Below are 113,305 nucleotides of genomic sequence, written 5' to 3' on the forward strand. Positions count from 1 at the left end.
CAGAGCTAAAAACGAGGCAATGCCCGGAGACTGTGATGAAACCGCGCCAAGCTTTTTTCGACTGCCTGCACCGCTCGCCACCGGCGCTTTTCGAAGCGGCGCTCTGGATAGCCGCCGAACACGATCGCGATGTGGACGTGCCGGCCTTGCTGAAAGATTTCGTGGATCTGCAACATCGTGTCAGCCAAAACCTGCCGATGCTTCCTGTCGCGGAACTGGGCCAGCCCCTGTTGCGATGCCTCAATGACCTGGGGTTCGCCCAGGATGACTTCACCCCACTGCGTCCTCGCGCCGCGTTGCTCCACAAGGTGCTGGCGCGCAAACGCGGGCAACCGTTGGCGCTGTCCCTGATTGCCCTGGAGCTGGCGCGAAGGCTGGAAATTCCAATGGTCGGCGTCAACTTCCCCGGACATTTCCTGCTGCGCGTACCCGGCGCCGACCATTTGCTCGACCCGTGCGGCGGCCGCCGGCTTTATCCCAATGACTGCAGGGAATTGCTGCAACGCCAATACGGGGAGAACATGTCGCTCAAGGCAGAACACCTGGCCACCGCCGAACCGGTGCAGATGTTCCAGCGGTTGTCGCGTAACCTACGACAATTGCACCTGACCAACGACGAATTCATCGATGCCTTGATCGACGCCGAACGGGTATTGGAACTGGGGGATGCCAGCGCCGCCGATTACCTGGCCCGCGCCAGCCTGTACCAGCGGCTCGACTGCCCCAATGCCGAACGCTTCGACCTGGAACACGCCCTGATGCTCAGCGAAGACCCGATTCAGCGGATCCGGCTGACGGAACGGCTGGGGCACTTGCCACCGAACTCGATCGTGCATTGAGCACAGCACCCTCGCGAGCGCGGAGAATGCTGTAACTGTGGGAGCACGCTCAGGGAGTGTCCGGCTGGTTGGCCGGGTGTGCTTGCCGGAAGGCGGGGTGCGAAGCCGCCAATGCCGCGACACGACGAATCCGAGGGTAGGCCTGCAACGAAACGTTGAACCGTTCGGCCGCGTACAACTGCGGGATCAAATAAACGTCCGCCAGTCCTGGCTCGGGGCCGAAACAATAGCCGTCCTCGCCGATCAACTGTTCCACCGCCGCCAGGCCCTGGACGATCCAGTGCCCGATCCACCCCGTCACCTGCGTTTCGTCGTGCCCCCACTGCCGCAGCTTGTTGAGCACGCTGACATTGTGCAGTGGATGAATGTCACAGCCGATCAGCGCGGCAACACCCCGCTCATGGGCCCGAACCGTCAGGTCCGGGTTGAGCAACGGCACCTGTGGATAACGCTCCTCCAGGTACTCGATAATGGCGGGTGACTGCACCAGCAGCGCGCCCTCGTCGGTGCGCAGCGCCGGTACACGCCCCTGCGGGTTGATCGCCAGATAAGCCGGTTGGCGATGCTCCCCGCCTGGCGGTGCGATCAGGTTGACCGGCAAGGCCTGGTAATCCAGCCCCTTGAGCGCCAGGGCAATACGTACCCGGTACGAGGAAGTCGAGCGGTAATAGGTGTAGAGTTCCATGCCCCTGCTCCTTAACGCGCCGGCAGGATCTTGCCGCGGCACTCACCGAAACCGATGGACGCGACGCCCTCCCGGCTGCAACGGGCTCGCAAAATGATTTCGTCACCGTCCTCAAGGAATTTGCGTACTTCGCCGGAGGCCAGTTCGACCGGTTTTTTACCGCCTTCGGTGATTTCCAGGAGACTGCCGAACTGTCCGCTTTCAGGTCCCGACAAGGTGCCCGATCCAAACAGGTCGCCCGCCTGCAACTGGCAACCGTTGACGCTGTGGTGGGCGACCATCTGCGCCACGGTCCAGTACATGTACCGCGTGTTGCTCAGCGTCAGGCGATGGGCCGGCAGGTTCCGCTCGCGCATGGTTTCGGTCAGCAGCAGCACTTCCAGTTCGATATCGAATGCGCCGCCAGCCTGATCACGCTTGTCCAGTAGATACGGCAGCGGTTGTGGATCGCCTTCCGGGCGCGCCGGTTGCGGGCGTCGGAACGGTTCGAGGGCTTCGGCCGTCACCACCCAGGGCGACACGCTGGTGAGGAAACTCTTCGACAGGAACGGCCCCAGCGGCTGGTATTCCCAGGCCTGGATATCTCGCGCCGACCAGTCGTTGAGCAGGCAAAAACCACCGATATGTTCGGCAGCATCACCGATGGCGATGGGCTCGCCCAAGGCGTTGCCCTGGCCGATCCAGATGCCCAGTTCCAGTTCGTAATCCAGCCGCGCACAAGGGCCGAAAGTCGGTTCCGTCTGGCCGACAGGCAGGGTCTGGCCCTTGGGACGGCGCACATCGGTGCCGGAAGGGCGCACGGTCGAAGCGCGGCCGTGGTAGCCGATGGGAACGTGTTTGTAGTTGGGCAGCAATGGATTGTCGGGACGGAACAGCTTGCCGACATTTTGCGCGTGTTCGATGCCGACATAGAAATCGGTGTAGTCGTTGATCCTGGCCGGCAAGTGCATCTGGCAGTCAGAGGCCAGGGGAAGCAGTTTTGCACCCAGGCCCAGGATCTGGTCACGCTGCGGACTGTCTTCGCCCAACAGCGTCAGCAGCCGTTCGCGCAAGGCCACCCGGGCGGGGCGGCCCAATTCGAAGAAAGCGTTCAACTGGCCATCGCCCATGGCCTCGACCGCTTCACGGGCCATGCCATCGAAGAGGCCCGCCTCGAGCGCAGCCTGCAGGTCGAAGATATGATCGCCGATGGCAACGCCGCTGCGCGGGGCGCCATTGCCCGTGCTGAAGATGCCTAACGGCAGGTTCTGCAGGGGGAAATCGGCATGGCCGTTGGCGGAGGCGACCCAGCTACGGGCAGCGGATACTTGGGTCATGGTTTATCTCCGGGTCGGGTCGAACGTGACAGGCAGCGAAGCCCAGCAGGCATCATAGTCGGTTTGCAGTTGCGGGCAGCCCAGGGCGAAACGAGTCGGACGCAGCACTTGGCTGGTCTCGAACATGAACGCCATGGTGTTGTCGATCTTCGCCGGTTCAAGCGCGGCATTGATCGCCCTGGTGCAGGTTTCGCCGTCCGGGCCATGGGCGCTCATGCAGCTGTGCAAGGAGGCACCACCGGGCAGGAAACCTTCGGCCTTGGCATCGTAGGCGCCCTGGATCAGGCCCATGAATTCGTTCATCAGGTTGCGATGGAACCACGGTGGACGGAAGGTGTTTTCCGCCACCATCCAGCGCGGCGGGAAGATCACGAAGTCGAGGTTGGCCAGGCCGTGGACGCTGGTCGGCGACGTCAATACGGTGAAAATCGAAGGGTCCGGGTGGTCGAAACTGACCGTGCCAATGGTGTTGAAGCGGCGCAGGTCGTACTTGTACGGCACGTTGTTGCCATGCCAGGCCACTACATCAAGCGGTGAGTGGTCCAGCTCGCAGGCCCACAACTCGCCAAGGAACTTCTGCACCAGCGTGGTCGGTTGCGCAACGTTCTCGTAATGGGCCACCGGTGTGAGGAAATCCCGCGGGTTGGCCAGGCCGTTGCTGCCGATGGGCCCGAGGTCCGGCAGGCGAAGCGCTGCGCCATGGTTTTCGGCGAGGTAACCTCGGGCCTGCGGGTCGAGCAGTTCGATCCGGAATTTCAGCCCGCGAGGCAGCACGGCGATTTCCAGCGGAGCCAGTTCCAGCACACCCAGCTCGGTAGCAATCCGCAGCCGTCCCAGCTGCGGCACGAGCAGCCATTCACCGTCGGCGTTGAAGAACACCCGCTCCATGGAGCGATTGGCGCGGTAATGGTAAAGGCTGATGCCGGCCGGCTTGTCCTGATTGGCATTGGCCGCCATGCGCACCAGTCCGTCGATGAAGTCGGTAGGCTCGGCGGGGATGTCCAACGGGTTCCAACGCAGGCGATTGGGCGTGACGTCCCCCAGCGGACCACCATCGAGCTGGCGTTCCAGTCGGGTAAAGGCCGGATGATTGGCCGACGGCCGGATGCGGTACATCCAGGTGCGTCGCGCTTCGCTGCGGGCCATGGTGAACGCAGTACCGGAAAACAGCTCGGCGTACAGTCCGTACGGGGCTTTCTGCGGGGAGTTCTGGCCAACGGGCAATGCACCCGGCAGCGCTTCACTGGCGAATTCGTTGCCGAAGCCCGATTGATAGATCAGGTCCGATGCAGTGGGATCGAGGTTCATGGAGTCTCCTGAACGCCTGTTATTTTTATCGTAATCGAATTACGCATAACGTAATTTGCTCGACAGCGACCGTCAAGCTATAAAGACGCCCATTCGCCTCTGGACCCTGCGCCTCCATGGAAAACCCGCTCAATAACGGCAAACAGAAAGTCCGCTCGGCCGAAGTCGGTACCGACATTCTCAAGGCCCTGGCCGAACTCTCTCCATCCACCTCGCTGTCGCGCCTGGCCGAACACGTGCAGATGCCGGCAAGCAAGGTTCATCGCTACCTGCAAGCCTTGATCGCCAGTGGTTTTGCCGAGCAAAACACGGCGACCAACCATTACGGTCTGGGGCGCGAAGCGCTGCGGGTGGGCCTGGCGGCGTTGAACGGCATGGACGTGCTGCAGGTGGCCGCCCTGCCCCTGGCCGAGCTGCGGGACGACCTTAACGAAACCTGTTTCCTGGCTGTGTGGGGTAACCACGGCGCGACCGTGGTACGAATCGAACCCGCCGTGCGAGCGGTGACGGTGGTCACGCAACTGGGCTCGGTACTGCCGTTACTCAGTTCGTCTACCGGACTGGTGTTCAGCGCCTATCTGCCGGAGCGTGAGACGATCGAGCTGCGTGAGCAGGAAGTGAAGAGTACCCATGGGCATCTCCTGGCCGATGACCAGGCCTATGCCAGCCTGTGCGAACAGATTCGCAGTCGCGGCCTGCACCATGTGCACGGCTTGCTGATGCCGGGGGTGGATGCGTTGTCCGCCCCGGTCTTCAATGCTGTCGGCCAGGTGGCTGCCGTCATGACCATCGTCGGCCCGACTTCACTGTTTCATGCCGACGAACATGGCCCGGCGGCACAACGGTTATTGGCGGCCACCCGGGCGGTGAGCTGGCGGATGGGCTACGAATGCGAGGGCACTAGTTCATGACCCCCATGCCCTTGGCCTTCGCCACCGCTTGAGTACGCCGCTGCACGCCCAGTTTGCTGTGGATCCGACGCGCGTGGGTTTTCACGGTGTGCAGCGAGATGAACAGCTGTTCGGCAATCTGTTGGTTGGAATGACCTTGCGCAATCAATCCCAACACTTCCAGCTCCCGCTGGCTCAGCAATGTTTCTTCAGCCACGCTCACGTGCGGGTCGATAGGTTGCGCCGCCTGTGACCAGCGCAACAGCTCAGGCTGGCGCAAGCGCAGCTCGTGCAACGCGTGCTCTGCCCGCCAGCAGGCGACTCGTTCAAGTCCCTCCCGCATGAGTGCGCGTGCCTGGGCGTGATCGGCGGACAGCCAGGCAACTTCCGCCAGAGCCAGGTGCAACTCGGTTTCCAGCCCATGCATGCCGCAGCGCTGCGCCTGGTCGATCATTGCCTTCAGGCGCGCCTGCGGGTCTTGCGCCCGATGCAGATAGACCTCGGTGAGCACCAGCAGGTATTCAAGTCGCGGGATCAGCTCCAGCGTCGCCGGAGGCGCTTGCTTGGCCTGGGGCCCATGGAAATGGCGAAGGACTCGGGTCAGGGCTTCGTGGGCCAGTTCCGGGCGCCCTTGCTGCAACCAGAACTGGCAACTGGTTTGCAACAACACGCCACGATAAACCGTGTCGGGGATGTTTCGCTGCTGCATGATCCGCTCTGCATCGCGCAACTGCATGAACGCCTCGCCGTAATCGCCCCGGTTGACGGCCAGGTTGGCTTTGCCAAGGAAACCATAAAGCACTTGCTTGTCCTGGTAGCGCATAGCCGTCTCCAGCCCCAACTGGAATTGCTCGGCGGCCTGCTCATCGAAGCCCATGCGCAGTGCCAGGCGCCCACGGCGCAAGGCGATGCGCCCCAGTAGCGCCGAAAAATCCTGGCCCGGCTTATCAAGCAACGCCTGGACCGCACTCAGCAGAGCGTCGGCTCGATGGGGTGCGCCACGCTGCTCCAGGATCTGGGCATGATCCAGCTCCAGCAAACCTTCAAACACCAGCGAGCCATGAGCACGCGCCAGGCATAACGCCTGGCGACTGGTCCACTGGGCGCTGGCCAGTTCGCCCTTGAGCAGCGCCTGCTGCGTCAATCCCGACAGGCATAGCAACTGCAAGGCCCAGGTGTGCGGGTCCAGGCTGGCCTGGGCCTGGAGAAAGTGCTCGCGGGCTCGTTCGCCGTCGCCCGACAGATGCAACAACCAGCCCCGAAGCACCTGCCAGCGAGCCACCAACTCTCGCTGTTGGCAGGCCTGTGGTTGCGGCACGAAGCGGGTCAACTGCTCAATGCACACCGATGCCTGGTCGAAGCGTCCGGCGAACAGCAGCGCGGCAGTGACCAACCCCACCGACTGCGGAGTGCTCAGCGTCAGCGCCTCGCCTTGTTGATCATGCAGGTCGAGCAATAGCAGCACATTGTCGCGCTGCAGGAGGTGCTCGAAACTCAGGTGCTGCAGGAAACTGAGGGCCGTTTCGAACTCCTCGGCCTGGATGGCCTGCTCGAACGCCATTTGCCAGTCCTGCTCGGCGGCGAACCACTGGCAGGCCCGTCGATGCCAGGAACGTCCCTGCGGCCAGGGCTCGTCACGCACCAGCCGGGCCAGGGGCGGATAGACCTGCAACCAGTCCGAGGATTGTTCCCACGGCTCGATGAAACAGCCCAGGTCCAACAACAGGGGAAGACATTCCACCCCGACGGTGTCCCCGAACAGGTGTTCACAAAGACGGGCATTGAACCGCGGCAGATGCGCCAGCACGCGCCAGGCTTGCGCCAGGTCCTCCGTCAGCGTACTGAACAGCTCATACTCAAGGTAGTCCAGCAGGGTCCCGGGCCGCCCTGGCGACGCGTGACGGCGCGCCCATTCACACCGTTCGAGCAAGGCGATGCGCACCCCGGCGCACCAACCACCGCTGCGCTGTATGACTTCGCGGGCCGTGCGGGTCGCCTGGGGTGCGGGCAGGTGACCGAGCAAGGGCAGGATATCGTCGGGCGTGAAGACCAGTGCCTTGGCATCGAACTCGTACAGCTCGTCATCGAGCAGCAGGCGCGTCCAGTTGCAGTGTGGACGTCGGCGGCCATTGAGCCACAGATGAAGCAACGGACTGCCGACATTCAACAAACGGTCGAGCAAACGGTCCAGTTCGGGATTCGGCACCCGGCAGTAATCGTCCAGGAACAGCCAGGTGGGGGTTTGCAGACGGGCCAGATGATTCAGCAGCCCGGCTTCATCCATCACGGGCAAGCCGAGGGCTTGCGCCAGTCGCTCGCACATCTGCGCCCCATCCAACGCAGCGCCTGCCAGTGGCAACCAGTGCAATCGGCAGTTGCTGGGGGCTTGCAGGAAGCATTCGGCGAACAACGCGCTCTTGCCGCTACCCGCCGGGGCGCACAGCAATTTCACCCGCGCCCCCGAGGTCAGCAGGGGCTCGCTCAGGGACCTGCGCGACACATGCGTTACAGACAGGCGAGGCAGTAATCCAGGACGGTCCGGGCACGGGGTCATGGCGGTCATGTGTGCAGGTCCTTTTTATTGTTCTTCCACCACCCTAGGCTCTGTTTGAAAAGTCTTGAGACGAAGGTCAGGCAAGGCGAAAAACGGCGAGGAAGCGGAGTTTACTGGAGTAAATGAGCATTCCGAGCCGGTTTTCAACGCAGCATGAACGAGTATCAAGGCTTTTCAGACAGAGCCTAGTCCTCTGTCGTCGACCTTTGGAGAAGTATTCAGCGCGCTGATTGGCTCCCATAAAAAAACGACCGGCAGATGCGACTGTCGGTCGTTCGTGCTGATCAAATCAAGTAAATCCCCAGCCGTCAGGCCTTAACGCACGCCCGTAGAGCGCAGCGCCGCCGGCGTATAGTCGGCCGCACGGGCCTCGAAACCATATACGTAGCTGTGCTTTTCTTCGTTCTTCATGCCCAGTGCAATGTAGCGACCGGCGATCAGATCGTAGAGCGCCTCGAGGGTATAGCCCGGGTTCTGATGATCGTAGTAGAACTGGGCATGCCCTTCGGCCACGCGCCACAGTTGGCCGCGACCGTCATAGTGATCCACCAGGGCGGCCTGCCAACTGTCCTCGTCGATGTACATGTGGCGCTTGGCATAGATGTGCCGCTCGTTGGGCTTGACCGTACCGATCACTTCCCAGACCCGGTGCAACTCATAACGAGTCAGGTCCTGGTTGATGTGTCCGGCCTTGATCACATCGTCGTACTTGAGATTGGGCGAGTCGAGCTTGTAGCTGTTGTACGGAATGTACATTTCCTTCTTGCCGACCAGCTTCCAGTCGTAGCGATCCGGCGCTCCGGAGAACAGGTCGAAGTTATCGGAGGTGCGCAACCCGTCGGCCGCGGTGCCCGGACCGTCATAGGCTACTTGTGGCGCACGGCGCACGCGACGCTGGCCCGCGTTGTAGATCCAGGCCAGACGCGGCTCCTTCACCTGGTCCAGGGTTTCATGCACCAGCAGCACGTTGCCGGCCAGGCGTGCCGGGGCGGTGACTTCCTGCTTGAAATAGGTCAGCACGTTGCTGGCCTTTTCCGGATCGGCGTCCTTGATCAGGAACGGCACGGCAATTTCTTCTTCAAAACGGATCGGCGTGAAACTGCCGTTGGTCTGTGGCGTGGCCTGAGTGATGACACGCCGCAGGTTGCCACCGTGATAACGAGTGACGTGGTTCCACAACACTTCCACACCGTTCTTGGGAATCGGGAAGGCGTAATAGCGGTTACCGGTGAAATTGGCCAAGCCGTTGCCGTCGTTGATGGCAGTGACGTTGAGTGCGCTGCGCTTGATCGACTCGTAGATTTCCGGCGGCAGGCCCACGCTGCGATGAGTCGGGTAGACAGGGATCTTGTAGGTTTCGGGGTAGCGCTTGAACATCGCGACCTGGCCTTCGGACAGCTTGTCCTTGTACTTGTCCACGGTCGCGGCGGTGATGGTGAACAGCGGTTTTTCATTGGCGAACGGGTCGGCCAGGAACCCCTTGCTGTCTACCGCACCGGCGTTCTTGGGAATGCCGCCGGTCCAGGCCGGGATCGAGCCGTCGGCGTTACCCGCCTTCTCGGCCCCCACCGGCGTGAGGCTCGTCCCCAGTTTGTTGGCTTCTTCCGGCGAGACCGCCGCCATCACGTTCGCGGCCAGCAGGCTCAAGGCCAGGGCACCGCATTGCAGGATCATCTTGCGCATTGGGTTTTCCTTGTCAGCCAGATCAGAAGTTCACGCCGAAGCTCAGCGCGAGGAAGTCGCGGTCTTCGAGAACGTTGTAATCGCCGCCAAAGAAATCGGTGTAGCTCAGGCTGGCGGTGTAGGTGTTGCGGTAGTCGGCATCGACACCAACGCTGACGGCCTTGGCGCCTTCGTTGAAAAGACCGTTGGGGCCGTAGCCGGCCACGTCATGGGACCAGGACAGGTTGGGCTTGAAGTTGATGCCGGCGACGACGTTGGAGTAATCGAGGATTGCCCGGGCGCGATAACCCCAGGAGGTCGACGTGACGAAGCCGTCGGTGTCACCGTTGAATCCGTACTGACCGTAGACCGAGTCGCGGCCATAACGCAGTTTGTCCTTGGACTCCAGCCCGCCGACATGCACCACCGCCGCCTCGCCCACCAGAGTCAGGCGATCGGCGCCCAGCACCTGGTCGAAGAAATGCGTCATGGTGCTCTGGATCTGAGTGATTTCCTTGCGCCGGTAACCGGTGTTATCCGCCCCTGCCGACGTCGCGATGGGCGATGCGGCACCACCGGCGATTGGATTGAGCAAGGCCAGGGTCAGGTCGTTGGTGTTGAGCTGTACCGGCGCGTTGGGGCGGTAGCTGATTTCCCCGGTCCATGCGGTGCCGGTGGGCAGTGTGGTTGAGAAGCTGGCGCCGTACAGGCGAATATCCTCGGGGTATTCCAGGTAGTACTGACCGCGTCCCAGCATCACGCTTTGCGCCAGGCCGGCGCCGCTGCCCGGAAAAATACCGTTGGCAATCGCGACCATCCCCGGCAACGCCGCCAGCGTGGAAGCACCGGCCGTGGTGGTGCCGACGGTAGGTGTGCGGCTGTGGTAGTTCATGAAATACAGGCCGTACTCAGTGTCATCGCCGAGCCAGCGCAACGCCGTACCCCACTGGCCGGAGTCCCGCGCATCGCGGTCGCCGCCCCGGGGGATGATCACCCCTTCGTCGGCCACTTGAATGCCCTGGCCGAACAGCTGGGTCAGCGGCACGAACGGCGCGATGGCCGGGCTGCCCACCGTGTAGCCGGTGGTGCATCCGTCGGCGACCACGTCGTTGCCGAAAAACGTGCCGCAGTTATCGACCACCGTCTGGTCCCACTCCAGTTGGTAGAACCCCTCAAGGGTGAGTTTGTCGGTCAGGCCCTGGGAAGCGAACAGCATGTTCACCGGGATCAGGCCCTCCTTGATCTCGGCGCCCGGACGGCGGAACGCAGAAACGTCCACCGGGTTGATGCTGTTGATCGAGTTACCGATGAAGGTGCTTTCGCCCCAACTCACCACCTGCTTACCGGCGCGCACGGTGCCCGGCAAATCGGCAATGGAATAGTTGTGATAGACGAAGGCATCGAGAATCTGCGCCCCCGAGGACTTGGCGCCTTCCTTGCGATTGCTGTCGCTGATGTCCTTGAACTCGCGGCCTTCATCCTTGAGCTCGAAGTCATACCAGTACTTGCCGCGCACGAACACGCCGGTATCGCCGTACTTGAGTTCGAGGTCGTGCAGACCTTTGAATATTTTGGAAAAGGTCTCGCCTTTCTTGAAATTCAGCCGCCCATCATCACCGGTGGACGATTGGCCCCGACCGCCGTTGACAGTGCCAACCAGGTCCCTGTCGGCATCGCGCATGCCCCAGCTTGCGCCCACGGACAACGAGGAGTCGAACTGACCCTCGATCTCGCCAATGTTGAATGAAACGGCCTGCGCCTGGGCACAGCAACCCAAGGCCACCGCAACGGCCAGCGCCTGCGGCTTGAAGATGGCGCGCATTGTTATTGTTGTCATGCGTCTTCCCCGGTGAGTGACAGAGCCTTCACCCTACTGCCGGCCGGGGCGGGCGATAAGCGCACCAAGGAGGTATTCGCGCTGTCGCTCGAAAGGATTACAGCCCTTGTGGGGCGGGGCTTTGCGCCGACCATGGATGCACTGGATGATGGGTCATCAGCGCCACCCATACTGATCTCAACGGGCAGCACTATTGCGCCTGATGCAACAGTGCATGTCCGGATCCGGGCTGTTTCCCGCCGCGGTCAATCCTTATGCTGGCCGGGCTTGCAGGGTAACGGGCCTGCAACATCCGCCATGGCATCCCTCACGCCTGGCGCACCGTCATTCGGATGGATGGGTTATCGGTCCATCACCCCGTGCTTGCCGACGTTGATTTGTAGCTCCTTTGCAACGTCATGCTTAGGCCGCTGCTTTGTTGCAGCGGCCTTTTTTATGTAGGTCTATTCGTGGAAAAAATTCAGTATTCCTACAGCTCTGTCGGAATCTCTCACCTGCCTGGCTTTTGAATCAGAACTCATAATCTTGCTCGTCGCCTCAGATGGGGACGACATACAGAGTTGTGGTGTCTGTAACCACTCACAAGCGACAGGGGAGCACAGTGGACGCAGATTCAATCCCGAGCAGGCGGGTGGGCCGATTCTTGAATTGGATTGGAGGACGGCGACCATTACCCCGAAAGGGATTGAAGAAGTGAAGCTGCATATTGCGCGCTTGGATCAGTCCGACGCGAATATCGTCATGATTGACCGATTAGAGAGAATTCAGAAGGGTCAGTTGACTGTAACGGATGTCGATAAACGCTTCTACACCCATGAAATCAGAGAGCTGGAGAGGTTCAGAGCCCTAGGACTCACTGACAGCTTCAATCCAGGTGATGACTTGGTGGAATGGAACAACGCCCATACCGCTACACTGGAAGACTACAAACTGGACAGCAAAGAATCATCGCTGTACTCCCCTGAGGCTCTCACCGCCGCGAACAAACAAATGGAAGCAATATACAAACGCCTTCTGAAAGGAGAGCTTTAATGAATAGCATAGAGCAAATTATAAAAAACGAATCGATTGAAGATATCGTTTCCGCATTCGGCATTGGTCTAGCCTATCCATCGCTTGACAGAATGGTTGGTCGTTATCGCTTTGATGAAGTGGCAAACGGTGAATTGTTAAGAACCTACACCAAGCTATTTGAAGAGGGAATACTTGCCAACGGTGACGGGCCTGTAGCAATCAAAGGCCCCAACTGGAAAGCCCCAAAATTCGTAACTGAAAAACGATACACGTAACACTGCCCGCCCCCTGAAGGCGCCGCCCCAACAGCGGTGCCTTCTTCCTGACCTCGATTTTCTTACAAACCAAACGCCTATTCCCACATCAAACCCAGACCTTCACTACATGCCAACCCCACGATCATTGTTAGCCTGAAACCGGTCCCAGCTTGTCGCTTCGACCTTCTTCAGTTATCAGTGAGCTCTTTATGTATCCAATAAACTCCAGCAGTTATCGCTCAAAAAAGGGTTATAACAACCGCATTCGTTCCCTGGTCTTCCATTACACCGCCGCCAATTTTTCTTCTTCCATCAACGCACTGACAGGCCCGTCGGTCAGCGCCCATTACCTGATCCCGGACTTTACCGACCCCACTTATTTGAAAGCAGGTTTCAACGAGCCACAGATTTTCAATCTGGTGGACGAGCAGCACCGCGCCTGGCACGCGGGCGTGAGTAGTTGGGGTAATCGCAATAATTTGAATGACACCTCCATCGGAGTGGAAATCGTCAACCTGGCCGCCGATTACCAGGGGCAGTTCACGTTTCCTCCTTATCAGCCGCAGCAGATAGAGGCCGTGGAGCAGTTGGCGCTCGACATACTCAAGCGCTATCCCGACATCAGCCCGGTCAACGTGGTGGCTCATTCAGACATCGCCGCCGGCAGAAAAAGCGATCCCGGCCCGATGTTTCCCTGGCAGACACTGTACGCCAAGGGCATCGGTGCCTGGTTTGATGGGCCGACGCAAAAGGCCTATCTGGAGGCTTACCAATGCAACGGCTTGCCCCCTCGCGAGCATTTGCTCGGACTGTTCAAGAAATATGGGTATGACACTTCGGCCGCCACGACAAGTGCGGGTTTCCAGCGCCTGGTGCGCGCCTTTCAGCTGCACTTTCGCCCGGCCAGATATGATGGGTTGATGGACTTCGAAACCGCTGCAAACCTGGCGGCGCTGGTGAATAAGTATTTTCCCTGACCAACGTTGCCGTCGCTGACGGCAACCGGTCGAGGTCACGAATCAAACGGCGTAGCGTTGCAGATTCGCCATCATTTCCTTCAAGGCTTCAAGGTTGTCATTGGGATGCACGGCGTTTTCGAAGTCACAGATCTGCTGCCAGTAGGCGGCGACGTCCTCGGGTGAAAAGCCCTTGCCCGGATCGAATCCGGCACCGAGGCTGCGCTCCCAGCGAACCTTGCCCATCCAGCCGCCGCCCACCTCGAACAACCCGGAGGTTTCCTGGCACGCTTCGCTGGCCAGGTACACCACCAGTGGGCTGACCAGTTCAGGCTTGAGTTGCTCGAATACCTGCGGCGGCATCAGGCCTTCGGTCATACGGGTCCCGCCGGTAGGCGCGATGGCGTTGACCAGGATGTTGTGCTTGCGCCCCTCAATGGCCAGGGTCCGCGTCAACCCGTAGAGACCGAGCTTGGCCATGCCGTAGTTGGACTGGCCGAAGTTGCCATAGATACCGGACGTGGAAGCCGTGAAGATCACCCGGCCATAATTCTGTTCGCGCAGGTGTGGCCACGCGGCACGGGTGACCTTATAGGCGCCCTCGACATGGACGCGGTAGACCAGGTCCCAATCGGCGTCATCCATTTTGTGAAAGGTCTTGTCCCGCAGGATGCCGGCGTTGTTGACCACCACATCGACCCGGCCGAACACATCGAGCGCGTTCTGTACCAGCTTGTCGCCATCGGTAACCGAATCGTGGTTCGCCTCGGCGATACCACCGGCTTCGCGAATTTCAGCCACCACCCGGTCTGCCGCCGAGGCATTGGCCCCCTCGCCCTGGGCAGAACCACCGAGGTCGTTGACCACTACTCGGGCTCCCTGCCTGGCGAACAGCAGGGCATGAGCCCGCCCCAGGCCACCGCCAGCGCCGGTGACGATCACCACTTTATCTTCGAAGCGCACAGATTCACTCATGGGCAGAACTCCAGCAGGCCGAATGGTTTGCAAAGCCCGAGTGTCCGGTACAGAGGGCACGACCTTCAATCAACACGGCAGGGAGTGAATGGTGGGCGATAAGGTGAGGGGATGATGCTTGGATGCCCCGCTGGGCGAAAACCCGTGCCTTGGCTTGGCTCAACTCCATCGCCCTGAAACAGACGTCACGAGTAGACCCTCTGCCGTACCGGCCCGGCGATTCCCGCACGAAACGCCAGATAATGTTTGAGTACCTGTACCGGGGCCTCGGCCTGGGGGTAGTGGCCGATGTCCGGCAACAGCACCGTGTCCGCATTCGGAATCAGCGCCTCATAGCGCGCCACCATGTGCGCGCCGGAAATCGGATCGAACGCGCCGTCTATGACGCGCATAGGCACTTCGCCACGCTGCATCGCCTGCACCCAGCGATCACGCTGCACACGGCGTTCGGGAATGTAGCGGATAAGTTTATGCATGATCCGCGGTCCGTCATGGCTTTGCACCAGACTCCAGTAGTCGTCCAGTTCGCTTTCGCTGGGACCTGTCCACGGACCGAAGATTTGCCGGAAACTTTTGGCGATACCCTCTCGGGAAACAGCCCGGCCCACCAGCCAGCCCAAAGGGCTGAGCAACAACTTCTGCACGAGCACCGGACGATGGGTTTCGGGGAACAGGCCGCCATTGAGGAACACACAACTGGCAATGTCGACCCGCGCCTCGCAATGGCGAGCGATCAACTCCTGGGCCACGCTGTCCCCATAATCGTGAGCGAGCACGTGGACCGCTTGCCTTACATTCAGGTGTGCCAACAGTGCCTGCTGCAGATCGGCCTGTTCCAGCAGGCTGTAGACGTGGTCCACCGGCTTGGCCGAATCGCCGAACCCGAGCATATCGCAGGCGATTACCCGGTAACGCTGTGCCAGGGGCTGCCACAGGTAATGCCAATCCCAACTGGCGGTGGGAAATCCGTGGATCAGCAATAACGGCTCACCCTGCCCCGCCACCCAGTACCGAATGGCGTGCCCCCGGAACATGAAGGTCTGCCCACGCTGGCGCCAGATACGCAGGGGAACCTGTACCATGGGCATCAGTTTTTATAACCCGAGTCTTGCTGATCGAGTTTGCGCAGCAATGCCGGCCAGGCCAGCCCCCCCCCCATGCCCTGCGCGCTCTTGGTGACGCCGGCGATCATCGCCCGGGCACCGGCCAGGATCGGCGGCTCGATGGCAATCAACTCCGCCCCGCCGTTCTGGGCCAGCACCTGGATCTCACAGGTGCGCTGGAACGTGAACATCATCAGGAAGGTATCGGCGATGCTAGCGCCACAGGTCAACAGGCCGTGGTTGTGCAGCATCATGAAGCTGTTATCGGCCAGGTCGGCCTGCAGACGAGCCTTCTCCTCGGGATTGAGCGCCACACCCTCGTAAGGGTGATACGCGAGGCTCGACAACACGAACACCGATTGCTGACTGATGGGCAGCACCCCTTGCTTCTGTGCCGATACGGCGACACCGGCGGCGGTGTGGGTATGCAACACACAGGCTACATCGTGCCGCGCCTCGTGCACCGCACTGTGGATCGTGTAACCGGCCGGATTGATCTCGTAGGGGCTGTCCATCAGTTTGTTACCGGCCAGGTCGACTTTGACCAGGCTCGACGCGGTGATTTCGTGAAACATCATCCCGAACGGGTTGATCAGGAAATCTTCGGTGCCGGGAACCTTTGCGGAGATATGCGTGAAGATCAGATCATCCCAGCCGTGCAATGCGACCAACCGGTAACAGGCGGCCAGGTCGACCCGAGTCTGCCATTCCGCTGCACTGACCTGTTCTTTGATGCTGAGTGTCGATTGGATGGGCGCTACGCTCACGGCTCTGACCTCTGGCTTATCGTTATAAGGTGTCACGAACACACCGTGCACAAGAGGATGAGTCTAGTCAGCTCTGACGGGGGCGCTAGTTGCCTTTGCAGCCAGCTTACTGACCGAGCGAGTCACACCGCCCGGTGCGCAGGTCACCTTTCTTCAGCGACGCAATGCCTCGATCAATTCCCCCAGCCATGGCTCGGCATCGGTTTCCGGGGTGACGCTTTCGCTGGCATCCAGACGCAACATGGGCAGCACCTCGGCCACGCCAAGCTCGGCGAACAACTCGCGCATCTGCTCGCCACCGCCGCAGAACGTATCGCCGTAGCTGGCATCCCCCAGACCGATCACAGCGCCGGGTAAGCCACGAAAAAATGCGGGCAACTGATCACGCATGGCCGAATACAAGGGGATCAGGTTATCCGGCAATTCCCCCATGCCGGTGGTGGATGTCACGGCCAGCAGAGCCTGTGGTGCGAACGCCTGGATGTCCGCCAAGGTCGCCCGGGGATTGCACAAGGTTTCGAAACCGGCCCCACCGAGCAGTGTGGCGGCGTGGCGGGCGACTTCTTCGGCGGTGCCGTATACCGAGCCGCAAAGGATGGCGATTTTCATCAGCGTGGTCCTGAACCTGATATGAAAAAGAGTCGGGATAGTAACAGGCTGAGCGATAAGGCTGCGATTGACGCCCAACTGCATAATGGCCATTGGATAGCCCATCGGTTTCTTCTAAAATTCTGTATTTCCAAGGATTTCCAAAGGACGAGATCCATGATCAACGGGCAACTGATGCAACTGGTGATAAACGCTTCCAATGACGGAATCGTCATCGCCGAAAAGGAAGGCGACGAAGACAACATCCTGATCTATGTGAATCCGGCCTTCGAACGACTGACCGGTTATAGCCGCGACGAAATCCTGTATCAGGATTGCCGCTTCCTGCAGTCGGGTGATCGCGACCAGCCAGCGCTGGAGCATATACGCAGAACATTGAAACAAGGCGGCGTCTGCCGGGAAGTGCTTCGCAACTATCGCAAGGATGGTACTGCGTTCTGGAACGAATTGTCGCTGTCCACGGTGAAGAGCGAAGCGGATGGCAATACCTACTTCGTCGGCGTACAAAAAGACGTGACAGCCCAGGTCAAGGCGCAAAAGCGCATCGCCCAGCTGGAAAAGGAACTGGCGGACGCCAAGGCCGAGATTGCACGCCTGGAAGCGACGAACGGCGAAAACAAAACGGCGAATTAAGAGTCAATCGCTACACTCCACCGTAAACATGTAAAAACATTCCGAGCACACCATGCAGCGCGACGCCCTCTTGACCCAGGATGAGCTGGACTTCATCCGGACCATGCAGCACAACCCGCAACTCAACGAACGGGATGTCACGTCGAGCCTGCTGGTCAATGGCGGATCGCAGATCCGTGACCTGCTGACGCGTCTGGCGGCAAACGAACAGGTCACACTGCAAGCCCATTTCGATAACCAGCAGATGACGTTCCCGTTGCATCTGGTGGAAGACGAATTTCACGCGATGCACCTGCGTCTGGGCGTACCGAGCATCTACGAAGACGGTCCGAAGGTGCGTCCGTGGCGCCTGGCGCTCGAAGAACCGGTGGCGCTGGAGAACGCCAAGGGGCAGCCAGTCCCCTTATGGGTCCACGAGGTGTCGTGCAAGGGGGTGCTGCTGGAAAACCGCAGCCGCATCAAGCCACCGAAGCAATTCGTTCTGTGGTTCAGCCCGTCAGGCTACGAAAGAATTTCATTGCGCGGCACCTTCGAACGGGAAACCCATCAGGGCCTGTATGCCTACCATCTGAGCCAGGATGACCAGGACGAAACCGAGCGCCTGCGTCAGTACATCCTCCAGCAGCATCGTCTGACCCACCCGGCCATGCATGTATAAGCTTCGTCGGCCCGTGATCACGCGACTTCAAGTGTCCAGGTTTCCCGCCAATAGTTGACGCAGGCGTTGGCGCATCACCGTCCCCTCATTACCCAGGCAGCCGATGGACGACCCCGCCAGACTGTCCTGCATCAAATCGGAAACATCGCCCGCCAGCATCAAGGGACAATCCAGACTCATCGCCAGTTTGTTCAAGCGCTTGGCTAGCTCGGGCGCCGGCGCATGGTTGGACACCAGCACCAGTGCCACAGGCTTTACCTTCTGGCACACCAGGGCCAGCTCATCGAACGGCTGCCCGACCGTCAATAATCTGATGCCTACTTCTGCCTTGGAGAGGAACAGCGCCGTAATCAACAACTCCAGTTCGCGACACTGACCGGCGATGGCGGTGATCAGAATACGTCGCGATGGGGAGTCTCGCTTGAGTAAAAGTCGTTGCGCGACACGCGAACGCAGGAAACCATCGTAGAACAGCCATTCGCTGGCTTGCCCGAACTCCTGCTGGCGTTGCAGCAGTTGCCCCCACAGCGGCATCAATATGTTCTGGAATACGATCGGCACCGAATAGGTGGAAAAGATCTGCCCGTAGACACGGTCCAGTTGAATATCGTCAAAGTTACCGACTGCATCGGCCACCTGCTGTTGCCACTGGGCATAGTCATTGATTACCCGACCGGATGGAATCAAGGGGATGCCCGATTTCACCGAATCGGTCCTGGCCAGGATTTTGCTCACCTTGCTGACCGCCACGCCACGATCGATCCACGTCAGGATGGTGCGGACCTTCTCGATGTCCCCCAGGGAATACAGGCGGTGACCGCTTTCGGTACGCGTCGGCTGGATCAGACCATAGCGGCGTTCCCACGCACGCAATGTCACCGGGTTCACGCCGGTCAGTCGAGACACCTCGCGAATAGGAAACAGATCCTCTCGATCCATAGCGTTTGACGCCCGGAAAAGGATCTTATCGTCGGACACTACGCTCATCTTGGAAGACATCCATGGCGAATTGGATCCTATCTTACTCCTTCTTAGTCATACGATGACAAGCGCAACGCTGATCGATACGCGGATCTGTCAAAAGCCCTCGTAGGTACGGCTCCCCAGCGGCTGTTATAGTTTTGCACCCTGCCTTGAACCGAGCCGCCCCATGCCCAGTGCAAACGCTCCGATCCTGCTCACCGGCGCAGCCCAGCGCGTTGGCTTGCATTGCGCTCAGCGCCTGCTGGAAGAAGGCCATCCGGTGATCGCCACCTATCGCACCGAGCGCCCGGGCGTACAAACGCTGCGGGATCTCGGTGCGACCGTGCTGTTCGCCGATTTTTCCGGCGAAGCCGGGATCCTGGCCTTTATCGAACAACTCAAGCAGCACACCGACCGGCTGCGGGCGATCGTGCACAACGCCTCGGCGTGGCTGGCCGAACCCCCCGGCGACGAAACCAGCGCCTTCACGGCCATGTTCGGCGTACACATGCTCGCGCCGTACCTGATCAACCTGCATTGCGCCGAGTTGCTGCTACGCTCGACTCCGGCGGACATCGTGCACATCAGCGATGACGTCACCCGCAAGGGCAGCAGCAAGCACATAGCGTATTGCGCCACCAAGGCCGGCCTCGAAAGCCTGACCCTGTCGTTTGCGGCGAAGTATGCACCGGCCATCAAGGTCAACGGTGTCGCCCCGGCCCTGCTACTGTTCAATGCCGATGACGATGCGGCTTACCGCGCCAAGGCCCTGGCCAAGTCGGCGCTGGGCATCGAGCCCGGCAGCGAAGTGATCTACCAGAGCCTGCGTTACCTGCTGGACAACCCCTATGTCACCGGCACTACCCTGACCGTCAACGGCGGGCGGCACGTCAAGTAGCTTGCTTCGAGGAGTCATCATGGCGCTAACCCTGCCCCAGCATTACCGCGAAATTCTCATCGGCCTGGGCGAAGACCCTGAGCGCGAAGGCTTGCTGGACACGCCGCTGCGTGCCGCCAAGGCCATGCAGTACCTCTGCCATGGCTATGAGCAAAGCGTCGAGCAGATCGTCAATGGTGCCCTGTTCGCCTCGGACAGCGATGAAATGGTGATCGTCGCCGACATCGAACTCTATTCCCTGTGCGAACATCACCTGCTGCCCTTCATCGGCAAGGCCCATGTGGCTTATATTCCTACGGGCAAGGTCCTGGGGCTGTCGAAGATCGCCCGGCTGGTGGACATGTTCGCCCGCCGCCTGCAGATCCAGGAAAACCTCACCCGGCAGATCGCCGATGCGGTGCAGCAGGTGACCCAGGCCGCCGGCGTGGCGGTGGTGATCGAAGCCCAGCACATGTGCATGATGATGCGCGGTGTCGAAAAACAGAACTCGACCATGAACACTTCGGTCATGCTGGGTGCCTTTCGCGAGTCCAGCACCACCCGCCAGGAGTTCCTGCAATTGATTCGACGGAGCAACTAAATGCCACAACTTCAGCCAGCCATGGCGCGCATCCGGGTCAAGGATCTGCGCCTGCGTACCTTCATCGGTATCAACGAGGACGAAATCCTCAACAAGCAGGATGTATTGATCAACCTGACCATCCTCTACCCGGCCCAGGACGCGGTACGCGACAACGACATCGATCACGCACTGAACTACCGCACCATTACCAAGGCGATCATCGCCCACGTGGAAGGCAATCGCTTCGCCCTGCTCGAACGCTTGACCCAGGAATTGCTGGATCTGGTCATGAGCAACGAATCGGTGCAATACGCCGAAGTGGAAGTCGACAAACCCCACGCCCTGCGATTTGCCGAATCGGTATCGATTACTTTGGCGGCAAGCAGGGCTACTGCGTAGCCGCTTCAAGCTGCAAGCCACAAGCTGTAAGCTTGGCTACCTCAATCCATCTTGCAGCTTGAAGCTTGCCGCTTACAGCTGTCTCGCAGAGACCACCATGACCGACCAACAACGCCTCGAACTCGAAGCCGCCGCTTTCCGTCGGCTGGTTGCCCACCTGGACAGCCGCAAGGATGTGCAGAACATCGACCTGATGAACCTCGCCGGCTTCTGCCGCAACTGCCTGTCCAAGTGGTACAAGGCCGCCGCTGACGAGCGCCAGATCGAGGTCAGCCTCGACGACGCCCGTGAAGTGGTCTACGGCATGCCGTACGCCGAATGGAAAGCCCAATACCAGAAAGAAGCCAGCGCCGAACAACAAGCGGCGTTTGCCAAAGGAAAACCCGATGCCTGATCTGAACACCTTCCGCGCCCGCCTCAAAAGCGGCGAGCACGTTTTTGCCGACACCCTGGCTTTCATTGCCGATGGTTATGAATACCAGCCACAGGCTTTCACCAACGGCGACGTGAAAAATGCCGCCGGTCAAAACGAAGGCTCATGCAGGACCCTGGGTCTGGCGCTGCTTGAAGGCCTGAGCGACGAAGAAGCCCTGCTGGCGTTTGGCGAACACTACCGCTCGGTGCTGGGCACCCCAGAGGGCACCGACCACGGCAACATCCGCGCACTGATGGCCCATGGGCTGGCGGGTGTGAAGTTCGACGAGTTACCTCTGCAACGGCGCTGATCGATCCTACCTGTAGTGAGATCCGCTTTTGTGGCGAGGGGATTTATCCCCGCGCCACAAAGAGCTGCGTACATCCTTACTGACGAACACCTCGCCACATCCCGACTTTTAAGATTGACCCGGCAACTTTATTTCGTTTGCCGGCGCCCTCTGCTCGCGGCTTAGATAAAGGAAATCCTTACTTCCTTCGAGCCGTCATCCATGAGCAGCGAAACCATCAGCCAGTCGATTTCCTTCGTGCATCCGATCAGCCTCAGCCACGGCAGAAACGCCGAGGTCTGGGACACCGATGGCAAGCGCTATATCGACTTCGTCGGTGGTATCGGCGTGTTGAACCTCGGCCATTGCCACCCACATATCGTCGAAGCGATCCGCGAACAGGCCACCCGGCTGACTCATTACGCTTTCAACGCTGCGCCCCATGCCCCTTACATTGAACTGATGGAGCGGCTGACGGCATTTGTGCCGGTGCAATACCCGGTCAGCGGCATGCTCACCAACAGCGGCGCCGAAGCTGCGGAGAACGCCTTGAAGATCGTACGCGGCGCCACGGGTCGCACCGCCGTCATTGCATTCGATGGCGGTTTCCACGGCCGGACGCTGGCGACACTCAACCTCAACGGCAAGGTGGCGCCGTACAAGCAGAAAGTCGGCGTGCTGCCCGGACCGGTGTATCACCTGCCCTATCCCAGCAAGGACAACGGCGTGACCTGTACCGAAGCGTTGAGAGCGATGGAGCGGCTGTTCAGTGTCGAGATCGACGTCAACGACGTGGCCTGCTTCATCGTCGAACCGGTGCAGGGCGAAGCCGGTTTTCTCCCGCTGGACATGGCCTTCGCCCAGGCACTGCGACAGTTCTGCAATGAGAAGGGCATCGTGTTGATCATCGATGAGATCCAGTCCGGTTTCGGACGCACCGGCCAGCGCTTCGCGTTCTCGCGCCTGGGTATCGAGCCGGATCTGATCCTGCTGGGCAAGAGCATTGCCGGCGGCGTGCCCTTGGGCGCGGTAGTGGGGCGCAAGGCGCTGCTGGACAACCTGCCCAAGGGTGGACTGGGCGGCACCTATTCAGGCAACCCTATTGCCTGCGCCGCCGCGCTGGCAACCCTGGACACGATGACCGACGAGCGTTTGCAGGCCTGGGGTACGCAGCAGGAAGAAGCGATTGTCAGCCGCTACGAATCGTGGCGCAGCCGCGGGCTCACGCCTTATCTGGGACGCTTGACGGGCGTCGGCGCCATGCGCGGCATCGAGCTGGCCCACGCCGACGGCACTCCGGCGTCGGCACAGTTGACGCAGCTGCTGGCACTGGCGCGGGAAGCGGGCTTGCTCTTGATGCCCAGTGGCAGATCGCGGCACATCATCCGGTTGCTGGCGCCGTTGACAACCGAGGCGAAAGTGCTGGAGGAAGGGTTGGATATTCTGGAAGCGTGCCTGGCGAAACTGGTGTGAGTACAGAGCCCTGTGGGAGCGAGCCTGCTCGCGATAGCGGCTGTCAGCCAATGGGATTGTGACTGAACTGATGCCATCGCGAGCAGGCTCGCTCCCACATTGAACTCAGGTTGAAACCCGCCCACAAAAAACCGGCCGAAGCCGGTTTTTTCATGCCTGACGAATCAGAACGAAGCGTTCTGCAAGCCGTCCAGGTAGCGCTCGGTGTCCAGGGCCGCCATGCAGCCGGCACCGGCCGAGGTGATGGCCTGGCGGTAGACGTGGTCGGCCACGTCGCCGGCGGCGAAGATGCCTTCGACGCTGGTGGCGGTGGCGTTGCCGTCGCGGCCGCCCTTGACCACCAGGTAGCCGTCCTTGAGCTCCAACTGGCCTTCAAACAGCGAGGTGTTCGGAGTATGACCGATGGCAATGAATACGCCGTCGACCTTGATTTCGTCGAAGCTGCCGTCGTTGTTCTTCAGGCGAGCACCGGTCACGCCCATGTTGTCGCCCAGTACTTCGTCCAGGGTGGCGTTGAGCTTGAGAATGATCTTGCCCTCGGCCACGCGTGCATTGAGCTTGTCGATGAGGATCTTCTCGGCGCGGAAGGTTTCGCGGCGATGGATCAAGGTGACCGTGCTGGCGATGTTGGCTAGGTACAGGGCTTCCTCGACGGCGGTGTTACCGCCACCGACCACGGCCACAGGTTTGTTGCGATAGAAGAAACCGTCGCAGGTCGCACAGGCGGACACGCCTTTGCCCATGAAAGCCTCTTCCGACGGCAGTCCCAGGTAACGAGCGCTGGCACCGGTGGCGATGATCAGGGCATCGCAGGTGTAGGTGGCGCTGTCACCAGTCAGGGTGTACGGCTTGGCGGCAAAATCCACGGCATTGATGTGGTCGAAGACGATTTCGGTTTCGAAACGCTCGGCGTGTTCTTTCATGCGCTCCATCAAAGCCGGACCGGTCAGGCCATGGACGTCGCCCGGCCAGTTGTCGACTTCGGTGGTGGTGGTCAATTGACCGCCGGCCTGCATGCCGGTGATCAGCAGCGGCTTGAGGTTGGCACGGGCCGCGTAGACTGCAGCGCTGTAACCGGCAGGGCCGGAACCGAGAATAATCACTCGCGAATGACGAACTTCAGACATGACCTGCTCCTGTTGACCGGACCTCGCGGACCGGAACGCCGGGTGAGCGGCGGGAATAAAAAAGGACCGTTGATGCACTTGGGGAAGGCTTTGGTTCGACGGCCCTGAAAAAGAATGGGTGCAGCGTATCGAGGGAGCGAAGATTAAGGAAATACGGTTTAACAATCCAGCTCATAGCTGCGTTCTATCCGCAGTGGACCCGTCGATAGGGCAGCCCGTTCAACAATCCTGTTACAGGCGATGTAGACGCTTTCCCAGGCGGGGCAAAGCCGGTAAGGTCGGCGCGTTAACTTTCGCTCGGAGCTTCCCATGCCCGCCCCCGTCCTGTCCGGCCCGCAGTATCTGCAAGAAGGTCTCAAGCTGGTCCTCAGCCCGGGCCTGCGCCTGTTCGTGCTGCTGCCGCTGGCGATCAACCTGCTGTTGTTCATCGGCCTGATCTACCTGGCCGGTCACCAGTTCAGCCTGTGGGTCGACACCCTGATGCCGTCGCTGCCGGACTGGCTCAGCTTTCTTGGCTATATCCTCTGGCCGCTGTTCGTGGTCCTGGTGATCCTGATGGTGTTTTTCACCTTCACCATGCTCGCCAACATCATCGCCGCACCGTTCAATGGTTTCCTTGCGGAGAAAGTCGAAGTGGTGATCCGGGGCACCGATGATTTCCCGGCCTTCAGCTGGGGTGAACTGGTCGCCATGGTGCCCCGCACTCTGGCCCGGGAAGCCCGCAAGCTGGGCTATTTCCTGCCCAGGGCCCTGGGGCTGTTCGTGCTGTCGTTCGTGCCGGTGCTCAATCTGGTGGCCGCGCCGTTGTGGCTGCTCTTCGGCGTGTGGATGATGGCGATCCAGTACATCGACTACCCGGCGGACAACCACAAGCTGGGCTGGAACGAAATGCTCGCCTGGCTGCGGCAGAAGCGCTGGCAGAGCCTGGGCTTTGGCGGCAGTGTGTACCTGGTGCTGCTGATCCCGCTGGTGAACATTCTGATGATGCCGGCTGCGGTGGCCGGGGCCACCCTGTTCTGGGTGCGCGAGCAAGGCGCCGAGGCCGCGCTGGCCCGGCAAGGCTGAGCCGTCACAAATCCATCACCTGGACGTCACAATGGCGACATGGCCCCGGCCGACACTGGGGTCATGACCACACACCTGCACGTTACCCTCATTACCGAAACCTTCCCGCCGGAAATCAACGGCGTGGCCAACACCCTGGGCCGCCTGTATGACGGCTTGCGTGATCGCGGGCACCGGGTTGAGCTGGTACGGCCGCGCCAGGCCACCGACCCACGCCAGCCCGGAGATGAACACGTGCTGCTGTGTCGAGGCTGGCCATTACCAGGGTATCCAGGCTTGCAGTGGGGCCAGGTTTCCATGCACAAATTGCTGCGCCGCTGGAAACGTCATCGACCGGATGTGCTCTACATTGCCACCGAAGGGCCGCTGGGGTTGTCGGCACTGCGAGCGGCACGACGCCTGGGCATTTCGGTGGTCAGTGGTTTCCACACCAACTTCCAGCAATACACCCAGCAGTACGGCCTTGGGTTGTTGAGCCGCGGACTCACCCATTACCTGCGCTGGTTTCATAATCGCACCGCCGTCACCTTGGTACCCAGCCTCAGCCAGCGGCTGGAGCTGGAGCGCCGCCACTTCGAACGCGTGTCGCTGCTGTCCCGTGGCGTGGACAGCCAGTTGTTTCATCCGATCAAGCGTTCAGCAGCCCTGCGTGAAGCCTGGGGCCTGGCCGATGATGACATTGCGGTGATCCATGTCGGGCGTCTGGCGCCGGAGAAGAACCTGGGGCTGCTCAAGCGCAGTTTCGAGACATTGCGTGGCGCTTTCCCGGAGCGGCGCCTGAGGCTGGTGGTCATCGGTGACGGCCCGCAGCGGGCCGCGCTCGAACAGGAACTGCCCGAAGCGATTTTCTGTGGCACCCAGCGGGGCGAAGCACTGGCCAGCCATTATGCGTCGGGGGATGTGTTTGTCTTTCCGAGCCTGACCGAAACCTTTGGCAATGTCGTACTGGAAGCGCTGGCGTCCGGGTTGGGTGTGGTGGCCTACGATCAGGCCGCAGCGGCGCAGCATATCCGCCATGGCTATAACGGCGTACTGGCCATGCCGGGGGATGAAGACGCGTTCTGTGACGCGGCCCGCTGGTTGCTGGAGGAGCGCGAGACCCTGCGCTGCGTGAGGCTCAATGCTCGTCAGCACGCCAGCCGCCAAGGTTGGGCATCGGTGATCGAGCAGTTCGAGGTGCAGTTGCGGGGGGCTTTTGTCGGCGAACAGGTGATGCCTGCTGCGCCGACCGTGCCTTGAACCTTCAGTGACGCTGAGGCCGCCATCGCGAGCAGGGCTCGCTCCCACATGAGTTCTCGGTGAACACACGTTTGTGTCCCGCCTAGCCCCCTGTGGGAGCGAGCCTGCTCGCGATAGCGTCAGGGCAAACGCCGCTCAGACCAACGTCATCAACGCCTCGCGACTGAACGGCAGAATCTCCTGCTCCCGTCCGTCGCGCACTTTGCGCGCCCAGTCCGGGTCCACCAGCAGCGCACGTCCTACCGCCACCAGGTCGAACTCATCGTTATTCAAACGTTCCAGCAACTTTTCCAGACTGGCCGGCTGCGCGACTTTGTCGGTATTGACCATGAATTGCAGGAACTCACCATCCAGGCCAACGCTGCCCACGGTAATGGTGGGCTTGCCGGTGAGTTTGCGGGTCCAGCCGGCCAGGTTCAGCTCGGAGCCTTCGAATTCCGGCTCCCAGAAGCGCCGCGTCGAACAATGGAAAATGTCCACGCCAGCCTCGGCCAAGGGCTTGAGGAATTCGCCCAGGGCTTGCGGGGTCTGCACCAGACGCGCCGTGTAGTCCTGCTGCTTCCATTGGGAAAACCGGAAGATGATTGGGAACCCTTCGCCCACCGCCGCACGCACGGCACGGATCAACTCAATGGCAAAACGCGAACGGTTGGCCAGGCTGCCGCCATAACCGTCGGTGCGCTGGTTACTGCCTTCCCAGAAGAACTGGTCGATCAGGTAACCGTGGGCGCCGTGGATCTCCACGCCGTCCATGCCGATGCGCTGGGCATCCTTTGCCGCTTGGGCAAAGGCGGCGATGACGTCGTCGATGTCCGCCTGGGTCATGCCATGCACCACGACTTGACCGTCCTTGAGCTTTTCCGAAGGGCCGTAACCCGGCACGCTGGCGTCCGGCTCGGTCCCGATGCGACGCACGCTGCCGACATGCCACAGCTGTGGCACGATCTTGCCGCCTTCGGCATGGACCGCATCGACCACCTGCTTCCAACCGGCCAGCGCGTCTTCGCCATAGAAGTGCGGCACGTTCGGATAGCCGTTGGAAGCCTTGTGCCCGACCGTGGTGCCCTCGGTGATGATCAGGCCGACGCCGGCTGCCGCGCGACGACGGTAGTACTCGACCACTTTGGCATTGGGCACGCCACCTGGCGAAAAGGACCGGGTCATCGGGGCCATCACCACCCGGGTCGGCAGCTCGAAAGCGCCGAGTTGGAAGGGCTTGAACAAGGCTTCTACTGGCATGGGGCACTCCATGGAATGGGATCGCAGGTCGATATGACGGCGACAATATGCAGCGCCTGCCGTGCTGGGTAGCACTATTGATTGGAGTGATTAAGGATCAGAAGGAAGCTGAGAGGATCGCGTGTGGGCGGGCCGAATGCACAGCTGGGTACAAAAAACTGTGGCGAGGGGATTTATCCCCGCTGGGCTGCGCAGCAGTCCCAAGAACAAGCGACTCGATCATGCTGACACACCGAGGTATCAAATTTAGGGCTGCTTCGCAGCCCAGCGGGGATAAATCCCCTCGCCACAGGTTTCAATGCCAACGCATCATGCCAGGGCTTTTTCGATCGCCTGGATCACGGCAGGGTCATCCGGCGCCGTGCGTGGCGAGAAGCGCGCCAGGACGCGGCCGTCCTTGCCCAGCAGGAATTTCTCGAAGTTCCAGGTGATCTCCCCAGGGAATTCCGCCCCCTCGCCCGCCAGCAGGCGATAGAGCTGATGGCGATCGGGACCGTTCACGTCCAGCTTGCCGGACAGCGGGAACGTCACCCCGTAGTTGAGGCTGCAGAACGATTGAATCTCCTGCTCGGTACCCGGCTCCTGCCCGGCAAATTGATTGCACGGCAGGCCCAGCACACTGAAGCCCCTGTCCTTGTAGCGCTGATGAAGCTCCTCCAACGCCTTGTACTGCGGCGTCAGGCCACATTTGGAGGCGACGTTGACCACCAGCACGACTTGCCCCTTGAAGGGCGCCAGAGCAAGCTCCTGACCATTCAGGGCTTTAAGTTTCAGGTCGTGAAAAGCACTCATGACGAACTCCACATTAGGCTCTAGCCAATTTCGAAACAACTGTGAGCGATGCTAACAGCAAGCGACAAAAAAGGCGCCGCAAGGCGCCTTTCCCGTTCACTTGAGCGTAGCGCAGAAATCAGTGGTGATGACCGCCTTCGCCATGGACGTGACCATGGGCGATTTCTTCCTGGCTGGCGTCACGGATGTCGACGACCTTGACCTTGAAGTTCAGACGCTGGCCGGCCAACGGGTGGTTACCGTCGACGGTGACGTCGTCGCCTTCCAGGTCACGGATAGTGACGATCTGCATCTGGCCATCGGGCGCCGAAGCGTGGAATTGCATGCCCACTTCCAGCTCGTCCACACCTTCGAACATGCTGCGGCTCAGCGTGCTGACCAGCTCGGCGGAGTATTCACCGTAAGCGTCTTCCGGCTCGACGGCAACGTTCAGCTCGTCACCGGCGGTTTTACCTTCCAGGGCTTTTTCCAGGCCCGGAATGATGTTGCCTGCGCCATGCAGGTAGACCAGCGGAGCGCCGCCGGCAGAGCTGTCGATGACCTCACCAGCGTCGTTGGTCAGGGTATAGTCGATGGAGACAGCCTTATTGGCGGCGATCAGCATGGGGCAAGACCTTTTGCAAAAGAATGAAGAACGGACAAGTCTAAACAAGGATTTGCCCGAAAGCGAACGGAACCCGGACAAACGGGCTCGTCCGAACAGACCGACGGTCACCGGTTTCCATCAGGACGAGGAAGGCCACTGGGTGGTCGAGCTGTCCTGCGGCCATACCCAGCATCTGCGCCACCAGCCACCGTGGCAAGCCCGGGCCTGGGTCCTGGATCCACTGCAACGTATTGAAAAAATAGGCCAGTCCTTTGATTGCGGCTGGTGCGCGCAGGCCTCGGTTAGCGATAACCTTGGCGACTGAATTCGATGGCAGGGGCCAACCATAGGCCTCGCCCTTTGTCATGCACCTCTAGGGAATCGGCATGCAAACTTTTTTTATCGCGCCCACCGATTTTGGTGTGGGTCTGACCTCCATCAGCCTCGGGCTGGTGCGTACGCTGGAAAGGGCCGGGCTGAAAGTCGGCTTTTTCAAACCCATTGCCCAACCCCACCCTGGCGACACCGGGCCGGAGCGCTCCACCGAACTGGTAGCCCGCACCCACGGCCTCAAGCCACCCCAGCCCCTGGGCCTGGCCCACGTCGAGCGCATGCTTGGCGACGGACAGCTGGATGAATTGCTGGAAGAAATCATCACCCTCTACCAACAGGCAGCCGTCGGCAAGGACGTGCTCGTTGTCGAAGGCATGGTGCCCACCCGCAGCGCCAGTTACGCCGCCCGGGTCAACCTGCACCTGGCCAAGAGCCTGGACGCCGAGGTGATCCTGGTATCGGCCCCGGAAAACGAAGTGCTGACCGAACTTTCCGGACGCGTGGAGCTACAGGCGCAATTGTTCGGCGGGCCGAAGGATCCGAAAGTCCTCGGTGTCATCCTGAACAAGGTGCGTACTGACGGAAGCATCGAAGCGTTCAGCGCACGGCTGCGGGAGCACTCTCCCTTGCTGCGCAGCGGCGATTTCCGCCTGCTGGGCTGTATTCCGTTCCGACCCGAACTCAACGCCCCCCGCACCCGCGACGTCGCCGACTTGATGGGTGCGCAAGTGCTCAATGCCGGCGACTACGAAACCCGGCGCATGAGCAACATCATCATTTGCGCCCGTACCATGCGCAACACGGTGGAACTGCTCAAGCCCGGCGTGTTGGTGGTGACCCCTGGCGATCGCGACGACATCATCCTGGCCGTGAGCCTGGCGGCGATCAACGGCGTACCGCTGGCCGGCCTGCTGCTGACCAGCGACACCCTGCCCGATCCACGCATCATGGAGCTGTGCCGAGGTGCGTTGCAGGCCGGGCTACCGGTGCTGTCGGTGAGCACCGGCTCCTACGACACCGCGAACCTGCTCAACGGCTTGAACAAGGAAATTCCAATCGATGACCGCGAACGTGCGGAGATCATCACTGATTTCGTCGCCAGCCACCTGGATGCCCAATGGCTGCACCAGCGCTGTGGCACGCCTCGGGAAATGCGCTTGTCGCCGGCCGTGTTCCGCTATCAACTGATCCAGCGCGCCCAGGCTGCCAACAAGCGCATCGTCCTGCCCGAAGGCAGCGAACCGCTGACCGTACAGGCCGCCGCCATTTGCCAGGCCCGGGGCATTGCCCGTTGTGTGCTGCTGGCCAAACCGGCCGACGTCGAAGCGGTGGCCCGGGCTCAGGGTATGGAACTGCCACCGGGGTTGGAGATTCTCGATCCGGACGCGATTCGCGAGCGTTACGTCGAACCCATGGTGAAACTGCGCAAGAGCAAAAGCCTGAACGCACCGATGGCCGAGCAGCAACTGGAAGACACCGTGGTCATCGGCACCATGATGCTGGCGCTCGATGAAGTGGACGGACTGGTTTCCGGGGTGATCCACTCCACCGCCAACACCATCCGCCCGGCCTTGCAACTGATCAAGACCGCACCGGGTTGCTCCCTGGTGTCTTCGGTCTTTTTCATGCTGTTCCCCGAGGAAGTGCTGGTCTACGGCGACTGCGTGATGAACCCGCACCCCAGCGCTGCGGAGCTGGCTGAAATCGCTCTGCAAAGCGCCGACTCGGCCGCCGCGTTCGGCATCACGCCAAGGGTGGCGATGCTCAGCTATTCCAGCGGCGAATCGGCCAGTGGCGAAGAGGTGGAAAAGGTCCGCGAGGCTACCTTGCTGGCCCATGAGGCGCAGCACGGTCTGCTGATCGACGGCCCGCTGCAATACGACGCCGCCGCCAACGAAACCGTGGCGCGGCAACTGGCCCCCAACAGCCAGGTGGCGGGCCGGGCGACGGTGTTCATCTTCCCGGACCTGAACACCGGCAATACCACCCACAAGGCCGTGCAGCGCAGCGCCGATTGCGTCAGCCTCGGGCCGATGCTGCAAGGCCTGCGTAAACCGGTGAACGACTTGCCCCGCGGCGCCCAGGTCGATGACATCGTGTACACCATCGCCTTGACGGCGATCCAGGCTGCCAACCGACCCATGGATATTTAAATGCTGGACTTCCTGCCCGCCGCCCTGCGCGGCGTCATCGCTTCGCTGCTGTTGGCGCTGAACACGATCCTCTGCTGTACGCCGCTGTTTGTCGTGGCGATCTTCAAACTGTTGCTGCCCTTCCCCGCCGCCCAGCGCTTCACCGATTGGCTGATGAGTCATATCCACGAAGCCTGGATCAGCAACAACAAGGCCTGGATGAACCTGCTGCGCCGCACCCGCTGGCACCTCAGCGGCCTCGAAGGGCTGGATTACCAGCACTCGTACCTGATCACCAGCAATCACCAGAGCTGGGTCGACATCATGGTGCTGCAATACGTATTGAACCGGCGCATCCGCCCGTTGAAGTTCTTTCTCAAGCAAGAACTGATCTGGGTGCCGGTGATCGGCCTTGCCTGGTGGGCCCTGGGCTTTCCATTCATGAAGCGCTACTCCAAGGCTTACCTGGAAAAGCACCCGGAGAAGAAAGGCAAGGACCTGGAAACCACCCGCCGGACCTGCGCGAAGTTTCGCGACAATCCCGTAGGGATCTTCAACTTCGCCGAAGGCACCCGCTTCACCGAAGCCAAGCACGCCCAGCAACAGTCACCGTTTCGCTACCTGCTCAAGCCCAAGGCCGGCGGCATCGCGTTCGTGCTCGATGCCATGGGTGAACAACTGGAGTCGATCATCAATGTGACGATCCATTATCCGGGCGGTCGTCCGGGCTATTGGGATTTGCTGTGCGGCAAGGTCGACGAGGTGGTGGTGCATTTTCAGGAGCTGACGATTGCGCCACAGTTCGTTGGCAAGAACTACGACCAGGACGGCGCCTATCGCCTGGAGTTCCAAGGCTGGATCAACCAGCTGTGGCAGGACAAGGATGCGTTGCTTGCGCAGATGCATCGGGAATATCCGGACCGCCGCTGACTGCCTTTGTGGGAGCGGGCTTGCTCGCGAATGCGGACTGACATCCAAAACAGATGTCGACTGACACACCGCTTTCGCGAGCAAGCCCGCTCCCACAGGGTCCGAGCCAATGAAAAAGCCCGCCGATGATTGCTCATCGGCGGGCTTTTTCTTTTCCGGCTGACGCTTAGATCGCGCCGCGCTTGCGCAACAGCTCCAGCACTTGCTTGACGCTTTCTTCCAGCGTCAGCGACTGGGTATCGATTACCAGGTCGGCATCCAGCGGCACGTCATACGGGAAGGACTCACCCGGGATGTTGTCGCCAGCGGCGGCATACAACCCTTGCGGATCACGCTGGGCACACACCGTCGGCGAGGCCTGGACGTAGACCGTCAGCAGACGCTCCCGACCGATCAGGTCCTTGGCCTGCTCACGCCCTTCGGCGCTCGGCGCAACGAACGCAGCCAGGGTCAGCAGGCCGGCTTCGTTGAACTGGCGGGCCACGTGAGCCGCACGGCGCCAATTTTCGGTGCGCCCGGCACGATCCTGCGGCAGGCCCTTGTTCAGGTCATGGCGCAAATTCTGGCCGTCGAGTACGAAGACCGCACGGCCCATGTCGAACAGCTTGCGCTCCACGGCATAAGCCAACGTGCTTTTGCCGGCGCCCGACAGGCCGCTGAACAGCACCGTGGCCGGCTGCTGGCCGAAGCGCTGCGTGCGCTCTTCCACCGACACATGGGCCAGCTTGCCGTGATGGCTGCTGCTGCCGTGGGCCAGCGGCTGGGCGACGATCATGCCGGCGCCGACGGTGCCGTTGGTCAAGCGATCGATGACGATGAAGGCGCCGGTGGTGCGGTTGCTCTCGTAGCCGTCCAGGGCAATCGGCGCATCCAGGGCGATCTTCACCTTGCCGATTTCATTGAGCTGCAACGCGCTGGCCGGACCTTCCTCAAGGGTGTTCACATCGACCCGGTTGACGATGCTGGCAATCGAGCCTGGCACGTAGCTGGTGGCACGCTTGATGTCGTATTTCTTGCCCGGGAGCATTGGCTCCTCGGCCATCCACACCAGCATCGCTTCGAAGCTGTCGGTGACCGGCGGCACGTTGTCGGCATGCACCAGCAGGTCGCCACGGGAGATATCGATCTCGTCTTCCATGGTCAGCGTCACCGCCTGGCCAGGGCCGGCGTGCTCCAGCTCGCCTTCGAAAGTGACGATGGATTTCACGCGGCTGCTCTTGCCCGACGGCAGCACCACCACTTCGTCGCCCTTGTGCACGATGCCGCTGGCGAGGGTGCCGGCGAAACCGCGGAAATTCAGGTTCGGGCGGTTGACGTACTGCACCGGGAAACGCAGGTCGGTGAAGTTGCGGTCGCCCGACACTTCCACGGTCTCGAGGATTTCCATCAGCGACTGGCCGGTATACCACGGCGAGCGTTCGGACTTGTTCACCACGTTATCGCCCTTGAGAGCGGACATGGGCACGAAATGCAAGGTGGTGGGCTTTATCTTCAAGCCTTCGGCGAACTTCAGGTAGTCGGCCTTGATCGACTCGAACACACCCTGGTCGAAGTCCTTGAGGTCCATCTTGTTGATGGCCACGACGATATGTTTGATGCCCAGCAACGAGGCGATGAAGCTGTGGCGACGGGTCTGGGTCTGCACGCCGTAGCGGGCGTCCACCAGAATGATCGCCAGGTCACAGGTGGAAGCACCGGTGGCCATGTTGCGGGTGTACTGCTCATGGCCTGGGGTGTCGGCGATGATGAACTTGCGCTTGGCGGTGGAGAAATAGCGGTACGCGACATCGATGGTGATGCCTTGCTCGCGCTCGGCCTGCAAACCGTCGACCAGCAGCGCCAGGTCGATGTCGTCACCGGTGGTGCCGACTTTCTTCGAATCGCGGGTGATGGCTTCCAGATGATCCTCGTAGATCATCTTGGAGTCGTGCAGCAGGCGCCCGATCAGGGTGCTCTTGCCGTCATCGACGTTACCGCAGGTCAGGAAGCGCAGCAGTTCCTTACGCTCGTGCTGGCCCAGGTAGGCGAGGATGTCCTCGCTGATCAAATCAGATTGGTGGCTCATTGCATTCAAGCTCCGAGCTGTAAGCTTCAAGCGGCAAGCTTGTCGGCGTACAGCTAGTCAGAAATTTTGTTGATCAAGCCGCAGAGCATTTTCGATAGCTCGCGGGTTTCTGTAATCCAATTCACAGCCAGCGGGTCTGCGATGTAGGCAATCTCACGGCCGATGAGGACCTGGGTACGTAATTCCCCACAGGAGGCTTTTGCGATCCAAAGAAAACGAACTTTTTCTCTAGCGCTACCACGCTCCATGCCTTCTGCAATATTGGAAGGTACCGAGAGTGCGGAACGAGTGATCTGATCTTTGAAACCAAAGTCCCCGCATCGCGCAAACTCTCTAAAAATCCCCACCGCCAGACACTTGCTCCTTTGCCAGACAATCAGTTTCTCGAAATCCATTGAGAATCATCCGATGACGGCTCGCAACAACCGGCTGCAAGCACCAAGCTGCGAAGTTACGCATACCGCCTTTAACTTGCAGCTTGCAGCTTGTAACTCGAAGCTTAAAAGTATCCTTGCCGTTTCTTGTCTTCCATGGAGCCTGCGCCATCGTGGTCGATGACCCGGCCCTGGCGCTCGGAAGTCCGCGTCAGGAGCATTTCCTGAATGATGTCCGTCAGGCTTTCGGCCTCGGACTCCACCGCGCCCGTCAACGGGTAGCAGCCAAGGGTACGGAAACGCACTTTCTTCTTGACGATACGGGCCTTTTCTTCCTCGGACAGGTGTTCGAGGATGCGCTCGTCATCGATCATGATCAGCGTGCCGTTCTTCTCGATGACTTCGCGCTCAGCGGCAAAGTACAGCGGTACGATCGGGATGCCTTCAAGGTAGATGTACTGCCAGATGTCCAGTTCGGTCCAGTTCGACAGCGGGAAGACGCGGATCGACTCGCCCTTGTTGACCTTGCCGTTGTAGACATTCCACAACTCGGGACGCTGGTTCTTCGGGTCCCAGCGGTGCTTGCTGTCGCGGAACGAGTACACGCGCTCCTTGGCGCGGGATTTCTCTTCATCGCGGCGGGCACCACCGAAGGCGGCGTCGAAACCATACTTGTCCAAGGCCTGCTTCAAGCCTTCGGTCTTCATGATGTCGGTGTGTTTGGCGCTGCCGTGGGTAAAGGGGTTGATCCCCTGCGCCACGCCGTCCGGGTTCACATGGGTAATCAGGTCCAGGCCCATTTCCTCGACCATGCGGTCGCGGAATTTGTACATTTCCTGGAATTTCCAGCGGGTGTCGACGTGCATCACCGGAAACGGCAGCTTGCCAGGGAAAAACGCCTTGCGTGCCAGGTGCAGCATCACGGCGGAATCTTTACCGATGGAGTACAGCATCACCGGGTTATCGAACTCGGCGGCCACCTCGCGGATGATGTGGATGCTTTCCGCCTCCAGCTGTTTCAGATGCGTCAGTTTGTCGACCATGGCTACTCACGAAAACTTTCTTATGAACGGCCAGCGGGCCGTGTTCGAGCGAAGAATCCTAGCACAGCGACCTCTTCTAATCAGGGCGCCAACTAGATCGAAACAGCATATGGATATGCCCCGCGGTTCGGGTGTTGCGCCAACCTTTTGTGGGAGCGGGCTTGCTCGCGAAGGCGGTGGGTCAGTCAACATTTATGCAACTGAACCACCGCTTTCGCGAGCAAGCCCGCTCCCACAGGGGATCCCGGGTTACTGCATCAAATCGGATTCGGGCAATCGATAAAGATATGCTCCAGCGCAAACCGCCGTGCCAAGTAGTCACCCAGCGCCTGTACGCCATAGCGTTCGGTGGCGTGGTGCCCGGCGGCGATAAAGCTGATGCCGTTTTCCCGGGCGCTGTGGAAGGTCTGTTCCGAGGCTTCGCCGCTGAGGTACAGGTCGACGCCGGCCGATACCGCCTGATCGATGTAGCCCTGGCCGCCACCGGTGCACCAGCCGACCCGGCGGATCATCTGCTCGCCTTCGATCAGCAACGGTTCACGGCCCATGACCTCCTGGACCCTGCGCGCGAAATCCCGAGCCGTCATCGGTTCGGACAAAGAGCCCACCAGGCCGACGACCTTGGGGTTTTCCGGATCCAGCGGCCCTTCGACGGTGATCTCCAGTTGCCGGGCCAGTTGCACGTTATTGCCCACTTCGGGATGCAGGTCCAACGGCAGGTGATACGCCAGCAGGCTGATATCGTGCTTGAGCAGGGTCTTGAGGCGACGCTGTTTCATGCCAGTGATGCATGGATTCTCGCCCTTCCAGAAATAACCATGGTGCACCAGCACCAAGTCCGCATCAGCGTCAACGGCGGCATCGAGCAGGGCCTGGCTCGCGGTCACACCGCTGACGATCCGCATCACTTGGGGCGCCCCTTCGACCTGCAGGCCGTTGGGGCAGTAATCGGCAATCCGGCTGCTTGCCAGGTAGCGGTCCGCTTCTTCGACCAGGGTGCTCAGGGCTACGGCCATGAAAAGACTCCTAAATATCCCGTTCAGAGGCACGCGCGGCCTCGTATAATGCGCGACATTATGGGCGGTCCCATCCCGTCTGCAACCTTCGTAGGACGTGCTTAATGCTCAAGGCGCTGCGTTTTTCCGGCTGGCCGCTGTTGGCTGGCGTGCTTGTTGCTTTACTGATAATCCAGCGTTACCCGGAATGGGTCGGCCTGCCCAGCCTCGATGTCAATCTGCAGCAGGCACCGCAGGCCAAGGCGCCGCAACAGGGGCCGGTGTCTTATGCCGACGCCGTGACCCTCGCCGCGCCAGCGGTGGTCAACCTGTACACCACCAAAGTCATCAACAAGCCCAGCCATCCACTGTTCGAAGATCCGCAGTTCCGACGTTTCTTCGGCGACAACTCGCCCAAGCAGAAACGCATGGAGTCGAGCCTGGGTTCGGGCGTGATCATGAGTCCGGAAGGTTACATACTGACCAACAATCACGTCACTGCCGGTGCCGACCAGATCGTAGTCGCCCTCAAGGATGGGCGCGAAACCCTGGCCCGTGTAATCGGCAGCGACCCGGAGACCGACCTCGCGGTCCTGAAGATCGACCTTAAGAACCTGCCCGCCATCACCATCGGCCGATCCGACAGCATCCGCATCGGCGACGTCGCCCTGGCCATCGGCAATCCGTTTGGTGTCGGCCAGACCGTGACCATGGGCATCATCAGCGCCACCGGGCGCAACCAGCTCGGCCTCAACAATTACGAAGACTTCATCCAGACCGATGCCGCGATCAACCCCGGCAACTCCGGCGGCGCGCTGGTGGATGCCAACGGCAACCTCACCGGGATCAACACAGCGATCTTCTCCAAGTCCGGCGGCAGCCAGGGCATTGGCTTTGCCATCCCCGTGAAACTGGCGATGGAAGTGATGAAATCCATCATCGAACACGGCCAGGTGATTCGCGGCTGGCTGGGCATCGAAGTGCAGCCGCTGACTCAGGAGCTGGCTGAGTCCTTCGGTCTTTCGGGGCGTCCAGGCATCGTGGTGGCGGGAATCTTCCGCGACGGTCCGGCGCAGAAGGCCGGCCTGCAACTGGGCGACGTGATACTGAGCATTGATGGCGAACCGGCCGGCGATGGCCGCCGTTCGATGAACCAGGTGGCGCGGATCAAGCCCACCGACAAGGTCACGATCCAGGTGATGCGCAACGGCAAGGAGCTCAAGCTCACGGCTGAAATCGGCCTGCGTCCGCCACCGGCACCGGTGCCCGTCAAGGAAGAGCAATAAGCAAACCGCCACCGATCCCAAAGGCCAACAAGACTCTGTGGCGAGGGGATTTATCCCCGCTGGGCTGCGCAGCAGCCCAAATCTTCCACCTCGCAGTGTCAGGTTGATCATTGAAACCTGTCGGGGCTGCTTTGCAGCCCCGCGGGGATAAATCCCCTCGCCACAATGACCGCATCTCTCTAAAGAATTTTGTACCTGACTTTGCTTGAAAACACAGATAGCATAAATTCTCATTAGTAGTGTTATATTGTTTCAATAACTCGAATTGGAACAACATAACATGTCATCTTCCAAACGGATTTCTCTCGCCAGCCTGGCCTTGGGCCTGCTCGGCAATCCGGTTTTCGCCGAAGACCTCTTGCCTCTGGAACTGGAAACGATCAGCGTGAGATCCGATTACGAATCCCCCACCGGACCGGTGTCGGGCTACCGCGCCACCCGCTCCGCCAGCGCAACCAAAACCGACACCGCCCTGCGCGATATCCCGCAATCGATCAGCGTGATCCCCGCCAGTGTGCTCAAGGACCTGGGCAGCACCCGTGTCGAGCGGGCACTGGAGTTCGCTGGTGGCGTATCGAAACAGAATAACTTCGGCGGGCTGACTCTCTACGAATACAGCGTGCGCGGGTTCACGACATCGGAATTCTATAAGGATGGCTTCAGCGCCAACCGAGGCTATCCGAGCACACCGGATGCGGCCAATATCGAACGCATCGAAGTGCTCAAGGGGCCGGCGGCCAGCCTGTACGGACGTGGTGATCCGGGTGGCACGGTGAACATCGTCACCAAGAAGCCCCAGCCTGAAGCGTTCACCACACTGCAAACCAGTGCCGGCAGTTGGGATCGCTACCGCACCGCCCTGGACGTCAACACGCCTCTGGACGCCGAAGGCAACCTGTTGTCACGGGTCAACCTGGCAGTCGAGGACAACCACAGTTTTCGTGATTATGTTGGCAGCAAGCGCGTCTTCGTCGCACCCTCCCTCAGTTGGCAATTGAATCCCGACACCCGACTTCTGGTAGAAAGCGAGATTGTGCGCCACAGCTCGACGTTCGACCGCGGCATCGTCGCCCCGAACAATCGCTGGAGCGGCGTTTCTCGTTCCACATTCCTGGGCGAACCCAACGACGGCGACATCGACAACCACAACAACATGCTCCAGGCCGCTCTGGAGCATCAGCTCAGTGACGCATGGCAACTGCGTCTGGCCAGCCACTACAAGCAGGGTGAGCTCTGGGGATTCGCCTCCGAAGCGCGTCCGCTCAACGCCGACGGTCACACGGTGAACCGACGTTATCGCGAGCGCGATAACGATTGGCACGACAGCATCACCCAGCTGGAGTTGCGCGGTCTGTTCGATCTGGGCCCCTGGCAGCATGAACTGCTGATCGGTACTGAATACGAGGATTACCGCAAGAACGAACGCGTGACCACCATCAACGGTGGCACCTATCCCATCGACATCTATCAACCGATCTACGGCCAGCCAAAACCCGACGGCCTGCGCACCGGCACGGATTTCTTCGAGCATGTGCAAAGCCGTGCGCTGAACCTTCAAGACCAGATTGTCTTCACCGACAAGCTGCGAGGCATGCTGGGCGTACGTTACGAGCACTTCGAACAGAGCATCGACGATCACACCCGCAACGTCACCGACCGCCAACGCCACGAGGCCGTGACGCAACGCGCCGGTTTGCTGTATCAACTGACGCCCGAAGTCGGGCTGTTCGCCAACGCCTCCACCTCGTTCAAGCCCAACAATGGCCTGGAGGCCAGCGGCAAGTCCTTCGATCCGGAAGAAGGCGTGGGTTACGAAGTCGGGATCAAAAGCGAACTGTTCGATGATCGCCTGAGCAGCACCCTGGCGGCGTTCCATATCGAGAAGGAAAACGTTCTGGCGCTGGACCCGACGACCGACACCAACCGGGCCATGGGCAAGGCACGCAGCCAAGGTATCGATCTGCAAGTGACCGGCCAGGTGACCGACGCCATACGGGTGATCGGTGCCTTTGCCTACATCGATGCGCAAGTCACCCAAGGCGATAAGACCCTTCCCACGGGCAGCCGGATCCTGGGCGTTGCCAAGCGCAGCGGCAGCCTGTTGGGGGTGTACGAATTCCAGGATGGCCATCTGCGCGGCTCGGATGTCGGCGCGGCGTTCACCTACGTTGGGGATCGCTCCGGACAGGCCGGCAGCGATTTCGAGTTGCCGGCCTACCACACCGTGGACCTGCTGGCCCATTACAAGGTCAGCGATCAGGTCACCGTGGGCCTGAACCTGAACAACCTCTTCGACGAAAAATACTACGAGCGCTCCTACAGCAACTACTGGGTCTACCCCGGAGAGCCACGCAACTTCACCGTCAGTCTCACCCTCGATCTGTAAAAGGAAATCAGCATGAAATGCCCCACGACTCTCGCCCTTCTCGGCCTGCTCCTGGCAACACAGGCTTCGGCCCATGGCCTGTGGACCGAACAACGGCGTGGCAACATTGAGGTGATCTATGGTCACGGCGCCGAAGACAACGCCTTCAAGGCGCAAAAAGTCAGCGGTGCCTGGGCCTATGACCTGGGCGGCAAGATGATCCCGGTGACGGTGGAACGCCTGCCGGACCACGCCCGCCTGAAACCGCTCACCTCACCGGCTGTGTTGGCAGTGGCGCTGGACAACGGCATGTGGTCCCAGACCGCCGACAAGAAATGGATCAACGAAGGTCGCAGCAAGGTGCCCGGTGCGATCGAGTCGACTCATACCTTCAAATACAGCCTGGCGATTTATGAGCCAGGGGCGAAGTTGCCGAAGCTGGACGCGGTGAAGTTCCTGATCCTGCCGGAAGTCGACCCGCTGACCGTAGGTCCGGGCCAGTCACTGCCGGTGCGGGTATTACTGGACGGCAAACCGGCGGCAGGCGTGAAACTGGTGGGGGATTACCGCAGCGCGCCAGACACCGTGTCCACTGAAACCGACGCCGAAGGCCGTGCCAAGGTGCTGGTACGCAATGAAGGACTGAACGTGATCGCCGCGCAGATGGAGATTCCACTCAAGGACAACAAGGACGTAGCGACACGCGGCGTGTTCACCTCGCTGACGTTCGTCGGCGAACCGCATCACGACTGAGGCCCTGATATACGAACTGTGGGAGCGAGCCTGCTCGCGAAGCGGTGAATCAGCCGGATAAAGGTTGGCTGACATTGCGTCATCGCGAGCAGGCTCGCTCCCACAGGGGATTTGCGGCTTATCCAAATCTTCGAACACCCGAAAACATTGTGGGAGCAAGCCCGCTCCCACAAGGCCGACTCAGGTTTTAGAGCTCGCCGAGGCCGTCGATCAGCGCCTGGTTCTGCTCCGGCGTGCCGATGCTGATCCGCAGGAACTGGGCGATCCGCTCCTGCTTGAAATGCCGCACGATCACGCCCTGCTCCCGCAGTTTCGCCGCCAGCCCTGCCGCATCGTGCGCGGGGTGACGGGCAAAAACGAAGTTGGCTGCCGACGGCAGCACTTCAAAGCCTTTGGCCTGCAGTTGCGCCACAACCCACTCACGGTGCTCGATGACCAGCCGGCAGGTCTGCTGGAAATACTCACGGTCGTCGAACGCCGCCGCGCCACCGACATTTGCCAGGCGATCCAACGGATAGGAGTTGAAGCTGTTCTTGATCCGCTCCAGCGCTTCGATCAGATCCGGATGGCCCACGGCCAGGCCCACCCGCAGCCCCGCCAGCGAGCGGGATTTGGACAAGGTCTGGGTCACCAGCAGGTTCGGGTAGCGGTCCACCAGGGCGATGGCCGTCTCTCCGCCGAAGTCGATGTAGGCTTCGTCGACCACCACCACCGAGTCCGGATTCGCCTTGAGGATCTGCTCAACCGCCTCCAGTGCCAGCAGGCAACCGGTGGGGGCGTTCGGGTTGGGGAAAATGATGCCGCCGTTGGGACGGGCATAATCCGCCGGATCGATCCGGAACTGCTCGTCCAGCGGTACGGCGTCGTATTGAATGCCATACAACCCGCAATACACCGGATAGAAGCTGTAGCTGATGTCAGGGAACAGCAGCGGCTGATCGTGTTGCAGCAGGCCGTGGAAAATGTGCGCCAGTACCTCGTCCGAACCATTGCCCAGGAAAACCTGGTTGGCCTGCACGCCGTAATACCGGGCCACGGCGTTTTTCAGCAAGTCGCTGTTGGGGTCCGGATACAGGCGCAGGTTGTCGTTCAGCTCGGTCTGCATCGCGGCCAGGGCCTTGGGCGACGGGCCGTACGGGTTCTCGTTGGTGTTCAGTTTGACCAGACGGGTCAGCTTCGGCTGCTCGCCCGGCACGTAGGGCACCAGGTTCTTGACGAACGGGCTCCAGAATTTACTCATGTTCAGTTCCCCTGCTCATCAAGAATGCGGTATTCGGCGCTGCGGGCGTGGGCGCTCAGCGATTCGCCACGGGCCAGCACGGAAGCGGTCTTGCCCAGTTCGGACGCCCCCTGCTCGGAGCAGAAAATGATCGACGAACGTTTCTGGAAGTCGTACACCCCCAGCGGCGAGGAGAAACGCGCCGTGCCGGAGGTTGGCAACACGTGGTTGGGGCCAGCGCAATAGTCGCCCAGGGCCTCGCTGGTGTGGCGGCCCATGAAGATCGCGCCGGCATGACGGATCTGCGGCAACCAGGCCTGTGGATCAGCCACTGACAGTTCCAGGTGCTCCGGTGCGATACGGTTGGCCACCTCGATGGCCTGCTCCATGTCATCGACCTTGATCAGCGCCCCGCGACCATTGATCGAGGTGTTGATGATCTCGGCGCGGTCCATGGTGGGCAGCAGCTTGTCGATGCTGGCCGCGACTTTGTCGAGGAAGTCGGCATCCGGGCTGACCAGGATCGCCTGGGCGTCTTCGTCGTGCTCAGCCTGGGAAAACAGGTCCATGGCGATCCAGTCCGGATCGGTCTGGCCGTCACACACGACGAGGATCTCCGAGGGACCGGCGATCATGTCGATGCCGACCTGGCCGAACACGTGGCGCTTGGCCGTGGCGACATAGATGTTGCCAGGTCCGACGACTTTGTCGACCCGCGGCACGCTTTCAGTGCCGTAGGCCAATGCCGCCACGGCCTGGGCGCCGCCAATGGTGAATACTCGGTCCACCCCGGCGATGCAGGCCGCAGCCAGCACCAGCTCATTGATTTCACCGCGCGGGGTCGGGACTACCATGACCACTTCGGTCACACCGGCGACCTTGGCCGGGATTGCATTCATCAACACCGAGGACGGATAGGACGCCTTGCCCCCCGGCACGTACAGGCCGGCGCGGTCCAGCGGCGTGACCTTCTGGCCCAGCACCGTGCCGTCGGCTTCGGTGTAGGTCCAGGAGTCCTGTTTCTGCCGCTCGTGATAGCTGCGTACGCGGGACGCGGCTTTTTCCAGGGCTTCGCGCTGGGGCACGCTGATGCGAGTCAGGGCCAGTTCCAGGCGCTCGCGCGGCAGGATCAAGTCAGCCATGGATGCCGCTTGCAGGCCGTCGAACTTCTGGGTGAACTCCACCAAGGCTTCATCGCCACGCTCGCGCACAGCCTGGATGATGTCCAGCACCCGCTGATTGACCGAGTCGTCGGACACACTTTCCCAGCTCAGCAGATGATCCAGATGACGTGCAAAATCCGGGTCGGCAGCGTTGAGTCGGCGAATCGAAGTGGGAGCGGTCATAGCGAGGGCCTCATTAATGGCAAATGCTCAGGCGCCCTAAGCTACCAGTCCATTCGCGTGGGCACCTGAGAAAATTGGCTATGACACGGATAGACGGGCGCGACCGCAGTCGCGCAGGTGTATCAGCCGCGGTGTCGCGATTCCACTGCGTTGCGCAGGGTATCGATCAAAGCCTGGATGCGGGCATGCTGCATTTTCATCGACGCCTTGTTGACGATCAGTCGGGAGCTGATCTCGGCGATGAAGTCCTGGGGCTCCAGGCCGTTGGCCCGCAGGGTGTTGCCCGTGTCGACCACGTCGATGATCTTGTCCGCCAGGCCGATCAGCGGCGCCAGCTCCATCGAACCGTACAATTTGATGATGTCGACCTGACGCCCCTGCTCGGCGTAATAACGCTTGGCAACGTTGACGAACTTGGTGGCCACCCGCAGGCGCCCCTTGGGTTCCGGCGCGCCGACCTTGCCGGCGGTCATCAGCTTGCAACGGGCGATTCGCAGGTCCAGCGGCTCGTACAAGCCCTGGCCGCCGTATTCCATCAACACGTCTTTACCGGCAACGCCCAGGTCGGCGGCGCCATGTTCAACGTAGGTCGGCACATCGGTGGCACGCACGATCAGCAAGCGCACATCGGCCTGGGTCGTGGGGATGATCAGCTTGCGGCTTTTGTCCGGATTCTCGGTCGGCACGATGCCCGCTTCAGCCAGAAGCGGCAAAGTGTCATCAAGGATGCGGCCCTTGGACAGTGCGATGGTCAACATGGGAAACGTCAGTCCTTATCAAGGTACTCATGTCCGGTCGCAAGCGGCGCCGGACACTTATCGAGAATGCGACATCCTCGACCTGTAACGAAATCAACGGGCGCATCCTTGCGCCCATGCAGCAACAACTAGCCTGGAACGCGACGGATCTTGGCACCCAGCATCTGCAGCTTCTCTTCGATGCACTCGTAGCCACGGTCAATGTGGTAGATGCGGTCGATCAGCGTGTCGCCTTCGGCGATCAGTGCCGAGATCACCAGGCTGGCCGAGGCCCGCAGGTCGGTCGCCATGACAGGCGCGCCCTTGAGCTTCTCGTTACCGGTGACGATGGCGGTGTTGCCTTCCACCTGAATCTTGGCGCCCATGCGGTGCAATTCATACACGTGCATGAAACGGTTTTCGAAAATCGTCTCGATCACCGCGCCGGTGCCTTCGGCAATGGCGTTGAGGGAGATGAACTGGGCCTGCATGTCGGTCGGGAACGCCGGGTACGGAGCGGTCCGCACGTTCACGGCTTTAGGCCGCTTGCCGTGCATGTTCACTTCGATCCAGTCTTCACCGCAGGTCACCTCGGCGCCGGCTTCCTTGAGTTTTTCCAGGACAGCTTCAAGGATGGTCGGATCGGTGTCCTTGACCTTGACGCGGCCGCCGGTGACGGCAGCGGCTACCAGGTAGGTACCGGTCTCGATCCGGTCCGGCATCACCTTGTAAGTGGCAGAATGCAGGCGCTCAACGCCATCGATGGTGATGGTGTCGGTGCCTGCGCCGCTGATCCTGGCACCCATGGCGATCAGGAAGTTCGCCAGGTCGACGACCTCGGGCTCACGGGCGGCGTTCTGCAGTACACTGCGGCCTTTGGCCAGCGCGGCGGCCATCATGATGTTCTCGGTACCGGTCACACTCACCGTGTCGAAGAAGAAGTGTGCACCGCGCAGGCCACCCTCAGGGGCCTTGGCCTTGATGTAACCGCCTTCGACGTCGATGACCGCGCCCATGGCTTCCAGCCCACGGATGTGCAGGTCCACCGGACGTGAACCGATGGCGCAACCGCCCGGCAAGGCGACTTCGGCCTCACCGAAACGGGCAACCATCGGGCCCAGTACCAGGATCGACGCACGCATGGTCTTCACCAGTTCGTACGGGGCGACCAGGGTCTTGATGGTGCGCGGGTCGATTTCGACGCTGAGCTTCTCGTCGATGACAGGCTCGATGCCCATGCGGCCGAACAGCTCGATCATCGTGGTAATGTCGTGCAGGTGCGGCAGGTTGGCCACGGTCACCGGACCGTCGCACAGCAAGGTTGCGGCCAGGATCGGCAGGGCGGAGTTCTTTGCCCCGGAAATACGGATTTCGCCATCAAGACGAACGCCGCCGGTAATAATCAGTTTATCCATTGGAATCTCGACGCCCTTGGGCTCAGGTGCGCTCGGCCCAGGCCGCGCGGCTGAAAAATTTCATAGTGACCGCGTGGATGCTGCCATCGGCGATCCATGGGTTCAAATGGGCATAGATGCTCTGCTGACGCTTCACCGGGCTCAACGCCGCCAGTTCATCGCTGATAACGTTCAACTGGAAATTGCAGCCTTCGCCCTCAACTTCCACCTGCGTACCTAGCAGCTTTCCTTCAAGAAAGTGCTTCACTTCGTAAGCCTGCATGCTCAACCTCAATCGGCGCCCAGTGCGCGCGGGTCGCACATCATACAAAAAAGCCCCGCGCCTGCGAACCCCGCGAAGCCGGACTCTGACGGGGGGCTTGTTTCAAAGGGTACGGCTCAGGAATTTACCAGCAACTCGGTCAGTTCACTGACCTGGGCGATCTCACGCATGTCATCGGGCATGTTACGAATGCTCCAGGCCTTGCCGGCCGCCTGGGCGTCCCGCATGAAGCACAGCAGCAGGGACAGCCCGACACTGCTGGACTTGTGCACCGCCGAGCAGTCGATAACCAGCTCGGCGGCGCTGGCGGACCTGATCAGCGCCTGACCCTGCTTGCGCAGGGCCGGACCGGTGCGGTAATCCAGCACACCGCTGAGCAGCAATTCGCCCCCCTCGCCCAGACGGACGGCAGACTCGCTTACCGTCTCGTTCATTGTTCCTGCTTCTCTTTGGCTTCTTCGGCCACTTCCTTGGCCTTGGCGACTTCACCGGCCCAACCATTGATGGTCTTGTCCAGGTCGTTGCCATTGCGCTGCATCGCGTCGGCGAACTGGTCGCGGAACAGCTTGCCGATGTTGATGCCGTTGATGATCACATTACGCACCTTCCACTCGCCGTTCAGCTTCTCGAGCGTGTACGACACCGGGTAGATCGCGCCGTTGTTACCCTTGACCTGCATGTCGACGCTGGTGCGGGTACCACTTTCATCCTTGGCCGGCGAAACGGTGATGCCCTGGTTGTTGTATTCGAGCAGGGCGTTGCCATAGAACTGCATCAGGCTGCGCTTGAAGTTTTCCTGGAAGCGGGTCATCTGCTCCGGGGTCGCCTTGCGCGAGTACTTCACGGTCATGATGCTGCGGGAGATACCGTCGGCGTCCACCACGGGACCGACGATACCGTTGAGCGCGTCATAGAAGGCGCCAGGGTCCTGCTTGTATTTCTCCTTGTTGGCAGAAAGGTCGGCCAACAACCGGTTCGTGGTGTCCTGGATGATGTCGTGCGCCGAAGGCGCCGCCACGGCGTTGGCTATCAGCGGCAGGGACGCCAGCAGGACCAACAGGGTGCGTCGCAGGATAGAAATCATCGAAAGCTCCTTATTTAGCGTCTTTGCTAACAGTATTGAGCAGGAATTTCCCGATCAGGTCCTCGAGCACCAACGACGATTGCGTATCGTGGATGGTGCCACCATCCTTGAGCAGGGTTTCCTCCCCGCCCACGCTGATACCGATGTATTTCTCGCCCAGCAGACCGGCAGTGAGGATGGATGCAGTGGAGTCGGTCGGCAGGTTATCCACCCGTTTTTCCAGCTGCAGCGTCACCCGGCCGGTGAACGTGTCGCGGTCCAGATCGATTGCCGTGACTTTGCCGATGGTCACACCGGCCATGGTCACTTTGGCTCTGACCGTCAAACCGGCGATATTGTCAAAATAAGCATAGAGTTTATAGGTATCGGTGTTGGCGGTCGGCGCCAGGCCACTGACCCGCAGGGCCAGCAGCAGCAAAGCCAGGATGCCAGCCAGCAGGAAAAGGCCGACACCGATTTCCAGGGTGCGGTTTTGCATCAGAAATCTCCAAACATCAAGGCGGTCAGAATAAAGTCAAGGCCCAGGACGGCCAGCGAGGCGTACACCACGGTCTTGGTTGTGGCACGGCTGATCCCCTCTGACGTGGGCTCACAGTCATAGCCTTGAAACACGGCGATCCAGGTCACCACGAAGGCGAATACGGCGCTCTTGATGATGCCGTTGAGCACATCGTCGAGAAAATCGACGCTGTTCTGCATATTGGACCAGTAGGAACCTTCGTAGACCCCCAACCAGTCGACAGCCACCCACGAGCCTCCCCAGATCCCGACGACGCTGAAGATCATTGCCAGCACCGGCAGGGAAATGAAACCGGCCCAGAGGCGTGGGGCAATGATGTACTTGAGCGGGTCGACACCGATCATTTCCAGGCTGGACAGCTGCTCGGTGGATTTCATGTTGCCGATCTCGGCCGTCAGCGCCGAACCCGCGCGTCCGGCGAACAGCAACGCGGTGACCACGGGACCCAGCTCACGCAACAGCGTCAGGGAAACCATCTGCCCGACCGCTTGCTCGGACCCATAGCTGGACAGGATGTTGAAACCCTGCAGCGCCAATACCATGCCGATGAAGATCCCGGAGACCACGATGATCACCAGGGACATCACGCCCACCGAATGCAATTGCTTGACCAGCAGGCCGAAACCACCGCCCGTCGCGTTGCGACCGAGCAGAGCATGGACCAGGAACAGCGTCGAGCGACCCAGTACCGCCAGCACGTCGATACCGGAGTGGCCGAACAGGCGAATTCTTTCTATCAGTGATTTCTTGCGCATCAGCGCTTCCCCAGCAGATCGGTACGGTAATCCGTGGCCGGAAAATGGAACGCCACCGGGCCGTCCGCATCGCCCTTCATGAATTGGCGAATGCGGGGATTGTCCGATTCCTTCAGCTCTTGAGGCGTACCCTGCCCCAGCACCTGCCCATCGCCCACCACATAGATGTAGTCGGCGATGCTGGCGGTTTCGGCCAGGTCATGGGATACCACGATGCTGGTGATGCCCAGCGCATCGTTGAGCAGGCGGATCAGGCGCACGAGCACGCCCATGGCAATGGGGTCCTGCCCGACGAAGGGCTCGTCGTACATGAGGATCTTCGGGTCGAGGGCAATCGCCCGCGCCAGTGCGACACGGCGCTTCATGCCGCCGGACAGTTCGTCCGGCATCAGATCGAGGGCGCCACGCAACCCGACCGCCTGCAACTTGAGCAGGACGATGTCGCGGATCATTTCTTCCGGCAGGTCGGTGTGGACCCGCAGGGGAAAGGCCACGTTTTCGAACACATCCAGGTCGGTGAACAGCGCACCGCTCTGGAACAGTACGCCCATGTTCTTGCGCGCATCGAACAGGTCACTGCGCGACAATGTCGGAATATTCTGGCCGTTGACCCAGACTTCGCCGGCGCTGGGGCGCAACTGGGCCCCCATCAGGCGCAGCAGCGTGGTCTTCCCGCACCCGGAAGGTCCCATGATGCCGGTGACCTTGCCGCGCGGGATGCGAATATCGATATTGTTGAAAATGCTGCGCGTCCCTCGCTTGAAGGACAGCCCCTTCAGCTCGACCGCGTAGGCGTTGTCGGCACTCATCTAAACTCCTTGCGATGCAGCCTCAGATCCGGATGCCTGGCCAGTCGGCCAAATGTCGCGACTGCCGGGCATCCGAACCGGCGGCGAACTATATCACTGCAACGGTCGGGCGCCCAAGGGTTACCCCCCTCCGGTTAAGCGTGGATTAAGGTAAAAGCCCCGGTTTTATGGCGAACCTTGCGAGGCGTTCACACAAAGCATGACGAACTAGCGTGAGGGAATTGTTCATTGCCGCTATAATCGCCGCCTTTTCATCGGGCTATACGATTTCTGACATGAGCCAATCCAGCGACCTGATTCAATCGGCACAACGTACCATCCGCCTCGAGCTCGAAGCCGTGCAAGGCTTGCTGCCTCATATCGACGCTGATTTCGTACGCGCCTGCGAGATGATTCTGGCCAGCAAGGGCCGCGTCGTCGTAGTGGGCATGGGCAAGTCCGGGCACATCGGCAACAAGATCGCCGCGACCCTGGCCAGCACGGGCACCACGGCATTTTTCGTCCACCCTGCCGAGGCCAGCCATGGCGACATGGGCATGATCACCCGGGACGATGTCATCCTGGCCCTGTCCAACTCGGGCTCGACCAACGAAATCCTCACGCTGTTGCCGCTGATCAAGCGTCTTGGCATCCGGATGATCAGCATCACCGGAAATCCGGACTCCCCCCTGGCCAAGGCCGCCGAAGTGAATCTCAACGTGCATGTCGAGCACGAAGCCTGCCCGCTGAACCTCGCCCCGACCTCGTCCACCACCGCGGCCCTGGTCATGGGCGACGCCCTCGCCGTGGCGCTGCTGGAGGCCAGGGGGTTCACCGCCGAGGATTTCGCTTTTTCCCATCCCGGTGGCGCCCTGGGTCGCCGCCTGTTGCTGAAAGTCGAAAACGTGATGCACGCCGGCGAAGAGTTGCCGCACGTCCAGCGAGGCACGCTACTCAAGGATGCCCTCATGGAAATGACCCGCAAGGGACTGGGCATGACAGTGATTCTCGAAGCCGACGGCAAACTCGCCGGTATCTTCACCGACGGCGACCTGCGCCGCACCCTCGACCGCCCCATCGACATCCGCAATGCAACCATCGACGAAGTCATGACCCTTCATGGCAAGACGGCCCGCGCCGACATGCTCGCCGCCGAAGCCTTGAAAATCATGGAAGACCACAGGATCAACGCACTGGTGGTGGTGGATGACGAGGACCGCCCGATCGGCGCCTTCAACCTGTCCGACCTGCTGCGCGCCGGAGTAATGTGATGACGACCGACCTGCTGCTACGAGGCAAAGATATCAAGCTCGCCGTTTTCGACGTTGACGGCGTACTCACCGATGGCCGCCTGTACTTCCTTGAAGACGGCAGCGAATTCAAGACTTTCAACACGCTCGACGGCCAGGGCATCAAGATGCTGATGGCCGCCGGCGTACAGACCGCCATCATCAGCGGTCGCAAGACTCCCGTGGTCGAGCGACGCGCGAAGAACCTCGGCATTCCTCATCTATACCAGGGACGCGAGGACAAACTGGTGGTACTGGACGAGCTTCTGGGCCAGCTCAATCTAAGCTACGAACAGGTCGCCTACCTGGGTGACGACCTGCCGGACCTGCCGGTGATCCGCCGTGTCGGCCTGGGCATGGCGGTGGCCAACGCCGCCGGTTTCGTGCGCGAGCACGCCCACGGCGTCACCACGGCACGAGGCGGCGAAGGCGCGGCCCGTGAATTCTGCGAACTGATCCTGCGCGCCCAGGGCCGCCTCGAAGCGGCCAACGCCGCGTACCTGTGAGCCATTTATGCTGAGCAAGAAGATTCGCACCATTGTGGTGTTCGGCTGTATCGCAGCGATTTTCGCGGCGGTAGGCTATTGGAACATCAGTCCGGAACGCTTTCTCGACCGGCCTGCGGCCCAGGTCGAAGAGAAGATAGACTGGTACGCGACCAATACGCACACCCTGCAGTACCTGCCCGACGGCAAGGTGCAGTACGAAATGACGGCCGACAAGGTCGATCATGTGAAGGCCACCGACATCACGCTGGTGACCACGCCGGACCTGAACATGTTTCGTGGCACCGATTTCCCGTGGCATGTGCAGAGCAAGCACGCCGAAGTCAATTCCGGTGGCACCGAAGTGGAGCTCATCGACTCGGTACGCGTGGCCCGCACCGACGAGAAAAACCGTACAACCATCATCACCACAAGTCGCATGACCGTGTTCCCGCAGCAAGAATATGCGCAGACCGAGCAACCCGTTAGAATCGACGGCGCCGGCGGTGTATCGACCGGCACGGGAATGAAAGCGTATCTGAAGGAAAGCAGGATACACCTGCTATCGAACGTAAGAGGACAGTATGAAGCTCGCTAAAACCCTCCCTATTTTGCTCAGTCTGGGCGCAGCACTGGGAAGCGCGAGCGCCTGGTCCCTCCCCAACGACCGCGACCAGCCTATCCGCATCCAGGCCGACGACGCTCAGCTGGACGACAAGAACGGCGTGGCTACCTATAAAGGTGACGTGATCATCACCCAGGGCTCGATGAAGGTGACCGGCAATACCGTGACCATCACCCGCACCCAGTCCGGCGACATCGACGTGGTGACCTCGGTGGGCAACCTGGCCTACTTCGAGCAACTGCAGACGGCTGGCGACACCAAACCCGTCCAGGGCTACGGCGTGACCATCCAGTATCACGCCTCCCAGGACCGCGTTGTGCTGATCGACCGCGCCAAGGTCATCGACAAGGACAACAACGTCACCCAGGGCGAAAAAATCGTCTACGACACCAACAAGAAACTCGCCAGCGCCGGTCGCGCCACCGGCAGCAAGGTGACCGAGCAGCGCCCACGGATCGACATGGTCATCCAGCCGAAAAAGAAAACCGAGCAGAAGGCCCAGTAATGGCAACTCTGAAAGCTCAGCACCTGGCCAAGAGCTACAAGGGCCGCCAGGTCGTGCGTGATGTCAGCCTGTCCATCGACAGCGGTCAGATCGTCGGCCTGCTCGGCCCCAACGGCGCGGGTAAAACCACCTGTTTCTACATGATCGTCGGCCTGGTACAGGCCGATCAGGGCCGCGTACTGATCGACGACCTGGACGTCAGCCACCAGCCCATGCATGGGCGGGCGAAAGCCGGCATCGGCTACCTGCCCCAGGAAGCATCGATCTTCCGCAAGCTGTCGGTGGCCGACAACATCATGGCGATCCTCGAAACCCGCAAGGATCTCGACAAAGCCGGCCGCCGCCAGGAGCTGGAAAGCCTGCTGCAGGAATTCCACATCAGTCATATCCGCGACAACCTGGGCATGAGCCTGTCCGGCGGCGAACGACGTCGAGTGGAAATCGCACGGGCCCTGGCCACCGCGCCGAAATTCATCCTGCTCGACGAACCGTTCGCCGGCGTGGACCCGATCTCGGTAGGTGACATCAAGCAGATCATTCACCACCTCAAGGCCAAGGGGATCGGCGTGCTGATCACCGACCACAACGTGCGTGAGACCCTGGACATCTGCGAAACCGCCTACATCGTCAATGACGGACAACTGATCGCCGAAGGCGACGCGGCGACCATCCTGGCCAATGAACTGGTCAAGGAAGTCTATCTGGGTCATGAGTTCCGCTTGTAGGCCTAACGTGTTTGGTAAATTGGCCCGGCACCGCTAATTTTATTGCTAGGCAAACACTTCAGTTTCAGGCATATAATTTGCTTAAGGTTTGGCGCTCCGGCGCCATGTAGTGGATGGCGCATGTGCGCCGGCGAATAAGGTGTTAAGCCCCTGCCATGAAACCATCGCTAGTCTTGAGAATGGGCCAGCAGCTGACGATGACGCCGCAGCTGCAACAGGCCATCCGCTTGCTCCAATTGTCGACCCTGGACCTGCAACAGGAAATCCAGGAGGCCCTGGAATCCAACCCGATGCTCGAGCGCCAGGAAGAAGGCGACGACTTCGATAACACCGATCCGCTGGCCGACAACATCGAGCAGAAAACCAGTACCGAGATCCAGGAACCGTCCTATCAGGAACAGTCCGCCCCGACAGTGGACAATCTGGAGGATGGCGAATGGAACGAACGCATTCCCAGCGACCTGCCTGTGGACACCGCTTGGGAAGACGTCTACCAGACCAGTGCCAGCAGCCTGCCCACCGGCGATGACGACGAGTGGGACTTCACCACCCGCACGTCCGCCGGCGAGAGCCTGCAAAGCCACCTGTTGTGGCAGTTGAACCTGGCACCGATGTCGGACACCGATCGCCTGATCGCGGTGACCTTGATCGACTGCATCAACAACCAGGGCTACCTGGACGAAACCCTCGAAGAGATCCTGGAAGCCTTCGATCCCGAGCTGGACATCGAGCTGGACGAGATCGAAGCCGTCCTGCACCGCATCCAGCAGTTCGAGCCGGCCGGCATCGGCGCCCGCAGCCTCGGCGAGTGTCTGCTGCTGCAACTGCGCCAGTTGCCCGCCAAGACGCCCTGGCTGGCCGAAGCCAAACGGCTGGTTACCGACTACATCGACCTGTTGGGCGGTCGCGACTACAGCCAGCTGATGCGGCGCATGAAACTCAAGGAAGATGAACTGCGCCAGGTGATCGAACTGGTCCAGAGCCTCAACCCACGGCCGGGCTCGCAGATCGAGGCCACCGAACCCGAATACGTGGTCCCCGACGTGATCGTGCGCAAACACAACGATCGCTGGCTGGTGGAGCTGAACCAGGAAGCGGTCCCCAAGTTGCGGGTCAATGCCCAGTACGCAGGGTTTGTAAAGCGCGCCGACACCAGCGCCGATAACACCTTCATGCGCAACCAGCTGCAAGAAGCTCGCTGGTTCATCAAGAGTCTGCAAAGCCGTAACGAAACCCTGATGAAAGTCGCCACCCAGATCGTCGAGCATCAGCGCGGTTTCCTGGAGTACGGCGACGAAGCCATGAAGCCGTTGGTCCTGCATGACATCGCCGAGGCGGTGGGCATGCACGAATCGACGATTTCCCGGGTCACCACCCAGAAATTCATGCATACCCCGCGGGGCATCTATGAATTGAAATACTTTTTCTCCAGCCACGTCAGTACCTCCGAAGGCGGCGAATGCTCGTCCACGGCCATCCGCGCGATCATCAAAAAACTGGTGGCGGCGGAAAATCAGAAAAAGCCGTTGAGCGACAGCAAGATCGCTGGTTTACTGGAGGCACAAGGCATTCAGGTGGCCCGCCGTACCGTCGCCAAATACCGTGAATCCCTAGGGATCGCGCCTTCGAGCGAACGCAAGCGGTTGATGTAACAGGCCACGCCACAGCGTTCCAGTGGCAGGTATTTCTGCCTGCCGCTTTATGCACTGGCAACGAAGGAGAAGCTGTATGCAAGTCAACATCAGTGGACACCAACTGGAAGTGACCGAACCTCTACGTCAATACGTCGGCGAAAAACTCGACCGACTGGAGAGGCATTTCGACAAGATCACCAACGTTCAAGTCATCATGACCGTCGAAAAGCTGCTGCAGAAAATCGAAGCCACGTTGCATATACCCGGTGGAGAAGTGGTCGCCAACGCCTCGCATGAAGACATGTATGCCGCGATTGACCTGCTGACCGACAAACTGGATCGCCAACTCAAAAAGCATAAGGAAAAGACCCAGAGCCTCCTCCAGGGCGCGACCGGTCGTTAATCCCCCCAATCCATGATCCGACTAGAAACCATCCTGACCCCCGGCCGTTCCCAGGTGAACGCGCCGGGTGGCAGTAAAAAGAAAGCCCTCGAACAGATTGCGAACCTGATTCACCGCGAGGTCGGGGATCTGGAAATGCAGGACGTCTTCGAGGCCCTCGTTGCCCGCGAGAAGCTCGGTTCCACCGGCTTTGGCAACGGCATCGCCATTCCCCATTGCCGCCTCAAGGGCTGTACCGCACCGATCAGTGCGCTGTTGCACCTTGAAGCCCCTATAGATTTCGACGCCATCGACGGCGCCCCGGTCGACCTGCTGTTCGTATTGCTGGTCCCGGAAGCAGCCACCGATGCACACCTTGAACTGCTACGCCAGATCGCCAGCATGCTGGACCGCAAGGAAGTTCGCGACAGACTGCGCAGCGCATCGAGTAACGAAGCCTTGTATCAGGTTGTCCTGGACGAACAGAACGGTCATTAAACATGCGCCTGATCATCGTCAGTGGCCGCTCCGGCTCCGGGAAGAGTACAGCCCTCAATGTACTCGAAGACAACGGCTATTATTGCATCGACAACCTGCCGGCAGGCCTGCTGCCGGAGCTGGCCGAGCGCGCCCTGATCCATACCGAGCTGGCGCAACCGCTGGTGGCGGTTTCCATCGACGCACGCAATCTGCCCAGCCACCTGTCGCGGTTTCCCGAACTGCTCGCCGAGGTACGCAGCAAGCACATCCAATGCGATGTGCTGTACCTGGACGCCGATGAAGAAACATTGCTCAAGCGCTTTTCCGAAACCCGTCGCCGCCACCCGCTGAGCAATGCCAGTCGCTCCCTGGCCGAAGCCATCCACGACGAAAGCCAGTTGCTGGGGCCGATCGCCGACCTGGCGGACTTGAAGCTCAATACCACGCACCTGAACCTTTACCAGTTGCATGACACCATCAAATTACGTCTGCTGAACCAGCCCGAACCGGGCACGGCGTTCCTGCTGGAGTCGTTCGGGTTCAAGCGCGGCATGCCAGTGGATGCCGATCTGGTGTTCGATGTGCGCTGCCTGCCCAACCCGTATTGGAAGCCGGAACTGCGCGACCAGTCCGGGCTTGATCAGCCAGTGATCGACTACCTGGCGGCCCAGCCGGATGTCGAGGAGATGTTCCAGGACATTTCCGCCTACCTGCTCAAATGGCTGCCCCGCTTCGCCGCGAGCAATCGCGCCTATGTCACCATCGCCATCGGCTGTACCGGTGGTCATCATCGTTCCGTCTACCTGACTGAGCGCCTGGGTCGCCTCCTGCAGCCCTCCCTGAAGAATGTCCAGGTTCGCCACCGCGACCTCAGCTAAAGGATTCACATCGCGATGCCAGCTCAGGAAATTGAAATCATTAACAAACTGGGTTTGCATGCCCGCGCGTCAGCCAAGTTCGTGGGTGTAGCGGGTAGATTTCCTGGCACCGAGATCAGAGTCGGACGTACGAAAGATGCCACGATCGACGGCAAGAGCATCATGGCAATGATGATGCTCGCCGCTGGCAAGGGCACCACGATCTACCTGGAAACCAAAGGCGAAGAGGAGCAGGAAGCGATGGATGCGCTGGTGGCCTTGATCAACAATTATTTCGACGAAGGCGAATAACCTCTGTGGCGAGGGGATTTATCCCCTCGCCACAGATTGATCCCTGCGCCGCAGATTCTCCCTGTCACGCCAATGCCGTATCCAGCACCATCATCAAGCAAAAACCCACCAACAACCCCAGGCTCGCCAGTTTCTCGTGACCATTGCGGCGGGATTCGGGAATGACCTCGTGGGTCACCACCAGCAGCATCGCCCCAGCCGCCAACGCCAGGCCCAGGGGCAAGAGCATCTCGGCCAGGCTCACCAACCAAGCGCACAGCAGCGCAAACACGGGCTCGACCAGCCCTGACGCCGCACCAATCAAGAACGCCTTGACCCGCGACATGCCCGCCGTGGCCAGCACCAGCGCGATCACCAGCCCTTCCGGGACATCCTGCAAGGCGATGCCCATCGCCAGGCTGTCGGCATCGGGCATGCCGCCCCCGGCCGACACGCCCACCGCCATGCCTTCTGGAATGTTGTGGGCGATGATGGCGAACACGAACAACCAGATCCGCGGCGCGATGATCGGACGTCCTGGTGCTGCCACCAGCCTCTCGGGGCTGGCCGAAACCTTGCGGTCCACCAAGTACAGCCCGAACGCCCCCGACAGAATGCCAAAGCAGATAAGGCCACTGGCGGCCCAGGGCGTGAATCCCAATTGCTCCGCTGCGGCAATGCCCGGCACGATCAGCGAAAACGCCGTGGCAGCGAGCATCACCCCGGCACCGAAGCCCAGTAGCGAATCGCTCACAGCCTGGGGCATGCGCCGGATGACCAGCACCGGCACGGCTCCCAGCGCGGTGCCCAAGGCGCAGAGTCCACCGCCTTGAAGGGCCCGCAGCAGCCTGGGCTCCAGGCCCAGCCACGCCAAGCCATGGGCCGCCAACAACGTCATCCCGGTCAACACCAGCAATGACCCCAAGGCATAGCGGAACATCCGTCCGCTTCCAATCGCCAGTGTTTGAGTATTCATAGTCAGCCTTGGAAGGTGTTCATGAAGGACTCGACGCCAGCGCCGCCTGATAGCGTCGGGCGACTTCAGGCCAATTGATCACGTTGTAGAAAGCGTTGATGTATTCGGGGCGACGGTTCTGGTACAGCAGGTAATAGGCGTGCTCCCACACGTCCAGGCCCAGGATCGGCGTATTGCCGTTCATCAGCGGGCTGTCCTGGTTGGCGCTGCTCTCCACCACCAGGGTCTTGCGCGGGGTCACGCTCAGCCAGGCCCAGCCGCTGCCGAATCGGCTCAGCGCTGCCTTGGTGAACGCTTCCTTGAATCGCTCCAGGCCCCCCAGTTGTGTCTCGATGGCTGCGCCAAGCGCACCGTCCGGTTGACCGCCGCCCTCGGGGGACATCACTTCCCAGAACAAGGAATGATTGGCATGGCCGCCGCCCTGATTGATTACCGCCGCCCGCAGGTTCTGCGGCAACTGCTCCACGCTGGCCACCAGTTTTTCGATGGGCCATTGGGCGTACTCGCTGCCCTCCACCGCGGCGTTGAGGTTATTGATATAGGTCTGGTGGTGTTTCGTGTAGTGGATTTCCATGGTTTTCGCATCGATGTGCGGTTCCAGGGCATCGTAGGCGTAGGGCAGCGCAGGCAAGGTAAAAGCCATTTTCAATGAACTCCATAATGAAGAGGGGCATTGCGGTGCAAGGGTGATGTGTCTTTGCTGTGGAGCAGCCGTTGGGTGCGGGGGTACTCGCCATGCTCACTGATGAAACCCAGCAATTCGACATAAGTCCTGTGGCTCTGGCGCATCGCGGCCGCACGCAGGGCCGCCGGCATGCGCTCGTCCTGCAGGGTCTGCAGCAACCGTTGATGGATGGCGCACAAGTATTCGGCGCTTTCCTCTGGCTGGTTCAGGCGCAGGTGCAAGTCCGCCAGATTGTGGTGGGAGACGACGCAGGCGGCCACGGCCTCATCGGCGTCAGGCCAGCGTTCATAAAGCACCTGCGCCAGGGCCAGGGCTTGCAGGTAGGCTTCGCGGGCATCCACCAGTTCGCCAAGCATGAAATGACGATTGGCTCGTTCGATCGTGCGTTTCCAGTGCTCCATGATGAGTCCTCCACACAGGGATCGGAATTACACACCACCCGCCGTGAGCTTCTCGGGGTCCAGCAAGACCTCCAGTTCGCTACGCAACAGGTTGGTGTGTTCCAGGGCGACATCGATCACCGGGCGGCCTTGTTGATAAGCCGTCTTGGCGATTTGCGCGGCTTTCTGGTAACCGATGATCGGGTTCAGTGCTGTAACCAGGATCGGGTTGCGCGACAGCGCCTCCTTGAGCCTGGCCTCGTTGACCTTGAAGGTGGCAATGGCCTTGTCCGCCAGCAACCGGCTGACATTGGCCATCAAGGCCATGCTGCTCAGCAGGTTCTGGGCGATGATCGGCAACATCACGTTCAGTTCGAAGTTGCCCGACTGGCCGGCCACGGTGATCACCGTGTCGTTGCCGATCACCTGGGTCGCGACCATCGCGGTGGCTTCCGGGATCACTGGGTTGACCTTGCCGGGCATGATGGAGGATCCCGGCTGCAAGCCCTCCAGCTCGATCTCACCCAGGCCAGCCAGGGGCCCGGAATTCATCCAGCGCAAGTCGTTGGCGATTTTCATCAACGACACCGCCGTGGTCTTGAGTTGCCCGGAAACCGCCACCGCGGTGTCCTGGGAACCGATCAGGGCGAAGAGGTTCTTGCCAGGGGTGAATTGCACCTGAGTCAGCAGGGTCAGCTGCTGGCTGAACAGCTCGGCGAAGCGAGGGTGGGCATTGACCCCGGTACCCACCGCCGTGCCCCCCTGGGCCAAGGCCTGCAGGCTTGGCAGCAGGTCCTGCAAATGGCCGATATTGGCTTTCAACTGCTGCGCCCATCCCTCCAGCACCTGGCTCAGGCGGACCGGCATCGCATCCATCAGGTGGGTACGACCGGTCTTGATGAACGGATGAACCTCCATCGCCTTGTGCTCGATCACCTGTACCAGATGTGTCAGCGCCGGCAACAACTGCTCATGCAAGGCCAGTGCGGCGCTGACATGAATGCAGGTGGGGATGATGTCGTTACTGCTCTGCCCACAGTTGACGTGGTCGTTCGGGTTGACCGTCTCTCCCAGCAACCGGCTGGCGAGGGTGGCGATCACTTCGTTGGCGTTCATGTTCGAACTGGTGCCGGAGCCGGTCTGGAAGATATCCACCGGGAAGTGATCCATGAAAGGACCTTCGAGCAGCCCTTGCGCCGCATCGACAATGGCTTTGCCCTGAGCCGCGCTGATCTGCCCCAGTTCCACGTTGGCCTGGGCAGCGGCGGCCTTGGCCAGGATCAGTGCGCGAATGAACGGCGCCGGCATGCGCTGGCCGCTGACGGGGAAGTTATCCACGGCACGCTGGGTCTGCGCGCCGTACAGGGCATCTGCCGGGACGTGGAGCTCGCCCATGCTGTCGCGTTCGATACGGGTATTACTCATCGGGAAATCCTTGTACCGGTTCATTAAGAGAGAGGGAGGGAGCCAGGACGCAGGTCGCCAGCGCCCAGGCATGGCTCTGCCAACGCCTGAGGCGGCATTGGCAGAGTGATTGTCGTTCGAGATCGCGCAATGGCCGCCAGGCCTGATCGAGACAGAGCGCCCGCCAGTGCCAGGGCAGCGCGATATCCGAGGCGGTGTCGAGCAGCAAGCGAAAGGCCGTTTCGCCGATCATCCATGGCGAAGTGGCGGTACAGCAGGCCAGATAGCGCCCTTCGGCCAGATAGTGCTCGATCAACCGCGGTTCGTCCGGGTTCATCGCACATCGGATCTGACGACTCATCCAGCGCCAGCTTTCAAGGTAAGGCTGTTCGTGCAAGGCAGGACTCATGACCGGGGCTCAATCGGCGAATGAGATTCATTATTAGATGATAATAAGAAGCAACACAAGCCTTGGGAGAGACACATTGTGCCGAGGAGAGTCCATGTCCTTGGGCCAAATAGGGTCAAGCGGAAACAAAAAAGGCGCGTCACCCGCTAGGATGACGCGCCGTCCTTATTGCGATGGCAGGTCAGCTGCCCGCCACCGTCATCCGCTCGATCAGCACAGAACCGGTGCGGATGTTGCTGCGCAGTTCCAGGTCGTTACCCACGGCCAGGATCTGCTTGAACATGTCGCGCATGTTGCCGGCGATGGTCACTTCCTGGACCGGGAACTGGATCTCGCCATTTTCGACCCAGAACCCCGCCGCGCCACGGGAGTAGTCCCCGGTCACCATGTTCAGGCCATGGCCCATCAGTTCGGTCACCAGCAACCCGCGGCCCATGCGGCGCAACAAGGCGGCCTGATCCTCTTCGCCATGGCTCACGAACAGGTTATGCACGCCGCCGGCATTGGCGGTGCTCGGCATGCCCAGTTTGCGGCCCGAATAGGTGCCGAGAATGTAGGACACCAGCTCCCCCTTCTCCACGAACGGTTTGGCATAGGTCGCCAGCCCATCGCCGTCGAAGGCCGAACTGCCCATGGCCCGCATCAGGTGCGGACGTTCATCGATCGTCATCCATTCCGGGAACAATTTCTGTCCCAGCGCCCCCTCCAGGAACGAAGACTTGCGATACAGGTTGCCACCAGACACCGCCGACAGGAAGCTACCGAACAGCCCGCCGGCCAGCTCGGCGGCAAACAATACCGGCACTTCGCAGGTGGGTACCGGACGAGCGCCCAGACGACTGGCCGCTCGCTGAGCGGCTTTCTGGCCGATGCTCACCGGATCCGCCAACAAGTTGCCCTGACGGTTCACGTCATACCAATAGTCGCGCTGCATCTGGCCGTCGGCTTCGGCAATCATCACGCAGCTGAGGCTGTGACGGGTCGAGGCATAACCACCGATAAAACCGTGACTGTTGCCGTACACCCGGCAACCTTGATGAGTATTGAGCGTCGCGCCATCGGCGTTCTTGATTCGGCTGTCGGCGTCGAACGCCGCCGCCTCGCAGCGCAATGCCTGCTCGATGGCCTGTTCGGGCGTAATGTCCCAGGCGTGGAACAGGTCGAAATCCGGCTGTTGCTTGCACATCAGCGCGGCATCGGCCAGGCCCGAAGCTTCATCTTCGGACGTGTGTTTGGCGATCGCCAACGCTGCGGCGACGGTTTCACGAATGGCATCGGGGCCACTGGCCGACGTGCTGGCCGAACCCTTGCGCTGCCCCACATACAAGGTGATACCAAACCCTTGGTCGCGGTTGAATTCGACGGTTTCCACCTCGCGCTGGCGCACCGACGTCGACAGGCCCTGCTCCAGGGATACTGCCACTTCGCAGGCACTGGCGCCCTGTCGCCGGGCTTCGGCGAGGATCTGCTCGACTTGTTCCTGCAGTGCCGGCAACGCTTGCGGACCGACGCTCTGAACTGCACTCATGGTGTTCTCCACTCAAATTCTGCTTTCGGTCGGGGCCTGCGGGAAAAGTGCCTGCGCGACTTTTCATACAAACCCTTGGCCTTCTAGCGACCGGGCCGGACAAGCGGCCCCCGACTGGTTATCATGGCGGCGTTTCTTTGCGGACTGCCCCCATGGTTGATTCTTACGACGACTCCCTCTACGAGGGTGAAAAAAGCAAATCCCAGGTCAAACGCGAGCTGCATGCTCTGGTTGACCTTGGCGAGCGCCTGACGACACTCAAGCCCGACTTGCTGGCCAAACTGCCCCTGACCGACGCCTTGCGCCGGGCCCTGGCCGATGCGCCCAAGCACACCGCGAACATCGCGCGTAAACGGCACCTGCAGTTCATCGGCAAACTGATGCGCGATCAGGACACCAGCGCCATCCTGGTTTTGCTCGATCAACTCGATGCCTCCACCCGACAGTACAACGAACGCTTCCACAATCTGGAACGCTGGCGCGATCGCTTGATCGCAGGCGATGACGGCACCCTGGAAAAATTCGTCATCGACTACCCGGAGGCTGATCGCCAGCAACTGCGCTCCCTGATCCGTCAGGCCCAGCACGAGGTGGCGCATAACAAGCCCCCGGCCTCGAGCCGTAAAATCTTCAAGTACATTCGTGAGCTGGACGAAACCCAACGCGGCCTGCGCTGAGTAACGTCAGCGGGTGGAGGCTTAATACTCCACCCGCGACTCCTGTCATGCGCCCGTGCCACCCACGGTAATCGCATCGATCTTCAAAGTCGGCTGGCCGACACCTACGGGCACCGATTGCCCATCCTTGCCGCATGTGCCCACGCCACTGTCCAGCGCCAGGTCGTTACCGACCATCGAAACCTTGCTCATCGCCTCCGGTCCGTTGCCGATCAACGTCGCCCCTTTGACCGGTGCGGTGATCTTACCGTCCTCGATCAGGTAGGCTTCGCTGGTGGAGAACACGAACTTGCCGCTGGTGATGTCCACCTGACCGCCACCGAGGTTGGCGCAGTAGATGCCCTTTTTCACCGAGGCGATGATCTCCGCCGGATCGCTCTGGCCACCCAGCATGTAGGTGTTGGTCATACGCGGCATCGGCAGGTGCGCGTAGGACTCCCGTCGACCGTTGCCGGTGCGGGCCACGCCCATCAGCCGAGCGTTGAGCTTGTCTTGCATGTAGCCCTTGAGCACGCCATTTTCGATCAGCGTGGTGCACTCGGTCGGCGTGCCTTCATCATCGACGCTCAGGGAACCGCGGCGCCCGGCCAGGGTGCCGTCATCGACAATGGTGCAGAGTTTCGAGGCAACCATTTCGCCCATGCGTCCGCTGTAGGCCGAACTGCCCTTGCGGTTGAAATCGCCTTCCAGGCCATGCCCCACCGCTTCATGCAGCAGCACACCGGACCAGCCTGACCCCAGCACCACCGGCAATGTGCCGGCTGGCGCCGGAATGGCTTCCAGATTGACCAGTGCCTGGCGCAGCGCCTCGCGTGCATAGCTCATGGCGCGGTCTTCGCTGAGGAAATAGCGGTAGTCGGTGCGCCCGCCGCCACCATGACCGCCACGCTCACGACGGCCATTCTGCTCGACGATCACACTGACGTTGAAGCGCACCAAAGGCCGAACGTCCGCCGCCAGGCCGCCGTCGGTGGAGGCCACCAGGATCCGCTCCCAGACGCCGGCCATGCTCACCGACACCTGCTGGATACGCGGGTCCAGGGCACGGGTGGCGATGTCGATGCGCTTGAGCAGCTCGACCTTTTCAGCGCGGCTCATGACCTCCAGCGGGTTGTCTGGTGCATACAGCTGCGCAACATCCCGGCTGCTGAAAGCCTGGACCTTGCCGTTCTGCCCGGCTCGGGAAATCGAACGGGCGGCACGGGCGGCGGCGCCGAGGGCTTCCAGGGTAATGGCGTTGCTGTAGGCAAAACCGGTCTTTTCCCCGGACTGGGCCCGTACGCCAACGCCCTGGTCAAGGTTGAAACTGCCTTCCTTGACGATACCGTCTTCCAGCGACCAGGACTCGGAAATCTGGCCCTGGAAATACAGGTCGGCGGCATCGATGCCCGGCCCGGCCAGGTCGCCCAGCACGCCCTGAAGGCTTTCCAGAGTGACGCCGCCAGGGGCCAAAAGATGTTCGCTGACTGAGGACAACAACCCGCTCATATGTTCTACGCCTTGAATTCGTCGTCTTGGACAGGCCGCTGTCGAGCGCCCTGCGAGAAAAAGCGCCGATGGCTCGCCACCGGCATGCGCGCCCGGATGGACGCTTGTTCGTTGCTGTCCCGTTCGGCCAGCAGCACGGCTTCACCTTGATCCTGTTGCGCCAGCACCCGCCCCCAAGGATCGACAATGGCTGCATGGCCAAAGGTTTCACGCGGTCCTGGATGCACGCCGCCCTGGGCGGCCGCCAGCACGTAGCACTGGGTTTCGATGGCCCGGGCGCGAATCAGCACCTCCCAATGAGCGGCGCCGGTCACCGCGGTGAACGCCGACGGTGCGCTGATCAGTTCTGCCCCGGCAGCCCGCAGCTCGCTATAGAGCTCCGGAAAACGCAAGTCATAGCAGACCGTCAGGCCGACCCGCCCCACGGGCGTATCGGCGACCACCACGTTACCGCCATAAGCATAGTCATCCGACTCGCGATAGCGTCCACGATTGTCCGCCACGTCCACGTCGAACAGATGCAGCTTGTCATAGCGCGCCACCACCTGGCCCTGGTCGTCCACCAACAGCGAACAGGCATGGGCCTTGGCTTCGGGTCGGTCCACCGGCGGCAAGGGCAACGTCCCGGCCACGATCCATAACCTGAGGTCGCGGGCGACCTGTTTCAACCAGGGCAGGATCGGCCCCTGACCAAAGGCTTCGGCGCGGCCGATGTCAGCGATATCCCGCCGGCCCATGGCGGCGAAGTTCTCCGGCAGCACCGCCAGCCGTGCGCCACCAGCGGCGGCCTGTTCCAGTAGCACCCGGGCACGCGCCAGATTGGCGAGCACATCGCTCTGGCTGACCATTTGGATTACTGCGACTGGCATGGTGCTTCCCCTTGTCGTTGTCTCCCCCTGTGGGAGCGAGCCTGCTCGCGATAGCGGTGGATCAGTCAACATGCATGTTGGATGTACCGGCCTCATCGCGAGCAGGCTCGCTCCCACAGGGAATGGTGTCGATCCGTCAAAACGGCTTATCGAAGGTAATCTTAGGCTCTTTCCAGGGGCCCTTGACGTCGTATCTTACGCTGGCAAACCGCGCCACGCGGTCACCGATCAGCTTGTCGATCAGAAACAAGGCGCCTCCCACCGCCGGGGCGCCCACAATCAGCGCGGCAATCGGCAGATTGTTGGTCACTGGCAGCGTCACCTGCAGCTTGGCATCGACCCGGTCGGCCACCATGTCCAGCGTACCGTTGAGCTCCAGGTTGCTCGATGGGCCCGTCAGCGTGATGGGTTCGCGGGTCACGTAGACACCATTGCTCGCCACCAGCAGTCCCTTGACCCGGTCGTAGCTCAGCCCCTTGCCGAACAGATCGGAGAAATCCAGGCGCAGTCGCCGGCCGATGGAGTTGAAGTTCAGCAGGCCGAAGACCCGCAGTGCCTGGGCGCTGCCTTCGACCTCGACAAACTGGCCCTTGCTCAGCGAAGCATCGAGGCTGCCGGAAAAGCGCTTGGTGGCGACCCAGGCCGGTGAGCCGGGCCAACGGCCATCGACATCCAGGCGGAATTCCTGGCTGGTCACGCTGGGGGCGAACCCCCAGCCCTTGAGCACGTCGGCCAGATTCTTGCCGCTGATGCGCCCCTTGTACCAACTGCTGGTGGAGCCAGGCGCGCCTTCCCAACCACCACTGCCGTTCAAAACCATTCCCTTGAGGCCCATATCCAGATTGTTCAGCGCGATGCCCTTGGCGGTCGGCCTTACTTTCAGAGACCACGCGCCAATGAGATCAGTGCCCTGGAACAGCTGAACGATGGTGATATCCATCGCAGGGATCCGCGCAGGATCGACCGATGCCAGCGGGTCCGGTGCGTTCTCGTCGGCTTGTACCGTCGGGTCCGCGGCCGGCAAGCGGACGTAATCGAGGTTGATACCGATCGGAGCAGCCTTCGCATCCGGCAGGCTGACATTGCCCTTCGCCTGCTGGCTGTCGAGCCGCAAGGCCCAGGCGTCCGCTTTGCGATCGAGCTGCAGCGACGCCTGGTCCAGGGTGGTGCCCATGGCCGTAAGCTTGCCTACCTTCAGGTCAGCACCGCTGAGCAACTGCCTGGCACTGCCGCCCGGGTCCTGCCCGGCGTACTTGTTCACCAGATCCTGCCAGGGTTCCACGTCCAGCGCCGGGAGCGTCCCTCTGAGCCGAACCCCTTTGGCGCCCGGCAAGACGGCATCTCCATCCCCCAACAACAATTCGCCGCGCCCTTCGGCAACCTTCCCGTTCGGTGCCGCATAGGTGAAGCTGGCCACATCGCCATAATCCACCCAGTAGCGTCGCTCCGCCCCTTGCAGCGTCATGCGGAACACCGTGTCGCGACCGGCATCTGCCGCCAGGCCAAAGGGTGCCGGCAGGTTCACGGCCACGCCCTTGAGGTTGGAGTTGACCGATAACTGGCTATCGGCGCCGTCGAGGATCACCTGCAACTGGTACGGAATGACCCCGGTGACCGGCAACGGCTGGGTAACATTCAGCCAGTCGGTAAGTTTCTTGACCTCCACCCGCCCGGACGCCGCCACCCGGGTGTTGAGTGCACCCGCACGGCCTTCGGCAAAGATCTGCGCCGTCACGGGCCGGTCGAACGCCTGGGCGGCGATGTTCTTGCCGCTCAGCCCCTTGCTGCTGTCGAAGCGGAAGTCCCCCTTGAGCTGGGTGAGCTCCAGCGCCGGCTCACTGAGCTTGAGCCGGGCCTTGTCGGTATTGAAGTCCACCAGAATCTTCGGCTGCTCACCTTTGACCAAGGGGATATCGAGCTTCACCCGGCCTTGCAGATCGCCCTCGCCGTCCCAGCCAGCGAACGTCTCGGCGGTGCCGATCGGTGCCGTCTGCAGGATTTTCAGACCGTCTTTCAGCCCCCCGGCGAACCCGCCGTCCAGCAGCAGATGCGAGGGTTGCCCGTTCGGGACGTGGGGGATTTCCACCGACACGTCCTTGACCTGGGTGTCCAGCAATTGCCCCTGGGAGGCGTAGATGCGCACGCCGCTGTCCTCGACGAAAACGTCGCCGCTGACCTTGCTGACCGAAGGCCAGCCCGGCTGGAACGCCAACTCGGCGTCGTGCACCTTGAAAAACAGGCTGATGCTGCGGGCCGCGTCCCCGGCACCGTGGTTCAGCGAACCTTGATACTGGAAGAAGCCCTGATCCACCGCGCCTTTGACGATGGCCGTACGCAACCACTCGTCCAGGGCCGGGCTCAGGACCGCCGGCAGGTACTTGGCGGTGTAGCGCCCGTCGCCATCCACCAGGCCGACCCGCAGGTCCATGTAATCTTCCTGGCTGTGATCCAGATGCAGGCGGATCAGGAAATCGCCCGCGATCCTGCCCTCCTCCCCCAGCACCTTCAGATACGGTGCGATCAGGGTGAAACTTTGCTTGTCCAGCTTCCAGGTCAGCCGGGCGTTGGCCTGCAGATACTGCCAGGGCTTGGCGAAAATCGGGTCCAGGTGCAGGACAAAATCCTTGCTGTCCATGCGCAGTTCACCGCCGCCGAGGTCGCCACTGAGGCTGCCCGAGACATTGCGCGCCGCCGGTGCACCGCGATAGGCATCGAACCCCACGGTATCCAGATTGGTGGCAAAGCTGACCTTGCGATCGCCGGCGTTCTGTGGCCGGTAGTCCACCAACACGTTGCGCAAGGCGCCGGTCACCTTGAGCCGGTCGATCGCCGTTGCGACGCCGTCGGGCAAGGGTGCAAGGGAATGGATCAGCGGCGTAAGCGGGGTCAGGTCGAGGCGATCGGCCTGCAGGTGCCAGAGCTCTTCGGCCTTCTCGGTGGCGGCGCTCTGCTGCAATTGCAGGCGCGACGACCAGCGGGTATCCCCCAGGCTCATGGCCAGGGAGTCGAACGTCGCGGTGAAGCCGTCCGCACCGCGCTGGAAATACCCATCGAGCGCCAGGTTGCGGATCTGCACCGGCGTGCGTTCGGCATAGGCACCCGTGAGTTCCGGGGCGTTCAAGCGCACGGCCGCGCTTTGCAGCGTGCCGTCTCCCCAGCTCAGCCATAATTCGCCGCCGGCCTTGATCCGGGAAAAATTCCACTGCCGGGTCAGACCGTTCGGCAGCCATTTCGACCAGTCGCTCTGGGGCAGGCTCAGGTAGGCATCGGCCCGTCCGTTCCTCCAGTCGCTGGCTCGAATACGGGTGCGCAGGTTGAGCGCTACCGGCTGGCCGTCGGGCAGGGTCAGGCGGGCATCCAGACGCTGACGGGTGGCTCCGGTCTTCAGGCTCAGGCCGACGTAGGTCAGGGTCAGTGGCGCTTGCTCCAGCGGTTGCAAAGTGACCTGGCTATCGAGGATCGATAACCTGGAAACCACCTGCATGCGCTCTAGCAGTTGCTGCGGGTCGACTGGCTGATCGCCTTTCACCGGCAGGCCTTCCAGGGCCCATTGGCCGTCGGCGGCTTCCTTGAGGCTGATCTTGAGGCCGCCAAGCTCCAGATGAGCGATGCGTGCCTGACGCGCCAGCAGACTGTCCCACACGTCGGGCACGGCCCGCACCTGGTCCAGGTGCAGCGCATTGGCGCCCTCCCCGACCGTCACGTCGTGAGCCGACAGAACGGGGGACAAAGCACTCCAGCCACCTTCCAGGCTACCGATGCGTACGGGCAAGCCCAAGGCATCACTGGCGCGGGTCTCGACTTCAGCGCGGTACTCCGCCACCAGGGGCGCCAGTTCCCGGCCGAGGCTGACATACAACGCCAGCAGTACCAGCAGCAGCGCGCAAAGGCCCAGCCCCCAGCGGGTCAACGCGGCTAAAATGCGTGTCAAACGCTCCATGTCAGCAGACTCCCCTGGCAATGGTGTTCACGTCAGCGAGATCGCTGTTTCAGGAGCCACGTCAGAGCAGCACAACGTCGTATTGTTCCTGGGAATACATGGTTTCGACCTGGAAGCGAATCGTGCGCCCGATAAAGGCCTCCAGTTCCGCGACATTACCCGACTCCTCGTCGAGCAGACGGTCCACCACTTTCTGGTTCGCCAACACTCTATAGCCGGTTGCCTGGTAGGCGCGCGCTTCCCGGAGAATTTCCCGGAAGATTTCGTAACACACGGTTTCCGGAGTCTTGAGCTTGCCCCGTCCCTGGCAACTGCTGCACGGCTCGCACAACACCTGCTCAAGGCTTTCACGGGTGCGCTTGCGGGTCATCTGCACCAGGCCCAGCTCGGTGATGCCGATGATGTTGGTCTTGGCGTGGTCACGTTCGAGTTGTTTCTCCAGCGTCCTCAACACCTGGCGCTGATGCTCTTCATCTTCCATATCGATGAAGTCGATGATGATGATCCCGCCCAGGTTGCGCAGGCGCAATTGGCGGGCAATGGCAGTGGCCGCTTCCAGGTTGGTCTTGAAGATGGTTTCTTCAAGGTTGCGATGACCAACGAACGCCCCGGTGTTGACGTCGATGGTGCTCATGGCTTCGGCCGGATCGACCACCAGGTAGCCACCGGACTTGAGCGGCACCTTGCGCTCAAGGGCTTTCTGGATTTCGTCTTCGACGCCATACAGGTCGAAGATCGGTCGCTCACCGGGATAATGTTCGAGGCGGTCGGCGATTTCGGGCATCAGCTCGGCCACGAACTGGGTGGTCTTCTGGAAGGTTTCCCGGGAATCGATGCGGATCTTTTCGATCTTCGGGCTGACCAGGTCCCGCAGCGTGCGCAACGCCAGGCCCAAGTCTTCGTAGATCACGCTGGGGGTGGCAATGGTCTTGATCTGGGCGGCGATCTGGTCCCAGAGCCTGCGCAGGTAGCGGATATCCATGAGGATCTCATCGGCCCCGGCCCCTTCGGCGGCAGTGCGCAGGATAAAGCCACCGGCTTCCTTGATGCCCTCCTTCTCCACGCAATCGCTGACCACCTGTTTGAGGCGTTCGCGCTCGGCTTCGTCCTCGATTTTCAGCGAGATGCCGACGTGGGCGGTGCGTGGCATGTACACCAGGTAACGCGACGGAATGGACAGTTGCGTGGTGAGCCGCGCGCCCTTGGAACCGATGGGGTCCTTGGTCACCTGCACTACCAGGCTCTGGCCTTCATGGACCAGGGCGCCGATGCTCTCCACCGCCGGGCCTTCGCGCATAGAGATTTCCGAGGCATGGATGAACGCTGCGCGGTCCAGGCCGATATCCACGAACGCCGCCTGCATGCCAGGCAACACCCGCACCACCTTGCCCTTGTAGATATTGCCGACGATGCCGCGCTTTTGCGTACGTTCGACATGCACTTCTTGCAACACACCGTTTTCAACCACCGCCACGCGCGACTCCATCGGCGTGATGTTGATCAGGATCTCTTCACTCATGGCAGGGTCTCGTTCAGGCATGTTCACGATAATGGCCGCATCAGGTCAGACGGCGCTCATTGCGCGCTCAGGGTTTGCCAACAGGGTATGCCGAAATGGCCCAACAATTCTGCCGTTTCACACAGCGGCAAGCCGACCACCGCAGAATAGCTGCCCTCAAGCCCGGCAACGAACACCGCGCCCAGTCCCTGGATGCCATAGCTGCCGGCCTTGTCCCGAGGCTCGCCGCTGGCCCAGTAGGCAAGCGCCTCCTGCTCGGGGATGGCACGAAAGCGCACCCGGCTGCGCACGACCCGGGACTCGCAGCGTTGCCCATCCAGCACGGCAATGGCGGTCAATACTTCGTGATCGCGACCGGACAGCGCCATGAGCATTGCCACGGAGTCCGCCTGGTCCAGCGGCTTGCCAAGAATCCGCCCGTCCAGCACCACGGCCGTGTCGGCCCCCAATACGCAGCCGTCCATGCTGGGTTGCAGCACACGGCGCCCAGCCTCGGCCTTGCCGCGCGCCAGGCGCTCGACGTAGGCCGATGGGCTTTCGTAATCCAGGGGAGTTTCGTCGATGTCGGCACCGACAGTCGTGAAGGCCACACCGATCTGGGTGAGCAGCTCACGTCGACGCGGTGAGCCTGAGGCGAGGTAAAGCGGTTTCATCAAGACACTTTCCTCTTACATGCCCGAACGAATCAGTTGATCTTGAAACGCAGGCGCAGACCGCGCAAAGCGAAGCTGACCCAGGGCCAGAGCAAGGCACTGACCAGGGCGGGCAGCACCAGCGCCAGGGTGGGCTGGCGATTGCCCGTCAACGCACTGAGCCACAATTGCACCAGCTGGGCGAGGCCGAAGATCACCAGAATCACCAGGCATTGCTGCCACATCGGGAACATGCGCAGGCGTTGTTGCAGCGACAGCACCAGGAAGGTGATCAATGTCAGGATCAGCGCGTTCTGGCCCAGCAACGTGCCATAGAGCACGTCCTCGGCCAGCCCCAGGCACCAGGCGGTAACCATGCCGACCTTATGCGGCAGCGCCAGCGCCCAGAAGGCCAGCAGCAGGGCCAGCCACAGTGGACGCAGGATTTCCATGAACTGCGGCAGTGGCGAAACACTGAGCAACAGGCCCAGGGCGAAGGTCAGCCAGACCATCCAGCCGTTACCGGATTGAGTACTGCTCATTCTTCTCGTGCTCCCCTGGTGGCTGGCGTGGCGGCAGGTGGCTTGGGCGCAGGACGGGTCGCCGGTGCGTGGGCTGCCGGCTTGGCAGGTGTGGCGGCGGGTGCGGTAGCCGGCCTGGCAGGTGTCGCAGCAGGTGCGGGAGCGGTAGCCGGCGCCGTTGCCGGGGCAGATGTGGACGGTGTGGGCGCCGATGGATTCGGCGTCGTGGTCGGAGCCGGGGCTGAAGTGCCGTGCGCTGTCGCTTCGCCACCCTGCCGATCCTGCGCCTCCTGGGCGGCAGCGGCATCATTGGCGCGCTCTTCCGGCGTACGGTTATCGCTGAACACCAATAGCAGATATCGGCTGCGGTTCAGCGCAGCCGTTGGCACCGCCCGGACGATGGCGAATGGCTGGCCGGAGTCATGAATGACTTCCTTGACCGTCGCCACCGGGTAACCGGCCGGGAATCGCTGGCCAAGACCGGAGCTGACCAGCAGGTCGCCCTCCTTGATATCGGCGGTGTCGGCCACGTGCCGCAGCTCCAGGCGCTCCGGGTTGCCGGTACCGCTGGCAATCGCCCGCAAGCCGTTGCGGTTCACTTGCACGGGAATGCTGTGAGTGGTGTCGGTCAGCAACAGCACACGAGAGGTGTACGGCATCAACTCCACCACCTGCCCCATCAGGCCTCGGGCATCGAGCACCGGCTGGCCGAGGACCACGCCGTCGCGCTCCCCCTTGTTGATGATGATTCGATGGGTGAAGGGGTTGGGGTCCATGCCGATGAGTTCGGCCACTTCGACCTTTTCGTTGACCAGCGCCGAAGAATTGAGCAACTCGCGCAAGCGCACGTTCTGCTCGGTGAGCGCCGCCAGTTTCTGCATGCGCCCCTGCAGCAGCAGGTTTTCGGTCTTGAGTTTCTCGTTTTCGGCGACCAGCTCGGTCCGGCTGCCGAACTGGCTGGCCACACCTTGCCACAACCGCTGCGGCAGGTCGGTGATCCAGTAGGACTCCATCAGGACCAGCGACATCTGGCTGCGCAGAGGCTTGAGCAGCGTGAAACGGGCATCGACCACCATCAGCGCAACCGATAGCACGGCCAGCACCAGCAGGCGCACACCCAGCGAGGGGCCCTTGGCAAAAAGCGGTTTAATAGGCCGCTCCTCCCAGGCAGATGTTCTCTTTATTCATACGGTATCGAACCGGCCTGGCTACGAATGACAGAAGATAAACGCCAACAGGCAGCACTGCAAAGTGCTGCCTGTGCGCTCACCCATGTAATGCAAATCCGGCGATTATTCGCTGGAGAGCAGGTCCATGGTGTGCTTGTCCATCATTTCCAATGCACGGCCACCGCCGCGGGCAACACAGGTCAGCGGGTCTTCGGCAACGATCACCGGCAGCCCGGTTTCCTGGGCCAGCAGTTTGTCGAGATCGCGCAGCAACGCACCACCACCGGTCAACACCAGGCCACGCTCGGCGATGTCGGAAGCCAGTTCCGGCGGCGATTGTTCCAGGGCGCTTTTCACAGCCTGGACGATAGTAGCCAGGGACTCTTGCAGAGCTTCCAGCACTTCGTTGGAGTTCAGGGTGAATGCACGTGGAACGCCTTCGGCCAGGTTGCGACCGCGCACGTCGACTTCACGCACTTCGCCGCCCGGGTAGGCGGTGCCGATTTCCTGCTTGATGCGCTCGGCGGTGGATTCGCCGATCAGGCTGCCGTAGTTGCGGCGCACGTAGGTGATGATCGCTTCGTCGAAGCGGTCGCCGCCCACACGCACGGATTCGGCATAGACCACACCGTTGAGGGAGATCAGGGCGATTTCGGTGGTACCACCACCGATGTCGACGACCATCGAGCCACGGGCTTCTTCTACCGGCAAGCCGGCACCGATGGCTGCTGCCATGGGCTCTTCGATCAGGAACACTTCGCGGGCACCGGCACCGAGGGCCGATTCACGGATGGCACGACGCTCCACCTGGGTGGACTTGCATGGAACGCAGATCAGCACGCGTGGGCTGGGCTGCAGAAAGCTGTTTTCGTGAACTTTGTTGATGAAGTACTGCAGCATCTTTTCGCAGACGCTGAAGTCGGCGATCACACCGTCTTTCATCGGGCGAATGGCCGCGATGTTGCCCGGCGTACGGCCCAGCATGCGCTTGGCTTCCGTACCGACAGCCACGACACTTTTCTGGTTGCCGTGGGTGCGGATGGCCACGACCGAGGGTTCATTCAGGACGATACCGCGCTCGCGCACGTAAATAAGGGTGTTGGCAGTGCCCAGGTCAATGGAAAGATCGCTGGAAAACATGCCACGCAGTTTCTTGAACATGGGAAAGGGACCCTAGGCAACGCGTGGGTAAAAAAGTGCGGCAAACTCTAACAACGACAGGGATTTTGGGCAAGGCGCCAATATGTTAAATTGGCCGCTTTTCTGTGCACCAAACCCTACAATCGCGGCCAATGCCCTGTTTCGATCAGTATTTTTGATACAGGGCACTGGACCGTAGAAATGCGGTAGTGTTCCGACAATCTAACACACGGACCGACTGCGTCCGTTCTGTTTTCCACTGGAGAAACCCATGGCGCTTGAACGCTCCGACGTGGAAAAAATCGCTCATCTGGCCTGCCTGGGCCTCAATGAAGCCGATCTTCCACGCATCACTTCTGCCCTGAACAGCATTCTGGGGCTGGTCGACGAGATGCAGGCGGTCAATACCGACGGTATCGAACCCCTGGCCCACCCACTGGAAGCCAGCCAGCGCCTGCGCGCAGACGTCGTGACCGAGCCGAATAACCGCGAGGCCTACCAATCCATCGCACCCGCGGTCGAAAACGGCCTGTACCTGGTTCCGAAAGTCATCGACTAAAGGGAAAGAGCCTCTCATGCATCACATGACCCTGGCCGAGATCGCCCGCGGACTCGCCGATAAAAAGTTTTCCTCCGAAGAGCTGACCAAGGCCCTGCTGGCGCGCATCGCCCAGCTCGACCCGCAGCTCAACAGCTTCATCAGCCTCACCGAAGAACTGGCCCTGGGCCAGGCCAAGGCCGCCGACGCCCGCCGTGCAGGCGGTGAAAGCGGCGCCCTGCTCGGCGCGCCGATTGCCCACAAGGACCTGTTCTGCACCCAGGGCATCCGCACCAGCTGCGGCTCGAAGATGCTCGACAACTTCAAGGCCCCGTACGACGCGACCGTGGTCGCCAAACTGGCTGCCGCCGGGACCGTGACCCTGGGCAAGACCAACATGGACGAATTCGCCATGGGCTCGGCCAACGAGTCGAGCCATTACGGCGCCGTGAAGAACCCGTGGAACCTGAAACACGTGCCGGGCGGCTCGTCCGGCGGTTCCGCCGCAGCCGTGGCCGCGCGCCTGCTGCCAGCCGCCACCGCCACCGACACCGGTGGCTCGATCCGCCAACCGGCGGCGTTCACCAACCTCACCGGCCTCAAGCCCACCTACGGCCGCGTGTCGCGCTGGGGCATGATCGCCTACGCCTCCAGCCTCGACCAGGGCGGCCCACTGGCCCGCACCGCCGAAGACTGCGCGATCCTGCTGCAAGGCATGGCCGGCTTCGACCCGAACGACTCCACCAGCATCGACGAACCGGTGCCGGACTACAGCGCCAGCCTCAACGGCTCGCTGCAGGGCCTGCGCATCGGCGTGCCGAAAGAGTATTTTGGCGCCGGCCTCGACCCACGCATCGCCGATCTGGTCCAGAACAGCATCAAGGAACTGGAAAAGCTCGGCGCGATCATCAAGGAAATCAGCCTGCCGAACATGCAGCACGCGATTCCGGCGTACTACGTGATCGCCCCGGCTGAAGCCTCCTCGAACCTGTCGCGTTTCGACGGCGTGCGCTTCGGCTACCGCTGCGAGAACCCACAGAACCTGGTGGACCTGTACAAGCGCTCCCGCGGCGAAGGTTTCGGCGCCGAAGTGCAGCGCCGGATCATGGTCGGCACCTACGCGCTGTCCGCCGGCTACTACGACGCCTACTACCTCAAGGCCCAGAAGATCCGCCGCCTGGTGAAGAACGATTTCATGGCCGCCTTCAACGAGGTCGACATCATCCTCGGCCCGACCACGCCAAACCCGGCCTGGAAACTCGGCGCCAAGAACAGTGACCCGATTGCCGAGTACCTGGAAGACGTCTACACCATCACCGCCAACCTCGCCGGTTTGCCGGGCCTGTCCATGCCGGCCGGTTTCGTCGATGGCCTGCCGGTGGGCGTGCAATTGCTCGCGCCGTATTTCCAGGAAGGCCGCCTGTTGAACGTTGCCCACCAGTATCAGTTGAACACTGACTGGCACACCCGCACCCCAACCGGCTTCTGAGGAGACACACATGCAATGGGAAGTCGTGATCGGGCTGGAGATTCACACCCAGCTCACCACCCGGTCGAAAATCTTTTCCGGCAGCTCGACCACTTTCGGTTCCGAGCCCAACACCCAGGCCAGCCTGGTCGACCTGGGCATGCCCGGCGTACTGCCGGTGCTCAACGCCGAAGCGGTGCGCATGGCGGTGATGTTCGGCCTGGCGATTGACGCCGAGATCGGCCAGCACAACGTGTTCGCCCGCAAGAACTACTTCTACCCGGACCTGCCGAAGGGCTACCAGATCAGCCAGATGGAATTGCCGATCGTCGGCAAGGGCCACCTGGACATCGCCCTGGAAGACGGCACGGTCAAGCGCGTCGGCATTACCCGTGCGCACCTGGAAGAAGACGCCGGCAAGAGCCTGCACGAGGAATTCAACGGCGCCACCGGCATCGACCTGAACCGCGCCGGCACGCCACTGCTGGAAATCGTCTCCGAACCGGACATGCGCAGCGCCAAGGAAGCCGTGGCCTACGTCAAGGCGATCCACGCGCTGGTGCGCTACCTGGGCATCTGCGACGGCAACATGGCCGAAGGTTCGTTGCGCTGCGACTGCAACGTCTCGGTCCGGCCCAAGGGCCAGGTTGAGTTCGGTACGCGCTGCGAGATCAAGAACGTCAACTCATTCCGCTTCATCGAGAAGGCGATCAACAGCGAGATCCAGCGCCAGATCGAACTGATCGAGGACGGCGGCAAGGTCATCCAGCAGACCCGCCTGTACGACCCGAACAAGGACGAAACCCGTCCGATGCGCAGCAAGGAGGAAGCCAACGACTACCGTTACTTCCCCGACCCGGATCTGCTGCCGGTGGTCATCGAGGATTCTTTCCTCAATGACGTACGCGCCACCCTGCCGGAACTTCCGCCACAGAAACGCAAGCGTTTCCAGGCGCAGTTCGGGCTCTCGAGCTATGACGCCAACGTCCTGGCCACCAGCCGCGAACAGGCCGACTACTTCGAGAAAGTCGTGAGCATCGGCGGCGACGCCAAGCTGGCGGCCAACTGGGTGATGGTCGAACTGGGCAGCCTGCTGAACAAGCAAGGCCTGGAGATCGAAGAGTCGCCGGTGTCGGCCGAGCAACTGGGCGGCATGCTGCTGCGGATCAAGGACAACACCATCTCCGGCAAGATCGCCAAGATGGTCTTCGAGGCCATGGCCAATGGCGAAGGCAGCGCCGACGAGATCATCGAGAAGCGCGGCTTGAAGCAGGTCACCGACACCGGGGCGATCAGCGCCGTGCTCGATGAAATGCTCGCGGCCAACGCCGAGCAGGTCGAACAATACCGTGCGGCAGACGAAGCCAAGCGCGGCAAGATGTTCGGCTTCTTCGTCGGCCAGGCCATGAAAGCGTCCAAGGGCAAGGCCAACCCGCAACAGGTCAACGAACTGCTCAAAAGCAAGCTCGAGGGCTGACTGCCATGGAGCCAGTATTTGAACCTGGCTCAATCCCCTGTGGGAGCGGGCTTGCTCGCGAAAGCGGTGTGACAGTCAACCTAAGTGTTGAATGTGATGACCCTTTCGCGAGCAAGCCCGCTCCCACATTTGTATCTGGAAACTCTCGAATGAAGCGTCTCCTTGGCGCCTGCGCCCTGCTGTCCCTGCTGGCCGGCTGCGCCAGCCAGAGCGGGACGGTCGATCCACACGGCTACGACCAGACCGGCGTTGCCTCCTATTACGGTGCCCGGCACCATGGCAAGCGCACCGCCAGCGGCGAGCGTTTCGACCAGCACAGCCTGACTGCCGCCCATCGCCAGTTGCCGTTCGGCACACGGGTGAAAATCACCAACCTGAACAACAACGACAGTGTTGTGGTGCGCATCAACGACCGTGGTCCGTATACCCGCGGTCGCCTGATCGACGTATCGCGAGCGGCCGCCGAACAACTGGGTATGCTGCGTAGCGGCACCGCCCGGGTGCGCGTGCAGGCCCTCGACGACTGATAGACGGAGCCCTGACCATTTCCCTATTGTCAGCCTTGCCACTGTTCAGCCTGATCGAACTGTTCGGCGCCCTGCTACTACTGATTGCCGGCGCCGAGCTTTTGGTGCGGGCCGCCGTTAGCCTGGCCGCACGCCTGCAAGTGCGACCACTGATCATCGGCCTGAGTGTCGTCGCCTTCGGCAGCAGCGCGCCACAAATGGCCGTCAGCCTGCAGGCGACCCTGGCCCAGAACGCCGACATCGCCGTGGGCAGCGTGATCGGCAGCGGCATTTTCAATATCCTCGTCACGCTGGGGCTGTCGGCCCTGATCATTCCACTGCGCGTTTCGCGCCAGTTGGTGCGCCTGGACATTCCGTTGATGATCGGCGCCAGCCTGCTGGTGTTCGTGCTGGCATGGAACGAGGCACTGACACGGCTGGACGGCGTGCTGCTGTTGATGGCCCTGGCGGTCTACCTGGGTCTGCTGCTGCGCCAGTCGCGCCACTCGGGTCGTCCCCATGCGGTGGCGATCAAGGTTACACAGGCGTCCTGGTTCAAGAGCCTGTCGATGATCGTGCTGGGGTTGGCCATGTTGATATTCGCCGGCCATTTGTTACTGGGCGCTGCCGTGGAAGTGGCCACCGACCTCGGGCTATCGGAACGCATCATTGGCCTGACCATCGTCGCCGTCAGCACATCACTACCGGAACTCGCCACGTCCCTGATCGCCGCGCTGCGCGGCCAACGTGACATTGCGGTAGGCAACGTGATCGGCAGCAACCTGTTCAATCTGCTGGGCGTCCTGGGGGTGACCGCCCTCGTGGCACCCTCGCCACTGTCGGTCTCCCCCAACGCCCTGGATTTCGACTTGCCGGTGATGCTCGGCGTGGCCGTGCTGTGCCTGCCGGTGTTCTATTCCGGCTACCGCGTCACCCGCGCCGAAGGGCTGTTGTTGCTGGGCCTGTACCTGGCTTATGGGCTGCATGTGGTGTCGTTCACCACCGGCATGCCATTGGCCGGCCAACTGGAACGGTTGATGCTGTTCTACGTGCTGCCAACCCTGCTCGCGTTCCTGCTGTTCACCTCCGTGCGCGCCTGGCGCCGCCAACACCACAAGAGGGATTTGCCATGACCGATATTCCAAAGACCGGCCTGGACATGCGTCGCCAAGTGATGGGCGACGCCTTTGTCGACCGCGCCCTGGGCAACGCCACCGAATTCACCCAGCCGCTGCAAGACTTCGTCAACGAACACGCCTGGGGCAGCGTCTGGAGCCGCGAAGGCCTGCCGCTGAAGACCCGCAGCCTGATCACCCTCGCCGCCCTCACCGCCCTCAAATGCCCGCAGGAGCTCAAGGGTCACGTGCGCGGCGCGTTGAACAATGGCTGCACGGTGGAGGAGATTCGCGAGGCGTTGCTGCATTGCGCGGTGTACGCCGGGGTGCCGGCGGCGATCGATGCGTTTCGGGCGGCGCAGGAAGTGATCGATAACTACCAGAAACCTGAGTGACCGAAAGACCGCTATCGCGAGCAGGCTCGCTCCCACAGTAGATTGATGGCGTACACAAAATTCGGGGTCAACACTGACCCATTGTGGGAGCGAGCCTGCTCGCGATTGGCCCTAAAGACCAGCGCAAGCCCAAGCTAAATCCACCCGCCCCACTGCAACAAAAAGATCCCGACGTTGGTGGTGATCGCCGCCATCAACGTGGTAATGACGATGATCGCCGCCGCCAGTTCGTGGTTGCCCTCGGCCGCGCGGGCCATGACGAAGCTGGCGGCGGCGGTGGGGCTGCCGAAGTACAGGAACAGAATCCCCAGCTCCGCGCCGCGAAAGCCCCAGAGCCAGGCGCCGAGTGTGGTGATCACCGGCAGGCCGACCATCTTCACCAGGCTGGAACTCAGGGCCATCTTGCCGCTCTTGCGCAGGGCCGCCAGGGACAGCGTGCCGCCGATACAGATCAACGCCAGGGGCAAGGTCATCTGCGCCAGGTACTTGCCCGAGGTCTCGAGCCAGTTCGGCAGGCCGATCTGCCAGTAGGCGAACGGTGCAGCGGCGATCACGCTGATGATCAACGGGTTGCTGATCACGCTTTTGCAGATGCTCCAGGGGTCGGACTTGATCACCGGGCTATAGACCGCCAGCACAATGGTCGACAGGGTGTTGTAGAACAGGATCACCAGCGCCGCGAGGATGGCCCCGAGGGAAATCCCATAGTCGCCATACATGCTCGCCGCCAGCGCCAGGCCGATCACGCCGTTGTTTCCGCGAAACGCGCCCTGGGTGTAAATGCCGCGATCCTGACGCGGACAACGCCAGATCGCCCAGCCCCAGGCCATGGCGAAACTCACCAGGGTCGCAATGGAAAAATAGATCAACAGGTCCGGCTGTAATGCCGCGTGCAGATCGGCGTGCAAGATGCCCAGGAACAGCAGCGCCGGCATGGTGACGTTGAACACCAGTGACGAGGCGATGTGGATGAAGTTGTCATTGATCCAGTAGACGCGCTTGAGCAACACCCCCAGAAACAACATGGCAAACACCGGCGCGGTGATGTTCAGGGTTTCGAGGAAAATTGCCAGCATGCCGGGGGACCTTTGGAGAGGGTGTCGTTAGGTAGCTAATGATAAGCCACTTACGGCATTGGCGTCTGGTGATTACTGAGGGAGCGTGGGAGGTCACAGAGTCTGTGTCCGCCGCAGCCCTCCTGTGGGAGCGAGCCTGCTCGCGATGGCGGTGGTTCGGTTGACATAGATGTCGCATCTACAGCCGCTATCGCGAGCAGGCTCGCTCCCACATTGGATATCCGGCGAGCGCAAGATCTGCTCTCGCCCCCCGATCAGGTTATCGGTGCCGGGTTGAACAGGGTGATGTCGTTGAACAGTTTGTGCTGTTCGGCCCAGGTCTTCTTCTTGCCGCTGGCCACGTCCAGGTAGTAGTGGAACAGCTCCCAACCCAACTCTTCGATCGTCGCCCGTCCCGTAGCGATCCGGCCGGCGTCGATGTCGATCAGGTCCGGCCAGCGCTGGGCCAGTTCGGTGCGGGTCGAGACCTTCACCACCGGCGCCATCGCCAAACCGTACGGTGTGCCGCGACCGGTGGTGAACACGTGCAGGTTCATCCCCGCGGCCAACTGCAAGGTGCCGCAGACGAAATCGCTGGCCGGCGTGGCGCAGAAGATCAGGCCCTTTTGCTTGAAGCGCTCGCCCGGACCGAGCACGCCGTTGATTGCGCTGCTGCCGGACTTGACGATCGAGCCCAGGGACTTCTCGACGATGTTCGACAACCCGCCCTTCTTGTTGCCAGGCGTGGTGTTGGCGCTGCGATCGGCCTCGCCCTTGGCCAGGTACCGGTCGTACCAGTCCATTTCGCGCACCAGCTCCTCGGCGACTTCCCGGGTTTGCGCCCGGGAGGTCAGCAAGTAGATCGCGTCACGCACTTCGGTGACTTCGGAAAACATCACCGTCGCGCCGGCGCGCAGCAGCAAGTCCGAGGCATAACCCAAAGCAGGGTTGGCGGTGATACCGGAAAACGCATCGCTGCCACCGCATTGCATGCCCAGGATCAGCTCAGAGGCCGGCACGGTTTCGCGGCGGCGCTGGTCGAGCTTCTTCAGGCGAGTCTCGGCCAGCTCCATGATCTGCTCGATCATTTCGGTGAAGCCGTGGCTGGAATCCTGCAAGCGATACAACCACGGCTCACTGAGGTCCACCGAGCTGTCGTTGTCGTGCATCACCTGCCCGGCCTGCAATTTCTCACAGCCCAGGCTGATCACCAGGGCTTCGCCGCCCAGGTTCGGGTTGCGCGCCAGGTTGCGTACGGTGCGGATCGGGATGTACGCGTCGGTGGCTGTGATCGCCACGCCACAGCCATAGCTGTGGGTCAGCGCCACCACGTCATCGACATTCGGGTACTTGGGCAGCAATTCGTCCTTGATGCGCTTGACGGCGTGGTCCAGCACACCGGTCACGCACTGCACCGTGGTGGTGATGCCGAGGATATTGCGCGTACCGACGGTGCCGTCGGCGTTGCGGTAGCCTTCGAAGGTATAGCCCTCCAGCGGCGCATCGGCCGCCGGCACGTCGGTGGACAGCGGCAAGCTGTCCAGCGGCGGTGCGGTCGGCATGCGCAGCTGGTCTTCCTTGACCCAGCTGCCACGGGGGATCGGCTGCAATGCATAGCCAATGACCTGGCCGTAGCGAATTACCTCGCCGCCCTCGGGAATGTCCTGCAACGTGACCTTGTGACTCTGAGGCACAAAGTCCACGGTGACCAGGCCATCCGGGAACTCGGTCCCGGCCGGTACGCCCTGGTCGTTGACGACGATCACCACGTTGTCCCGCTCGTGCAAGCGGATGTAACGGGGTGAGTCGGCATGTTCAATCAATTGCATTGCTGCCGCTCCTTCAGGATTTGGCTTCAGACAGACTGGAGATGCCGGCATCCTTGGCCGTTGGTTCCTTGAGCACGACACGCTTGATCGGCCCGACGATGACCAGGTAGCTGAACACCGCCATCAGCGCGTTGCAACCAACGAACACCAGGGCCCATTTGAACGAACCGGTGGAGCTGATGATGTAACCGATGACGATCGGCGTAGTGATCGACGCCAGGTTGCCGAAGGTGTTGAACAGGCCACCGCTCAGGCCGGCGATCTGTTTTGGCGAGGTGTCGGACACCACGGCCCAGCCCAGCGCACCCACGCCTTTACCGAAGAAGGCCAGGGCCATGAAGCCCACCACCATCCATTCGATGTCCACGTAGTTGCACGCCACGATGCTGCTGGACACCAGCAGCCCGCCAATGATTGGCGCTTTGCGGGCGAAGGTCAGCGAATGGCCCTTGCGCAGCAGGTAATCGGAAATCACCCCGCCCAGCACACCCCCGATGAACCCGCAGATGGCCGGCAAGGAGGCGATGAAACCGGCCTTGAGGATGGTCATGCCGCGTTCCTGCACCAGGTACACCGGGAACCAGGTCAGGAAGAAGTAGGTGATGCCGTTGATGCAATATTGGCCCAGGTACACGCCCAGCATCATGCGGTTGGTCAACAACTGGCGGATGTAATCCCACTTCGGACCGTCGGCTTTCTTTTCCTTGCCTTTGTCCTGGTCCATGTCGACCATCGCACCGTTGGCGGCGATGTGATTGAACTCGGCTTCGTTGATCATCGGGTGTTGACGCGGGCTGTAGATCACCTTCAACCAGATCAGCGAGAACACGATGCCGATCACGCCCATCACGATGAACACATGCTGCCAGCCGAAGCGATAGACGATCCAGCCCATCAGCGGGGCGAACAACACGGTGGCGAAATATTGCGCCGAGTTGAAGATCGCCGAGGCGGTGCCGCGTTCTGCGGTCGGGAACCAGGCGGCGACGATCCGTGCGTTGCCCGGGAAGGACGGCGCCTCGGCCAGCCCAACCAGGAAGCGCAGCATGAACAGCGCAACCACAGCCGTGGACATGCCGAATTCACCGACATAGCCTTGCAGCACGGTGAACAGCGACCAGGTAAAAATGCTCAGGGCATAGATTTTTTTCGAGCCGAAACGGTCGAGCAGCCAGCCGCCGGGAATCTGCCCGGCCACGTAGGCCCAGCCGAAGGCGGAGAAGATATAACCGAGGGTGACCGCGTCGATGCCGAGGTCTTTTTGCAGGCTGGAGCCTGCGATGGCGATGGTGGCGCGGTCGGCATAGTTGATCGTTGTCACTACAAACAGCATGAGCAGGATCAAGTAGCGGACGTGCGTCGGCTTGGTCGCTTGCATGTAACAGTACTCCCACTATTTATTTTTATGCGGGTCAGCAGATTGTACGGCCAGGACTGGATCACCAGCCCGGCCGGTGTTGCGTTTACGAACCGATGTAGGCGGTTTTCACCACGGTGTAGAACTCTTGTGCGTAGCGACCTTGCTCGCGCGAACCATAGGACGAACCTTTGCGCCCGCCAAACGGCACGTGGTAATCCACGCCGGCGGTCGGCAGGTTGACCATCACCATGCCCGCCTGGGAATGGCGCTTGAAGTGGTTGGCGTACTTCAAGGAGGTGGTGGCGATACCGGCCGACAGACCGAACTCGGTGTCGTTGGCCATCGCCAGCGCCGCCTCGTAGTCCGCCACGCGCACCACGTTGGCGACCGGGCCGAAGATCTCTTCACGGCTGATGCGCATCGAGGCTTCGCTGTCGCTGAACAGCGTCGGCGCCAGGAAGTAACCTTCGGTGTCGCAGGTCACCAGGCCACCACCGCTGACCAGCCGTGCACCTTCGCTCTGGCCGATGTCGATGTACTTCAGGTCCTGGTTGAGCTGGGCTTCGGAGACGACCGGGCCGATGTCGGTACCGGCCTTCAATGCGTGGCCAACCTTGATCGACTGCATGCGCTCGGCCATGGCCGCGACGAATTTGTCGTGGATGCCGGCGGTCACAATCAGGCGACTCGAAGCCGTGCAACGCTGGCCGGTAGAGTAGAACGCACTCTGCACTGCCAGTTCGACGGCCTGCTTGAGGTCGGCATCGTCGAGGATGATCTGTGGGTTCTTGCCACCCATTTCCAACTGCACCTTGGCCTGGCGCGACACGCAGCTGACAGCGATCTGCCGGCCCACGCCCACGGAACCGGTGAAGCTGATACCGTCGACTTTCGGGCTGTTGACCAGGATGTCACCGACCACACGGCCGCTGCCCATCACCAGGTTGAACGCACCGGCCGGGAAACCGGCGCGGGAAATGATCTCGGCCAGGGCCCAGGCACACCCCGGAACCAACTCGGCCGGCTTGATCACCACGCAGTTGCCGTAGGCCAGGGCCGGGGCGATTTTCCACGCCGGAATCGCAATCGGGAAGTTCCACGGGGTGATCAGGCCGACCACGCCCAGGGCTTCACGGGTGACTTCGACGTTGACGCCCGGACGCACCGACGGCACATAATCACCGGACAGGCGCAGGCATTCACCGGCGAAAAACTTGAAGATGTTGCCGGCGCGGGTCACTTCGCCGATGGCTTCGGGCAGGGTCTTGCCCTCTTCCCGAGCCAGCAGTTGGCCAAGTTCTTCGCGACGGGCGAGGATCTCGCTGCCGACTTTGTCCAGCGCATCGTGACGGGCCTGGATGCCCGAAGTCGACCAGGCCGGGAACGCAGCACGGGCAGCTTCGATGGCGGCATTGACTTGAGCTGCGTCAGCCTTGGCGTATTCACCGATGACATCGGACAAGTCAGATGGGTTGATGTTGGTGCAATAGTCGGCACCGGCTACCCACTGACCGTTGATGTAGTTATCGAAACGCTTTGCATCTGCCACGGATGCTCCTCCTTACAAAAAGCCTTACGTAGAAAGCCGCTGATTGCTCAGCGGCCTCGTCGGGTCTGTTATTGCTTGCCTTGCTTGTCGATCAGCGCGGCCAGGGCTTCGTATTCTTCCGGCAGCAGGTCGGTCAGCGGCGTGCGCACAGGGCCTGCGTCGTAGCCGGCGATCTTCGCACCGGCCTTGACGATGCTCACGGCATAACCGGCCTTGCGATTGCGGATATCCAGGTAAGGCAGGAAGAAGTCGTCGATGATCTTGCCGACGGTGGCATGGTCGTCACGGGCAATGGCGTTGTAGAAGTCCATCGCGGTTTTCGGGATGAAGTTGAACACCGCCGAGGAGTAGACCGGCACGCCCAGAGCCTTGTAGGCCGCAGCGTAGACTTCAGCGGTCGGCAGGCCGCCCAGGTAGCTGAAACGATCGCCGAGGCGACGACGGATCGACACCATCAATTCGATGTCGCCCAGACCATCCTTGTAGCCGATCAGGTTCGGGCAGCGCTCGGCCAGTTGCTCCAGCTGAACCGCGTTCAGGCGGCAAACGTTGCGGTTGTACACCACCACGCCAATCTTCACCGATTTGCATACGGCTTCAACGTGGGCGGCAACACCGTCCTGGCTGGCTTCGGTCAGGTAGTGCGGCAGCAGCAACAGGCCCTTGGCCCCCAGACGCTCGGCTTCCTGAGCGTATTCGATGGCCTGACGGGTGGCACCGCCGACACCGGCGAGGATTGGCACGCTGGTGGCGCAGGTATCGACGGCGGTCTTGATGACTTGGGAGTACTCACTGGCGGCCAGGGAGAAGAATTCACCGGTGCCGCCCGCTGCGAACAGTGCGGAGGCGCCGTACGGGGCCAGCCACTCGAGGCGCTTGATGTAGCTGTCGCGATTGAAATCGCCTTGGGCTGTGAAATCGGTGACCGGGAAAGACAGCAGGCCAGACGAGAGGATGGACTTCAGTTCTTGTGGATTCATTATTCGAACACCCTGGGACGCAAATTTGTGTGTGTATGAGGTTAAGCTTCGGCCAGAAGTTGTAGGTCATCGTACAACTTAAAATGTAGACGTCAACTGTATTTCGTCTTTTGTGACTCGTCGAATCCCGCGCGTTGGCCGCCAAGCCCTCTGGATCAAGACTTTGCGCGTTGCCGCAAGGCTGATGAAACTTGTCGGTCAATGCCGGGGACCGCTCATCGCCACTGTCAACTCTGCCAGTAGGCGCGGTGGCGGCAAGCAGGCATAACCCAACAATGGCCGAGCAATCGCCCGGCCGGCTGTTTTGACATCCAACAGTGAGTTGCCCGTACGCGACGGTCACGGCCGCCTCACAGGGAGAGACACCATGTCGAACTTTGCGCTGCCTATCCTCACTCAGTTCTCAGGTAACCAACCCGCCGAGAAGGTCACGATCAACCTGTCGAAGCTGGGGGCCAATCTGGAAGTCCAGATTCCTGATTCGAATGAAATCTCCGCCGATTGGTCGGTCTATCCGATCCTCGGCGCCAACAAGGACTATCCCGAATGGTCAGGCCAGCACGTGGCTGCCGGCACCTGGGACGATGCCAACGACGGCATGGTGAAACTGACGGGGCTGAAAGTCACCGTGCCCAAGGCTGAACTGCAAAAGTATCTGGGCCGACAGGTTGAACTGCGCTACCGGTTTGCCAGTGAGTCGGGGTATGACTTGTATTCCGATCCGTCGGTGAAGTTGAAGGTCGAGCCGTAGGTGCTCACGTACGGGAACGGCTGACCCACCGTCTTCGCGAGCAAGCCCGCTCCCACAGGGGATTTTTGGCGGACCGTCAGTTCGGTGATCGCCGCGGTCAACTGTGGGAGCGGGCTTGCTCGCGAAGAGGCCGCCACATCCAACATCTTCATTGACTGACCCGCCGCCATCGCGAGCAGGCTCGCTCCCACAAGGGGATCTGTGGCGGACCTCAGCTCAGTGGCCGCCGCGATCAATGTGGGAGCGAGCCTGCTCGCGATAGCGATGGATCGGCTGGTTAGATCAACCCTGGGCCTGCGCCTCTTCATGAGCCTGGCGCAGCCGTTCGCGACTGTTGGTCAGGTGCAGGCGCATGGCCGCACGGGCGGCGTCGGAGTCCTGGCGGGCGATGGCCTCATAGATTTCCTCGTGCTCGCGGCTCAGACGGTCCATGTAGTGCTGCTGGTCATCGTGGGCCAGGCGCGCCGAATTCACCCGGGTACGCGGGATGATGCTGGTGCCCAGGTGGGTCATGATGTCGGTGAAATAGCGGTTGCCGGTGGACAGGGCGATTTCCAGGTGGAAGGCGAAGTCCGAGGCCACGGCGTCGGTGGCGTGAGCCGCGCTTTCGTTCAACGCGTCGAGGGCGGCGCGCATGGTCGCCAGTTGCTCGTCGGTGCGGCGCTGGGCCGCGAGGCCGGCGGATTCTACTTCCAGGCTGATACGCAGTTCCAGAATCGCCAGCACATCGCGCAATGTGACCACCGTGGCCGGATCGATTCTGAATCCGCTCGGGCTGGGCGTGTCCAGCACGAACGTGCCGATGCCGTGGCGGGTTTCCACCTGCCCTGCCGCCTGCAAGCGGGAAATCGCCTCGCGCACCACCGTGCGGCTGACGCCGTGGGCCTCCATGATCGCCGACTCGGTGGGCAGTTTATCGCCGCGCTTGAGCACGCCGTCGCGAATCTGCTCGGACAGCACCGTCACCAGCTCCTGCGCCAGGCTGCGGCGCTTGCGGGGAAGGCGTGGGACGTCGATCGGTTTTTCCATGGGTCTGTGTCTCGGGCAGGCGGCTGAATGCGCATCATCATAGCGCAACGTGGTTGTACGATCACTTTCTGCGCAATCTCGTCTGCAGACCGAGGCGCCGCTATCGCGAGCAGGCTCGCTCCCACAGGGGTTCGGGCACCCCGCATTCACTGTGAGAGCGAGCCTGCTCGCGATGAAAACACCTCGGTGTAGCAGTTGAACCCCGGATTGCTTCAGGCGGTCACGGCATGCTCCACCAGTTGGCCACCTTCAATGCGCACCTGTCGCGGATGGAAACGTTTCAAACTGCTTCGGTGGCCGACGCTGACGATGCTCAGCCCTGGCAACTGGTCGATCAGCGCTTGATACAGCGTCGCCTCGTCTTCCTCGTCCATCGCCGACGTGGCTTCGTCCATGTACAGCCACAGCGGCGCATAGAGCAAGGCACGGGCAAACGCCAGGCGCTGTTGTTCGCCGGGCGAGAGCATGCGCTGCCAGTGGTTGCTTTCATCCAGCCGCGAGATCAAGTGTGGCAGGCGGCAGGTTTCCAGTACCTGTGCATAACGTTCATTGGGGTAGACGTCCCCGGGCTGTGGATAACTCAGCACTTCGCGCAGGCTGCCAATGGGCAGATAGGGTTTTTGCGGCAGGAACAAATACCGCGCCGCCGGCAACAGGATGCGTCCGTGGCCGGTGGGCCACAGATGTCCCATCGCCCGGAACAGCGTGGATTTACCGCTACCGGAACGGCCGCCTAGCATCACTCGCTCACCCGGCGCTACCGTCATGTCGGCGTTGGAGAGCAAGTGTCGGCCATCGGCCACATCCAGCCCCAGGCCTTTCACTTGCAGCAGATTGCCTTGGCTTTCCACGTCGATGGCCGGCACGCGATCTTCGTTATCGCTCATGGCCTGGCGGAAGCTCAGCAGACGATCACACGTGGCGCGCCACTCGGCGAGTTGGGCGTAGGCATCGATGAACCAGCTGAAGTTCTCCTGCACGTTGCCGAACGCCGAGTTGATCTGCATGAGCTCACCCAGCTGGATCTTGCCGGCGAAGTAGCGCGGGGCGGCGACGATAAAAGGAAAGATGATTGCGATCTGACCGTAGCCGGAGGTGAAGAAGGTCAGCCGCTTGGACACCCGCATGATGTCCCAGAAATTATGCCAGACCAGGCCAAAACGCCCGCTCAGGCGCCGGTTCTCGTTGGGTTCGCCGTTATACAGCGCAATGCTCTCGGCATTCTCGCGCACCCGCACCATGGAGAAACGCAGGTCCGCCTCGAAGCGTTGCTGGTTGTTGTTCAGGCCGATCAGACGCCGGCCGATCAGGTGTGTCAGCCAACTGCCCACCGCGGCATACACCAGGGCGCACCAGAACATGTAGCCCGGGATCGTATAGCCGAACACTTCGATGCTGCCCGACACGCCCCACAGGATGATCGAGAACGACACCAGGCTGACCACGGTGCGCAACAATCCCAACCCCAGGCCGAGGGTGTTGGTGGTGAAGCTGTTGAGGTCTTCGGAAATCCGCTGGTCCGGGTTGTCGGTATAGCCGCCCTGCTCCAGCCGGTAGTAATTCTTGTCCTTTAGCCAACGCGCAAAATGCTGCTCGGTGAGCCAGGCCCGCCAGCGGATAGTGAGCATTTGCGTCAGGTACAAGCGATACACCGCCCCCAGGATCGCCACCGCGGCGATGCCACAGAAGTACAGGATCAGTTGCCAGAATGCCGTGTCGTTCTTCTCTTGCAGGGCATTGTAGAAATCCTTGTACCAACTGTTGATCCAAACCGAAATCGCCACGCTGAACAACGACAGCGCAATGACGGCGATCAATAGCGTCCAGGCCTTGCCCTTCTCCTCGCTACGCCAGTATGGCGTGGTCATTTGCCAGACACGGCGGAAAAACTGTCCGCGCACCGCGTCATTGACCGCGGAATATTCAGCGTTCTGATTCATGGTTAGAGCCCGATAAAAACAATCGGGCCGATCATAGAGCATCGGCCCGATTTATCGCGAGGGGGACAACATCCGTTCAGCGCAGGTTCAGCGACGCACGGGGCGCTTCTGCAATTTGCGCTGCAAGGTACGCCGGTGCATGCCCAAGGCGCGGGCGGTGGCGGAAATGTTGCCTTCGTGCTCGGTCAGCACCCGCTGGATGTGCTCCCATTGCAGGCGGTCCACCGACATGGGGTTTTCCGGCACCAGGGAATCAAGGTCGGCGTGTTCGGACAGCAGCGCGGCCAGGACGTCATCGGCATCCGCCGGTTTGCACAGGTAATTGCAGGCGCCGCGCTTGATGGCCTCGACCGCCGTGGCGATGCTCGAATAACCGGTGAGGATCACCACGCGCATTTCCGGGTCCAGCTCCAACAGCTTGGGCAGCAATACCAGGCCCGAGTCGCCGTCCATTTTCAGGTCCAGGGCCGCGTAGTCCGGCAGGTCGGCCTGGGCGATGGTCAGGCCCTCTTCGGCGGAACCTGCGGTGCTGACGCGAAACCCGCGACGGGACATGGCCCGGGCCATGACGCGGGTGAACGTGGCGTCGTCATCTACCAGCAACAGGTGCGGCAGTTCTTCGCCGTCGACTTGGATCTCGTCACTCATATTCGTCTCCTCGGTCGGCACGAGGCAGGCGCAGCTCGGTGAGCGTGCCGCCTCCCTCATGGGGGTAGAGTTTCACCGAGCCGCCGGCGCGTGTCACGCTGGCCTTGCTCAAAAACAGGCCAAGGCCCAGACCTTTGCCCTTGGTGGTAAAGAAAGGCTTGCCGATCTGCTCGGCAATCGCCAGCGGCACACCGGCGCCATGGTCACGGATGCAGATGGTCAGTTCGTAGTCATTCCAGTCCAGCGCCACCTCCAGGCCTTCGGGGCAGGCATCGGCAGCGTTGTTCAACAGGTTCAATAAAGCCTGGGTCAAATCCGGCGGCGGCGCCATGCGTGGAACCACACCCTTGCCCAAGTGCTGCAAGCGATAACTGGCTTCAGGGCGCATCAGGTGCCAGCGGTTCAGGGCTTCGTCCAACCAGAAAGTCACCGCTTGCATGTCGATGTCCAGGCGCCGGTTGGCCTCGGCGGCGCGCACCAGGTATTGCAGGGTTTCCTTGCAGAGCTTGACCTGATCCTGCAGCACACTGAGGTCGTCCTGCAGCGCCGGGTCGGAGTGATCCTGGCGCATTTCCTTGAGCAGCACGCTCATGGTTGCCAACGGCGTGCCCAACTCATGGGCAGCGCCAGCGGCCTGAGTCGCTACGGCCAGCAATTGCTCGTCCCGCAAGCCTTCCTCACGGCGAATGGCCCGCAGTTCTTCCTGACGGCGCAACTCCTCGGCCATGCGTGCGGCGAAAAACGTGATGACCGCCGCGGCCAGGGCGAAACTCAGCCACATGCCGTAGATTTGCAGGTTTTCGCGGGCGATGGGAAAGGTTTCCAGCGGATAGAAGCGCGCCAGCAACAGGGTATACAGCGCCAGGGCGATGCCGGACAGGATCAGCGAATAACGCCAGGGCAATGTCACCGCGGCGATGGTCAGCGGCACCAGGTAATAGGACACGAAGGGGTTGGTGGAACCACCGGAGAAATACAGCAGTGCGCTGTGGATAAACAAATCGCAGGCCAACTGCACCGCGTACTCCAGTTCGGTCACCGGCCAGGACGTACGCAAGCGAACCGCCGTCAGCGCGCACAGGACCGATGAACAGGCCAAAGTGATCGCCAGCTGAAGCCAGGGCAGCGGCAGCAACTGGAACCAATAGGCAAGCCCCACCGACCCAGCCTGGGCCGCCAGGACCAGGATACGGATAAACGTCAGGCGCCAGAGGTTCTGGCGAGAGGCGGAAGTCATTTGCAAAGGGACGAGCATGAGCTCTCCTGATGAGCGCTCCAGGCGGATCGCACGGAGTATACCCAAGGCGCGGCTGACACAGGCAGATATGCGGCAAAGCGCCACAGGAGCAGCTGCAAGCTGCAAGCTGCAAGCTGCAAGCTGCAAGCCAGAGGCTAGACTTACACTCTTTTACTTGCAGCTTGAAGCTTGCCGCTTGAAGCTGCTCCTTTTCCAAGGAGCTTTCATGCACACGTTCCGCCGCCACGTCGCCCTGCTCGCCCTCAGCCTAGGCACCGTCGCCAGCCTGCCGGCCCTGGCCGCCGACGAGCTTCACTACAACCAGATATCTCTGCGCGCCGAAGCCAGCCAGGAAGTGGCCCGCGACCTGATGATCGTCACCCTCTACACCGAGGAACAGAACACCGACCCGGCCAAACTCGCCGCCGCCATCAGCACCACGCTGAACAAGGCTATCGGCCAGGCCAAGCAGGTCAAGGACATCACCCTGCGCCAGGGTAGCCGCAACAGCTACCCGATCTACGACGGCAAAGGCCAGAAAATCACCGGCTGGCGCGAACGCGCCGAATTGCGCCTGGAAAGCGCCGACTTCGCCGCCCTGTCCAAGCTCACCGGTGAACTGCTCACCGACATGAAAATGGGCGGCATGGACTTCGCCATCTCCACCGCCACCCGCCAGAGCGGCGAAGACGCCCTGCTCAAGGACGCCGTCGCCGCCTTCAAGGCCCGCGCCCAGCTCGCCACCGAAGCCCTGGGTGGCAAGGGCTACAAGATCGTCAGCCTGAACCTCAACACCAACGGCTATCCACAACCCTACATGCGCGCCCCGATGATGATGAAATCCGGCTCCATGGACGCCGAGTCGGTCACGCCTGACGTAGAAGCCGGCACCAGCAAGGTGAGCATGACGGCGGATGGGTCGGTTGAGGTGTTGATGCAGTGATGCGCCGAAGGAGAGATCCAGTTCAGTAGTGCCTTTTGTGGCGAGGGGATTTATCCCCGCTGGGCTGCACAGCAGCCCCAAAGGCAGCGACCTCAATCATACTGGCACATCGAGGTGTCAAGGTTGGGTCTGCTACGCAGCCCAGCGGGGATAAATCCCCTCGCCACAGACCGGACTGGCCGGTGTCTCAAGCCGATCCAACGCCTTATCCACCAGCAACTGGCACAACTCCACCAACTGATGAATACCCAGCGCCACGCTGCGACGCGTGCCATCCACCTCGAAAGCCAGATCCTCGGCCATGGCCTTAACCGAAGCCAGGGTTTCGGAGGTGCTGGTGAGCAGCGTGTCGGCATCGGCCTTTGCGGTCACTGAAAACAGACTGTCGATGCGTGGATCAGTGTTTTGTTCAGGTGGCTTGGGGTTGAGGTAATGACTCAAGACCCGCTCGACGGTGGCGCGGTTTTTGAGCAGTTCTTCGATGGCGTCGAATCGTGGCGACAGAAAAAGGTTAGAGAGCGCATTTCCGAGGGACAACCTTAAAAAGTTGTTGGATGTTTCGTCACCGGTAGTAATCGTTCCTACGTACCTCATGGCTAGCTACCTCAGACCAGGCATGCAAAGTCGAACTGTGGGAGCGAGCCTGCTCGCGATTGCGCTGGATCCGTCGACGCAGATGTCGAATGACAGACCGCCATCGCGAGCAGGCTCGCTCCCACTATGGGTCGGTGCACGCCTTCAACCGCTATGCCCAAACCCAGGGGTCCCCCTCACTTTTGGCTATTTCCCCCGCCGCCCTCTACAACGCTACTCTTCGCCCATCCGTCGCCATCACCCAAGGGTTTTCATGGACAGAACCACCTTCAAACCATTGCTGCTCACCCTCACCCTGATCGGCAGCATCCCAATGGCCCAGGCCGCCACCACCCTGGTCTACTGCTCCGAAGCCAGCCCCGCCGGGTTCGATCCCAGCCAATACACCAGCGGCACCGATTTCGACGCTTCGGCCGAAACCGTCTTCAACCGCCTCACTCAATTCAAGCGCGGCGGCACCGAAGTCGAACCGGGGCTGGCGACAAGCTGGGACGTGTCTGCCGACGGTCTGGCCTATACCTTCCACCTGCGCGAAGGCGTCAAGTTCCACACCACCGACTACTTCACCCCCACCCGCGATTTCAACGCGGACGATGTGGTGTTCACCTTCCAGCGGCTGCTCGACCCGCAGCACCCGTTCCGCCAAGCCTACCCCACCGAGTCACCCTACTTCACCGACATGGGCCTGAACACCACGATCAAGCGCGTCGAAAAGATCGACGAGCACACCGTGCGCTTCAACCTGAACAACGTCGATGCCGCTTTCGTGCAGAACCTGGCGATGAGTTTTGCGTCGGTGCAGTCCGCCGAATACGCCGCGCAGTTATTAAAGGAAGGCAAGGCCGGCGACCTCAATCAGAAACCCGTTGGCACCGGCCCGTTCGTGTTCAAGCGCTATCAGAAGGACTCGCAGATCCGCTACGCCGTCAACACCGCGTACTGGAAACCCGAAGATGTCAGAATCGACAACCTGATCTTCTCCATCACTCCCGACGCCGCCGTGCGCCTGCAAAAGCTCAAGCGCAATGAATGCCAGGTCAGCGGCTACCCGCGCCCCGCCGACATCGAGATCATGGAGAAGGATCCGAACCTGCGGGTGCTCAGGCAGCCCGGCTTTAACCTGGGCTTCCTGGCCTACAACGTGACGCACCCGCCCCTGGACCAACTCAAGGTCCGCCAGGCGCTGGACATGGCCATCGACAAGCCGGCAATCATCAAAGCCGTGTACCAGAGCGCCGGGCAACTGGCGCAGAACGCTTTGCCACCGGCCCAGTGGTCGTTCGACCCGGCCATCAAGGACGCGCCCCATGACGTGACCAAGGCCAAGGCGCTACTCCAGGAAGCCGGGGTTGCGCCGGGTACTACCATCAATTTATGGGCGATGACGGTGCAGCGCGCCTCCAACCCCAACGCGCGGATGTCAGCGCAGATGATCCAGCAGGACTGGGCGAAAATCGGGATCAAGGCCAACATCGTCAGCTATGAATGGGGCGAGTACATCAAGCGTGCCAAGAACGGCGAGCACGACGCGATGATCTACGGCTGGACCGGCGACAACGGCGACCCGGACAACTGGCTGGGGGTGCTCTACAGCTGCGCGGCGGTCAAGGGCAGCAACTATGCCAAGTGGTGCGACCCCGCCTACGACAAGCTGATCCAACAGGCCAAGGTCTCCACCGACCGCCAGCAGCGCATCGACCTGTACCGGCAGGCACAACAAATCCTCAAGCAACAGGTGCCCATTACACCGATTGCGAACTCCACGGTGTTCCAGCCGATAAACAAAAACGTGGTGGATTTCAAACTCAGTCCCTTTGGTCTCACACCCTTCTACGGCGTGGGTTTGCAGAAGTGAAACCCGCCCCAAACCGGTGCTTGGCGCCTCTGTCGCGCACCGGTAAAGGGCGCCTTTTGCACCTAAAAAACCCACGCAAACGATCAACAGCGTCAGAAGTTACACGGATGCGACATTAAGGTACGTTCGTGCCACTGTTTCAGATTTGGAACCGCTCTGGATCTTGCATTGGGTATGGGGCCTGCATAAGTATCCGCAGGACGACTCACGAGGTCGCCCTCAAATCCAAAAATGACAACAAATCATGAGGCCAACATGCTTAAACACGCGGTCATTCCGTTTTTAGTCGGCGCAGGCTTATTGGCCAGCGCACCCTTCGCCCAAGCGGCGGCTAACCTGGTGTTCTGCTCCGAAGGCAGCCCCGCCGGCTTCGACCCGGGTCAATACACCACCGGAACCGACTTCGACGCCTCTGCAGAAACCATGTTCAACCGCCTCACCCAGTTCGAGCGCGGCGGCACCGCCGTGATTCCTGGCCTGGCGACCAAGTGGGATATTTCCGAAGACGGTCTGAGCTACACCTTCCACCTGCGTGAAGGCGTCAAGTTCCACACCACCCCTTACTTCAAGCCGACTCGTGAGTTCAACGCCGACGACGTCCTGTTCACCTTCAATCGCATGATTAACAAGGATGATCCGTTCCGTAAGGCGTACCCGACCGAATTCCCGTACTTCACCGACATGGGGATGGACACCAACATCACCAAGATCGAAAAAGTCGACGACCACACCGTCAAGTTCACCCTCAAGGATGTCGACGCTGCATTCATCCAGAACATGGCCATGAGCTTCGCCTCGATCCAGTCCGCCGAATATGCGGCCCAGCTGCTCAAGGAAGGCAAGGCTCCGGACATCAACCAGAAGCCGATCGGCACTGGCCCGTTCGTGTTCAAGAGCTACCAGAAAGACTCCAACATCCGTTACACCGGGAACAAGGATTACTGGAACCCTTCCGACGTGAAGATCGACAACCTGATCTTCGCCATCACCACCGACCCGTCGGTGCGTATCCAGAAGCTGAAGAAGAACGAGTGCCAGGTCACCCTCTTCCCGCGTCCCGCCGACCTCAAGGCGCTGAAGGACGACAAGGCCCTGAAGATGCCTGACCAGGCCGGCTTCAACCTGGGTTACATCGCCTACAACGTGATGGACAAGATCAAGGGCAGCAACGAGCCGAACGTGCTCGCCAACCTCAAGGTCCGCCAGGCGCTGGACATGGCGGTCAACAAGCCGCAGATCATCGACTCGGTCTACCAGGGCGCCGGCCAGCTGGCGGTCAACGCCATGCCTCCGACCCAATGGTCCTACGACACCACGATCAAGGACGCCAAGTACGATCCTGAGAAAGCCAAGGAGCTGCTCAAGGAAGCCGGCGTTAAGGAAGGCACCAACATCACCCTGTGGGCGATGCCGGTCCAGCGTCCATACAACCCGAACGCCAAGCTTATGGCTGAAATGCTCCAGTCCGACTGGAAGAAAATCGGCCTGAACGTGAACATCGTCAGCTACGAATGGGGCGAGTACATCAAGCGTTCCAAGGGCGGCGAGAACCAGGCGATGATCATCGGCTGGAGCGGTGACAACGGTGACCCGGACAACTGGCTCAACGTGCTGTTCGGTTGCGACTCCCTGAGTGGCAACAACTTCTCCAAATGGTGTGACAAGAAGTTCGACGGACTGGTCAAGGAAGCCAAGCGCACCACCGACCAGGCCAAGCGCACCGAATTGTACAAACAGGCACAACACGTCCTCAAGGACGCCGTGCCAATGACACCTATCGCTCACTCGACGGTGTATCAACCCATGCGCGCCAACGTGCAGGACTTCAAGATCAGCCCGTTTGGCTTGAACTCCTTCTACGGCGTCAGCGTCAGCAACTGAAGGTATGCAACGGCGGCGTCTTCTGACGGCGCCGTTGCTTTATCTGCCAAGACCCGGGAAATCGCCTGCGTCCCACTCTTCCTGCGTATTCCCGTAGCCGGTCGAGGACGTATCGCCCTTTCTCACAAGTCTTTCAGGCGTTACGCATTTACTGCCCGAACCACGGCCCATACCGTTGGCGCCGGGCAGATCTGCCAGCCCTGCGGCATCGCTGTACACAATGGAATGAGCCCAGTGTTCCCGGCCCCGTCCCCGGACGGACGCCGGTTCACTGTCAAACACCCCGAACGAGAGAGGGAGCGTCATGCGCCATACCCTGGTTTTATCCGCATTGCTGAGTACTGGCCTGCTGGCCGCGACATCCGCCGCCCAGGCCGCCACCGGTGGCAGCCTGGTGTTCTGTTCCGAAGGCAGCCCCGCCGGTTTTGACACCGCGCAGTACACCACCGCTACTGACAACGATGCCGCCGAACCGCTGTACAACCGCCTGGCCGAGTTTGAAAAGGGCGCGACCAATGTCGTACCGGGCCTGGCGACGAGCTGGGATATTTCCGAAGACGGTTTGAAATACACCTTCCACCTGCGCGAAGGGGTGAAGTTCCACACCACCGACTATTTCACGCCAACCCGGGATTTCAACGCCGACGACGTGGTGTTCACGTTCACCCGCATGCTCGATCCGCAGCATCCGTTCCGCAAGGCCTACCCCACCGAGTTCCCGTACTTCAACGGCATGAGCCTGAACAAGAACATTGCCAAGGTGGAAAAGACCGGGCCGTTGACGGTGGTCATGACCCTCAACAGCGTGGACGCCGCGTTCATCCAGAACATCGCCATGAGCTTCGCCTCGATTCTGTCGGCCGAGTACGCCGACCAGTTGCTCAAGGACGGCAAGCCGAGCGACATCAACCAGAAGCCCATCGGCACCGGGCCGTTCGAGTTCAAGAGCTACCAGAAGGACTCCAACATCCGCTACGTCGCCAACAAGCAGTACTGGGCGCCGGAACGGGTCAAGCTGAACAACCTGATTTTCTCCATCAACACCGACGCCTCGGTGCGGGTGCAGAAGCTCAAGGCCAACGAATGCCAGATCACCCTGCATCCGCGTCCGGCCGACGTGCCGGCTTTGAAGAACGATCCCAAGCTGCAACTGATCGAAAAGCCTGGCTTCAACCTCGGCTACATCGCCTATAACACCCGTCACAAACCCTTCGACCAGGTGGAAGTACGCCGGGCATTGGACATGGCTGTGAACAAGCAGGGCATCCTCAATGCCGTGTACCAGGGCGCGGGACAACTGGCACAGAACGCCATGCCACCGACCCAGTGGTCCTACGACGACACCATCAAGGACACCCCCTATAACCCGGAAAAAGCCAAGGAGCTGCTCAAGGCCGCCGGGGTCAAGGAAGGCACCGAGATCACTCTGTGGGCCATGCCTGTGCAACGCCCGTATAACCCCAACGCCAAGCTGATGGCCGAGATGCTCCAGGCCGACTGGGCGAAGATCGGTCTGAAGGTGAAAATCGTCAGCTACGAATGGGGCGAGTACATCAAGCGCACCAAGAACGGCGAGCACGACGTCAGCCTGATCGGCTGGACCGGCGACAACGGCGACCCGGACAACTGGCTCGGCACGCTGTACAGCTGTGACGCCATTGGCGGCAACAACTACTCCATGTGGTGCGATCAGGATTACGACAAGTTGATCAAGCAGGCCAAGGTCGTCACCGACCGCGACCAGCGCACCGTGCTCTACAAACAGGCCCAGCAGTTGCTCAAGCAACAAGTGCCGATCACCCCTGTTGCCCACTCGACGGTCAACCAGCCGCTGAGTGCCAAAGTCGAAGGATTCAAGGTCAGTCCCTTCGGTCGCAACGTGTTCTCGGGCGTCAGCCTGAACCCATAACCGATTAGCCCTGCAGCGAGGGCCCCCCCAGGGGCTCTCACGCAGACGTCTTGCCTGAATTCGTCGATCAGGCGCCATGCAAACGTTTGCGGCTGCAATGAGTTGTAAAACCGATAGCCGTATCACCAAAAAAGACCGGCGTTAAAAAGAAAGAAAAAGGAGCGTTACCCATGAAGTTGAGCAGCACCGCGATACTGGCCTTGGCCATCAGCAGCATCACCTCGACGGCCTTTGCAGAATCCCAGAGCCAGGCCGTCACCCCGGTGACCCTCAAGACCACCAGCGAGCAAAGCGAAGCCAAAGGCTTCATCGAAGGCCAATCGGTGACCGGTTCGACCCGCAACTGGTACGCCAACGAGCAGTTCAAGCGCGGCACCAAGCTGACCTACCGTAAAAACGGTGAAGCACGCGAGACCGACCGCCGGATCAACTGGCTGCAAGGCACCATCATCAAGTACAACTCGGGCTTCACCGAAGGCACCGTCGGTTTCAGCACTGAACTGGCCGCCTACAACGCCATCGCCCTGGACCAGGACCGCAAGGACCTGGCGTCCAACAATGGCGGCGCGCCGACCACCCGTCCAGGCGCCGGTAACAACCGTACCTTGACCCGCGAAGGCGGCGACGCCGTCGGCCAGTGGAGCAAACTGGGCCTGGCGAACGTCAAGGCTCGTGTATCGAACACCACCCTGACCGCCGGCCGCCAGAACTTCAGCAGCCCGATGGTCGACGTCATCGGCAACCGTGCCCTGCCCTCCAGCTTCCAGGGTTTAAGCCTGCACAGCGAAGAGCTGGAGAACCTGTCCTTCGACATCGCCACCTTCGACCGCAACTCGCCACGTACCGAACAGAGCCTGCGCAAGTTCCGCTCCGAATACGGCGACAGCAGCGTTGAAACCGATCACGTCAACACCGCCGGTATCACCTACCAGCCTCTGGCCAGCCTGAAGACCAGCCTCTGGGCGACCGAGGCCGAAGACATGTGGAACCAGTACTATTTCGGCGCTACCCATGAACTGGGCGATAGCTCGGTGCTGAGCCTGACCACTGGCCTGAACTACTACAAGACAGTGGACTCGGGCAAAAGCAAACTGGGCGACATCGACAACGACACCTACTCCCTGTCGTTCGGCCTGACCCACCAGGCCCACAGCCTGACGTTCTCGTACCAGCAAGTGAACGGTAACGAGTACTTCGACTACCTGCACGAAACCAACGGCATCTACCTGGCCAACTCCCTGCTGTCGGACTTCAACGGCCCGAACGAGAAATCCTTCCAGATCGCCTATGGCCTGAACATGGCCGAATACGGCGTACCCGGCCTGAAGTTCAACATCTACCAGGCGCGCGGCTGGGGCATCGACGGCACTCACTACAGAAGCACCGGCTACAGCGACGTGACCGCGATGGACGGCGAACACCACTATGAATACGGCATTGGCGCATCCTATGCCGTACAGAGCGGCCCGCTCAAAGCCACCGCGATCCGTGCGACCTATACCGCACACCGCGCCAGTGAAAACCAGGCCGACGGCAGCCTCAACGAGTTCCGCCTGGTCACCACCATCCCGTTCAACATCCTGTAAACCCTGTGCCTGACGGCCGACTCACAAGGTCGGCCGTCAGGCCTTTAACCGTTCAACCGATTGCAGAGGATTGACGATGAACATGATTCCCCTACGCGCAGCCATCGCCGCCGCGCTGCTGAGTGTCGCCGTTGGCGCCACGGCCAAACCCCTGGTGGTTTGCACAGAAGCCAGTCCGGAAGGCTTCGACATGGTCCAGTACACGACTGCAGTCACCGCCGACGCCGTGGCGGAAACCATCTTCAACCGCCTGGCCGACTTCAAGCCCGGCACCACCGAAGTGATTCCGGCCCTGGCCGAATCCTGGGACATCAGTGAAGATGGCCTGACGTACACCTTCCACCTGCGTAAGGGCGTCAAGTTCCACACCACCGAATACTTCAAGCCGACCCGCGAGCTCAATGCCGACGATGTGGTCTGGAGTTTCCAGCGCCAGCTGGACCCGAATCACCCATGGCACAAACTCTCGAGCGTGGGCTTCCCCTACTTTGAAAGCATGGGCTTCAAAGAGCTGCTCAAGAACGTCGAGAAAGTCGACGAGCACACCGTCAAGTTCACCCTGACCCGCCGCGAAGCGCCGTTCCTGGCGGACATCGCCATGGCCTTCTCCTCGATCTACCCGGCCGAATATGCCGATCAGCTGCTCAAGTCCGGCAAGACCGGCGACCTGAACAGCAAGCCGGTCGGCACCGGGCCATTCGTGTTCCAGCGCTACAACAAGGACGCCCAGGTGCGTTTCAAGGCCAACCCGGACTACTTCCGTGGCAAGCCACCGGCCGATGCCCTGGTACTGGCCATCGCCACCGACAACAACGTGCGCCTGCAGAAACTCAAGGCCAACGAATGCCAGGTCGCGCTGTATCCCAAGCCCGATGACATTCCCAGCATCAAGAAAGACGCCAACCTGAAAGTCGACGAACTGGACGCTATGACCGTGTCCTACGTCGCCATGAACACCCAGCACAAGTATCTGAGTGATGTCCGGGTGCGCAAAGCCATCGACATCGCCTTCGACAAAGAGGCTTACGTCAATGCCTTGTTCGGCAAAGGCAACGCCACCGTGGCGGTCAACCCGTACCCACCGACCCTGCTGGGCTTCAATCACGAACTGAAGAACCCGCCCCGTGACCTGGACAAGGCCCGCCAGTTGCTCAAGGAAGCCGGCGTGCCGGAAGGTACCGTGCTGACTTTGTTTACTCGCAACGGCGGCGGCCCGACCAACCCCAACCCAATGCTGGGTGCGCAGATGATGCAGGCCGACCTGGCGAAAGTCGGGATCAAGGTCGACATCCGCGTGATGGAATGGGGTGAAATGCTCAAGCGCGCAAAAAACGGCGAACACGACATGGTCTCCGCCGGATGGGCGGGTGATAACGGCGACCCGGATAACTTCCTGACGCCTATGCTCAGTTGCGAAGCCGCCAAGAACGGCGAAAACTACGCCCGCTGGTGCAACGAGAAATTCCAGGCGCTGATCGACCAGGCCCGCGCCACAGTGAACCCCGAGGAGCGGACCAGGCTCTATGAACAGGCCCAGGTGATTTTCAACCAGGACCAACCATGGATCAGCATGGCCCACACCCGGATGTTCACGGCAATGCGCAAGAACGTAGAGGGCTACTCCATTAGCCCGCTCACCACCAATAACTTCGCCACTACCCAGGTGAAGTAGATAAGAAAGTCCCCGGCACCCTTATCCAAGGGCTGCCGGGCACGCCTAACCGGCTGATGAGGTACACCTGAAGATGTTTAGTTTTATTGCCCGCCGACTGGGATTGTTGATTCCCACGTTCTTCGGCATCACCTTGCTGACCTTCGCGTTGATTCGCATGATCCCCGGCGACCCCGTGGAAGTGATGATGGGCGAACGTCGGGTCGATCCCGAAATGCATGCTCAGGCAATGGAACGCCTTGGCCTCAATAAACCGCTGTATGCCCAGTACCTGGACTACATCGGCAAACTGGCCCACGGCGATCTCGGCGAGTCGCTGCGCACCCGCGAAAGCGTCTGGACCGAGTTCAGCTCCCTGTTTCCCGCGACCCTGGAACTGTCCATGGCCGCCCTGTTGTTCGCCGGTATCCTGGGCCTGTTGGCCGGGGTGATCGCGGCACTCAAGCGAGGATCCCTGTTCGACCATGGGGTGATGGGCGTCTCCCTGGCGGGTTATTCGATGCCGATCTTCTGGTGGGGCCTGATCCTGATCATGTTCTTCTCGGTGTCCCTGGGTTGGACCCCGGTGTCGGGACGGATCGACCTGCTCTACGACATCGAGCCGAAAACCGGCTTCATGCTGATCGACACCCTGCTGGCCGATGAGCCGGGGGCGTTCCTCGATGCCTTGCACCATTTGATCCTGCCGGCCATCGTGCTGGGCACCATTCCGCTGGCGGTGATCGCCCGCATGACCCGTTCTTCGATGCTCGAAGTATTGCGCGAAGACTACATCCGCACCGCCAAGGCCAAAGGCCTGTCGCCGACCCGCGTGGTGTTCGTGCACGGCCTGCGCAACGCGTTGATCCCGGTACTGACCGTGGTCGGCCTGCAAGTCGGCACGCTGCTGGCCGGTGCGGTCCTGACCGAAACGATCTTCTCCTGGCCGGGCATCGGCAAGTGGCTGATCGAAGCCATCGGCGCCCGGGACTATCCCGTGGTGCAGAACGGCATCCTGTTAATCGCCTGCCTGGTGATTCTGGTCAACTTCGTCGTGGACATCCTCTACGGCTTTGCCAACCCACGTATCCGTCACCAGCGCTGAGATCAAATCCATGAGTACTCCAACTCCTTCGGTAGCAGTCGATCAAAGCCTGCTGTATCCGTCTCCTTACAAAGAATTCTGGCAGGCGTTTTCCCGTAACAAGGGCGCCGTGGCCGGGCTGCTGTTCATGATCCTGGTGGTGTTCTGCGCCATCTTCGCGCCGTGGGTCGCACCCCATGACCCGAGCGAACAGTACCGCGACTTCCTGCTGACCCCGCCGGCCTGGCTCGAAGGCGGACAGATGCAGTTCCTGCTGGGCACCGACGAACTGGGTCGCGATCTGCTCTCGCGGCTGATCCAGGGCTCGCGCCTGTCGCTGCTGATCGGCTTGTCGTCGGTGGTCATGTCGCTGATCCCGGGCATCCTGCTGGGGTTGTTCGCCGGGTTCTTCCCGCGCATCCTCGGCCCGACCATCATGCGTCTGATGGATATCATGCTGGCCCTGCCCTCGCTGCTGCTGGCCGTGGCGATCGTCGCCATCCTCGGCCCAGGCCTGATCAATACCGTGATCGCCATCGCCATCGTCTCGCTGCCGTCCTACGTGCGCCTGACCCGCGCCGCGGTGATGGGTGAACTGAACCGCGACTACGTGACCGCCGCCCGCCTGGCCGGTGCCGGCCTGCCGCGCCTGATGTTCATCACCGTACTGCCCAACTGCATGGCGCCGCTGATCGTACAGGCGACCCTGAGCTTTTCCTCGGCGATCCTTGACGCCGCCGCCCTGGGCTTCCTCGGTCTGGGCGTCCAGCCGCCTACCCCGGAATGGGGCACCATGCTGGCCTCGGCCCGCGACTACATCGAACGCGCCTGGTGGGTCGTGAGCCTGCCTGGCTTGACCATTTTGCTCAGCGTGCTGGCAATCAACCTGATGGGCGACGGTTTGCGCGATGCGCTGGACCCGAAACTCAAGAATGCCGCCTGAGGAGATTCCCATGTCACTGCTAGAAATCAAGAATCTCAACGTCCGCTTCGGCGACGCCACCGCCGTCCCGGTGGTCGACGGCCTGGACCTGAGCGTGGAAAAAGGCGAAGTGCTGGCTATCGTCGGCGAATCGGGGTCGGGTAAGTCCGTGACCATGATGGCGCTGATGGGCCTGATCGAACATCCCGGCATCGTGACCGCCGACGCGCTGAACTTCGACGGCAACAACATGCTCAAGCTGAGCGCCCGTCAGCGCCGGCAGATCATCGGCAAGGACCTGGCAATGGTCTTCCAGGACCCGATGACCGCGCTCAACCCCAGCTACACCGTTGGCTTCCAGATCGAAGAAGTGCTGCGCCTGCACCTGAAGATGTCCGGCAAGGCCGCCCGCAAGCGTGCCATCGAGCTGCTGGAAAAAGTCGAGATCCCCGGCGCCGCCAACCGCATGGACGCCTACCCTCACCAACTGTCCGGCGGCATGAGCCAGCGCGTGGCGATTGCCATGGCGATTGCCGGCGAGCCGAAACTGCTGATCGCCGACGAACCGACCACCGCCCTGGACGTGACCATCCAGGCGCAGATCATGGACCTGCTGCTGGCCCTGCAAAAAGAACAGAACATGGGCCTGGTGCTGATCACCCACGACCTGGCCGTGGTGGCTGAAACCGCCCAGCGCGTGTGCGTGATGTACGCCGGGCAAGCCGTGGAAGTCGGCAAGGTACCCGAGCTGTTCGACATTCCGGCCCACCCGTACAGCGAAGCACTGCTGGCGGCGATTCCAGAGCACAGCATGGGCGCCGAACGCCTGGCGACGCTGCCGGGCATCGTTCCCGGTCGCTACGACCGTCCACAAGGTTGTCTGTTGTCGCCGCGCTGTCCGTATGTGCGCGATAACTGCCGTCAACAACGTCCTGCCCTCGACCCGAAAACCAACAGCCTCGCCCGCTGCTTCTACCCGCTGAACCAGGAGGTGGCGTGATGGCCGTCGTACTTACCGCCCGTGACCTGACCCGTCATTACGAAGTGTCCCGTGGCATGTTCAAGGGCCACGCCACCGTGCGTGCCCTCAACGGCGTTTCGTTCGAACTGGAAGCCGGCAAGACCCTGGCTGTGGTGGGCGAATCCGGTTGCGGCAAATCCACCCTCGCCCGGGCCCTGACGCTGATCGAGGAGCCGTCCTCCGGCTCGTTGAAAATCGCCGGCCAGGAAGTCGCCGGTGCCAACAAGGCCGAACGCAAGCAACTGCGCAAAGACGTGCAGATGGTGTTCCAGAGCCCTTACGCCTCCCTCAACCCACGGCAGAAAATCGGTGATCAACTGGCCGAGCCGTTGCTGATCAACACCAACCTGTCGGCGACAGAGCGGCGTGAGAAAGTCCAGGCGATGATGAAGCAGGTGGGTTTGCGTCCCGAGCATTACCAGCGCTACCCGCACATGTTCTCTGGCGGCCAGCGCCAGCGCATCGCCCTGGCCCGCGCCATGATGCTGCAACCCAAGGTGCTGGTGGCGGACGAACCGACCTCGGCGCTGGACGTGTCGATCCAGGCCCAGGTGTTGAACCTGTTCATGGACCTGCAGCAGGAGTTCAACACGGCCTACGTGTTCATTTCCCACAACCTGGCGGTGGTGCAGCACGTCGCCGACGATGTGATGGTGATGTACCTCGGTCGCCCGGTGGAAATGGGCCCCAACGAGTCGATCTACAGCCGCCCGTTGCACCCGTACACCCAAGCGCTGCTGTCGGCCACACCGACCATCCACCCGGACCCGAACAAGCCGAAGATCAAGATCGTCGGCGAACTGCCCAACCCGCTCAACCCACCGCCCGGCTGCGCCTTCCACAAGCGCTGCCCGTACGCCACCGAGCGCTGCAAGACCGAAGAACCGGCCCTGCGTCCGCTCGATAATCGGCTGGTAGCGTGCCATTACGCCGAGCAATTTCTCGACGGCGCGGCGTAGTAAATAGTGCCTTGGGTCGTACCCACACTTGCGCGGGTACGATCCAACGGTCCCTACGTCTGGCTATCGCCTTCTTCATCACCACTGTCTTCCGAATCCGGCCTGTCGACGCTTGAATCGTCACCATCCTGATCGCCGGTGTCTTTTTGATCATCAGTCGCCAGCAGCATCCCGCCCTGCATCACCTGCCCACTCGCAGCGTGCTTTTCATGCTCATCGCATTCAGCCCAAGCGGCTGTAGAGCCCAGGGACAGCATGACCATGACTTTCAGCAGCAACATGACCCGTAGAAACCTGTTCATAACCGATTCCCTCTCTTCTGAATGAAGCCGCGCCCCAACGGCGTCCAGGAAACAGTCCCGAACAGGCAGGCTCACAAAGAGTAGGACGCAGAACCCCAGTCAGAATGCCCTGACCGACAGACCGCTTTCGAATAGAGATTAGTTCGAACAGTTATGGCTGAAAAAGCGGTCCCCTGTGGGAGCGAGCCTGCTCGCGATACGGGGGTCCATTCGACATTGATGCCAGCTGATACACCGTCATCGCGAGCAGGCTCGCTCCCACAGGGGATCTGGGTCGGTTGCATTATTTGTGTTTACTTAAGACTTGATGTGGGCCGGATGCAGGATTTGTGTTCATTGAAAGTCTGATGTGGGAGCGACAATAAAAAACCCCGCTGCTCTCGCAACGGGGTTTCGGTCCGGCCACTCAGTGCTTAATGATGTTCGCGGGTCGCGCGGAATTTCACATCCGGCCAGCGTTCTTCCATCAACGCCAGGTTGACCCGGGTCGGCGCCAGGTAGGTCAGGTGACCGCCGCCGTCCAGTGCCAGGTTTTCCACGGCCTTGTTGGAGAATTCCTCAAGCTTCTTCTTGTCGCTGCAATCGACCCAGCGGGCCGAGTACACGGTGATCGGCTCGTAGGAACACTCGACCTTGTATTCCTCTTTCAAGCGGCTGGCGACCACGTCGAACTGCAGCACGCCCACGGCGCCGAGGATGATGTCGTTGCTGCGTTCCGGGAAGAACACCTGGGTGGCGCCTTCTTCGGCCAGTTGCTGCAAGCCCTGGCGCAGTTGCTTGGACTTGAGCGGGTCTTTCAGGCGCACGCGGCGGAACAGTTCCGGGGCAAAGTGCGGGATGCCGGTGAAGCCCAGGGTTTCGCCTTCGGTGAAGGTGTCGCCGATCTGGATGGTGCCGTGGTTGTGCAGACCGATGATGTCGCCGGCGAACGCTTCTTCAAGCTGCTCGCGCTCCGAGGAGAAGAACGTCAGGGCGTCGCCGATACGCACGTCCTTGCCGGTGCGCACGTGGCGCATCTTCATGCCTTTCTCGTACTTGCCGGAGCAAATGCGCATGAAGGCGATTCGGTCGCGGTGCTTGGGGTCCATGTTCGCCTGGATCTTGAAGATGAAGCCCGAGAACTTCTCTTCCACCGGCTCCACGGTGCGCTCGTTGGCGACCCGGGCCAATGGGCGCGGGGCCCAGTCGACCACGGCGTCGAGCACATGGTCCACGCCGAAGTTGCCCAGGGCGGTACCGAAGAACACCGGGGTCATCTGACCGTCGATGAAGGCCTGCTGGTCGAACTCGTGGCAGGCACCCTGCACCAGCTCCAGTTGCTCGATGAAACGCTCGTACTCGTCGCCCAGGTGCGCGCGCGCCTCGTCGGAGTCCAGCCGTTCGATGATCTTGGTTTCGGTGCGCTCATGACCGTGGCCGGCGGTGTAGACGATGATGTAGTCGCCCGCCAGGTGGTACACGCCCTTGAAGTCGCGGTAGCAGCCAATCGGCCAGGTGATCGGCGCGGCCTTGATCTTCAGGACAGCCTCGATCTCGTCGAGCAGTTCGATGGGGTCGCGGATATCGCGGTCGAGCTTGTTGATGAAGCTGACGATCGGCGTATCCCGCAGACGGCAGACGTCCATCAGGGCGATGGTCCGTGGCTCGACACCCTTACCGCCGTCGAGGACCATCAGCGCCGAGTCCACCGCGGTCAGTGTGCGGTAGGTATCTTCGGAGAAGTCTTCGTGGCCCGGGGTATCGAGCAGGTTGATCATGTGCTCGCGATACGGAAACTGCATGACCGACGTGGTGATGGAAATGCCCCGCTGCTTTTCCATCTCCATCCAGTCGGAGGTGGCATGGCGGTCGGACTTGCGGGATTTCACCGTGCCGGCCACCGCAATCGCCTTGCCCATCAGCAAGAGCTTTTCGGTGATGGTGGTCTTACCCGCGTCGGGGTGGGAAATAATGGCGAAAGTGCGGCGTTTCGCGACTTCGGCGGCCTGTTTGGTCATGGGAAATCGCCTGGCAGGTGATTCAAAAAAAGGGCGGCGATTATAGCTCAACTTGTACCAGGAACCGAACCGTTCAGCACATTGAAGGTGGCCGGTTCCTTCCCGACAGGGGAACCTTTTGCCACGTGCAGACGTCCACCTCCCTGTTACAGCCGTCCGTCAGGATCTTGAAAATCAGCCACTTAGCCTGACGAGGCTGCGCTCATGGCTCGATTGAATCGTCGTTTACCGGCGATAAAAAGGAGCTGCTTCTCGCGAACGTTTTCCTCGGCAAGCCATGAAGCTTGCCGCCAGAGGAGGCGTGCGCCGACTGAAAGAAAAGGAGTCCGCCTGTGGCTATCCGCTATGGCAAAGGGCTTATGGGGGGTGTAGTCGTCATCGCTCTCCTGGCCCTGTTGGTCCACTGGATCGGCATCGATACGATCCAACGTTACCGTGACGACCTGCTGTTTTATCTCCAGGCACACCTGATGCTGGTCCTGGTTTCCATGCTCGCGGCGCTGATCGTGGGCCTTCCCGCCGGCATCGCCCTCAGCCGTCCTGCCATGGCCGGGCGCGCCGAACGCTTCATGCAAATCTTCAACATCGGCAACACCGTGCCGCCCTTGGCGGTACTGGCCATCGCCCTGGGTTTCCTGGGCATCGGCAGCGGTCCTGCCATCTTCGCCCTGTTCCTTGCCTCGCTGCTGCCCATTGTGCGCAACACCTATGAAGGCCTGAAAAATGTCCAGGGTTCGCTCAAGGAAGCCGCCACCGGCATCGGCATGACGCCGCGCCAGGTGCTGTGGAAAGTCGAGTTGCCCAACGCCGTGCCGATCATCGTCGGCGGCGTGCGCGTGGCCCTGGCGATCAATGTCGGCACTGCCCCGCTGGCGTTCCTGATCGGTGCCAACAGCCTCGGCAGCCTGATCTTCCCCGGTATCGCCCTGAACAACCAGCCACAACTGTTGCTCGGCGCGGCCTGCACCGCCCTTCTGGCGTTGCTGCTCGACGGCCTGGTGACACTGGCCAGCCGACTCTGGCTGGAACGCGGGCTGCGCGCCTCGTAAGCCTGGCTGGATAAGGAAACGTTATGAAGAAGTTGAGCTTGATTCTGGGCTGTGTCCTGCTGCTGGCAGGGCTCGCCCAAGCCGCCGAAAAACCTCTGATCCGCCTCGGCGCCCGGGTCTTCACCGAACAGACCCTCTTGGCGGAAATCACCGCCCAATACCTGCGCGGCAAAGGCTATGACGCGCAGATCACCGGCGGACTGGGCAGCAACCTGGCCCGCAGCGCCCATGAAACCGGGCAACTGGACCTGCTTTGGGAATACACCGGTGTGTCGCTGGTGTCCTACAACCACGTCACGGAGAAACTCGACAGTGCGCAATCCTACGCGCGGGTCAAGGAACTCGACGCGAAAAAAGGCCTGACTTGGCTGACGCCATCAAAATTCAGCAACACCTACGCGCTGGCCCTGCCTGAGAAAGTCGCCCGGCAGTACCCCCAGATCAACAACATCAGCCAGCTCAACGCCGTGCTGCAGGCCGAAGCCGACGAGAATCACCTGGTAGCGCTGGACACCGAATTCGCCAACCGCTCCGACGGACTCGCCGGCCTGGTCGAACAGTACGGTCTGAACCTGACGCGAAAGAACATCCGGCAGATGGATGCGGGGCTGGTCTACACCGCCCTGCGCAACGCCCAGGTGTTCGCCGGCCTGGTGTACACCACCGACGGTCGCCTGAACGCGTTCAAGTTGAAGTTGCTGGAAGACGACAAGCATTACTTCCCCGACTACACCGCCGCGCCGGTGGTGCGTCAGGCATTCCTCGATGCACACCCGCAACTGGCTGCCCAGCTCAAGCCCCTGGCCGAGCTGTTCGACGACGAAACCATGCGCCAGCTCAACGCCCGCGTGGACGTCGGTCATGAAAGTCCTTCCACCGTTGCCGCCGATTTCCTGCGTCAGCACCCAATCCCCTGAGGAGGAAAAGCCATGGAACTGTTGAACGCCTTTTCCCATCTCGACTGGCAACAGGTCATCCACCTGACCTGGCAACACGTCACCCTGGTGGGCATCGCTGTGACCCTGGCGATTGTCATCGGCGTGCCGCTGGGAATTTTCATGACCCGCTTCCCGGCGCTCGCCGGCCCGTTGCAGGCCAGCGCCACCGTACTGCTGACCATTCCATCGATTGCGCTGTTCGGCCTGTTGCTGCCGTTCTATTCGAAATTCGGCCAGGGCCTGGGCCCGATGCCGGCGATCACCGCCGTGTTTCTCTATTCCCTGCTGCCGATCATGCGCAACACCTACCTCGCCCTGACTGGCGTGGAACCCGGCATTCGTGAAGCCGCCCGTGGCATCGGCATGACCTTCGGCCAGCGCCTGCGCATGGTCGAACTGCCCATCGCCGTGCCGGTGATCCTGGCCGGCGTGCGCACCGCCGTGGTCATGAACATCGGCGTCATGACCATCGCCGCCACCATCGGCGCCGGTGGGCTGGGCGTGCTCATCCTCGCTTCCATCAGCCGCAGCGACATGTCGATGCTGATCGTCGGCGCCGTGCTGGTCAGTCTCCTGGCCATCTTCGCCGACCTGCTTCTGCAATGGTTGCAACGCTCGCTGACTCCAAAAGGACTACTGAAATGATCGAACTTCAAAACCTCAGCAAAACCTTCAAGAGCAACGGCAAGGACGTCAAGGCCGTGGACTCGGTGAACCTGACCGTCAACGAAGGCGAGATCTGCGTGTTCCTCGGGCCGTCGGGCTGTGGCAAAAGCACCACGCTGAAGATGATCAACCGGCTGATTCCGCCGACCTCGGGCAAGGTGCTGATCAATGGCGAAGACACCACCGGCCTGGATGAGGTGACCCTGCGCCGCAACATCGGCTATGTGATCCAGCAGATCGGCCTGTTCCCCAACATGACCATCGAGGAGAACATCGTGGTGGTGCCCAAGTTGCTGGGCTGGGACAAACAGAAATGCCACGACCGCGCCCGCGAGCTGATGAGCATGATCAAGCTCGAACCCAAACAGTACCTGCATCGCTACCCCCGTGAACTGTCGGGCGGTCAGCAGCAACGGATCGGCGTGATCCGCGCCCTGGCCGCCGAGGCGCCGCTGTTGCTGATGGACGAGCCGTTCGGCGCGGTGGACCCGATCAACCGCGAGATGATCCAGAACGAGTTCTTCGAGATGCAACGGGCGCTGAACAAAACCGTGATCATGGTCAGCCACGACATCGACGAAGCCATCAAGCTGGGGGACAAGATCGCGATCTTCCGTGCCGGCAAATTGATCCAGTGCGACCATCCGGACACCTTGCTGGCGCACCCGGCCGATGAGTTCGTCAGCAACTTCGTCGGCCAGGACAGCACCCTCAAGCGGCTGTTGCTGGTCAAGGCCGAGGACGCGGCGGACAACGCCCCGTCGGTCAGCCCCGAGACCCCGGTGGCCGAGGCGCTGGAGCTGATGGACGAACATGACCGGCGCTACGTGGTGGTCACCTGTGCCGAGAACAAGGCCCTGGGCTATGTACGCCGTCGCGACCTGCACCGCCAGACCGGCACCTGCGGCCAGTACCTGCGCGAGTTCAACGCCACCGCGGCCTACGACGAACACCTGCGGATCCTGCTGTCACGCATGTACGAATTCAACCGCTCGTGGCTGCCGGTGATGGATGCCGAGCGGGTTTTCCTCGGGGAGGTGACCCAGGAATCGATTGCCGAGTACCTGAGCTCCGGGAAATCCCGTGGGGGCAAGACCAGTATCGTGTCGCCGGCCGAAACTGCGCAGACCTGAGGATAATAGGACTCCCCTCGCCACATGTGTTTTGTCTGCCTGTTGACCACAGTTAGGCCCATACACAGCCGATCCGCGGGAACATCAATCTGTCACGCAGGTCGGTTACATCAGGAGCTGTCGCGCGCCGCACGACGAATGCGTGCAAAAACGCGACATTTTTAGTTGATCTCAGGCCCCTCACGCCCTAAAGTTCGCGCCGAACGTCCATGCTGGAAACGATCCATCCGGCTCAAGTACTGACGACGAGACAGCAAGGCCAAGGGATGCACGCATCCCATGGCCTTTTTGCTTTCGGCGACATGCCTTGGGAAGTAGGCGAACCAAAGTGGGGATACGGAGGACGTTCACGAAGGCTGCCAGCCTTCACACCCATTGATCCTGATGTTTGCCAGTAGGAGTCCCAACGTATGTCGATCCAGGTCGAAGATTATTTCGCGCGCGATACCTTTCAGAAAATGAAGGCGTTCGCCGACAAGCAGGAAACCCCGTTCGTGGTGATCGACACCGCGATGATCGCCCAGGCCTATGACGACCTGCGCGCTGGTTTCGAATTCGCCAAGGTCTACTACGCCGTCAAGGCCAACCCGGCGGTGGAAATCATCGACCTGCTCAAGGAAAAAGGCTCGAACTTCGACATCGCCTCGATCTATGAGCTGGACAAGGTCCTGAGCCGTGGCGTACGCCCGGATCAGATCAGCTACGGCAACACCATCAAGAAGTCCAAGGACATCCGCTACTTCTACGACAAGGGCGTGCGCCTGTACGCCACCGACTCCGAAGCCGACTTGCGCAACATCGCCAAGGCCGCACCGG

General features: G+C 61.2%; 109 protein-coding genes (1 of these 109 running past the window's edge). 54 read left to right on the forward strand and 55 right to left on the reverse strand.

What is annotated here, in order from left to right:
* The first annotated feature begins 35 nt into the window (after positions 1–35).
* Complete coding sequence (locus EGM97_RS01405) at positions 36–839, forward strand: SirB1 family protein (protein ID WP_238961523.1); 804 nt, start codon at positions 36–38, stop codon at positions 837–839.
* A 49-nt stretch (positions 840–888) separates the two neighbouring features.
* Here EGM97_RS01405 and maiA read toward each other — a convergent pair whose 3' ends face one another.
* From maiA to hmgA, 3 genes are read right to left on the reverse strand one after another with little or no spacing between them, the layout of a single operon-like run.
* The gene (maiA, locus tag EGM97_RS01410; RefSeq protein WP_238961524.1) at positions 889–1,524 is read right to left on the reverse strand and encodes a maleylacetoacetate isomerase; all 636 of its coding nucleotides are present in this window, start codon (positions 1,522–1,524) and stop codon (positions 889–891) included.
* 11 nt (positions 1,525–1,535) lie between these two features.
* Positions 1,536–2,840: a fumarylacetoacetase gene (fahA, locus tag EGM97_RS01415; protein WP_238961525.1), complete on the reverse strand. Its 1,305-nt coding sequence runs from the start codon at positions 2,838–2,840 to the stop codon at positions 1,536–1,538.
* A 3-nt stretch (positions 2,841–2,843) separates the two neighbouring features.
* Positions 2,844–4,148 carry a homogentisate 1,2-dioxygenase gene (gene hmgA, locus EGM97_RS01420; RefSeq protein ID WP_238961526.1) on the reverse strand — a complete coding sequence of 435 codons (1,305 nt, stop codon included), beginning with the start codon at positions 4,146–4,148 and terminating at the stop codon, positions 2,844–2,846.
* A 116-nt stretch (positions 4,149–4,264) separates the two neighbouring features.
* Here hmgA and EGM97_RS01425 point away from each other — a divergent pair, with 116 nt between their 5' ends.
* Entirely contained in the window at positions 4,265–5,059 is a 795-nt protein-coding gene (locus tag EGM97_RS01425; protein WP_238961527.1) for an IclR family transcriptional regulator, read from the forward strand.
* On the opposite strand, the gene EGM97_RS01430 is transcribed toward EGM97_RS01425, so the two are convergent.
* From EGM97_RS01430 to EGM97_RS01440, 3 genes are all read right to left on the reverse strand, one after another.
* Entirely contained in the window at positions 5,049–7,601 is a 2,553-nt protein-coding gene (locus tag EGM97_RS01430) for a helix-turn-helix transcriptional regulator (protein WP_238961528.1), read from the reverse strand. The genes EGM97_RS01425 and EGM97_RS01430 overlap by 11 nt on opposite strands.
* A gap of 306 nt (positions 7,602–7,907) precedes the next feature.
* Complete coding sequence (locus EGM97_RS01435; RefSeq protein ID WP_238961529.1) at positions 7,908–9,275, reverse strand: DUF1329 domain-containing protein; 1,368 nt, start codon at positions 9,273–9,275, stop codon at positions 7,908–7,910.
* Positions 9,276–9,297: 22 nt separating this feature from the next.
* Positions 9,298–11,091, reverse strand: a complete 1,794-nt coding sequence (locus EGM97_RS01440) for a DUF1302 domain-containing protein (protein WP_238961530.1) — start codon at positions 11,089–11,091, stop codon at positions 9,298–9,300.
* A 525-nt stretch (positions 11,092–11,616) separates the two neighbouring features.
* Between EGM97_RS01440 and EGM97_RS01445 the strand changes: the two genes are divergently transcribed.
* The 3 genes from EGM97_RS01445 to EGM97_RS01455 all read left to right on the forward strand — a co-directional run bounded on the left by EGM97_RS01445 (position 11,617) and on the right by EGM97_RS01455 (position 13,339).
* Positions 11,617–12,123, forward strand: coding sequence for a hypothetical protein (locus EGM97_RS01445; protein ID WP_238961531.1), 507 nt, complete (start codon positions 11,617–11,619; stop codon positions 12,121–12,123).
* Positions 12,123–12,380 carry an immunity protein gene (locus EGM97_RS01450; RefSeq protein ID WP_238961532.1) on the forward strand — a complete coding sequence of 86 codons (258 nt, stop codon included), beginning with the start codon at positions 12,123–12,125 and terminating at the stop codon, positions 12,378–12,380. Before EGM97_RS01445 ends, EGM97_RS01450 begins: the two co-directional genes overlap by 1 nt.
* Positions 12,381–12,571: 191 nt before the next feature.
* Complete coding sequence (locus EGM97_RS01455) at positions 12,572–13,339, forward strand: N-acetylmuramoyl-L-alanine amidase (RefSeq protein WP_238961634.1); 768 nt, start codon at positions 12,572–12,574, stop codon at positions 13,337–13,339.
* A 42-nt stretch (positions 13,340–13,381) separates the two neighbouring features.
* On the opposite strand, the gene EGM97_RS01460 is transcribed toward EGM97_RS01455, so the two are convergent.
* From EGM97_RS01460 to EGM97_RS01475, 4 genes are all read right to left on the reverse strand, one after another.
* Positions 13,382–14,293 (reverse strand): SDR family oxidoreductase, encoded by a 912-nt coding sequence (locus tag EGM97_RS01460; protein ID WP_238961533.1) that lies wholly within the window; start codon positions 14,291–14,293, stop codon positions 13,382–13,384.
* 185 nt (positions 14,294–14,478) lie between these two features.
* Complete coding sequence (locus tag EGM97_RS01465) at positions 14,479–15,381, reverse strand: alpha/beta fold hydrolase (protein ID WP_238961534.1); 903 nt, start codon at positions 15,379–15,381, stop codon at positions 14,479–14,481.
* The gene (locus EGM97_RS01470; protein WP_238961535.1) at positions 15,381–16,163 is read right to left on the reverse strand and encodes a class II aldolase/adducin family protein; all 783 of its coding nucleotides are present in this window, start codon (positions 16,161–16,163) and stop codon (positions 15,381–15,383) included. Before EGM97_RS01470 ends, EGM97_RS01465 begins: the two co-directional genes overlap by 1 nt.
* Before the next feature lie 153 nt (positions 16,164–16,316).
* Positions 16,317–16,772 carry a flavodoxin gene (locus EGM97_RS01475; RefSeq protein WP_238961536.1) on the reverse strand — a complete coding sequence of 152 codons (456 nt, stop codon included), beginning with the start codon at positions 16,770–16,772 and terminating at the stop codon, positions 16,317–16,319.
* Between the two features lie 156 nt (positions 16,773–16,928).
* Between EGM97_RS01475 and EGM97_RS01480 the strand changes: the two genes are divergently transcribed.
* Together EGM97_RS01480 and EGM97_RS01485 are read left to right on the forward strand one after the other, a co-directional pair.
* On the forward strand, positions 16,929–17,405 hold the full coding sequence (locus EGM97_RS01480) for a PAS domain-containing protein (protein WP_238961537.1): 477 nt from the start codon (positions 16,929–16,931) through the stop codon (positions 17,403–17,405).
* 52 nt (positions 17,406–17,457) lie between these two features.
* Positions 17,458–18,063, forward strand: a complete 606-nt coding sequence (locus EGM97_RS01485) for a hypothetical protein (RefSeq protein ID WP_238961538.1) — start codon at positions 17,458–17,460, stop codon at positions 18,061–18,063.
* A 27-nt stretch (positions 18,064–18,090) separates the two neighbouring features.
* On the opposite strand, the gene EGM97_RS01490 is transcribed toward EGM97_RS01485, so the two are convergent.
* Positions 18,091–19,050: a MerR family transcriptional regulator gene (locus tag EGM97_RS01490; protein ID WP_238961539.1), complete on the reverse strand. Its 960-nt coding sequence runs from the start codon at positions 19,048–19,050 to the stop codon at positions 18,091–18,093.
* A gap of 163 nt (positions 19,051–19,213) precedes the next feature.
* Between EGM97_RS01490 and folM the strand changes: the two genes are divergently transcribed.
* From folM to EGM97_RS01520, 6 genes are all read left to right on the forward strand, one after another.
* Positions 19,214–19,924, forward strand: a complete 711-nt coding sequence (folM, locus tag EGM97_RS01495; protein WP_238961540.1) for a dihydromonapterin reductase — start codon at positions 19,214–19,216, stop codon at positions 19,922–19,924.
* A 19-nt stretch (positions 19,925–19,943) separates the two neighbouring features.
* Positions 19,944–20,504, forward strand: coding sequence for a GTP cyclohydrolase I FolE (folE, locus tag EGM97_RS01500; protein WP_238961541.1), 561 nt, complete (start codon positions 19,944–19,946; stop codon positions 20,502–20,504).
* On the forward strand, positions 20,505–20,885 hold the full coding sequence (gene folX / locus EGM97_RS01505; RefSeq protein WP_238961542.1) for a dihydroneopterin triphosphate 2'-epimerase: 381 nt from the start codon (positions 20,505–20,507) through the stop codon (positions 20,883–20,885).
* A 97-nt stretch (positions 20,886–20,982) separates the two neighbouring features.
* A complete protein-coding gene (locus EGM97_RS01510; protein ID WP_238961543.1) occupies positions 20,983–21,279 on the forward strand; it encodes a DUF1244 domain-containing protein in 297 nt (98 codons plus the stop codon).
* A complete protein-coding gene (locus EGM97_RS01515; RefSeq protein ID WP_238961544.1) occupies positions 21,272–21,610 on the forward strand; it encodes a HopJ type III effector protein in 339 nt (112 codons plus the stop codon). Before EGM97_RS01510 ends, EGM97_RS01515 begins: the two co-directional genes overlap by 8 nt.
* A 201-nt stretch (positions 21,611–21,811) precedes the next feature.
* Positions 21,812–23,062 (forward strand): 2-aminoadipate transaminase, encoded by a 1,251-nt coding sequence (locus EGM97_RS01520; RefSeq protein ID WP_238961545.1) that lies wholly within the window; start codon positions 21,812–21,814, stop codon positions 23,060–23,062.
* Between the two features lie 164 nt (positions 23,063–23,226).
* On the opposite strand, the gene trxB is transcribed toward EGM97_RS01520, so the two are convergent.
* Entirely contained in the window at positions 23,227–24,189 is a 963-nt protein-coding gene (gene trxB, locus EGM97_RS01525; RefSeq protein ID WP_003205459.1) for a thioredoxin-disulfide reductase, read from the reverse strand.
* A gap of 309 nt (positions 24,190–24,498) precedes the next feature.
* Here trxB and cysZ point away from each other — a divergent pair, with 309 nt between their 5' ends.
* Positions 24,499–25,254, forward strand: a complete 756-nt coding sequence (cysZ, locus tag EGM97_RS01530) for a sulfate transporter CysZ (RefSeq protein WP_238961546.1) — start codon at positions 24,499–24,501, stop codon at positions 25,252–25,254.
* Positions 25,255–25,293: 39 nt separating this feature from the next.
* The gene (locus tag EGM97_RS01535) at positions 25,294–26,493 is read left to right on the forward strand and encodes a glycosyltransferase family 4 protein (protein ID WP_238961547.1); all 1,200 of its coding nucleotides are present in this window, start codon (positions 25,294–25,296) and stop codon (positions 26,491–26,493) included.
* A 135-nt stretch (positions 26,494–26,628) separates the two neighbouring features.
* Here the strand turns inward: EGM97_RS01535 and EGM97_RS01540 are convergent, their stop codons facing one another.
* The 3 genes from EGM97_RS01540 to EGM97_RS01550 all read right to left on the reverse strand — a co-directional run bounded on the left by EGM97_RS01540 (position 26,629) and on the right by EGM97_RS01550 (position 29,128).
* On the reverse strand, positions 26,629–27,732 hold the full coding sequence (locus EGM97_RS01540) for an NADH:flavin oxidoreductase (protein ID WP_238961548.1): 1,104 nt from the start codon (positions 27,730–27,732) through the stop codon (positions 26,629–26,631).
* Between the two features lie 309 nt (positions 27,733–28,041).
* Positions 28,042–28,524: a glutathione peroxidase gene (locus tag EGM97_RS01545; RefSeq protein ID WP_238961549.1), complete on the reverse strand. Its 483-nt coding sequence runs from the start codon at positions 28,522–28,524 to the stop codon at positions 28,042–28,044.
* Positions 28,525–28,642: 118 nt separating this feature from the next.
* Positions 28,643–29,128, reverse strand: coding sequence for an FKBP-type peptidyl-prolyl cis-trans isomerase (locus EGM97_RS01550; RefSeq protein WP_053152330.1), 486 nt, complete (start codon positions 29,126–29,128; stop codon positions 28,643–28,645).
* On the opposite strand from EGM97_RS01550, the gene EGM97_RS01555 reads away from it, so the two are divergent.
* From EGM97_RS01555 to EGM97_RS01565, 3 genes are all read left to right on the forward strand, one after another.
* Entirely contained in the window at positions 29,097–29,435 is a 339-nt protein-coding gene (locus tag EGM97_RS01555; RefSeq protein ID WP_238961550.1) for a DUF3565 domain-containing protein, read from the forward strand. The two genes, EGM97_RS01550 and EGM97_RS01555, sit on opposite strands and share 32 nt — an antisense overlap.
* A gap of 61 nt (positions 29,436–29,496) precedes the next feature.
* Positions 29,497–31,596 (forward strand): phosphate acetyltransferase, encoded by a 2,100-nt coding sequence (gene pta / locus EGM97_RS01560; RefSeq protein WP_238961551.1) that lies wholly within the window; start codon positions 29,497–29,499, stop codon positions 31,594–31,596.
* On the forward strand, positions 31,597–32,505 hold the full coding sequence (locus tag EGM97_RS01565; protein ID WP_238961552.1) for an acyltransferase: 909 nt from the start codon (positions 31,597–31,599) through the stop codon (positions 32,503–32,505).
* Positions 32,506–32,671: 166 nt separating this feature from the next.
* Here the strand turns inward: EGM97_RS01565 and cysN are convergent, their stop codons facing one another.
* From cysN to EGM97_RS01585, 4 genes are all read right to left on the reverse strand, one after another.
* The gene (gene cysN / locus EGM97_RS01570; protein WP_238961553.1) at positions 32,672–34,570 is read right to left on the reverse strand and encodes a sulfate adenylyltransferase subunit CysN; all 1,899 of its coding nucleotides are present in this window, start codon (positions 34,568–34,570) and stop codon (positions 32,672–32,674) included.
* Positions 34,571–34,623: 53 nt separating this feature from the next.
* On the reverse strand, positions 34,624–34,965 hold the full coding sequence (locus tag EGM97_RS01575; protein ID WP_238961554.1) for a four helix bundle protein: 342 nt from the start codon (positions 34,963–34,965) through the stop codon (positions 34,624–34,626).
* A gap of 104 nt (positions 34,966–35,069) precedes the next feature.
* Positions 35,070–35,987 carry a sulfate adenylyltransferase subunit CysD gene (gene cysD, locus EGM97_RS01580; RefSeq protein ID WP_041020852.1) on the reverse strand — a complete coding sequence of 306 codons (918 nt, stop codon included), beginning with the start codon at positions 35,985–35,987 and terminating at the stop codon, positions 35,070–35,072.
* A 257-nt stretch (positions 35,988–36,244) separates the two neighbouring features.
* Positions 36,245–37,003, reverse strand: a complete 759-nt coding sequence (locus EGM97_RS01585) for a Nif3-like dinuclear metal center hexameric protein (protein ID WP_238961555.1) — start codon at positions 37,001–37,003, stop codon at positions 36,245–36,247.
* A gap of 104 nt (positions 37,004–37,107) precedes the next feature.
* On the opposite strand from EGM97_RS01585, the gene algW reads away from it, so the two are divergent.
* The 3 genes from algW (at position 37,108) to EGM97_RS01600 (ending at position 41,386) form a co-directional block, all read left to right on the forward strand.
* Positions 37,108–38,268 carry a Do family serine endopeptidase AlgW gene (gene algW / locus EGM97_RS01590; RefSeq protein ID WP_238961556.1) on the forward strand — a complete coding sequence of 387 codons (1,161 nt, stop codon included), beginning with the start codon at positions 37,108–37,110 and terminating at the stop codon, positions 38,266–38,268.
* A 280-nt stretch (positions 38,269–38,548) separates the two neighbouring features.
* Positions 38,549–40,654: a TonB-dependent siderophore receptor gene (locus EGM97_RS01595; RefSeq protein WP_238961557.1), complete on the forward strand. Its 2,106-nt coding sequence runs from the start codon at positions 38,549–38,551 to the stop codon at positions 40,652–40,654.
* Positions 40,655–40,666: 12 nt separating this feature from the next.
* Positions 40,667–41,386, forward strand: a complete 720-nt coding sequence (locus EGM97_RS01600; RefSeq protein WP_238961558.1) for a DUF4198 domain-containing protein — start codon at positions 40,667–40,669, stop codon at positions 41,384–41,386.
* Between the two features lie 187 nt (positions 41,387–41,573).
* On the opposite strand, the gene hisC is transcribed toward EGM97_RS01600, so the two are convergent.
* From hisC to EGM97_RS01650, 10 genes are all read right to left on the reverse strand, one after another.
* A complete protein-coding gene (hisC, locus tag EGM97_RS01605) occupies positions 41,574–42,626 on the reverse strand; it encodes a histidinol-phosphate transaminase (protein ID WP_238961559.1) in 1,053 nt (350 codons plus the stop codon).
* A 2-nt stretch (positions 42,627–42,628) separates the two neighbouring features.
* The gene (gene hisD / locus EGM97_RS01610) at positions 42,629–43,951 is read right to left on the reverse strand and encodes a histidinol dehydrogenase (protein ID WP_238961560.1); all 1,323 of its coding nucleotides are present in this window, start codon (positions 43,949–43,951) and stop codon (positions 42,629–42,631) included.
* A gap of 122 nt (positions 43,952–44,073) precedes the next feature.
* Positions 44,074–44,709: an ATP phosphoribosyltransferase gene (hisG, locus tag EGM97_RS01615; protein ID WP_238961561.1), complete on the reverse strand. Its 636-nt coding sequence runs from the start codon at positions 44,707–44,709 to the stop codon at positions 44,074–44,076.
* Between the two features lie 128 nt (positions 44,710–44,837).
* Complete coding sequence (gene murA, locus EGM97_RS01620) at positions 44,838–46,103, reverse strand: UDP-N-acetylglucosamine 1-carboxyvinyltransferase (protein ID WP_238961562.1); 1,266 nt, start codon at positions 46,101–46,103, stop codon at positions 44,838–44,840.
* A 22-nt stretch (positions 46,104–46,125) separates the two neighbouring features.
* Positions 46,126–46,365, reverse strand: a complete 240-nt coding sequence (locus tag EGM97_RS01625; protein ID WP_238961563.1) for a BolA family protein — start codon at positions 46,363–46,365, stop codon at positions 46,126–46,128.
* Positions 46,366–46,481: 116 nt separating this feature from the next.
* Positions 46,482–46,799, reverse strand: coding sequence for an STAS domain-containing protein (locus EGM97_RS01630; protein WP_238961564.1), 318 nt, complete (start codon positions 46,797–46,799; stop codon positions 46,482–46,484).
* The gene (locus EGM97_RS01635; RefSeq protein WP_238961565.1) at positions 46,796–47,449 is read right to left on the reverse strand and encodes an MlaC/ttg2D family ABC transporter substrate-binding protein; all 654 of its coding nucleotides are present in this window, start codon (positions 47,447–47,449) and stop codon (positions 46,796–46,798) included. Before EGM97_RS01635 ends, EGM97_RS01630 begins: the two co-directional genes overlap by 4 nt.
* A 10-nt stretch (positions 47,450–47,459) precedes the next feature.
* Positions 47,460–47,927 (reverse strand): outer membrane lipid asymmetry maintenance protein MlaD, encoded by a 468-nt coding sequence (gene mlaD, locus EGM97_RS01640; RefSeq protein ID WP_053152296.1) that lies wholly within the window; start codon positions 47,925–47,927, stop codon positions 47,460–47,462.
* The gene (mlaE, locus tag EGM97_RS01645; protein ID WP_053152294.1) at positions 47,927–48,724 is read right to left on the reverse strand and encodes a lipid asymmetry maintenance ABC transporter permease subunit MlaE; all 798 of its coding nucleotides are present in this window, start codon (positions 48,722–48,724) and stop codon (positions 47,927–47,929) included. The genes mlaD and mlaE overlap by 1 nt, the downstream gene beginning before the upstream one ends.
* Complete coding sequence (locus EGM97_RS01650) at positions 48,724–49,533, reverse strand: ATP-binding cassette domain-containing protein (protein ID WP_238961566.1); 810 nt, start codon at positions 49,531–49,533, stop codon at positions 48,724–48,726. The genes mlaE and EGM97_RS01650 overlap by 1 nt, the downstream gene beginning before the upstream one ends.
* Positions 49,534–49,808: 275 nt before the next feature.
* Between EGM97_RS01650 and EGM97_RS01655 the strand changes: the two genes are divergently transcribed.
* The 10 genes from EGM97_RS01655 to EGM97_RS01700 all read left to right on the forward strand — a co-directional run bounded on the left by EGM97_RS01655 (position 49,809) and on the right by EGM97_RS01700 (position 56,806).
* Positions 49,809–50,783: a KpsF/GutQ family sugar-phosphate isomerase gene (locus EGM97_RS01655; protein ID WP_238961567.1), complete on the forward strand. Its 975-nt coding sequence runs from the start codon at positions 49,809–49,811 to the stop codon at positions 50,781–50,783.
* A complete protein-coding gene (locus EGM97_RS01660) occupies positions 50,783–51,307 on the forward strand; it encodes a KdsC family phosphatase (protein WP_053152288.1) in 525 nt (174 codons plus the stop codon). Before EGM97_RS01655 ends, EGM97_RS01660 begins: the two co-directional genes overlap by 1 nt.
* Before the next feature lie 7 nt (positions 51,308–51,314).
* Positions 51,315–51,884 carry an LPS export ABC transporter periplasmic protein LptC gene (gene lptC / locus EGM97_RS01665; protein ID WP_053152286.1) on the forward strand — a complete coding sequence of 190 codons (570 nt, stop codon included), beginning with the start codon at positions 51,315–51,317 and terminating at the stop codon, positions 51,882–51,884.
* The gene (gene lptA / locus EGM97_RS01670) at positions 51,871–52,416 is read left to right on the forward strand and encodes a lipopolysaccharide transport periplasmic protein LptA (protein WP_053152283.1); all 546 of its coding nucleotides are present in this window, start codon (positions 51,871–51,873) and stop codon (positions 52,414–52,416) included. Before lptC ends, lptA begins: the two co-directional genes overlap by 14 nt.
* Positions 52,416–53,141: an LPS export ABC transporter ATP-binding protein gene (gene lptB, locus EGM97_RS01675; RefSeq protein WP_053152281.1), complete on the forward strand. Its 726-nt coding sequence runs from the start codon at positions 52,416–52,418 to the stop codon at positions 53,139–53,141. Before lptA ends, lptB begins: the two co-directional genes overlap by 1 nt.
* A 155-nt stretch (positions 53,142–53,296) precedes the next feature.
* Positions 53,297–54,793, forward strand: a complete 1,497-nt coding sequence (locus EGM97_RS01680) for an RNA polymerase factor sigma-54 (RefSeq protein WP_238961568.1) — start codon at positions 53,297–53,299, stop codon at positions 54,791–54,793.
* A 76-nt stretch (positions 54,794–54,869) separates the two neighbouring features.
* Complete coding sequence (gene hpf / locus EGM97_RS01685) at positions 54,870–55,178, forward strand: ribosome hibernation-promoting factor, HPF/YfiA family (protein ID WP_238961569.1); 309 nt, start codon at positions 54,870–54,872, stop codon at positions 55,176–55,178.
* A 12-nt stretch (positions 55,179–55,190) separates the two neighbouring features.
* Positions 55,191–55,655, forward strand: a complete 465-nt coding sequence (gene ptsN, locus EGM97_RS01690; RefSeq protein ID WP_238961570.1) for a PTS IIA-like nitrogen regulatory protein PtsN — start codon at positions 55,191–55,193, stop codon at positions 55,653–55,655.
* A gap of 2 nt (positions 55,656–55,657) precedes the next feature.
* Positions 55,658–56,515: an RNase adapter RapZ gene (gene rapZ / locus EGM97_RS01695; protein WP_238961571.1), complete on the forward strand. Its 858-nt coding sequence runs from the start codon at positions 55,658–55,660 to the stop codon at positions 56,513–56,515.
* Positions 56,516–56,530: 15 nt separating this feature from the next.
* Positions 56,531–56,806 carry an HPr family phosphocarrier protein gene (locus tag EGM97_RS01700; protein WP_238961572.1) on the forward strand — a complete coding sequence of 92 codons (276 nt, stop codon included), beginning with the start codon at positions 56,531–56,533 and terminating at the stop codon, positions 56,804–56,806.
* A 64-nt stretch (positions 56,807–56,870) separates the two neighbouring features.
* Here EGM97_RS01700 and EGM97_RS01705 read toward each other — a convergent pair whose 3' ends face one another.
* The 6 genes from EGM97_RS01705 to pmbA all read right to left on the reverse strand — a co-directional run bounded on the left by EGM97_RS01705 (position 56,871) and on the right by pmbA (position 62,167).
* The gene (locus EGM97_RS01705) at positions 56,871–57,761 is read right to left on the reverse strand and encodes a ZIP family metal transporter (protein WP_238961573.1); all 891 of its coding nucleotides are present in this window, start codon (positions 57,759–57,761) and stop codon (positions 56,871–56,873) included.
* A 19-nt stretch (positions 57,762–57,780) separates the two neighbouring features.
* Entirely contained in the window at positions 57,781–58,404 is a 624-nt protein-coding gene (locus EGM97_RS01710; RefSeq protein ID WP_053152267.1) for a superoxide dismutase, read from the reverse strand.
* Positions 58,405–58,406: 2 nt separating this feature from the next.
* On the reverse strand, positions 58,407–58,847 hold the full coding sequence (locus EGM97_RS01715) for a hypothetical protein (protein WP_238961574.1): 441 nt from the start codon (positions 58,845–58,847) through the stop codon (positions 58,407–58,409).
* 27 nt (positions 58,848–58,874) lie between these two features.
* Entirely contained in the window at positions 58,875–60,251 is a 1,377-nt protein-coding gene (locus tag EGM97_RS01720) for a class II fumarate hydratase (RefSeq protein WP_238961575.1), read from the reverse strand.
* Entirely contained in the window at positions 60,244–60,639 is a 396-nt protein-coding gene (locus tag EGM97_RS01725; RefSeq protein ID WP_072388402.1) for a FagA protein, read from the reverse strand. Before EGM97_RS01725 ends, EGM97_RS01720 begins: the two co-directional genes overlap by 8 nt.
* 181 nt (positions 60,640–60,820) lie before the next feature.
* Entirely contained in the window at positions 60,821–62,167 is a 1,347-nt protein-coding gene (gene pmbA / locus EGM97_RS01730; RefSeq protein WP_238961576.1) for a metalloprotease PmbA, read from the reverse strand.
* 152 nt (positions 62,168–62,319) lie between these two features.
* Here pmbA and yjgA point away from each other — a divergent pair, with 152 nt between their 5' ends.
* Positions 62,320–62,844: a ribosome biogenesis factor YjgA gene (gene yjgA, locus EGM97_RS01735; RefSeq protein WP_053152258.1), complete on the forward strand. Its 525-nt coding sequence runs from the start codon at positions 62,320–62,322 to the stop codon at positions 62,842–62,844.
* Positions 62,845–62,889: 45 nt separating this feature from the next.
* Here yjgA and tldD read toward each other — a convergent pair whose 3' ends face one another.
* The 8 genes from tldD to mreB form a co-directional block, all read right to left on the reverse strand.
* Entirely contained in the window at positions 62,890–64,332 is a 1,443-nt protein-coding gene (gene tldD, locus EGM97_RS01740) for a metalloprotease TldD (RefSeq protein WP_238961577.1), read from the reverse strand.
* A 5-nt stretch (positions 64,333–64,337) separates the two neighbouring features.
* A complete protein-coding gene (locus EGM97_RS01745; RefSeq protein WP_238961578.1) occupies positions 64,338–65,201 on the reverse strand; it encodes a carbon-nitrogen hydrolase family protein in 864 nt (287 codons plus the stop codon).
* 136 nt (positions 65,202–65,337) lie between these two features.
* Positions 65,338–69,141, reverse strand: coding sequence for a YhdP family protein (locus EGM97_RS01750; protein ID WP_238961579.1), 3,804 nt, complete (start codon positions 69,139–69,141; stop codon positions 65,338–65,340).
* Between the two features lie 61 nt (positions 69,142–69,202).
* On the reverse strand, positions 69,203–70,660 hold the full coding sequence (gene rng / locus EGM97_RS01755; RefSeq protein WP_238961580.1) for a ribonuclease G: 1,458 nt from the start codon (positions 70,658–70,660) through the stop codon (positions 69,203–69,205).
* Positions 70,661–70,716: 56 nt separating this feature from the next.
* Complete coding sequence (locus tag EGM97_RS01760) at positions 70,717–71,313, reverse strand: Maf family protein (RefSeq protein WP_238961581.1); 597 nt, start codon at positions 71,311–71,313, stop codon at positions 70,717–70,719.
* A 32-nt stretch (positions 71,314–71,345) separates the two neighbouring features.
* Positions 71,346–71,834: a rod shape-determining protein MreD gene (mreD, locus tag EGM97_RS01765; RefSeq protein ID WP_238961582.1), complete on the reverse strand. Its 489-nt coding sequence runs from the start codon at positions 71,832–71,834 to the stop codon at positions 71,346–71,348.
* The gene (gene mreC, locus EGM97_RS01770; protein WP_238961635.1) at positions 71,831–72,934 is read right to left on the reverse strand and encodes a rod shape-determining protein MreC; all 1,104 of its coding nucleotides are present in this window, start codon (positions 72,932–72,934) and stop codon (positions 71,831–71,833) included. The genes mreD and mreC overlap by 4 nt, the downstream gene beginning before the upstream one ends.
* A 171-nt stretch (positions 72,935–73,105) precedes the next feature.
* Complete coding sequence (mreB, locus tag EGM97_RS01775) at positions 73,106–74,143, reverse strand: rod shape-determining protein MreB (protein WP_002555108.1); 1,038 nt, start codon at positions 74,141–74,143, stop codon at positions 73,106–73,108.
* Between the two features lie 250 nt (positions 74,144–74,393).
* Here mreB and gatC point away from each other — a divergent pair, with 250 nt between their 5' ends.
* The 6 genes from gatC to EGM97_RS01805 all read left to right on the forward strand — a co-directional run bounded on the left by gatC (position 74,394) and on the right by EGM97_RS01805 (position 79,621).
* Positions 74,394–74,681, forward strand: a complete 288-nt coding sequence (gene gatC / locus EGM97_RS01780) for an Asp-tRNA(Asn)/Glu-tRNA(Gln) amidotransferase subunit GatC (RefSeq protein ID WP_238961583.1) — start codon at positions 74,394–74,396, stop codon at positions 74,679–74,681.
* Between the two features lie 16 nt (positions 74,682–74,697).
* A complete protein-coding gene (gene gatA, locus EGM97_RS01785) occupies positions 74,698–76,149 on the forward strand; it encodes an Asp-tRNA(Asn)/Glu-tRNA(Gln) amidotransferase subunit GatA (RefSeq protein WP_238961584.1) in 1,452 nt (483 codons plus the stop codon).
* Between the two features lie 10 nt (positions 76,150–76,159).
* Positions 76,160–77,605 carry an Asp-tRNA(Asn)/Glu-tRNA(Gln) amidotransferase subunit GatB gene (gatB, locus tag EGM97_RS01790; RefSeq protein WP_238961585.1) on the forward strand — a complete coding sequence of 482 codons (1,446 nt, stop codon included), beginning with the start codon at positions 76,160–76,162 and terminating at the stop codon, positions 77,603–77,605.
* A gap of 149 nt (positions 77,606–77,754) precedes the next feature.
* Positions 77,755–78,132, forward strand: a complete 378-nt coding sequence (locus EGM97_RS01795; protein WP_238961586.1) for a septal ring lytic transglycosylase RlpA family protein — start codon at positions 77,755–77,757, stop codon at positions 78,130–78,132.
* Positions 78,133–78,182: 50 nt separating this feature from the next.
* Positions 78,183–79,244 (forward strand): calcium/sodium antiporter, encoded by a 1,062-nt coding sequence (locus EGM97_RS01800; protein WP_238961636.1) that lies wholly within the window; start codon positions 78,183–78,185, stop codon positions 79,242–79,244.
* The gene (locus EGM97_RS01805) at positions 79,241–79,621 is read left to right on the forward strand and encodes a carboxymuconolactone decarboxylase family protein (protein WP_238961587.1); all 381 of its coding nucleotides are present in this window, start codon (positions 79,241–79,243) and stop codon (positions 79,619–79,621) included. Before EGM97_RS01800 ends, EGM97_RS01805 begins: the two co-directional genes overlap by 4 nt.
* Positions 79,622–79,755: 134 nt before the next feature.
* Here the strand turns inward: EGM97_RS01805 and EGM97_RS01810 are convergent, their stop codons facing one another.
* The 5 genes from EGM97_RS01810 to kdgD form a co-directional block, all read right to left on the reverse strand.
* Positions 79,756–80,697, reverse strand: a complete 942-nt coding sequence (locus EGM97_RS01810) for an AEC family transporter (RefSeq protein WP_238961588.1) — start codon at positions 80,695–80,697, stop codon at positions 79,756–79,758.
* Positions 80,698–80,951: 254 nt separating this feature from the next.
* Positions 80,952–82,505: a galactarate dehydratase gene (gene garD, locus EGM97_RS01815; protein ID WP_238961589.1), complete on the reverse strand. Its 1,554-nt coding sequence runs from the start codon at positions 82,503–82,505 to the stop codon at positions 80,952–80,954.
* Positions 82,506–82,518: 13 nt separating this feature from the next.
* On the reverse strand, positions 82,519–83,883 hold the full coding sequence (locus EGM97_RS01820) for an MFS transporter (protein WP_238961590.1): 1,365 nt from the start codon (positions 83,881–83,883) through the stop codon (positions 82,519–82,521).
* An 85-nt stretch (positions 83,884–83,968) separates the two neighbouring features.
* Positions 83,969–85,414: an aldehyde dehydrogenase family protein gene (locus tag EGM97_RS01825; RefSeq protein WP_238961591.1), complete on the reverse strand. Its 1,446-nt coding sequence runs from the start codon at positions 85,412–85,414 to the stop codon at positions 83,969–83,971.
* A gap of 68 nt (positions 85,415–85,482) precedes the next feature.
* Entirely contained in the window at positions 85,483–86,394 is a 912-nt protein-coding gene (gene kdgD, locus EGM97_RS01830; protein ID WP_238961592.1) for a 5-dehydro-4-deoxyglucarate dehydratase, read from the reverse strand.
* 367 nt (positions 86,395–86,761) lie between these two features.
* On the opposite strand from kdgD, the gene EGM97_RS01835 reads away from it, so the two are divergent.
* Complete coding sequence (locus tag EGM97_RS01835) at positions 86,762–87,145, forward strand: hypothetical protein (protein ID WP_238961593.1); 384 nt, start codon at positions 86,762–86,764, stop codon at positions 87,143–87,145.
* A gap of 282 nt (positions 87,146–87,427) precedes the next feature.
* On the opposite strand, the gene EGM97_RS01840 is transcribed toward EGM97_RS01835, so the two are convergent.
* The 4 genes from EGM97_RS01840 to EGM97_RS01855 form a co-directional block, all read right to left on the reverse strand.
* Positions 87,428–88,174, reverse strand: a complete 747-nt coding sequence (locus EGM97_RS01840; protein WP_238961594.1) for a FadR/GntR family transcriptional regulator — start codon at positions 88,172–88,174, stop codon at positions 87,428–87,430.
* A 212-nt stretch (positions 88,175–88,386) separates the two neighbouring features.
* Positions 88,387–90,114: an ABC transporter ATP-binding protein/permease gene (locus tag EGM97_RS01845; protein WP_238961595.1), complete on the reverse strand. Its 1,728-nt coding sequence runs from the start codon at positions 90,112–90,114 to the stop codon at positions 88,387–88,389.
* Between the two features lie 87 nt (positions 90,115–90,201).
* The gene (locus EGM97_RS01850; RefSeq protein ID WP_053152217.1) at positions 90,202–90,762 is read right to left on the reverse strand and encodes a response regulator transcription factor; all 561 of its coding nucleotides are present in this window, start codon (positions 90,760–90,762) and stop codon (positions 90,202–90,204) included.
* Positions 90,755–92,017 carry an ATP-binding protein gene (locus EGM97_RS01855; RefSeq protein WP_238961596.1) on the reverse strand — a complete coding sequence of 421 codons (1,263 nt, stop codon included), beginning with the start codon at positions 92,015–92,017 and terminating at the stop codon, positions 90,755–90,757. The genes EGM97_RS01850 and EGM97_RS01855 overlap by 8 nt, the downstream gene beginning before the upstream one ends.
* Before the next feature lie 208 nt (positions 92,018–92,225).
* On the opposite strand from EGM97_RS01855, the gene EGM97_RS01860 reads away from it, so the two are divergent.
* Complete coding sequence (locus EGM97_RS01860; RefSeq protein WP_238961597.1) at positions 92,226–92,942, forward strand: SIMPL domain-containing protein; 717 nt, start codon at positions 92,226–92,228, stop codon at positions 92,940–92,942.
* 132 nt (positions 92,943–93,074) lie between these two features.
* Here EGM97_RS01860 and EGM97_RS01865 read toward each other — a convergent pair whose 3' ends face one another.
* Positions 93,075–93,536, reverse strand: a complete 462-nt coding sequence (locus EGM97_RS01865; protein ID WP_238961598.1) for a DUF6124 family protein — start codon at positions 93,534–93,536, stop codon at positions 93,075–93,077.
* A 253-nt stretch (positions 93,537–93,789) separates the two neighbouring features.
* Between EGM97_RS01865 and EGM97_RS01870 the strand changes: the two genes are divergently transcribed.
* The 9 genes from EGM97_RS01870 to EGM97_RS01910 all read left to right on the forward strand — a co-directional run bounded on the left by EGM97_RS01870 (position 93,790) and on the right by EGM97_RS01910 (position 106,404).
* Complete coding sequence (locus tag EGM97_RS01870; RefSeq protein WP_238961599.1) at positions 93,790–95,391, forward strand: ABC transporter substrate-binding protein; 1,602 nt, start codon at positions 93,790–93,792, stop codon at positions 95,389–95,391.
* 255 nt (positions 95,392–95,646) lie between these two features.
* On the forward strand, positions 95,647–97,272 hold the full coding sequence (locus EGM97_RS01875) for an ABC transporter substrate-binding protein (RefSeq protein WP_238961600.1): 1,626 nt from the start codon (positions 95,647–95,649) through the stop codon (positions 97,270–97,272).
* A 304-nt stretch (positions 97,273–97,576) separates the two neighbouring features.
* Positions 97,577–99,181 (forward strand): ABC transporter substrate-binding protein, encoded by a 1,605-nt coding sequence (locus tag EGM97_RS01880; protein WP_238961601.1) that lies wholly within the window; start codon positions 97,577–97,579, stop codon positions 99,179–99,181.
* Between the two features lie 170 nt (positions 99,182–99,351).
* Entirely contained in the window at positions 99,352–100,767 is a 1,416-nt protein-coding gene (locus EGM97_RS01885; RefSeq protein WP_238961602.1) for an OprD family porin, read from the forward strand.
* Positions 100,768–100,843: 76 nt separating this feature from the next.
* Positions 100,844–102,439, forward strand: coding sequence for an ABC transporter substrate-binding protein (locus EGM97_RS01890; protein ID WP_238961603.1), 1,596 nt, complete (start codon positions 100,844–100,846; stop codon positions 102,437–102,439).
* Positions 102,440–102,512: 73 nt separating this feature from the next.
* The gene (locus EGM97_RS01895; protein ID WP_053152201.1) at positions 102,513–103,523 is read left to right on the forward strand and encodes an ABC transporter permease subunit; all 1,011 of its coding nucleotides are present in this window, start codon (positions 102,513–102,515) and stop codon (positions 103,521–103,523) included.
* 10 nt (positions 103,524–103,533) lie between these two features.
* Complete coding sequence (locus EGM97_RS01900; RefSeq protein WP_053152199.1) at positions 103,534–104,445, forward strand: ABC transporter permease subunit; 912 nt, start codon at positions 103,534–103,536, stop codon at positions 104,443–104,445.
* Between the two features lie 10 nt (positions 104,446–104,455).
* Positions 104,456–105,424: an ABC transporter ATP-binding protein gene (locus EGM97_RS01905; RefSeq protein ID WP_238961604.1), complete on the forward strand. Its 969-nt coding sequence runs from the start codon at positions 104,456–104,458 to the stop codon at positions 105,422–105,424.
* Entirely contained in the window at positions 105,424–106,404 is a 981-nt protein-coding gene (locus tag EGM97_RS01910; RefSeq protein WP_139648254.1) for a peptide ABC transporter ATP-binding protein, read from the forward strand. Before EGM97_RS01905 ends, EGM97_RS01910 begins: the two co-directional genes overlap by 1 nt.
* A gap of 53 nt (positions 106,405–106,457) precedes the next feature.
* On the opposite strand, the gene EGM97_RS01915 is transcribed toward EGM97_RS01910, so the two are convergent.
* Together EGM97_RS01915 and EGM97_RS01920 are read right to left on the reverse strand one after the other, a co-directional pair.
* Positions 106,458–106,706: a hypothetical protein gene (locus EGM97_RS01915; protein ID WP_238961605.1), complete on the reverse strand. Its 249-nt coding sequence runs from the start codon at positions 106,704–106,706 to the stop codon at positions 106,458–106,460.
* A 413-nt stretch (positions 106,707–107,119) separates the two neighbouring features.
* On the reverse strand, positions 107,120–108,703 hold the full coding sequence (locus EGM97_RS01920; protein ID WP_053152188.1) for a peptide chain release factor 3: 1,584 nt from the start codon (positions 108,701–108,703) through the stop codon (positions 107,120–107,122).
* Positions 108,704–109,062: 359 nt separating this feature from the next.
* Between EGM97_RS01920 and EGM97_RS01925 the strand changes: the two genes are divergently transcribed.
* The 5 genes from EGM97_RS01925 to EGM97_RS01945 all read left to right on the forward strand — a co-directional run.
* Positions 109,063–109,752 carry an ABC transporter permease gene (locus tag EGM97_RS01925; protein WP_238961637.1) on the forward strand — a complete coding sequence of 230 codons (690 nt, stop codon included), beginning with the start codon at positions 109,063–109,065 and terminating at the stop codon, positions 109,750–109,752.
* Between the two features lie 23 nt (positions 109,753–109,775).
* Entirely contained in the window at positions 109,776–110,669 is an 894-nt protein-coding gene (locus EGM97_RS01930) for a glycine betaine ABC transporter substrate-binding protein (RefSeq protein ID WP_238961606.1), read from the forward strand.
* A 12-nt stretch (positions 110,670–110,681) separates the two neighbouring features.
* Positions 110,682–111,335 (forward strand): ABC transporter permease, encoded by a 654-nt coding sequence (locus EGM97_RS01935; protein ID WP_238961607.1) that lies wholly within the window; start codon positions 110,682–110,684, stop codon positions 111,333–111,335.
* The gene (locus EGM97_RS01940) at positions 111,332–112,489 is read left to right on the forward strand and encodes an osmoprotectant ABC transporter ATP-binding protein OsmV (protein ID WP_238961608.1); all 1,158 of its coding nucleotides are present in this window, start codon (positions 111,332–111,334) and stop codon (positions 112,487–112,489) included. Before EGM97_RS01935 ends, EGM97_RS01940 begins: the two co-directional genes overlap by 4 nt.
* Before the next feature lie 410 nt (positions 112,490–112,899).
* Positions 112,900–113,305: the 5' end (the start) of a type III PLP-dependent enzyme gene (locus EGM97_RS01945; RefSeq protein WP_053152177.1), read on the forward strand. The gene runs 758 nt beyond the window's last position; 406 of the gene's 1,164 nt are visible here — the first part of the coding sequence; its start codon is at positions 112,900–112,902; its stop codon lies beyond the right edge, outside the window.

The organism is Pseudomonas sp. AF32 (genome assembly GCF_022342325.2).
Taxonomy (GTDB): Bacteria; Pseudomonadota; Gammaproteobacteria; order Pseudomonadales; family Pseudomonadaceae; genus Aquipseudomonas; species Aquipseudomonas uvaldensis.

What these genes read in the sequence shown, in the direction of transcription:
- EGM97_RS01405 (WP_238961523.1), top strand. Translation starts at nt 36, where the DNA reads ATGAAACCGCGCCAAGCTTTTTTCGACTGCCTGCACCGCTCGCCACCG.
- maiA (WP_238961524.1), bottom strand. Translation starts at nt 1,524, where the DNA reads ATGGAACTCTACACCTATTACCGCTCGACTTCCTCGTACCGGGTACGT.
- fahA (WP_238961525.1), bottom strand. Translation starts at nt 2,840, where the DNA reads ATGACCCAAGTATCCGCTGCCCGTAGCTGGGTCGCCTCCGCCAACGGC.
- hmgA (WP_238961526.1), bottom strand. Translation starts at nt 4,148, where the DNA reads ATGAACCTCGATCCCACTGCATCGGACCTGATCTATCAATCGGGCTTC.
- EGM97_RS01425 (WP_238961527.1), top strand. Translation starts at nt 4,265, where the DNA reads ATGGAAAACCCGCTCAATAACGGCAAACAGAAAGTCCGCTCGGCCGAA.
- EGM97_RS01430 (WP_238961528.1), bottom strand. Translation starts at nt 7,601, where the DNA reads ATGACCGCCATGACCCCGTGCCCGGACCGTCCTGGATTACTGCCTCGC.
- EGM97_RS01435 (WP_238961529.1), bottom strand. Translation starts at nt 9,275, where the DNA reads ATGCGCAAGATGATCCTGCAATGCGGTGCCCTGGCCTTGAGCCTGCTG.
- EGM97_RS01440 (WP_238961530.1), bottom strand. Translation starts at nt 11,091, where the DNA reads ATGACAACAATAACAATGCGCGCCATCTTCAAGCCGCAGGCGCTGGCC.
- EGM97_RS01450 (WP_238961532.1), top strand. Translation starts at nt 12,123, where the DNA reads ATGAATAGCATAGAGCAAATTATAAAAAACGAATCGATTGAAGATATC.
- EGM97_RS01455 (WP_238961634.1), top strand. Translation starts at nt 12,572, where the DNA reads ATGTATCCAATAAACTCCAGCAGTTATCGCTCAAAAAAGGGTTATAAC.
- EGM97_RS01460 (WP_238961533.1), bottom strand. Translation starts at nt 14,293, where the DNA reads ATGAGTGAATCTGTGCGCTTCGAAGATAAAGTGGTGATCGTCACCGGC.
- EGM97_RS01465 (WP_238961534.1), bottom strand. Translation starts at nt 15,381, where the DNA reads ATGCCCATGGTACAGGTTCCCCTGCGTATCTGGCGCCAGCGTGGGCAG.
- EGM97_RS01475 (WP_238961536.1), bottom strand. Translation starts at nt 16,772, where the DNA reads ATGAAAATCGCCATCCTTTGCGGCTCGGTATACGGCACCGCCGAAGAA.
- EGM97_RS01480 (WP_238961537.1), top strand. Translation starts at nt 16,929, where the DNA reads ATGATCAACGGGCAACTGATGCAACTGGTGATAAACGCTTCCAATGAC.
- EGM97_RS01485 (WP_238961538.1), top strand. Translation starts at nt 17,458, where the DNA reads ATGCAGCGCGACGCCCTCTTGACCCAGGATGAGCTGGACTTCATCCGG.
- EGM97_RS01490 (WP_238961539.1), bottom strand. Translation starts at nt 19,050, where the DNA reads ATGAGCGTAGTGTCCGACGATAAGATCCTTTTCCGGGCGTCAAACGCT.
- folM (WP_238961540.1), top strand. Translation starts at nt 19,214, where the DNA reads ATGCCCAGTGCAAACGCTCCGATCCTGCTCACCGGCGCAGCCCAGCGC.
- folE (WP_238961541.1), top strand. Translation starts at nt 19,944, where the DNA reads ATGGCGCTAACCCTGCCCCAGCATTACCGCGAAATTCTCATCGGCCTG.
- folX (WP_238961542.1), top strand. Translation starts at nt 20,505, where the DNA reads ATGCCACAACTTCAGCCAGCCATGGCGCGCATCCGGGTCAAGGATCTG.
- EGM97_RS01510 (WP_238961543.1), top strand. Translation starts at nt 20,983, where the DNA reads ATGACCGACCAACAACGCCTCGAACTCGAAGCCGCCGCTTTCCGTCGG.
- EGM97_RS01515 (WP_238961544.1), top strand. Translation starts at nt 21,272, where the DNA reads ATGCCTGATCTGAACACCTTCCGCGCCCGCCTCAAAAGCGGCGAGCAC.
- EGM97_RS01520 (WP_238961545.1), top strand. Translation starts at nt 21,812, where the DNA reads ATGAGCAGCGAAACCATCAGCCAGTCGATTTCCTTCGTGCATCCGATC.
- trxB (WP_003205459.1), bottom strand. Translation starts at nt 24,189, where the DNA reads ATGTCTGAAGTTCGTCATTCGCGAGTGATTATTCTCGGTTCCGGCCCT.
- cysZ (WP_238961546.1), top strand. Translation starts at nt 24,499, where the DNA reads ATGCCCGCCCCCGTCCTGTCCGGCCCGCAGTATCTGCAAGAAGGTCTC.
- EGM97_RS01535 (WP_238961547.1), top strand. Translation starts at nt 25,294, where the DNA reads ATGGCCCCGGCCGACACTGGGGTCATGACCACACACCTGCACGTTACC.
- EGM97_RS01540 (WP_238961548.1), bottom strand. Translation starts at nt 27,732, where the DNA reads ATGCCAGTAGAAGCCTTGTTCAAGCCCTTCCAACTCGGCGCTTTCGAG.
- EGM97_RS01545 (WP_238961549.1), bottom strand. Translation starts at nt 28,524, where the DNA reads ATGAGTGCTTTTCACGACCTGAAACTTAAAGCCCTGAATGGTCAGGAG.
- EGM97_RS01555 (WP_238961550.1), top strand. Translation starts at nt 29,097, where the DNA reads ATGGAGACAGCCTTATTGGCGGCGATCAGCATGGGGCAAGACCTTTTG.
- EGM97_RS01550 (WP_053152330.1), bottom strand. Translation starts at nt 29,128, where the DNA reads ATGCTGATCGCCGCCAATAAGGCTGTCTCCATCGACTATACCCTGACC.
- pta (WP_238961551.1), top strand. Translation starts at nt 29,497, where the DNA reads ATGCAAACTTTTTTTATCGCGCCCACCGATTTTGGTGTGGGTCTGACC.
- EGM97_RS01565 (WP_238961552.1), top strand. Translation starts at nt 31,597, where the DNA reads ATGCTGGACTTCCTGCCCGCCGCCCTGCGCGGCGTCATCGCTTCGCTG.
- cysN (WP_238961553.1), bottom strand. Translation starts at nt 34,570, where the DNA reads ATGAGCCACCAATCTGATTTGATCAGCGAGGACATCCTCGCCTACCTG.
- EGM97_RS01575 (WP_238961554.1), bottom strand. Translation starts at nt 34,965, where the DNA reads ATGGATTTCGAGAAACTGATTGTCTGGCAAAGGAGCAAGTGTCTGGCG.
- cysD (WP_041020852.1), bottom strand. Translation starts at nt 35,987, where the DNA reads ATGGTCGACAAACTGACGCATCTGAAACAGCTGGAGGCGGAAAGCATC.
- EGM97_RS01585 (WP_238961555.1), bottom strand. Translation starts at nt 37,003, where the DNA reads ATGGCCGTAGCCCTGAGCACCCTGGTCGAAGAAGCGGACCGCTACCTG.
- algW (WP_238961556.1), top strand. Translation starts at nt 37,108, where the DNA reads ATGCTCAAGGCGCTGCGTTTTTCCGGCTGGCCGCTGTTGGCTGGCGTG.
- EGM97_RS01595 (WP_238961557.1), top strand. Translation starts at nt 38,549, where the DNA reads ATGTCATCTTCCAAACGGATTTCTCTCGCCAGCCTGGCCTTGGGCCTG.
- EGM97_RS01600 (WP_238961558.1), top strand. Translation starts at nt 40,667, where the DNA reads ATGAAATGCCCCACGACTCTCGCCCTTCTCGGCCTGCTCCTGGCAACA.
- hisC (WP_238961559.1), bottom strand. Translation starts at nt 42,626, where the DNA reads ATGAGTAAATTCTGGAGCCCGTTCGTCAAGAACCTGGTGCCCTACGTG.
- hisD (WP_238961560.1), bottom strand. Translation starts at nt 43,951, where the DNA reads ATGACCGCTCCCACTTCGATTCGCCGACTCAACGCTGCCGACCCGGAT.
- hisG (WP_238961561.1), bottom strand. Translation starts at nt 44,709, where the DNA reads ATGTTGACCATCGCACTGTCCAAGGGCCGCATCCTTGATGACACTTTG.
- murA (WP_238961562.1), bottom strand. Translation starts at nt 46,103, where the DNA reads ATGGATAAACTGATTATTACCGGCGGCGTTCGTCTTGATGGCGAAATC.
- EGM97_RS01625 (WP_238961563.1), bottom strand. Translation starts at nt 46,365, where the DNA reads ATGCAGGCTTACGAAGTGAAGCACTTTCTTGAAGGAAAGCTGCTAGGT.
- EGM97_RS01630 (WP_238961564.1), bottom strand. Translation starts at nt 46,799, where the DNA reads ATGAACGAGACGGTAAGCGAGTCTGCCGTCCGTCTGGGCGAGGGGGGC.
- EGM97_RS01635 (WP_238961565.1), bottom strand. Translation starts at nt 47,449, where the DNA reads ATGATTTCTATCCTGCGACGCACCCTGTTGGTCCTGCTGGCGTCCCTG.
- mlaD (WP_053152296.1), bottom strand. Translation starts at nt 47,927, where the DNA reads ATGCAAAACCGCACCCTGGAAATCGGTGTCGGCCTTTTCCTGCTGGCT.
- mlaE (WP_053152294.1), bottom strand. Translation starts at nt 48,724, where the DNA reads ATGCGCAAGAAATCACTGATAGAAAGAATTCGCCTGTTCGGCCACTCC.
- EGM97_RS01650 (WP_238961566.1), bottom strand. Translation starts at nt 49,533, where the DNA reads ATGAGTGCCGACAACGCCTACGCGGTCGAGCTGAAGGGGCTGTCCTTC.
- EGM97_RS01655 (WP_238961567.1), top strand. Translation starts at nt 49,809, where the DNA reads ATGAGCCAATCCAGCGACCTGATTCAATCGGCACAACGTACCATCCGC.
- EGM97_RS01660 (WP_053152288.1), top strand. Translation starts at nt 50,783, where the DNA reads ATGACGACCGACCTGCTGCTACGAGGCAAAGATATCAAGCTCGCCGTT.
- lptC (WP_053152286.1), top strand. Translation starts at nt 51,315, where the DNA reads ATGCTGAGCAAGAAGATTCGCACCATTGTGGTGTTCGGCTGTATCGCA.
- lptA (WP_053152283.1), top strand. Translation starts at nt 51,871, where the DNA reads ATGAAGCTCGCTAAAACCCTCCCTATTTTGCTCAGTCTGGGCGCAGCA.
- lptB (WP_053152281.1), top strand. Translation starts at nt 52,416, where the DNA reads ATGGCAACTCTGAAAGCTCAGCACCTGGCCAAGAGCTACAAGGGCCGC.
- EGM97_RS01680 (WP_238961568.1), top strand. Translation starts at nt 53,297, where the DNA reads ATGAAACCATCGCTAGTCTTGAGAATGGGCCAGCAGCTGACGATGACG.
- hpf (WP_238961569.1), top strand. Translation starts at nt 54,870, where the DNA reads ATGCAAGTCAACATCAGTGGACACCAACTGGAAGTGACCGAACCTCTA.
- ptsN (WP_238961570.1), top strand. Translation starts at nt 55,191, where the DNA reads ATGATCCGACTAGAAACCATCCTGACCCCCGGCCGTTCCCAGGTGAAC.
- rapZ (WP_238961571.1), top strand. Translation starts at nt 55,658, where the DNA reads ATGCGCCTGATCATCGTCAGTGGCCGCTCCGGCTCCGGGAAGAGTACA.
- EGM97_RS01700 (WP_238961572.1), top strand. Translation starts at nt 56,531, where the DNA reads ATGCCAGCTCAGGAAATTGAAATCATTAACAAACTGGGTTTGCATGCC.
- EGM97_RS01705 (WP_238961573.1), bottom strand. Translation starts at nt 57,761, where the DNA reads ATGAATACTCAAACACTGGCGATTGGAAGCGGACGGATGTTCCGCTAT.
- EGM97_RS01710 (WP_053152267.1), bottom strand. Translation starts at nt 58,404, where the DNA reads ATGGCTTTTACCTTGCCTGCGCTGCCCTACGCCTACGATGCCCTGGAA.
- EGM97_RS01715 (WP_238961574.1), bottom strand. Translation starts at nt 58,847, where the DNA reads ATGGAGCACTGGAAACGCACGATCGAACGAGCCAATCGTCATTTCATG.
- EGM97_RS01720 (WP_238961575.1), bottom strand. Translation starts at nt 60,251, where the DNA reads ATGAGTAATACCCGTATCGAACGCGACAGCATGGGCGAGCTCCACGTC.
- EGM97_RS01725 (WP_072388402.1), bottom strand. Translation starts at nt 60,639, where the DNA reads ATGAGTCCTGCCTTGCACGAACAGCCTTACCTTGAAAGCTGGCGCTGG.
- pmbA (WP_238961576.1), bottom strand. Translation starts at nt 62,167, where the DNA reads ATGAGTGCAGTTCAGAGCGTCGGTCCGCAAGCGTTGCCGGCACTGCAG.
- yjgA (WP_053152258.1), top strand. Translation starts at nt 62,320, where the DNA reads ATGGTTGATTCTTACGACGACTCCCTCTACGAGGGTGAAAAAAGCAAA.
- tldD (WP_238961577.1), bottom strand. Translation starts at nt 64,332, where the DNA reads ATGAGCGGGTTGTTGTCCTCAGTCAGCGAACATCTTTTGGCCCCTGGC.
- EGM97_RS01745 (WP_238961578.1), bottom strand. Translation starts at nt 65,201, where the DNA reads ATGCCAGTCGCAGTAATCCAAATGGTCAGCCAGAGCGATGTGCTCGCC.
- EGM97_RS01750 (WP_238961579.1), bottom strand. Translation starts at nt 69,141, where the DNA reads ATGGAGCGTTTGACACGCATTTTAGCCGCGTTGACCCGCTGGGGGCTG.
- rng (WP_238961580.1), bottom strand. Translation starts at nt 70,660, where the DNA reads ATGAGTGAAGAGATCCTGATCAACATCACGCCGATGGAGTCGCGCGTG.
- EGM97_RS01760 (WP_238961581.1), bottom strand. Translation starts at nt 71,313, where the DNA reads ATGAAACCGCTTTACCTCGCCTCAGGCTCACCGCGTCGACGTGAGCTG.
- mreD (WP_238961582.1), bottom strand. Translation starts at nt 71,834, where the DNA reads ATGAGCAGTACTCAATCCGGTAACGGCTGGATGGTCTGGCTGACCTTC.
- mreB (WP_002555108.1), bottom strand. Translation starts at nt 74,143, where the DNA reads ATGTTCAAGAAACTGCGTGGCATGTTTTCCAGCGATCTTTCCATTGAC.
- gatC (WP_238961583.1), top strand. Translation starts at nt 74,394, where the DNA reads ATGGCGCTTGAACGCTCCGACGTGGAAAAAATCGCTCATCTGGCCTGC.
- gatA (WP_238961584.1), top strand. Translation starts at nt 74,698, where the DNA reads ATGCATCACATGACCCTGGCCGAGATCGCCCGCGGACTCGCCGATAAA.
- gatB (WP_238961585.1), top strand. Translation starts at nt 76,160, where the DNA reads ATGCAATGGGAAGTCGTGATCGGGCTGGAGATTCACACCCAGCTCACC.
- EGM97_RS01795 (WP_238961586.1), top strand. Translation starts at nt 77,755, where the DNA reads ATGAAGCGTCTCCTTGGCGCCTGCGCCCTGCTGTCCCTGCTGGCCGGC.
- EGM97_RS01805 (WP_238961587.1), top strand. Translation starts at nt 79,241, where the DNA reads ATGACCGATATTCCAAAGACCGGCCTGGACATGCGTCGCCAAGTGATG.
- EGM97_RS01810 (WP_238961588.1), bottom strand. Translation starts at nt 80,697, where the DNA reads ATGCTGGCAATTTTCCTCGAAACCCTGAACATCACCGCGCCGGTGTTT.
- garD (WP_238961589.1), bottom strand. Translation starts at nt 82,505, where the DNA reads ATGCAATTGATTGAACATGCCGACTCACCCCGTTACATCCGCTTGCAC.
- EGM97_RS01820 (WP_238961590.1), bottom strand. Translation starts at nt 83,883, where the DNA reads ATGCAAGCGACCAAGCCGACGCACGTCCGCTACTTGATCCTGCTCATG.
- kdgD (WP_238961592.1), bottom strand. Translation starts at nt 86,394, where the DNA reads ATGAATCCACAAGAACTGAAGTCCATCCTCTCGTCTGGCCTGCTGTCT.
- EGM97_RS01835 (WP_238961593.1), top strand. Translation starts at nt 86,762, where the DNA reads ATGTCGAACTTTGCGCTGCCTATCCTCACTCAGTTCTCAGGTAACCAA.
- EGM97_RS01840 (WP_238961594.1), bottom strand. Translation starts at nt 88,174, where the DNA reads ATGGAAAAACCGATCGACGTCCCACGCCTTCCCCGCAAGCGCCGCAGC.
- EGM97_RS01845 (WP_238961595.1), bottom strand. Translation starts at nt 90,114, where the DNA reads ATGAATCAGAACGCTGAATATTCCGCGGTCAATGACGCGGTGCGCGGA.
- EGM97_RS01850 (WP_053152217.1), bottom strand. Translation starts at nt 90,762, where the DNA reads ATGAGTGACGAGATCCAAGTCGACGGCGAAGAACTGCCGCACCTGTTG.
- EGM97_RS01855 (WP_238961596.1), bottom strand. Translation starts at nt 92,017, where the DNA reads ATGCTCGTCCCTTTGCAAATGACTTCCGCCTCTCGCCAGAACCTCTGG.
- EGM97_RS01860 (WP_238961597.1), top strand. Translation starts at nt 92,226, where the DNA reads ATGCACACGTTCCGCCGCCACGTCGCCCTGCTCGCCCTCAGCCTAGGC.
- EGM97_RS01865 (WP_238961598.1), bottom strand. Translation starts at nt 93,536, where the DNA reads ATGAGGTACGTAGGAACGATTACTACCGGTGACGAAACATCCAACAAC.
- EGM97_RS01870 (WP_238961599.1), top strand. Translation starts at nt 93,790, where the DNA reads ATGGACAGAACCACCTTCAAACCATTGCTGCTCACCCTCACCCTGATC.
- EGM97_RS01875 (WP_238961600.1), top strand. Translation starts at nt 95,647, where the DNA reads ATGCTTAAACACGCGGTCATTCCGTTTTTAGTCGGCGCAGGCTTATTG.
- EGM97_RS01880 (WP_238961601.1), top strand. Translation starts at nt 97,577, where the DNA reads ATGCGCCATACCCTGGTTTTATCCGCATTGCTGAGTACTGGCCTGCTG.
- EGM97_RS01885 (WP_238961602.1), top strand. Translation starts at nt 99,352, where the DNA reads ATGAAGTTGAGCAGCACCGCGATACTGGCCTTGGCCATCAGCAGCATC.
- EGM97_RS01890 (WP_238961603.1), top strand. Translation starts at nt 100,844, where the DNA reads ATGAACATGATTCCCCTACGCGCAGCCATCGCCGCCGCGCTGCTGAGT.
- EGM97_RS01895 (WP_053152201.1), top strand. Translation starts at nt 102,513, where the DNA reads ATGTTTAGTTTTATTGCCCGCCGACTGGGATTGTTGATTCCCACGTTC.
- EGM97_RS01900 (WP_053152199.1), top strand. Translation starts at nt 103,534, where the DNA reads ATGAGTACTCCAACTCCTTCGGTAGCAGTCGATCAAAGCCTGCTGTAT.
- EGM97_RS01905 (WP_238961604.1), top strand. Translation starts at nt 104,456, where the DNA reads ATGTCACTGCTAGAAATCAAGAATCTCAACGTCCGCTTCGGCGACGCC.
- EGM97_RS01910 (WP_139648254.1), top strand. Translation starts at nt 105,424, where the DNA reads ATGGCCGTCGTACTTACCGCCCGTGACCTGACCCGTCATTACGAAGTG.
- EGM97_RS01915 (WP_238961605.1), bottom strand. Translation starts at nt 106,706, where the DNA reads ATGAACAGGTTTCTACGGGTCATGTTGCTGCTGAAAGTCATGGTCATG.
- EGM97_RS01920 (WP_053152188.1), bottom strand. Translation starts at nt 108,703, where the DNA reads ATGACCAAACAGGCCGCCGAAGTCGCGAAACGCCGCACTTTCGCCATT.
- EGM97_RS01925 (WP_238961637.1), top strand. Translation starts at nt 109,063, where the DNA reads ATGGGGGGTGTAGTCGTCATCGCTCTCCTGGCCCTGTTGGTCCACTGG.
- EGM97_RS01930 (WP_238961606.1), top strand. Translation starts at nt 109,776, where the DNA reads ATGAAGAAGTTGAGCTTGATTCTGGGCTGTGTCCTGCTGCTGGCAGGG.
- EGM97_RS01935 (WP_238961607.1), top strand. Translation starts at nt 110,682, where the DNA reads ATGGAACTGTTGAACGCCTTTTCCCATCTCGACTGGCAACAGGTCATC.
- EGM97_RS01940 (WP_238961608.1), top strand. Translation starts at nt 111,332, where the DNA reads ATGATCGAACTTCAAAACCTCAGCAAAACCTTCAAGAGCAACGGCAAG.